Below are 115,343 nucleotides of genomic sequence, written 5' to 3' on the forward strand. Positions count from 1 at the left end.
TCCATCGAACTACGCAACCACCTCACCACCACCACCACACTCCGCCTCCCCGCCACCCTCACCTTCGACCACCCCACCCCCCACGCCATCGCCACCTACCTCGACCGCGAACTGCCTGCGGCCGCGGGCGGGCGGGAGGCTCCGCGTACGGCGCCCGGAGGGCCGGGCGGGGGCGGCCTCGCGGTGCTGCACCGGCGGATGCACGACACGGGCAAGCACGACGAGGCGGCGATGCTGCTGGTGGCGGCCTCCCACGCGCGCGGCAGCTTCCCCGCCTCGGAGCGGGCCCGGCACGCGCCGGCACCGATCACGCTCGCGACCGGGCCTGGACGGGTGTCGCTGGTGTGCTTCCCCGCGCTGAGCGCGATCTCCGGCCCGCATGAGTACTCGCGCTTCGGCCAGGCGTTCCGCGACGACCGCAACGTGTACGTCGTGCCGTCCCCGGGCTTCACCGAGGGAGAGGACGACGCGCTGCCCGACTCGCTGGAGACCCTGATCCAGATGAACGTCGAGGGCCTGCGGTGCGTGGTCCGGGACGACGAGCCGTTCGTGGTCGTCGGCCGCTCGATGGGCGGCTGCGTCGCGCACGCGGTCGCCGTGGCGCTGGAGGAGCAGGGGCTCGCCCCCGCCGGGCTGGCGCTGATCGACAGCTACCCGATCGACGCCGCCACCCGGGACGACATGGGCTGGTGGCAGGGCGCCATGATCGGCGGGATGCTGGAGCGCATCGACCGGTTCGACATGACCCTGCACGACGACAGGCTCACGACGATGGGCGTCTACAACCGGCTGTTCATCGGCTGGCAGCCGAAGCCCGTCGAGACCCCGATCCTGCTGCTGCGGGCGACCGAGCCCCTGCGCGGCACCACGGTCGACCCCGACGGCCGTACGGACTGGCGGGCGTACTGGCCCGTCGGGCACGAGGCGGTGGACATCCCGGGGGACCACTTCTCGACGCTGGAGGAGCACTCGGGCAGCACGGCGCAGGCCGTGCGGTCCTGGATCGAGCGGACGGCCGGGTGACACGGCCCGCCGTGATCGTCACCGGCGCGGCGGCCGGGATCGGCCGGGCCGCCGCGCTGCTGTTCGCGGAGCGCGGGTACGGCGTCGTCGCGGTGGACGTGGCCGTACCCGTCTGCCCTGATGGCTCCGACGGCCTCGTCCCGCTGGTGGGAGACGTCTCCGAGGAGCCCGTCAACGAGGCCGCGGTCGCGCTGGCCGTCCGGGAGTTCGGCAGGCTCGACGTGGTCGTGCTCAACGCCGGCATCGGCGGCACGCCTCCCTTGGACGCGCCCGGCGCGATCGAGCGTTTCGACCGGATGGTGGCCGTCAACCTGCGCGGCCCGGTGCTGGGGATCCGGGCCGCCGCGCCTGCGCTACGTGCGCGGGGCGGCGGCGCGATCGTGCTGACGGCGTCCGTCTCGGGCCTGGCCGGCGATCCGGGGGTCTGGGCCTACAACGCGACGAAGGCCGCCGTGGTGAACCTGGTCCGGGGGACGGCGATCGACCACGCGCGGCAGGGCATCCGGATCAACGCGGTGGCGCCCGGCCTGACCGACACCCCTCGTACGGCGGTGCACCGCGACGACCCGGATCTGGAGGCGGAGCTGACCCGGCGGATCCCGATGGGCCGCTGGGCCCGGCCACACGAGCAGGCCGAGGCCATCTGGTTCCTCGCCTCGCCTGCGGCGTCGTACATCACTGGGGTGACGCTCCCCGTGGACGGCGGCCTGACCGCGAGCACGGGCCTGCTCCCGCCGCCCCTCACCTGACCCGCCTCACCCGACCCTCCTCAGCGTCCCCCGCACGCAGAGGCGCCCGGGCCCCGGCAGGGGCCCGGGCGCGGGAACGCCGTCAGGCGATGAGCTGCTGCACGATGCCGAGCCGGTCGGGAAGGACCTCGTACTCCACGATCCTGCCGTCACGGAACCGGATCGTGCTGATGCTCTGCCCGGCGAAACGGCGGCCGCTCGGCGGGGCGCCGAAGACCTCGCCGCGCTGGACTCCCTCGATGGTCCAGTACACGACGACCCGGTCGTCCTCGGCGATCGTGTCGGTCACGGTGGCTGTCACGCCCTCGACCGCCGACCGCAGCCACGTGATGTGCTGCACGAATCCGGCGCGGCCCAGGTTGCCGCCGGCCGGGCCTGCCGCGTCCGTCGCGTCGTCGGCGATGATCTCGTCCAGGACCTCGAGGCGTCCTTGGGAGACGGCCTCCTCGTAGAAGCGCTTGGCCACCGCGCGGTTGGTCTCGGTCGTGCTCATCGGCAGTCCTTTCTCGTTCGTCGGATGGATGGAGGCCTCGTCAGCCGCGTATCTGCGGCAGCGGGAGGATGCCGAGGCTGGCGTCCAGGCCGCCGTCCACGACCAGGGCGGTCCCGGTGACGTACGACGCGGCGGGTGAGGCGAGGAACCACACGGCCTCGGCCTGCTCACGCGGCTCGGCGAACCGCTGAAGCGGCACGCGCCGCTCGATCTCGGCGGTGAGCACCGGGTCCTGCCGGACGCCGGCGTTGATGCGCGTCCACGTCAGACCGGGGGCCAGGGCGTTCACCCGGATGCCGTCGGGCGCGTGGTCGATGGCGGCCCCCCTGACCAGGTTGATCAGGGCGCCCTTCGAGGCGTTGTACGCCCAGTTGCCCGGGTCGGCCCGCAGGCCGGCGACGGAGGCGGTGACCACGATGGAGCCGCCGCCGGCGGCGCGCAGGGCGGGGGCGGCGGCGCGGATCCCGAGGATGGGGCCGCGGAGGTTCACCGCGAAGATCCGGTCGGCCGCCTCGACGGCTCCCGGCGCCTCCCACGGCCGGGTGCCGCCGATCCCGGCGTTGAGCACGACGGCGTCGAGCCGTCCGAACTCCCGGACGGCCAGCGCGACCGCCGCCTGGTTGGTCTCCTCCAGCGACACGTCGCCGGCGAGGGTCACCACCCCGTCGAGCCGGGAGAGCTCCTTGAGGCCGTGCTCGTCGTAGTCCACGGCGAGGACGGCGACGCCGCGCTCCGCGAACAGCTCGGCGGTCGCCCTGCCGATGCCCGATCCCGCGCCGGTGACGACGGCGGCGCGAGGGGCGGCGGGAGAGGTGGGTGAGGTCATGTCGGGCCTTTCAGGTCCATGGCGGGTTCTGCGTCGACGGCTCGCCCGCCCGCGTCGATCCGGGACACGTCGATCCGGGGCACGCCGATCCGGGGCACGGCGGCGAGCAGCGCTCTGGTGTAGGGGGCGCGAGGGGCGCCGAGGACGGTCTCGACGTCGCCGATCTCGACCAGGGCCCCGTCCTTCATCACGGCGACCCGGTCGCAGACCTGGCGGACGACCCCCACGTCGTGCGAGATGAACAGCAGCGACACCCCCGACTCACGGCGCAGCCGGGAGAGCAGGGCGAGGATCCGCGCCTGGACGGTGACGTCGAGCGCCGACACCGGCTCGTCGCAGACGATCACCTCGGGGCCGGGGGCGAGGGCGCGGGCGATCGCCACCCGCTGCCGCTGGCCGCCGGACAGCTGCGCGGGCAGCCGCCGCAGGATCTCGGGGCCGAGCCCCACCTCGCCGAGCAGCTCGGCGACGCGGTCACGCACGGCGGGCGTCCCGCGGGGCAGCGCCTCCCCGATGACCCGCTCGACCGTGAAACGGGGGTCGAACGAGCTCAGCGGATCCTGGTCCACGAGCTGGACGCGGGAGCGGCGGAGGCGGCGCCGCCGCTCGCGCAGGCCGCTCCACGCCTCGCCGTCCAGCAGCACCTCCCCGGCGTCCGGTGCGATCTCGGCCAGCACGATTCTGGCCGTGGTGCTCTTGCCGGATCCGGACTCGCCCACGAGCCCGAGCGCCTCGCCCTCGCGCAGCTCGAACGACACGCCGTCCACCGCCGTTCGCCAGGCGCCGCCGGATGAGCGGAACCGTTTCGTGACGCCCCGCACCGAGACGACCGCGCGCTCCGGCCCCCTCACGGGAGCGGCTCCCCGACGGGCCGCCGGGCGCGGCGGGTCCTCCCCCGGATGGAAGCACCGGACGGCCCGCCCCGGCCCGTACGGCACCGCGTACGACACCAGGGGCGGCAGCTCGGCCCGGCACCGGTCGTCCGCCAGCGCGCAGCGGGACGCGTACGGGCAGCCGGGCTCGGCGGCGGGAGCGGGGCGGAGCGCGCCCGGCTCCAGCACCGGGCCGTCCACACTGGGCACGGCGGCGAGCAACTCGGCGGCGTACGGATGAGCGGGCGACGACAGGAGGTCCTCCGCGGGGCCCTCCTCCACCACCAGCCCGGCGTAGAGGATGGAGACGCGGTCGGCCAGCCGGGCCACCACGGCCAGGTCGTGGCTGATGAGCAGCACCGCCGTGCCCGCCCGCCTCCTGGCGTCGAGCAGGTCGAGCACCTGGGCCTGGACGGTCACGTCGAGGGCCGTGGTCGGCTCGTCGGCGATCAGCAGCGACGGCCGGGCCGCGATGGCCGAGGCGATCAGCGCCCGCTGCCGCAGGCCGCCCGACAGCTCGTGGGGGAACTGCAGGTAGCGCGCCTCCGGGTCGGGGATGCCCGCCTCCGCCAGCAGGCCGATGACCTGGTCGTCCAGGTCGTCGCGGGTCGCCAGGCCGTGGACCTCCAGCGGCTCGGCGACCTCGTCCCCCACCCTGCGGAGCGGGTCGAGGGAGGTCAGCGCGTCCTGCAGGACGTATCCGATGCGCCGGCCGCGCAGGCGGCGCCACTCGCGCGTCCCGAGTCCACGCAGGTCGCGTCCCTCGAAGCTCAGGGTCCCGGCACGCACCCGGGCGGTCGCGCCGGCCAGGCCGAGCAGCGCGCGGGCGGTGACGCTCTTGCCCGACCCCGATTCTCCGACGACGGCCAGGCACTCCCCCTGGCGGACCGTCAGGCCGACGTCGCGGACGGCGTGAACCACGCCGTGGCGGGTCACGAAGTCCACCGACAGGCCCGCCACCTGCACGAGCGGGTCGCTCATCGGCTGTCCCGCCCCTCGTAGCGGGCCTGGAGGGCACGCCCGGCGACCGTCGCCGACATGACGGTGAGGGTGATCGCGGCGCCCGGGAAGAGGGCGAGCGTCCAGGCGGCGTCGAGGTAGTCGCGGGCCTGCGCCAGCATCGCCCCCCACTCGGGGTCGGGGGGTTGCGGCCCCAGCCCGAGGAAGCTCAGCGAGGCCCCCGCGATGATGGCGGTGCCGACGTTGATCGTCGCGAGGATCAGCAGGGGCGCGACGACGTTGGGCACGATGTGCCTGACCAGGATCCGCGCCGGTGTCAGCCCAAGGTTCACCGCCGCCCGGACGTACGGGGAGCCGCGCACGACCATGGCCTGGACACGTACGACGCGGGCGAAGCCGGGCGCGAGGGCCAGGGTGATCGCGAGGAGGGCGTTGCGGGTGCCCGGCCCCAGGACGGCCACGACGAGCAGGGCCATCAGGATGCCGGGGAACGACAGCAGCACGTCGGCCGCCCGCATGGCCACCTCGCCCACCACCCGGCCGCCGAGCGCCCCGAGGAGCCCCCAGGCCGATCCGGCCACGCCGGCCAGCAGCGTCGATCCGGCCCCGACCAGCAGCGAGGGCCGCGCGCCGTACACGACCCGGGCGAACACGTCCCGGCCCAGCTGGTCGGTCCCGAACGGGTGCCCGGCCCGGGGTCCGAGCAGCGCGGCGGCCGGGTCGACCTGGTCGGGCGCGTGGGCGAACAGGCCGGGGAAGGCCGCGGCGGCGCACACCAGCGTGAAGAACGCGACGGCGAGGAGCACGCCCGGCCGGGGGAGGCCGTGGCGCGGCGCCCGCGCGCGGACCTCGGCCGCGCGGACCGGGTCGTACGGCACGGCGGTGGGCGCGGTCACCGGCCCGCCTCCCGGCCGACGGCCGCTCCTCGCCCGGTCACGCACCTGATCACGCGGCCGGTCATGAGGCCCGCCTCCCGAGCGGTCACGGGGCTTTTGCGAGCCGTCATGAGGCCGCCTCGCGCATGCGGGGATCGACGAACCGGTAGAGGAGGTCGAGTGCGGTGTTGATCAGCGAGAACGTCAGCGCCGAGAGCACGACCACGCCCGTCACGACGGGGAAGTCCCGGCCGCGGACGGCCGTCACGACGACGTGCCCCAGGCCCTGCCGGGCGAAGACCGTCTCGACGACCACCGCGCCGGCCAGCAGCTCCCCCAGCGCCCAGCCCGACAGCGTGAGCACCGGCAGCGCGGCGTGCCGGAGCGCGTGGCGCAGCCGGATGCGGTTCTCCGTGGCGCCCCTCGCGCGGGCCGTCAGGGCGAACGGCTGGTCGAGCGCGCGTTCCAGCCCCTCCCTGGTCACCTGGGCCAGCACGCCCGCGATCGGCAGCGCGAGCGCGACGCACGGCAGCACGAGCGCGGACAGGCCGCCGTCCCCGATCACGGGGAACCAGTGCAGGTGGAACGAGAACGCCGCCAGCAGCAGGACGCCGATCCAGAAGTTGGGCGTGGAGATCGACCCGAACTCCAGCACCCGGGTGACGGCCCGCGCCCTCGGCCGGCCGGCCGTCAGCAGGGCGACCGCGACGGCCAGTGAGAAGCCGAGGGCGGCGGCGCCCGCCGCGAGGGCCACGGTGGGCCCGAGCTGATCGAGGATCACCCCGCTCACGGGCTGGTTGAGCTGGTAGGAGCCGCCGAGGTCGCCCCGCAGGAGCCGCCCGGCGAAGACGGCGTACTGCACGACGACCGGCTCCCCCAGGCCGTACTGCTCGCGGATGGCGTCGAGCACCTGCGGTGTGGCGTTGGCCTGCACCCCGCCCGCGATGACGCGGGCGGGATCGCCGGGCACCAGCCGCATGCCGGCGAAGGCCAGGGTCGCGGCGCCCCACAGGGCGATCAGGGTGAGCGCCAGCCTGCGGGACAGCCAGCGCGCCAGCGGCGGCATCGGGATCAGCCCCCCAGCCAGGCGCCGTGGAAGACGGGGTAGGTCTGCGCGTCGAAGGCGACGCCGCGCACCTTCGCCGAGAAGGCGGTCAGCTGGACGGGCGTGTAGAGGGGCACCACGTACGCCTGGCGGAGCACCTCGCGCTGGACGGAGGAGTAGTCGCTCTTCGAGGTCGCCGGGTCGGACGTCTCCGCGGCCTCCTCGACCCACTTGTCGATCTGCGGCGACCTGACCAGGGCGACGTTGCCGCCGGCCTTGGCATAGGTGTTGCCGGAGGCGAACGCGAAGCGCAGGACGTCGGGCGTCGGCCGGGCGAAGCTCACGTCCACCAGGTCGTAGGCGCCGCCGATCAGGTACTTGCTCACGAACGCCCCGGTGTCCACCGCCGGCCGGTCGATCTTGATGCCGGCGAGCTTGGCCTGAGCCTGGATCCCCTCGGCGAGGACGTCGCGCTGCTCCTTGTTGCCCTCGGCCCAGTACGGCCAGGTGAGGGTGAGCGTCTTACCGTCCTTGACGCGGTAGCCGTTCCCGTCCCTGGCGGTCCAGCCCGCCTCGTCCAGCAGTCGCTCGGCCTCGGCGGGGTCGTAGGACGCGAGGTCGCTCTCGGCCGAGGCGTCATAGGCGGCGGTCGTCCGGCTCAGCGGGTTGCGCGCCGTCGGAAAGAGGCCGAAATAGATGCTCTTCACGAGCTGGTCGACGTTTATCGACGCCGACAGCGCCCGCCGCACCCGCACGTCCTTCAGCGGCCCCCGGGTCTGGTTCAAATAGAGGTTGTAATTCAGCCCTGGCGTTTCCTGGGCACTGAAGGCGAAACCGGTGAGGGATTTGAGCCGTGCCGCGTTCAGGGGCGGGACGCCGGCGATTCCCTGCGCCTGGCCGCTGGTGAGCGCGCCGTATCGGGTCGCGTCCTCGGAGACGAATTCGAAGACCAGGTCGTCGAGGTAGGGCGCGCCCTGGTGGGACGCCCCCGCCGGCGGCGAGGCGTAGCGCGGGTTCTTCCTCAGCGTGACCCGCTTGTCCTTCTCCCAGGAGACGTACGAGAACGGGCCGGTCCCGACCGGGCGGTAGTCCGCGACGGGCTTCGTGAGCGCCGCCGGGCTCTGGATGCCCAGGTACGGCACCGACAGCGCCTGGAGGAACGGGGTGAACGGCCGTGAGAGCGTCACCTCGACGACGTGGTCCGCCACCACCCGCGCCTGTTTGTACGGCGCGATCAGCGAGGCCGCGTACGCCGACTTGGTGGCGGGGTCCACGACGTGGTCGAGGGTGGCCTTCACCGCCTGGGCCGTGAACGGCGTGCCGTCGTGGAAGGTCACGCCCTCGCGCAGGGTGAAGGTGTACGTCCGGCCGCCGTTCGAGACCTCCCACTTCGTGGCGAGCCAGGGGCCGAACGCGTCCGGTCCGGTCTGCACCACGAGGGAGTCGAAGACGTTGCGGTCGATCAGCCCGGTCACCGCGGTGGCGGCCACGGCGGGGTCCAGCGACACCTGGGTGCCGGCGACGGCGTAGGTGAGCCTGCCGCCGGCGACCGGCCCGCCGCCAGGCGACCGCCCGGACCTGTCGTCGCCGCCCCGTGCCGAGGCGACCAGGAACGCGGCGACGACCGCGATCACCACCGCGAGCGCCGCGACCGCGGCGAGCGGACGTCTGGAGCGCAGGCCGCGCCGCCTGCTGACGGGCCGGTCGTCGACCCTGGTGGCTGTGTCGTCGCTCAATGACATCGGCGGGACCTTCTTCTGTCGCACGGACTCTGTCGCACGGGCTTGCGGCACGGGCTTGCGGCACGGGGCTCGGTGGCACGGGGGCCGGGGTGGACCGCGACGGCCGGGGGCGCGCCCCCGCGACGTCCGCGCCTCCGCGGGGCACGCCGGAGGGAATCGCCTTTCCGAGAAATATCCGAACGTGAATCACGAAAAGATGATCCCGTTTTCCACGGGTCCACCTGCTCGATCCGCGCCTAGATCACACCATAGTCATCTGTGCCCGTCAACGGATTCAGCGCCATTCTTTGCGCCATTGTCATGCCGTCGGGCGACCAATTCATTTCTCTTATGAGTGTCAATTCGAATTGCCTATGGGAACCCGTTCGGCGAGCGGCCCGGGGAAATCCGTGACCGGCGAGAAGAACCGCCGCAGGGCCTCCGCCGCCCCCGTCTCGACGGCCGCGTCGAGCCCCTGCCTGCTGATCAGGCGAAGCCCGATCGCCCCCTGGGGCGGCAGGCAGTGAAGCTCCTCCAGGCCCTGGGGGACGCCGTACGCCGTGGGCAGCAGCGCCAGGCCGAGCCCGGCGCGGGCGGCGGCCAGCACGCCCTCCAGGTTGGTCGCCTCGGTGGTGATCCGCACCGACCAGCCGAGCCCCTCCAGCGTCCGCACGGCCTGCCGCCGCAGGGCGCACGGCTCCTGGAAGGCGACCAGCGGCACCGGCCCATCGGCCGGCGGCAGCAACCAGCCGGGCGCCGCCAGCCACCGCAGCGGCATCGCGGCGACCTGGACGCCTCCGATGTTGGGCACCACGCCGAGGATCAGCGCCATGTCGAGCGCGCCCCGCAGCGCGGCGTCGGCGAGCGTCGTGCTGCGGTCGAGCCGGAACACCACGTCCCGGTCAGGCAGTGCCGACACCAGCGCCCCGAGCAGGTCGGGCAGCACCTGGTACGCCGCGTGCTCGATGACCCCGACCGTCAGCGCCGGCGGCCGCTCGGCGCCGAGCCGGCACATCGCCTGCTCGTGCGCGGCCAGCAGCCGCCGGGCCTCCACGAGCAGGGTCTCTCCGGCGTCCGTGAAGCGGGTCGACCGTCCGGTCCGCTCCACCAGCGGCCGCCCGACGACCCGCTCCAGCGCCCTGACGTGCTGACTGACCGTCGGCTGGCTGGTGCGCAGGGCCGAGGCGGCCCGGCCGAAGCCGCCGCACTCGGCGATCGCCACGAAAGTTCGCAGTTGCACGAGGTCGAGCAATGCTCCCATGCGGCCATGATAGCCAAAAACCTACATTACCTACATAGATTTAGGGCTGTTAGGCGGCGCGGTCGCCCGCCGGCACTCCCTCCGCGCTGTGACCTGCGGCGCAAGCCTGTCGCCCGGAGGAGAAGTCACCCCGGGGACAGGGCATGCTCACCCCCGGGCCAGGCGCTGGACCAGCCTCTCCTTGATCGGCGGCCACTCGTCGTCGAGGATGCCGAAGTAGACGCTGTCGCGGAAGGTGCCGTCCGGGCGTGGCCAGTGGCGCCGCAGCGTCCCCTCGTACTCCGCGCCGAGGCGGCGGATCGCCGCCTGCGACCGTTCGTTGCGCACGTCGGTCTTGAGCTGGACCCGCCGGAAGCCGAGCTTCTCGAAGGCGTGCGTGAGCAGGAGCAGCTTGCACTCGGTGTTGACCGCCGACCTCCAGTACCGGCGGCCGTACCAGGTCCAGCCGATCTCCACGCTGGTGTCGAAGCCGGGGGCGTCCATGTAGGCGGTCCAGCCGACGGCCCGGCCCGTCTCCTTGAGCATCACCGCGAGCGGCGTGATCGAGGGGTCCGCCAGAATGCCCTCCACGACCTCCCCGAGGTCGCCGGCGCTCTTCGGCGTGGGCATCTGCATCCACAGCCAGATCTCGTCGTCCTGGCCGTGCGCCTCGAACAGGTCGGCGACGTGCTCGGGCCCGAGAGGCTCCAGCCGTACGGTCTCGCCCTCCAGGACCACGGGCCGTGGCATGTCAGCGGTCACGGGAGGAAACTACCGCACACGCCCCTTCCGCATGATCCTCTTTTCGCGTGACGAAGCGGGGTCCGCCGTCCTACGCCGTCCTACGCCGACCGCGCGACCGCGGCCAGCCGTACGGCGTTGGCGGCGGCGTCGTCGGTCTCACGCTGCGCGGCCAGGTCGGCCTGGACGTTCGCCCGGTAGGCGGCGACCTCCCGCTCGACGGTGGCGGCGTCCCAGCCGAGCACCCGTGCCACGAGCGCGGCGACCTCGGGGGCCGCGGCGAGGCCCCGGTCACGCTCCTCCATGAAGATCCGGGTGCGGCGGACCATCACGTCCTCCAGGTGCAGCGCGCCCTCGTGCGAGACGGCGTACACCGCCTCGGCCTTGAGGTATCCCTCCGCCCCCGGGATCGGCTCGCCGAGGGACGGGGCGGCCTCGACGAGCTCGAGCAGCTCCTCGACGCAGGAGCCGTACCGGCCGAGCAGGTGCTCGATCCGCGCGACCGGCAGTCCGGAGCGGTCCGCGAGGCGGCGCCGGTTGTTGCGCACCGCCTCGAACCCGGACGCGCCGAGGATCGGCACCCGGTCGGTGACCGACGCGGGGACGGCCTGGCCGAGACCCGTCACCGCCATGTCGACGGCGTCCTCGGCCATCACCCGGTAGGTGGTGTACTTGCCGCCCGCGACGATCACCAGGCCGGGTTCGGGCCGGATCACCGCGTGCTCGCGGGAGAGCTTCACGGTCTCGGAACCCGGCCCGCCCACCAGCGGGCGCAGCCCGGCGTACACGCCCTCGATGTCGTCGTGGGTGAGCGGCGAGCGCAGCACCGCGTTGACGTGCCCGAGGATGTAGTCGATGTCGGCGCGGGTCGGCGCGGGCTCTCCCTTGTCGAGGTCCCACGGGGTGTCGGTGGTGCCGACGATCCAGTGCGGCCCCCACGGGATGACGAACAGCACGCTCTTCTCCGTGCGCAGGATCAGGCCGGTGTCCAGCCGGATCCGCTCGCGGGGCACGACCACGTGGACGCCCTTGGACGCCCGCACGCTGACCGTCGCGCCGGAGGCCCCGGCCAGACGCTGGATCTCGTCGGTCCACACGCCGGTGGCGTTGACCACCTGCCGGGCGCGCACCTCCGTCTCGGCGCCGTCCTCCAGGTCCAGCACCCGCGCCCCCGTCACCCGCCCGCCGTCGCGCAGGAAGCCGGTCACCCGGGTCCGGGTGGTGACGCTCGCGCCGTACTCGGCGGCCGTACGGGCGAGCATCATGGTGAACCGGGCGTCGTCCACCTGCGCGTCGTAGTACTGGATGCCGCCGACCAGGGCGTCACGCCGCAGGCCGGGCGCCTTCCTCAGCGCCCCGCCCAGGCTGAGCTGGCGATGGCGCGGCAGCACCCGCGCGCCGCCGAGCGTGTCGTACAGCAGGACGCCCGCGCCGACGTAGCCGCGCTCCCACACGCGGTGGCGCAGCGGGAGCAGGAACGGCACCGGCGTGACCAGGTGCGGGGCCAGCCGGGTGACCAGCAGGCCCCGCTCCCGCAGCGCCTCGCGCACCAGACGGAAGTCGAGCCGTTCCAGGTAGCGCAGTCCGCCGTGGATCAGCTTGCTCGACCGGCTGGAGGTGCCGGCCGCGAGGTCGCGGGCCTCCACCAGGGCGACGGACAGGCCGCGGGAGACCGCGTCCAGCGCCGCCCCGGCGCCGACCACGCCCCCGCCGACGACGAGCACGTCGAACTCCTGCTCGGCCAGCCTCCGCAGGGCGGCCGCGCGGCTGCCGGGGCCCAAAGGTACGGACATCAGGGGTGAGCTCCTCGTTCGTCAGGGGAAGATCGGCGGGCAGGGCACAGTCAGTCGACGTCGACCCAGTCGAGGGTGCGGGTGACGGCCTTGCGCCAGCCGGCGTAGCCGCGCTCGCGCTGCTCGTCGTTCCACTGCGGCTCCCAGCGCCGGTCCTCCTGCCAGTTGCGCTTGAGGTCGTCGGTGGACTTCCAGAAGCCGACCGCCAGGCCGGCGGCGTACGCGGCGCCGAGCGCGGTGGTCTCGGCCACGACCGGCCGGGAGACCGGGACGCCGAGGATGTCGGCCTGCATCTGCATGCACAGCTCGTTGGCCGTCACGCCGCCGTCCACGCGGAGCACGTCGAGGACGACCCCCGAGTCCTGCTCCATCGCCGCGACGACGTCCTTCGACTGGTAGCAGATCGACTCCAGCGTGGCCCGCGCCAGGTGGGCGTTGGTGTTGAACCGGGACAGCCCGACGATGGCGCCGCGCGCGTCGGACCGCCAGTACGGCGCGAACAGGCCGGAGAAGGCGGGGACGAAGTAGACGCCCCCGTTGTCGTCCACCTGCCGGGCCAGCGCCTCGCTCTGGGAGGCGCCGGAGATGATGCCGAGCTGGTCGCGCAGCCACTGCACCGCCGAGCCGGTCACCGCGATCGAGCCCTCCAGCGCGTAGACGGGCTTGGACGCGCCGAACTGGTAGCAGACCGTGGTCAGCAGCCCGTGCTTGGAGCGGACCAGCTCGGTGCCGGTGTTGAGCAGCAGGAAGTTGCCGGTTCCGTAGGTGTTCTTGGCGGTGCCGGGCTCGAAGCACACCTGCCCGACGGTGGCCGCCTGCTGGTCGCCGAGGTCGCCGGCGAGCGGCACCTCCCCGCCGACCGGGCCGCCCGCCCGGGTCACACCGTAGAAGTCGGGGTTGGAGGACGGCTTGATCTCGGGCAGCATCGAACGGGGGATGCCGAAGAACGACAGCAGCTCGTCGTCCCAGGAGAGGGTCTCCAGGTCCATCAGCATGGTGCGGCTGGCGTTGGTGGGGTCGGTGACGTGGACTCCCCCGTCGACGCCGCCGGTGAGGTTCCACAGCAGCCACGTGTCGGTGTTGCCGAAGATCGCGTCGCCGCGCTCGGCCGCCTCGCGCACCCCGTCGACGTTCTCCAGGATCCACTGCACCTTGCCGGCGGAGAAGTAGGTGGCCGGGGGAAGGCCCGCCTTGCGCCGGATGACGTCGCCCCTCCCGTCGCGGTCCAGCGCGGAGGCGATGCGGTCGGTCCTGGTGTCCTGCCAGACGATCGCGTTGTAGTACGGCCGGCCGGTGCGGCGGTCCCAGACCACCGCGGTCTCGCGCTGGTTGGTGATGCCGAGCGCGGCGAGGTCTGCGGCGCGCAGCCCGGCCGTCCGCAGGCCGGTCTCGATCACGGCCCGGGTGCGCTCCCAGATCTCGGTGGGGTTGTGCTCGACCCAGCCCGCCTGCGGCAGGATCTGCTGGTGCTCCAGTTGGTGGCGGGCGACCTCGCCGCCGCCGTGGTCGAAGATCATGAAGCGGGTGCTCGTCGTTCCCTGGTCGACTGCGCCGACGAAGTCAGCCATCTGCTGCGCCTCTCGTGTGGGTTGCGAAGGGGGTGACGGGACGGACGGGACGGGTCAGCCGGCCCGGCCCGCGGGTTCCGGGGTGCGGCCCGGCTCGGGTGCATCCTCGCGTGGCAGGAAGCGGGCCACCAGCACCTGGTAGAGCCCCGCGCCAGCGAGACCGCCGATCAGGGGGCCGATGATCGGCACCCAGAAGTAGAGGTCGCCGTACTGGTCGCGGAACGCGGTGCCGTACCCGGTGAGGAACGACGCGAGCCGCGGCCCGAAGTCGCGCGCGGGGTTGATCGCGTAGCCGGCGTCGGTGCCCCACGCCATGCCGATCGCCACGACCAGCAGGCCCACGATGAACGGGGCCAGGTTGGCCAGCGGCGCCGAGTTGCGCTCGTCGGAGATGGCCAGGATGAGGAACAGGAGGATGGCGGTGCCGATGACCTGGTCCCGCAGCGCGCCCCACTGGGTGACCGGAAGCGTGCCGTTGCCGGGCAGGGTCGAGAACACGCCCTGGGTCTTGATCGTGTGCCCGGGGTCCACCTTGGCCAGGACCTCGCTGTAGTTCCAGCGCACCAGCAGGGCGGCGACGAACGCACCCGCCGTCTGCGCCAGCGCGTACGGCACGACCTTCCGCCAGGAGAAGCCCTTGAAGGCGGCGAGGGCCACCGTCACCGCCGGATTGAGATGGGCGCCGCTGATCCTGGCCGCCGTGTAGACGCCGAGGACCACCCCCAGGCCCCACGCCCAGGCGATGCTGTCGTGGTCTCCGATCCCGCCGGCGGCGACCTGGGCCACCACCCCCACGCCGAACAGGATGAGGACGAGCGTCCCCGCGAATTCCGCCGCCAGCTCGCCCAGCAGCTCCCCGCCTCTGCGTCGTTCCGCCATGTCTCCTCCTTGGAAGGTGGCCGGCGCGCCCGCACAGATGAGGCCCTCCGGCTGTGAATTCCTCCGAGCTGACCGGGACGCTAAGCCTGGTTTCGACGTCCGTCAACGAATGATCGTCGGCATTGTCGAACACTGGCCAGCTCCGCGGACCGGCACTAGGCTCCGCACTGTGACCTCCGTCCCACCGGCTCGTCCTCGTTCGACGGTTTCTGCGCCAAATATCCGAAGATCGTCTCGGGCCCGGCGGCCGGACTGTCGGCATTGTCGAACAGCGTCCGGCACCGCTAGGCTCCCGCCCATGCTCGGTTCCGTCCAGTCCATCGAGCGTGCCGCCGCGATCCTCCGGCTGCTCGCCCAGGGGTCCGGGCGGCTCGGGCTCAGCGAGATCGCCAACTCGCTCGGGCTGGCCCGCGGCACCGCCCACGGCATCCTGCGGACCCTGCAGCTCGTCGGGTTCGTCGAGCAGGACGACGCGACCGGCAAGTACCAGCTCGGCGCCGCGCTGCTGCACCTGGGCACCAGCTACCTGGACGTCAACGAGCTGCGGTCACGCGCGATCAACTGGGCCGACGCCCTCGCGGCGCGCAGCGGCGAGGCCGTGCGGATCGGCACCCACCTTCAGGGCAAGGTCCTCGTCGTCCACCACGTCTTCCGGCCGGACGACAGCCTCCAGACGCTCGACGTCGGCGTGCTGCTGCCCATGCACGCCACCGCGCTCGGCAAGGTGCTGCTCGCCTACGACGCCAACGCGGCGGCCGCCGCCCAGAACGGCGAGCTGGAGCAGTTCAGCCGGCGCACGATCCGCACGCCCAAGGAGCTGACCCGCGCCCTCGCCGCCGTACGCGAGGTCGGCTGGGCCGCCGACGTCGAGGAGAGCACCATCGGGGAGGCGGGGGTGGCCGCCCCGATCAGAGGGTACGGGGGGCTTGTGGTGGGCGCCATCGGCATCTCGGGCGCCACCGAGCGGATCTGCGACTCGACCGGCCGGCCCCGGCCCGAGCTCGTGACCTACGTTCGCGACGCCGCGCGGGCCGTCTCCCGCGACCTCGGCGCCTCCCGCTGGTAGATCCCCTCCCCCGCGACCCCCGATCCACCCACCGCCCGCCTGGACCCGAGAGGTAGGCCACCGTGGCTGAGCGTTATGTCATGTCCATCGACCAGGGCACGACCTCGACCCGCTGCATCCTGTTCGACCACGGGGGCCGGCTCGTGTCGGTGACCCAGCGTGAGCACAAGCAGCACTTCCCCCGGCCCGGCTGGGTGGAGCACGACGCCGTCGAGATCTGGCGCAACCTGGAGCGGATCGGCCCCGAGGCGCTGGCCCAAGCGGGGATCGGGCCCGAGCAGGTGGCGGCCGTCGGCATCGCCAACCAGCGGGAGACCACCGTGCTGTGGGACCGGCGCACCGGCGCACCGGTCGCCCCGGCCGTCGTCTGGCAGGACACCCGTGCCGACACGCTCGTCGACGAGCTCGCCAGGCGGCCGGACGCCCACGTGGTCAAGGAGCGCTGCGGGCTCCCGCTGGCCACGTACTTCGCCGCCCCCACCATCCGGTGGCTGCTCGACCACACCCCCGGCGTGCGTGAGCGGGCCGAGCGCGGCGAGGTGCTGTTCGGCACGATGGAGAGCTGGCTCATCTGGAACCTCACCGGAGGACCCGACGGCGGCCTGCACATGACCGACGTCACCAACGCCAGCCGCACGCTGCTGATGAACCTGCACACCCTGGACTGGGACGACGTCCTGCTCGGCTTCTTCGGGGTGCCCCGCGCCATGCTGCCGCGGATCCGTCCCTCCATCCAGGCGTACGGCGTGGCGCGGCGGGTGCTGCCCGGCGTGCGGATCGCGGCGGCCCTCGGAGACCAGCAGGCCGCGCTGTTCGGGCAGACCTGCTTCGCCCGGGGCGAGGCCAAGTGCACGTACGGCACCGGCGCCTTCCTGCTGCTCAACACCGGCACCGAGCCGGTCGCCTCCACGCACGGACTGCTGACCACGGTCGGCTACCAGATCGACGGCCAGCCGGCTGTGTACGCGCTGGAGGGCTCCATCGCGATCACCGGGGCGCTCGTGCAGTGGTTCCGCGACGGGCTCGGGCTCATCGGCACCGCCCCGGAGATCGAGACGCTGGCCCGCACGGTCGACGACAACGGCGGCTGCTACATCGTGCCCGCCTTCTCCGGGCTGTTCGCCCCCCACTGGCGCAGCGAGGCCCGGGGCATCATCGTGGGCCTGACCTCGTACATCACCAAAGGGCATATGGCCAGGGCCGTGCTGGAGGCGACGGGCTGGCAGACCCGCGAGGTGGTCGACGCCATGAACGCCGACTCCGGGCTGGCGCTCACCACGCTCAAAGTGGACGGCGGCATGACGGCCGACAACCTGCTCATGCAGTTCATCGCCGACGTGCTCGACGTGCCCGTGGTGCGGCCGATGGTGGCCGAGACCGTGTCACTCGGCGCGGCGTACGCGGCGGGCCTGGCCGTCGGCTACTGGCCCGACCTGGAGGGGCTGCGGCGCAACTGGCACCGCGCCGGCCAGTGGCTGCCCGCGATGGACGCGGCGCGCCGCGACGAGGAGTACGACAACTGGCGGCGCGCCGTCGAGCGGACCTTCGACTGGATCAAGCCCGGCCACCGATGACCCGCCGGAGCCTCAGGCGGTGGGGCCTCCCGGACGTGAGGGGGCGCGCCGGCGGGTCAGGGCGCCTGGGCCGCGGTGAGCATGTGGCCCGTGGCGCCCAGCAGGGACGGCTCCTCCTCCGAACGCCGGGCGGCGTCCAGCAGCAGCCGCCTGCGCTCCGGGTCGTCCAGCCACTCGTCGACGTCCGCGTACAGGCCGAACACCCCCTCCACGGTGTAGCACCGGGCGACCGGCAGGCCCGCGTCGGCGAACTCCCCCGTGATCTCGGCGGGGTCGTGGAAGTAGGCGGTGGTGAAGACGGTCAGGGAGTGGGCGCGCAGCAGGCCGTCGCGGGCCGAGTCGTCCGCCAGCCGCCGCAGGGTCTCGTCGGCGTAGACGCCCTTCCTGATCATGTCGTGCACCGCGGCCCACCTGCTGATGGTGGCCGCCACGACCATCCCGCCCGGCCGTACGGCGCGGCGCGCCTCGGCGAGCGCGCGGACGCGGTCGGCCCGCTCGGGCAGGTGGTAGAGCGGGCCGAGCAGCAGGACCGCCCCGGCGGAGCCGTCCGGCGCGTCGAGGGCTCGCGCGTCCCCTTGGCGGGCCGTCACCCCGGGCAGCAGGGACGCCCGCTCGACGTGCGCGGGGACAGGATCGATCAGCTCCACGTCGTAGCCGTCGGCGGCCAGCCACTCGGCGTGCACGCCCGTGCCCCCGCCCACGTCCAGCACGCGGAGCGGCGGAGGCGGCAGGACCCGGCGCAGGATGTCCCGCGTCCGCCACAGCTCGAGGCGCCCCCGGCCCGTCCGCAGGCGCCCGTCCTCCGCGCCCAGGCGGTAGTAGTCCAGAATCTCGGGAGCGAGACCGTACTGTTCCGCCATGAGGGCAGCATGCCGGGGACGACGGGGACCGATCAACCCGAATACCGGGGGCGGAGCTTGTCCATGATCGAGGCGGCGTGGCGGGCGAGTGAGTGCGCACGCCCCGCGCTGTCGCGCCCCGCACGGCGGTGGGTAGAGGATCGTTGTGAGGGCAGGGCTGCGGGGAGACGGCTGGAGGTGGCCGAGTGACCGAGGGGAACCATCCCGCGATGGCCGGCACCGGGCTGCTCCGGACACTTGTCGAACTTCTCGAGGCCAGCCACCTGGCGTCGGTGGAGGACGTGCCCGGCCTGGTCGCGGAGCACGCCCGCCACGCGGGGCTCGCGCATGTGCAGATCTACCTGGCGGATCTGCAGCAGAACACGCTGCGCCGGCTGGGCGGCCCGGGGGACGAGCCCGGCCCGGACGCCGACGAGCTGCGCATCGACGGGACGCTGCCCGGCCGCGCCTTCCAGGAGGTGCGCGTCCTCGCCAGCAGCGAGGCCGGTGTGGCCGAGCACTGGTGGGTCCCTCTGCTGGACGGCACCGAGCGGGTGGGGCTGCTGCGGATCACCGCCGCCCCGGGCGCCGACGAGGGAGTGGTCGAGCGCATGCGCCACCTGGCCTCGCTGGTCGCGCTGATCCTCGTGAGCAAGAGGGCCTACAGCGACTCCTACGCCAAGCTGGTGCGCACCGCCCGGATGAACGTCGCGGCCGAGATGCAGTGGAACCTCATGCCGCCGCTCACCTTCGCCGACCGGGACGTCACGATCGGCGCGGTGATGGAGCCCGCCTACGAGATCGGCGGTGACGCCTTCGACTACTCCGTGCGCGGGCGGATCGTCCACGTGGCGGTCTTCGACGCGATGGGCCATGACGTCTCGGCCGGGCTGTCGGCCAACCTGGCGGTGGCCGCCTGCCGCAACCACCGCAGACAGGGAATGGAGCTCGCCCCCAACAGCGAGGCGATCGAGGACGTCCTGATCGAGGAGTTCGGCAGGGCGACCCGTTTCGTCACCGCCGTCATGATGCAGCTCGACGTCGACACCGGCGTGCTCACCTGGGTGAACCGCGGCCACCACCCCCCTGTGCTCATCCGCGGGGGGCGCTGGATCAGCACGCTGACCTGCCCGCCGGCCCACCCCATGGGCCTGGACCTCGGCCTTCCCGTGACTCTCTGCCAGGCGCACCTCGAACCGGGCGACCGGGTCCTGCTGTACACCGACGGGATCACCGAGATGCGCAACGCCCGCGGGGAGGAGTTCGGCCTGCGGCGGTTCGTGGACTTCGTGATCCGCCAGAACGCCGCCGGGCTTCCGGTCCCCGAGACGCTGCGCCGCCTGATCCGCAAAGTGCTGGATTATCACGACAACCGGCTGCACGACGACGCGACCGTGCTCCTGCTGGAGTGGCGCGGCGGCGCCATCTGATTTATCCGCCATATGGCGATTTGTCGTGAGAACCGGTTGATAATCCATTAAGCGATTCCGTTTACCGCTCTTTGTCGCCGGCCCGCGCCCGGCCGGATCGGTGAATCGGCGTACGGGGGTCCCCGTTCCCGGGTAAGTCGCTACCGGGCCCCCCGAAGGAGCAACCGTGACGATCTGCCCGCACTCCGTTGACGCCGGACCGGCCGACCTGCTGTACGCGGTGCGGCACGGCGAGAGCACCGCCAACGCCGCCGCCGCGCTCGGTGGGACGGCGGCCGTCCCTGCCGACGACATGGCGATCGGCCTGACGGATCTCGGCAGGCGGCAGGCGGCGGCGGTCGGCCGGTGGCTGGCCGGGCTCGGCGCCGGCACGGCACCCGACGCCGTCTGGTGCTCGCCGTACCTGCGGGCGCGGCAGACCTGGATGCTCGCGGAGCGGGAGCTGCGCCACGCGGGCCGGCCGCTCCCCTGCCACAGGGTCGACGTGCGGCTCCGTGACAGGGAGCGCGGAGAGCTCGCCGGCCTGACCGCGGCCGCCGTCGCGGAGCGCTTCCCCGCGGAGCACGAGAAGGAGGCCCGGGACGTTCTCGCGTACCGGCCGCCCGGCGGCGAGTCCTTCCGCGACGTCGCCGCACGGATGCGCGGCGTCCTGGCCGGCATCGAGGCCGATCGGCGGCACCGCCGCGTGCTGATCGTGGCGCACGACGCGGTCGTGCTGTTCCTGCGTCAGATCCTCGAACGGCTCGGCGACGCCGACGTGCTGTCCATCTCCGCGGACGGCCTGGCGGGCAACGGGTCGGTCACCGTCTGGCGGCGCACGACCGGCGGCTACCTGCTCGTGGCCTACGATCAGCGCGACCACCTGCCCGCCTGATCGGCGTCACGGGAGGCAGCCGACGTACGCCAGGGCCTGCTTCAGCAGCACGCCCTGGCCGCCGATCATCTCCTGCTGCACCATCGGGGAGGCGGCCTCCTCGGGGGTGAACCAGACCAGGTCGAGGGCGTCCTGCCGGGGGCGGCAGTCCCCCGTGACCGGCACGACGTACGCCAGGGAGATCGCGTGCTGCCGCGGGTCGTGGTACGGCGTGACGTCCGGCTCCGGGAAGTACTCCGCGATGGTGAACGGCTGCGGAGAGGCCGGGACGTGGGGCAAAGCCACCGGGCCGAGGTCCTTCTCCAGATGGCGCATGAGGGCGTCCCGGACGCGCTCCTTGTAGAGGACGCGCCCGGAGACGAGGGCACGGCTGACCGTCCCGTCCGAACCGATCCGCAGCAGCAGGCCGACATGCGTGACCACGCCGGAGGCGTCGGCTCGCACCGGCACCGCGTCGACGTAGATGATCGGCATCCGCGCGCGGGTCAGTTCCAGATCTTCCCGGCTGAGCCAACCGGGCGCGGTTTCGGTCATTTCGGTCATTGCCCGATCGTACTAGACGCATACGCATGGCCTATGTTCGTGCGGCGCGTAACTCTTCGCCTGAGCCACGGAGTTCGCCTGAGCCGCGGAGACGGAAAGACGCGAATGAATATCGCGGCCTTCCGATGTGGTTGTGGCGTCCTCTCCAGCCGGCGCCCGTAACAGGGCTCGGTGAAAGACGGCGTCATGACTGGGACAGCGTCGCAAGACCCTGGTCCGGCGCCTTCTGAGCGGCCGGAGCCTGCTGGGCGGCCGGTAGGACATGGCGGAGCGCGACGGCCGCCAGCGTGGCCAGCGCCACGAACAGCAGCGCGCTGACCAGCGCCGAGATGTGCAACCCGGAGGTGAAGGCGTCACGCGCGGATTGCAGGAGCTGGTCGCCGGCCGGTGAGCCGAGCCGCGCGGCGACGCCGGAGGCGCCGACGATGCTCTCGTGCGCGGTGGTGGCCGCGTCAGCGGGAAGGGCCGCGGGGACCGTCACCTGGTTGCGGTAGACCGCGGCGCCGATGCTGCCGAGGACCGCGACGCCGAAGGCGACGCCGAACTGGCCGCCCGTCTCGACCATGGCGGACGCGGAGCCCGCCTTCTCCGGCGGCGCGGCGCCGAGGATCATGTCGTAGCCGAGGGCGACGGAGGGGCCCATGCCGGCCATGGCGATGCCGAAGCCGATCAGCAGCGTCGACAGGCCGCCGGAGTTCGGCACCCGCGTGAGAACGGCGTAGCCGGCGGCGGAGAGCAGCAGGCCGGCGGCCATGATGGAGCCGGGGCGCAGCTTCTGGGCCAGGCCGCCGCTCACCATGATGCCGACGATCATCGCGAGCGCGGTGGGCACCAGCCAGAGCCCGGCCTGGAGGGTGGACAGCCCGAGGACCGTCTGCAGGTACAGGTTGATCAGCAACAGGCTGCCGCCCTGGACGGCGCCGCCGAGCAGGCTGAGGGTGAACGCGGCGCGGTAGACGCGGATGCCGAACAGACCCAGGTCGAGCAGCGGGTCGGCCAGCCCGCGCTGGCGCGCGACGAACAGGGCGAGGACGACCACGCCGGCGGCGACCGCCGCGACGGGCACCGGCCGCCAGCCGTCCCTGGCCAGCTCGGTGATGCCGTAGATGAGCGGAAGGATCCCGGCCAGCGACATGATGACGCTGAGCAGGTCCAGCCGGCCGGCGTCCGGATCGCGGTACTCAGGGAGCAACGCCGGCGCGGTCGCCATCAGGAGCACCATGACGGGAACGGCCAGCAGGAACACCGAGCCCCACCAGAAGGTGGCCAGCAGGGCGCCCCCGGCGATCGGGCCGAGAACGGCGCCGCCCATGAAGCAGGCCATCCAGATCGAGACGGCGACGGCGCGCTGTCTTGGGTCGCGGAACATGTTGCCGATCAACGCCAGCGTGGAGGGCGCGACGGTGGCGCCTGCGATGCCGAGCACCGCCCTCGCCCCGATCAGCATCTCGGCGCTCCTGGAGTAGGCGGCGAACACCGACGCGACGGTGAAGGCGGCCGCCCCGATCAGCAGCAGCTTGCGGCGGCCGATCCGGTCGCCGACGGTGCCCATCGTGATGAGGAGACCGGCGACGAGGAAGCCGTAGACGTCGATGATCCACAGTTGCTGGGTGCTGCTCGCGTCCAGGTCGGCGGCCAGGTGTGGAAGCGCGAGATACAGCACGCTCAGGTCCACCGACAGCAGCAGGGTCGGCAGCGCGAGCACCGCCAGACCGGACCATTCCCGCCGCCCGGCCCGCCCTGGGGCCTCCCCCGCCTTCTGCTCTGCCTGCTGCTCTGCCGTCGGCGATGCGGCCGGCGTTTCGGCGCTGCTGTCCATTGAAGATCCCTCCCGGGCCCTCGGAGATGCTCAGCGACACTGAGCGGACGAGTCGTTCGTCAATGACGACGAACGGGTCCGGTGGAGACCGACAGGGCTCGGGGGCGGATTCACCCGGCTCCGGGAAGAGGATCGCCGGTGGTCTCCAGCAGCCGCCGCGTCAGATAACGGCGTTCCGGCTCGGTGGCCACCAGCTCCAAGGCCTCCCGGTAGGCGGCGGCCGCCTGGACCGGCCGCCCCATGCGGCGCAGCAGGTCGGCCCGGGTCGCCGCCAGCAGGTGGTAGCCCGCCAGGGTCCCCGAGGCCTCCAGCTCCTCCACCAGCCGCAGGCCCGCCTCCGGGCCCTCGGCCATGCCGACGGCGACCGCCCGGTTCAGCTCGATGATCGGGGACGGCGTCAGCAGGGCGAGCCGGCCGTACAGTGCGGCGATCTGCGCCCAGTCGGTGTCCTCGGCCGCGCGCGCGTCGACGTGGCAGGCCGCGATCGCCGCCTGGATCTGGTACGGCCCGGGCCTGCCGCGGCGGAGGGCTCCCTCCAGCACGGCCAGGCCCTCGTCGATCTCCTGCCGGTCCCACAGCGTACGGTCCTGGTGCTCCAGGGTCACCAGGTCACCGGCCGCGTCCACCCGGGTGGGACGCCGGGCGTCGTGCAGGAGGATCAAGGCCAGCAGCCCCTGCGCCTCCGCCTCGCCGGGCATCAGCCGGACCAGCAGCCGGGTCAGCCGCAACGCCTCGCCGCTGAGGCTCTGGCGCACCAGATCGGCCCCCGCCGAGGCGGAGTACCCCTCGTTGAACAGCAGGTACAGCACGCCCAGCACCGCCGTCAGCCGCTCGGGCAGCAGGTGCGCCGGGGGCACCCGGTAGGTGATGCCGGAGTCGCGGATCTTCCGTTTCGCCCGGACCAGCCGCTGGGACATGGTCGCCTCCGGCACGACGAACGCCCGGGCGATCTCGGCGGTGGTCAGCCCGGCGAGTACGCGCAGCGTCAGAGCGACCTGCGCCTCCCACGCGAGTGCCGGATGGCAGCAGGTGAAGATCAACCGCAGGCGGTCGTCCGGGAAATCGCCGTCACCGGCCTCGTCGTCGTCGCGCCCGCCGGGACGTGACAAGGCGGCCATCTCCCGTAGCTTGCTCGCGCCGACGGTCTCCCGCCGCAGCCGGTCGATCGCGCGGTTCCGGGCCGTCGTGGTCAGCCATGCCCCGGGCCGGTTGGGGATCCCGTCGGCCGGCCAGCGCTCCAGGGCCAGCGTGAAGGCGTCCTGCGCGCACTCCTCGGCGAGATCCCAGTCATCGGTCATCCGGATCAACGTGGCGACGACCTTGCCCCACTCCTCCCGGAACACCCGGGCCAGAGCGGCCTCGACCTGAGAGGTCACGGGTCCAGGATAGGGCGGATCTCGATCGTCCACCGCTGGGCGGCCGGATGCTTGCAGGCCACCTCGATCACCTCGTCGAGATCGGCGCACTCGACCACGGCGAAGCCGCCGATCTGGTCCTTGGTCTCCGCGAACGGGCCGTCCAGGATCAGCGGCCGGCCGTCGCGCACCTGCACCGTGGTCGCCGTGCTGCTGGGCCGCAGCCCGGCCCCGCCCCGCAGCACGCCACGCCGAGTCATCTCCCGCGTCCATCCATCACACCCCGGCAGCGCGGTGAGGTCGCCCGCCTCCACGCGGGACTCGTCACCACAGATCAGCAGCATGTACCTCACGCGCCGGCCTCGGGGACGGCCGTGTGGCGCAGGACCGCGGCGGTCACCGTCCGCCAGGCCACGGGAGTCGGCTCGTGGCCGACGCCTTCCAGCGGCAGCAGCTCGGCTCCGGGGATCTCCTTGGCCAAGGCCAGGGCGTTGCCGAACGGGAAGAACGGGTCCTCGGTCCCGTGGATCACCAGCGTCGGCGCGGTGATGTCGCCCAGCCGCTCCCGCCACCGCGGCCCGCTGTCGACGAACGACAGGTTGATCAGGTTGGACTTGATGCTGGTGGTCCGGTCGAAGGCCCGGCCGGCCAGCTCCCTGGCCGCCTGCTCGTCGAACTCCCCCAGGCTGCCGGCCAGCACCCGGTCCAGCCCGGTCAGGTGCTCGACCACCGATGCCCGATCGTCCCAGTCGGGCTCCCCCGACATGAAGTGGGCCATCACCCGGTCCTCGTGGTCGGGCAGATCGGGATCGGCCACTCCCGGCGCGGTCGGCCGGGACGAGATCAACGTCAGGGACGCCACCCGCTCGGGGTGATCCAGCGCCAGCAGCTGCCCGACCCAGCCGCCCACCGAGGCGGCCACCACGTGCACGGCCCTCGGCTCCGGCCCGGACGCCACGAGCTCGGCCAGGCAGGCCGCGTCGCCCACCAGATCGGCCAGGCCGTATCCCGGCGCCCCCGGCGGATACGACGTCGAGCCGCCCGCGTCCCGGGGGTCGAACCTCACCACGAAGCGCGACCCGCAGGCCAGCTCCGCGCACGTCTCGTCCGGCCATGCCAGCATCGACTTGCCGATCAGCAACACGACCGGATCGGAGGCGTGGCCGAACGTCTCCACTCCCAGCTCGACCCCGTTGACCTCCACCATCCGCACCCCTGAACCCGCCACGTCCCTGTCCTTCACACGCCGCTCCCTCACATCCGGCGGCCTGACCACCCGGCCGAGCCGCACACCGACGAACCTTCACCCCCACGACGAACGGCCCGGCCCCGGACAGACAGCCGGGCCTGGAGATTTTCCGACGGCCGGAGAAGGAGGTGGAGACCCGCGCGGGGTTTCAAGACCGCGAGGTCTTTTCGAGCGCCGCAGGCCCTTCGCGATAGCCGCAGGGCCGTTACGAAAGCTGCGGGACGTCTGAGTGGAAGCCCGGGGCGTCACGGCTCCATGATGGGGCGGACCTCGATCGTCCACTGCCTGGCGGCCGGGTGCTTGGCCGCCACCTCGATCGCCTCGTCCATGTCGGCGCACTCGACCAGGGCGAAGCCGCCGATCTGGTCCTTGGTCTCGGCGAACGGGCCGTCCAGGATCAGCGGCCGGCCGTCGCGGACCCGCACCGTGACCGCCGTGCTGCTGGGCTGCAGACCTGCCCCGCCCCGCAGCACGCCGCGGCGGGTCATCTCCTCGGCCCACCCTTCGCAGCCGGGCATCTCGGCGACGTCCGCCACGTCCAGGCCGGAGTCGTCACCGCAGATCATCAGCATGTATCTCACAGGTCCTCCTGGCGGGGATCAGACGACCGGCGGCCGGGCGGCTCACGCGCGGAGCGGACACCGACGAAATCCTGTCACAGCCCCGCCCGCACCGGCCCGCCGAACCGCTTCCTCAGGCGAAAGTTTCAGCCCTCCGCGGCGCGCCGTCCGTCCGCCGGCTTCGTTCGGACCAGGTCACGCGGGGATGCCGGCCCGGCTCACCGGCCGTAGCGGTCGTGGTTCGTTGACTGCCGGCGGCGTGCGGGCGACAGTGTGGCGTCGGTTCCGTGGCACGGCTGGCCCGTGCGGAGCGAGGAGTTCGCCATGGGCGCGTGGACAGGGGCGGGGACCGGGCGTGTGCGGTCGCCCCGGATGAGACCGGGCGTCGCGGCGGCCGCGCTCGCCGCCGCCGTGACACTCGTCGCGGGCCTTCCTGCCCCGGCCGGCGCCGCTTCGGGCGTCACCTGCACCTACCTGTTCACGTCGTGGCCCGGCGGATTCAGCGCCGATATCAGCATCACCAACAACGGGCCGACGATCAACGGCTGGACGGCCCGTTGGACGTTCCCCACCCCGGCCACGCTGGAAGCCGTTTGGAACGCGAAGATCGCCCAGGACGGACCGTACGCGATGACGGGCACCAACATGCCCTGGAACGCGGTCATCCCCACGGGGAGGGTGACGGCGTTCGGCTGGACCGCGAGAGCCCCCAGGGCGGATGTGCCGACCGAGATCACGGTCAACGGCGTCCCCTGCTGACCCGCCCCGCCGGCCCGGCGCCCCCGCCCGCGAGGCGGGCGGCGCCGGACCGGGGGCGTCAGTCCACCTCGACGTCCTCCAGGATGCCGAGTGCGTCGGGCACAAGCACGGCCGCCGAGTAGTACGCGGTCACCAGATAGGACATGATCGCCTTCTCGTCGATCCCGGTGAAGCGGACCGACAGGCCGGGCTCGTACTCGTCCGCCAGCCCGGTGCGGCGCAGGCCGACGACGCCCTGATCCTTCTCCCCGAGCCGCATCACCATGATCGAGGTGAGACCGCTCGCGCTGATCGGGATCTTGTCGCAGGGCAGGATCGGCACTCCCCGCCAGGCGATGACCTTCGCACCGCCGGCCTCGGCGATGTCGGGGTACACCCCTCGCCTGTTGCACTGCCGGCCGAAGGCGGCGATGGCGCGGGGGTGCGCCAGGAAGTAGTGGGAGCTGCGGCGCCGGCACAGCAGCTCGTCGAGGTCGTCGGGGGTGGGCGGGCCGGTGCGGGTGTGGATGCGCTGCTTGAGATCGGCGTTGTGCAGCAGCCCGAACTCGCGGTTGTTGACCAGCTCGTGCTCCTGCCGCTCCCGCAACGCCTCCACCGTCAGCCGCAACTGCTGCTCGGTCTGGTTCATCGGCTCGTTGTACAGATCCGCCACCCGCGTGTGCACCCGCAAAATCGTCTGCGCCACACTCAGCTCGTACTCACGCGGCGCGAGCTCGTAGTCCACGAACGTCCCCGGCAGCGCCACCTCCCCCTGATGCCCGGCCGCCAGCGCGATCTCCGCCTCGCCGTACCGGTTGGCGGGCCGTACGGGTGTGGGGGCGGCCAGGTGGTCGCGGAGGCTCACCGAACGCTCCACCATCTCCACCACGTCCGCGTGGGAGAGCACGAGGATGGTGCAGGAGGTGAGGGCTACTGCGGTCGTGCCGCCGGAGACGGGGAGGTCGCCCAGATGGTCGCCGCCGCCGAGGACCTGGAGCACCACCCGGCCGCCGTACGCTCCCGCACCCATCTTGGCGATCTTGCCGTGCGCGACGAGCACGACCTGGCCGCGCGGCACGGGCTGCCCCTCCCGCAGGTCGTGCTGGACGAACCTGGCCGCCAAGGCGTCGAGCACTGGCACGTCGCCGTACCCGCGCAGGGACGGCAGCTCGCGCAGCTCCGACGGGACCACACCGATCCGGGCGCCGGTGGAGACGAAGCTCACCCGGCCGTCGCCGGGGGTGAGGGTCAGCCGCCGGTTCACCCGGTAGACGCCGTTCACGTCGGTCCACGGCAGCACCCGCAGCAGGTGGCGGGGGGTGATCTCCCGCATCTGCGGCGCCGTCTTGGTCGTCGTCGCCAGCCTGCGGGCGGCCGCCGTGCTCAGGCTCAGCCGGGCGGCCGCGTCCACGGAGACGCCTCCGCCCGGCGGATCGGTGGATGGACCGGCCGGCGGATCCACGGGGGGACCGCCTGAGGGACCGCCTGAAAGACCGCCTCGGAGACCGGCGGGGGGACCGCTCACGCCGCACCCGCCGATCCGGCGTGGCCGCCCCAGGCATGGGCCAGGGAGATGATCCTGGCCGTGGCGGTGCCCAGCCCGGTGGGCCCCTGAGTCCACCGGGTCGCCGCCGGATGCGCCAGCTCGGAGTCGAGATAGCGCCTGGTTCTCTGGTGCCAGCGCACCACGGCGGCCATCCAGTCGCGCAGCTCGTCCACGTAGCCGGCCACGGACTCGCGGAGGGCGTCGCCGGCCTCGACCCTGTCGAGCAGGGTGGGCAGGTCGGCGGTGGAGATGTGCTCGAACTGCTTCATCCGGGAGGTCATCAGGGCGTCGACGACCGCGATCGCCTCGTCCGGGCCGCAGTCGAGGAACTTCTGCATGACCAGCACGCAGTTGTGCAGCTCCCCCTCGAACTGGATCTCCTTCCGGTAGGAGAACAGGTCGTTGACCATGCACGCGTAGTCCTGGGCCGCGTTGGTCATGCCGAGGAACTCACGGGTGCCGTGCAGCTCCGCGGGGATGCGCCGGCCCGGGGTGAGCCGGGCCAGGCTCATCGTCATGTCGGACCCGAAGGTCCTGCGGCGCATCTCGATGTAGTCGATCGGTTCGGGCACGCGGTTGCGCGCCAGGCCCGTCAGCTCCCACACCCAGCTGTCGATCATCTCCTCCACGGCGGTGCGGAACGCCCGCCGCGACTCCATGGGCATCGGCCCCGCCGTACGCGGCCACAGGTCGGCCAGGCCGCGCTCCACGCCGTTCAGCGGCACCGGAGCCGAGGTCAGATCCAGCGGCATGAACTCCTTGAGCCGCCGGTTCGACAGCTTCGCCCCGACGAGATCGCGGGCGGCGCCGAAGACCTGGGGATAGTAGTCGTCGCCGTAGGTCCCCCACGCCAGCCAGTTCGTCGCCAGGATCAGCGCGTCCGCCGGGGCGTCCGGGGCGATGCCGGAGGAGCACAGGGCGAGGTCGAGCCCGACGAGCTGCCGTTCGGACCACACGGCGGTCGCCGGGATGCCGGGGACGGCGTCGAAGAAGCCCATCGCGCCACACCACGCCACGTCCGCGGCTCTGGCCTCCTCCAGGTGCGGGTTGTCGCGCACCTGGAACGGCATGTACGGCTCCGGCAGCCGCACCGACACCTCGGCGTACGGGATGTGGGTGTGGTTGCGCAACCCGCCCGCCCCCGCGAGGTGGGCAGGGGAGACGTTCACCCCCGGCACCCCAGGCACCCTGGGCACCCCGGGTATCCCCGGCATCCCGGCGGAGCGGCCCGGCTTGGTGTACCGGCTGGACGCGGTGTGCCAGGCGTGGCCACCCGCCTGCCAGTCCTGCAGCCCCTTGACGTATCGCAGGATGTGCTCCTGCTCGGGAGGCGAGACGGCCTCGTCGGCGAACAGCTCCGGCAGCTCGGTGAGGGCGGTGTCCTCGAACTGGTGCAGCCGCGAGGTCAGCAGGTCGTTGGTGATCTCCACGGCCCGCCGCGTGTCAGAGCCGAAGAAACGCTCGGCGACCAGGACGCAGTTGGACAGCTCGCCCTCCTGCTCCACCTCGCGCTGGTAGGAGAAAAGGTCGTTGCGCAGGTGCACGGCGTCGGCGAACGACTCGGTCAGCACGCGGATCGGCCGGGTCCCCGCGACCCGGGCCGGCAGCTCGGCGCCCACGGCGTGCTCGACCAGGGCGGCCGACCACGGGGCCCCGCCGACCTTCCGGCGTTCCTCGATGTACTCGATCGGGTTGGAGACCGCGCCGCTCTCGATGTGGAACAGCTCCCACATCGACTCCTGGGTCAGGTCACGGGTGACCCGGACGAACCGGCTCCGCCAGGCCGGGGACATGGCGGGCACGGTCCGCGGCCAAAGGTCGGCCAGGCCGCGCTCCACCGGGTTGGCCGGCTCCGGCGGGTCGTCGGACATGAACGCGTCGAGCCGGTCCAGGTACTCCTGCGCGCCCTTGACGTCCCTGCTCCTTTTGAACGTCTCCAGGAAGTGGTCGTCGAAGAAGAACACCCATACGTACCAGTCGGTGATCAGATCCAGCTCGGGGGCCGGGCAGTCGGGATGGGTGTAGGCGCACATCAGCCCGTAGTCCATGGCCTCCAGCAGGTGCTCGTCCCAGATGTCCGGGTCGTCCAGCATGCCCATGTCGGCGGCCCATCCCCGGGTGTGCGCGCGGGCGGTTTCCAGGTGCGGGTTGAGCCGTGGCGGATGAGGCAGGTAGAAGTCCGGCAGCTCGTAGGCCGGCATCACATGACCTCGACGCTCTCGAGGATGCCGAGGGCGTCGGGCACCAGGACGGCCGCCGAGTGGTAGGCGGTCACCAGGTAGGAGATGATCGCCTTGTCGTCGATCCCCATGAAGCGGACCGACAGACCGGGCTCGTACTCGTCGACGAGCCCGGTGCGGCGCAGGCCGATGACGCCCTGGTTCTTCTCCCCGAGCCGCATCACCATGATCGAGGTGAGGCCGTTTCCGCTGATCGGGATCTTGTTGCAGGGCAGGATCGGCACTCCCCGCCACGCGGGCGCCTTCTGGCCGCCCGCGTCGATGCTCTGCGGGTAGATGCCGCGGCTGTTGCACTGGCGCGCGAAGGCCGCGATCGCCTTGGGATGGGCGAACAGGACGGCCGGGTCCTTCCAGACGGTGGCGAGCAGGTCGTCGAGGTCGTCGGGGGTGGGCGGGCCGGTGCGGGTGTGGATGCGCTGCTTGAGATCGGCGTTGTGCAGCAGCCCGAAGTCGCGGTTGTTGACCAACTCGTGCTCCTGCCGCTCCCGCAACGCCTCCACCGTCAGCCGCAACTGCTGCTCGGTCTGGTTCATCGGCTCGTTGTACAGATCCGCCACCCGCGTGTGCACCCGCAAAATCGTCTGCGCCACACTCAGCTCGTACTCACGCGGCGCGAGCTCGTAGTCCACGAACGTCCCCGGCAGCGCCACCTCCCCCTGATGCCCGGCCGCCAGCGCGATCTCCGCCTCGCCGTAAGCGTTCTGCGCCCCGCCGGGATCGGCCCGGTGGCCCTCGATGTGCGAGCGCAGGCTCTCCGACTGGGCGGTGACCCGTTCGAACGCCTCCCTGGGCAGGGCGAGCACCGTGCAGGCGGTGGTCGCCTTGACGGTGTGATCCCACCGCGCGTCCGCGGCGACCAGCGCCTGCTCGCCGAAGTAGTCGCCGTCGGCGAGCATCCCCACCAGGGCCTGGTGGCCGTACGCCCCCTCGCCGAGCTTGTCGACCTTGCCGTGGGCGAGCAGGATGACCTCGTCCACGGGGGCCCCCGCCTCCACGATCACCTGGCCGGCCTCGTACTCCCGCTGGATGAACAGGTCGGCCAGGACCGCCAGCACGTCGGCGTCGTCGTACCCGCGCAGGGCGGGCAGCTCGCACAGCTCGGCGGAGATGACCCGGACCCTGGCCCCGGTGGAGACGAAGGTCACCCGGCCGTCGGCCATCTGGTAGGTCAGCCGCCGGTTCACCCGGTAGGCGCCGCCCACAGCCTCGACCCACGGCAGGACGCGCAGCAGATGCCGGGAGGTGATCTCCTGCATCTGCGGCTGGGTCTTGGTCGTCGTGGCCAGGTTCCGCGCGGCCCGGGTCCCCAGGCTGAGCCGGTTCTCGTACGAGTCGTTGGAGAGCGTGGATTCGGACGTGGATTCGGACATGGCAAATACCCCCATCTGTCTTGGCCAACGGTTGGCGGGAACTGGTCGCGCTCGATCGCGTTCGGTCGCGCGCGGTCGTGGAGGGGAGGTCTTCGGGAAGCTCGGAGCGGAGCGGGGAGGAAGGCTTCAGGGAAGCTCTCTCACGGAAGCTTTCTCACGGAAGCTCTGAACGGAGCTCGGCGGGGAGGGAGAAGGTGAAGGTCTCCCGGGTCAGGGTGACCGGCCGGACGTCGGCGAAGCCGCGCTCGGCCAGCCGTTCCAGGAGCCCCGTGACCAGATGCTCGGGGACGGACGCGCCGGAGCTGACGCCGACGGTCTCCACGCCGTCCAGCCAGTCCTCCTCGAGGTCGCCGACGTGGTCCACCAAGTGGCCGGCCGGCGCTCCCGCCGCGAGGGCGACCTCCACCAGGCGCCGGGAGTTGGAGGAGTTGGCCGAGCCGACGACGAGGACCAGGTCGCACTCGGCCGCGATGGCGGCCAGGGCCTCCTGCCTGTTCTGGCTGGCGTAGCAGATGTCCTCACTCGGCGGGTCGACCAGACCGGGGAAGCGCTCGCGGAGGCGGGAGACCGCCGCCATGGTCTCCCCCACCGACAGCGTGGTCTGGGAGAGCCAGCCGACCGGCCGGTCAGCGGGAAGCCGCAGGTCGTCAGGGGTGACGGGATCGACCACGTGAGTGCGGCCGGGGGCCTCTCCCCTGGTGCCCTCGACCTCCTCGTGGTCGGCGTGACCGATGAGGACGATCTCGTAGCCCGCCTCGGCGAACCGTACGGCCTCCTTGTGGACCTTGGTCACCAGTGGGCAGGTGGCGTCGATGGTGCGGAGGCCGCGCCGTTCCGCGTGCTCCTTGACGGCGGGGGACACGCCGTGCGCGGAGAAGATGACCAGAGCGCCGTCCGGCACCTCGTCGAGCTCCTCGACGAAGACCGCGCCCCGGCGGGTGAGGTCGTCGACCACGAACGTGTTGTGCACGATCTGCTTGCGCACGTAGATCGGGGGGCCGTGACGCCGCAGCGCCTCCTCGACCGTGCGGACGGCGCGTTCGACGCCGGCACAGTAGCCACGGGGAGCAGCGAGCAGGACACGTCTCATCGTCGCCTTTCTCAAGGACCGGTGTCCGAAGACCGGGTGAACAGCAGGACCGGTGGCCGCAGGGCCTGGCAGGTCATTCGGAAGTAGCGGTTGCCGCGGGGCCGGGTTGACCGGAAGGCAGGCTGCTACAGGACCCGATGGGTCAGCCGGCCGGCCAGCAACGTCAACGCCTCGGACGCTTGCGAGGGGATCGCGCAGTCCCGCAGCGCGGCCAGAGCCTGATCGACCCGCAGGTCGATCAGCGACTCGACGTGGGCGAGCGCTCCGGTCTCCACGATCACCTGTCGCAGCTCGGCGGCGTGCCGCTCGTCCAGCCCGGGGTCGCCGTGCCACGCCCGAAGCCGTTCCCTTTGCGGGCCCCGGGCCCTGGCGAACGCCTGCGCGATCAACACGGTCTGCTTTCCCTCCCGCAGGTCGTCGGTCACCGGCTTGCCGGTCACCGAGGGGTCGCCGAAGACTCCGAGGATGTCGTCGCGCAGCTGGAACGCCTCTCCCAGGGGAAGGCCGAACCGGGAGTACGCCTCCAGCAGCGCGGGATCGGCCCCGGCGAGCGCTCCCCCGATCTGCAGCGGGCGCTCCACCGTGTACTTGGCCGTCTTGTAGCGGACCACCGTGAGAGCCCGCTCGGAGCCGCCGTCGTCGCAAGCGCGCGCCAAGATGTCGAGGTACTGCCCGCAGATGACCTCGGAGCGCATCTGGTCGAACAGCCTCCACGCGGCGCGCATGCCCGGCCCGTCCGATCCGGCGACGCTCAGCAGCTCGTCCGCCCATGCCTGCGCCAGCGCGCCCAGCAGGATCGCCGCGGACTGGCCGAAGGCCTGCCCGACCGGCCGATCCTCCTGGCGGGCGAGGCTCCGGTGGATCGTGGGGCGTCCCCGGCGCAGCTCGCTGCCGTCCATGACGTCGTCGTGGACGAGGAGACCGGCGTGATAGAGCTCCAGCGCCGCGCCGACGGTGATCACCGGTTCCTCCGGCCCCACGTCCCCGCCCGCACCGCGCCATCCCCAGTAGCACAAGGTGGGCCGGATCCTCTTGCCGCCGCCGACCACGAACTCCCGGAGCAGCCGATACCCCTCGGCCACCTCCCGGTCGGCGACGGGTGCCGGGTGCGCGTCCAGGAACGCGGCCAGCCGATCGTCGACCTCCCGTCGTACCCGATCGATGATCTTGATGATCGGCGTCTCGACAACCTCCGCCGTCATGGGCCTCCTCACAGGCGATCCGTTCGACATACGGAAAGTTACTCAACCATCACCGAAAGTTGAATACCCAATTCGATAATCGATCGCTTTCGTTTCGCGCGAGGATAATCCCCTAAGGCAGGAATAGTGGTGAGTTGTAACCCACTTTGGGACGCCGATTTCATTTTTTACGGGCAATCGGTGGCATGTGAGCTATTTGTCGGCTTTAGCCGAATATGCGGGCCACGGCGAGCGCTGAACGTCAGCGGAGTCCCGTGGAGGGATCCTCCGCGTCGACCGCCCGCAGTCGAGCGGCGATCGCGAGGAACTCGGGCGACGCGTCCCCGCCGGGGTCGATCGGGCTCGGTGGGCCGAAGGCCGCTACGACCGCGCTACGGCGCACATCCTGCCCGTCGAACCGTTCATGGACGTGAGACAGCGCACCGCTCCACTCGCTTCCGTCGAGCTCCCGGCCCACCTGGGGCAGCCCAGCCGGGAACCGCTCGGCGTAGACCGAGGTCACCTCTTCCGTGCACGTCCGGTCACGTCGGAACACCGCGGCGAACGGCCCCGAAAGACTATCTCCCGACCCTTGAGGATCACTTCCCTGCGGCCGTTCGAGCAGCGATCCGCCTTCCCGGGCAGCCACGGATTACTGCAGGTCCAGCCCCAACCACGCCCTTCAGCTATTCGCACGACGTGAGAACGCATCAGCACTGAGAGGCGGAGCCCACGCCGTGGCCAAGCGAGGGCTGCCGGGACGGCTGCCCCGCGGCACGTCCGGACGGCGGTCCGAAGACAAGCCCGGCCAGGTCCGGGGAGGGCTCCACGCCGAGCTGGCCGAGGAGCAGCTCCCTGAACCGCTCGTACTCCCAGAGCGCCTCGGCGAAATTGCCCTCCGCCAGATGGATCAGCATCACCATGCGATGCGCACTCTCCCGCAGCGGCTCGTGGCGTACGGCTTCGAAGGCCGCGTCGAGGGCGGACGCGTATTGACCGCGAGCGCACAGCTGACCCGCCGTCGCCTCCAGGGAGTGCAGGCGCAGCTGGCGGAGCCGTTCACGCTCGAAGATCACCCAGTCCTCGTACCATCCCGGCAGCAACTCTCCCAATCTCAGGTCGGGGAGGGACAGGTCCGCCTCCCGGGCGCCGCGGAGCGCCGCGACGGCCCGCTGGCCGAACTCGGTGACGTCCACGGTGACGAAACCGGCCAGGGCGAGCTTGCCCCGCTCCATGAGGACCAGGCCGGGAGCCGCCTGGTTGACCCGCCACATCGTCGTACGGAGGCTGCCGAGCGCCCGGCTCTCGGTGGTGTCCCCCCAGAGGGTCCCGGCGACGACCGCCCGTACGGCGGGCCCCTGCAGACTCAGATAGGCCAGCAGGCGCTGCGCCCCCGCCGACGGCTCGATCCAGGCGCCGTCGAGTTCCAGACGGAAACCGTCGAACAGCTCAAGCCGGCCTCTTCGGATCGTTCCAGCGGGCGGAGCGATGGTCAGCGACATGATTTCCCCAGAATATGAGCACTGTTCACACAATTGCATTTACTGCATTCCCGACCGCGTAGCGCCTATTGCGGTTAATACACCCATAAATGCGACATGCACGTACATAGAGGGCGTCGCGCATCAGGTGATCTCTGCTACCACATAGGTGACTGAGGGGGATTCTTGCCCTCCGGTTCGAGAAGATCAAGCCTCGTCTGCGGGGGTATCCGATCGAATACGCACTGTTTCCCGACATCCCCTGGCGCGTTCGCGGGCGGGTTCAGGGCCTCCTTCACGGCGCGCTCTGGGAGCGCTCCCCCGGACCGCGCCGATCTTCCATCCGCTGGACGGAGGTGGTGACGGATCGGTGACGACCCCGTGACGGGAGCGCCATACCGTTACCCGGCGGCGGGGCTGAGAGGGGCTGTCCGGACCTCCCGGCACCGCTTCGGCCGACAGACCAGAGGGGCGCCCATGTCCATCAGCACTCCCTATCCCGGCGTCTACGTCAACGAGATCCCGAGCGGGGTGCGGACGGTCACCGGCGTCGCCACGTCGATCACCGCGTTCCTCGGCAGGACCAGGCGCGGGCCGGTGAACGAACCCGTCGTCGTCAACGGGTTCGCCGACTACGAGCGGACCTTCGGCGGGCTCTGGCAGGACAGCACGGTCAGCTTCGCCGTCCGCGACTTCTTCGCCAACGGAGGCGGCCAGGCCGTCGTCGTACGCCTCATCTCCGGGGCGGACGCGGGCACCGGCCGGTTCGGCGCCCTGCCGGTCGCCGCCGACAAGGTGGAGGCGGCGAAGAAGTCGAGCGCGGCGGCGGAGGAGGCGAGGAAGAAGGCCGAGGCCGACGCGAAGAGCGCCAAGAAGAAGGCCGACGACGCCGCGGCGACGGCGGCGGACGTTCCCGCCGAACCGGCCGAGGCCAAGGCGAAGGCCGACGCCGACGCGAAGAGCGCCAAAGACAAGGCGGACGACGCGCAGGCGAAGGCGGACGCCGCGGCGGACGCGGCGGTGCGGGAGGCCGCGAAGGCCGCGGCGGAGACGGCCGGCCTCATCCTGGAGGCCGTCGAGGCGGGATCATGGTCCGACTCCCTCACGATCTCCGTCGATCACCTGGTGCCGGCGGATCCTGATCTGGTCAAGCGGCTCGGCGTGGCCGACGGCGACCTGTTCAACCTCACCGTCACCGACGGGGCCAACGGTGCGCAGGAGACCTTCCACAACGTCCACGTGAACGCCGGCGCCCGGAGGGTGGACTCGGTGCTCGCCGCCGAGTCACGGCTGGTGCGGGTGGCCGCCCTGTCCGCCTCCCGGCCGCTGGCGACCACGAGCCCGGTCACCGTGGCGACGCACGGCGGGGACGGAGCACCACTCCGCTTCGCGGACTACGCCGGCCAGGGCCTGTCGGCGGCCCATAAGGGGCTCTGGGCGCTGGACACCGTCGACCAGTTCAACCTCCTGTGCCTCCCCCCGGCCACCGTCGACGGCGACACCCCGGCCGAGGTCTACCAGGCGGCGCTGAAGTACTGCTACGACCGCCGCGCCATGCTCATCGTCGACCCTCCCGCCACCATGACCGTGGCCACGGCGGCGCGCGACCTCCAGAATCTCGGGCTCACCGGAGAGCAGGCGCGCAACGCCATCCTGTACTACCCGAGAGTCAGGCAGGCCGACCCGACCGCGGAGGGACGGCCCGCGACGTTCCCCGCGTGCGGCGTCGCCGCCGGTGTGATCGCACGTACCGACGCCACACGAGGGGTGTGGAAGGCGCCGGCCGGCCTCGACGCCTCCCTCTCCGGGGTGGCGGACCTCGCGGTCAACCTCACCGACCAGGAGAACGGGCTGCTCAACCAGATCGGCGTCAACTGCCTGCGCACGTTCCCCGTCGCGGGACGCGTCATCTGGGGGGCGCGCACGTTGCGCGGAGCCGACCGGCTGGGCGACGAGTACAAGTACGCCCCCGTACGCCGGCTCGCGCTGCACATCGAGGAAAGCCTCTTCCGCGGAACGCAGTGGGTGGTGTTCGAGCCCAACGACGAGCCGCTCTGGGCACAGATCCGCCTCAACGTGGGAGCGTTCATGCAGAACCTGTTCCGGCAGGGCGCCTTCCAGGGCACCACCCCGCGGGACGCGTACTTCGTCAAGTGCGACCGGGAGACCACCACGGTGAACGACGTGAACAGCGGCCGTGTCAACGTCCACGTCGGCTTCGCCCCCGTACGCCCGGCCGAGTTCGTGGTCCTCCAGATCCAGCAGATCGCCCAGGCACTGGCTTAGGCCGGCCACAACACGGACCCGAGGAGCGGACAATGGCCCAGTTCAGCGTGAACGCGCAGCGGTTCGACCCCTACCTGAACTTCAAGTTCCGTGTGCGGTGGGACGGTCGCTACGTCGCGGGAGTCAGCAAGGTCGGCGCGCTCAACCGCACCACCGAGGTGGTCTCCCACCGGGACGGCGGGGACCCGAGCAGCAGCAGGAAGTCCCCGGGCAGGACAGAGTACGCGGCCATCACCTTGGAACGGGGCGTCACCCACGACATCGCGTTCGAGCAGTGGGCCAACAAGATCTACAGCCATGGAGCCGGGCTCGGGGCGCAGCTTTCGCTGTCCGACTTCCGCAAGGACATCGTCATCGAGGTCTACAACGAGGCCGGCCAGCTCGCCATCGCCTACAACGTGTTCCGCTGCTGGGTGTCGGAGTTCCAGGCGCTGCCCGAGCTCGACGCGAACGCCAACGCGGTCGCGATCCAGCACATCAAGCTGGAGAACGAGGGCTGGGAGCGCGACCTCCAGGTGGCCGAGCCGTCCGAGCCGTCCTTCACCCAGCCGAACGGCTGAGGGAGGCCGGGTGGGCGCGCGCGGCGACGGCCTCGCCTGGACTCTGGCGGCATGGGAACGGGGGCTGCACGAGTCGCCGGTCGACCGCGCCGTGACGCTGCTCACGGCCGTGACGGGGATCTCCCGCGAGGAGGCCGAGTCGGCGGACGTCGGCAGCCGCGACTCGGTCCTGTCGGCGACGCTGACCCGGATGGCGGACGGCGTCGTCCGGTCCTGCGTGCGGTGCGCGGGGTGCGGCGAGCGGCTCGACGTCCCCCTGGATCCAGCCGCGCTCCCCCGTACGGCGTGGCGGACGCCCGGCGAGACGCTCCACGTCGAGGTGGCCGGCACGCGGGTGGCGTTCCGCCTTCCGGACAGCCGGGACCTGCGGATGCTGGGGATGCTCGGGGGGAACGACGCGGCGGCCGGTCGGATGCTGCTGCTGTCCCGCTGCCTCGGCGTCGAGCACATCGAGGACATCGATGGAACGGCGGGCGTCGCCGGGATCGGTGCCGTCACCCAGACCGAAGGCATCACCGAGGAGGTGGCCGCCGCGGTGGAGGCCGCAATGGAGGACGCCGCCCCCTCAGGCGCGCCGACCGTCCGGATCGGCTGCCCGGCCTGCCCGGCGACGACAGTCGCCGCTCTGGACGTCTCGGCGCTGCTGTGGGCGGAAGTGAGTGCGTCGGCGCTGGCGCTCCTGCGCGACGTGCACGCCCTCGCCCGGGCCTACGGCTGGACGGAGCCCGAAGTGCTCGCCCTGAGCCCGGCACGCCGGGCCGCGTACCTGGAGATGGCGTACCCGGAGATGGCATACGGATGAGCGGATTCCTCACCTGCTTGGCGGAGCGCACCCTCGGCCTCGTTCCCGTACTGGAGGCTCCGCCGAGGTCACGGTTCGAGCCGTCCGGGGGTGCCACGCCCGGACCGGGTGCAGGCGAGACGTCCTGGCCCGGCCACGCGTCCCCGGAAGCCTCCGCCGGTTCGAATGTCCCGCCCGCTTCGGGGTTGCCGCCCGCTTCGGAGGTCTCGGCCGGTTCAGAGGTCTGGGGCGCTTCGAATGTCACTGGCGCTTCGGATATCGCGGGCGGACCTCTTGTGGAGGCATGGCACGGCCAACGGGAGCCGGCGCGGCGGAGAGCCCGGCCGGCACCCGGTGCGGGCGCCACCGCATCGGCGACCATCCCGTTGGCGACCACCGCATCAGCGATCACCGCATCGGCGGCACCGCACCCCCAGCTGGAGGCCGCCCCCTCCGCTCCCCTTCAGGGTGCCGGTCCTCCCCCAGGCGCCGGTTCGCTCAGCGCCGGTTCGCTCATGGATCCCCGTTCGCTCATGGATCCCGGTCCTGCCGCGGAAGCCGTACGCGTGCGGCCCTCAAAAGCGGAGCCGCCTCTTGCCGCGCGACGGGAACGCGGCGGGGCGGGAACGGCGTCGGACCTGCCGGTGGACCCGCCCCGCATGCCCGGTTCCGCGCCCACGGGCTCCGGCATCACCGGCCCTGGTCCGGTCCGCTCCGTTCACGGGCCCGTAGAACCGGTCGGGCACTCTGAGCCGCAGATCGGGCGAGATGAGGCCCGTTCGGAGCCGGCGACCGGGATCCCCGCCGCCCCGGTGAGCGTCCCGGGCCCTTCCCAGCCGCTGGTCCGGTCGCCCGCCCCGGACACTGTCCGGCAATCCGGGTCCGCCGCGCAGGCGCCCGAGCCCGCCGTACGGACGGCGGCGGTACGCGAGACCCTTGGTCCGGCCACCCCGTCCGCACGGGTGGCGGGCCCGGATCCGGGCGGCACGAGCGAGGAGCCCTCGGTCGCCACAACGCCGGACACCACGCGGCCGGGCACCATGACGCCGCGGCCCCAGGCCTCCGTTCCGGCGGCCGTTCCTCAGGGGATCCGGCCGCCGGGCACCCCTCTCACCGGCTCGGGCGACCACCTCTCCAGCCCCGCCGCGGCCGGGCCGATGTTCTCCACTGGACCGTCCGCCCGGACCGCCGTCGGCGGCGTCCTCCCCCCGCCCATCCAGGTGGAGGCCGGTCCGCGCGTCGTCGTCAACATCGGACGGGTGGAGGTCCGCGTCCGCGCCCAGGCCGTGCCCTCGAAGGCGTCCGGGGAGGCGCGTGGAACGCCGGCCGAGCGGGGCACCCGGCCCATGTCGCTCGGCGACTATCTCTCGCGCCGTGAGGAGAAGGGCCGGTGACCGGACGGCTCCAACGGCCTCCGCGAGACCGCTCACCCCGCGTCCGCAGCGCGGTCCGGCACCGGCGGGAGGACACGTGAGCAACCATCTGGCCGTGGCGATGGTGACCTCGGCGCTGGGCCGTACGCTCAGCGAGGCGATGGCGGCCGGACCGGCCGGAGGGGTGCAGAACGCCAGGGTCACCACCCAGCGGCCGCAGACGCTCGCCGCCACGGACACGGACGCCGGCGGGGTGAACGTCTTCCTCTACCGGGTGGTCGCCAACGGCGCCCGGAGCGCCGCCGAGCTCCCTGCCCGGCGCGGTGACGGCGTTCTGGTCAACCGGCCGCGCCAGGCCCTCGACCTGCACTACCTGCTCACCTTCTACGGCAACGAGCCGGCGCTCGAACCGCAGCGCCTGCTGGGTCTCGCCGTGAGCACGCTCACCCTCCGCCCGGTCCTCGGCCGTGAGGTGATCGGCCAGGCGGTGCGGCAGGCCGTCGAGGACGATCCAGCCGCGTGGCAGCAGTACGCCGACCTGGCCGACCAGCTCGACGCGGTCCGCCTGACCCTGCTGCCGCTGAACCTGGAGGAGCTGACGAAGCTGTGGTCGATGTTCTCCCACACCCCCTACCGGCTGTCGGTGGCGTACCAGGCGGTGTCCGTACTGCTGGACGGCCCGGGGACCCCGATGCCGCCCGCACGGGAGGTGAGTGACCGGATGATCACGGTGTCCCCCTCCGCCGGGCCACCTGCCGCTCCGGCGGCCGTCCACGGCCGCGCCGTGGAACGGTGAGCGGCCCGTGACGCCGGCGGGACAGGCCGACGGTGCCCGCGACACTTCAGGAGACCCCGGCGAGGCGGCCGGGGGGCCGTCCGGCGAGTGGCAGCAGGCGAACCAGAGGTATCTGGTGGCCGCGCTCGACGTCCTCGGTCACCTGCTGGCCGGCACGCCGGACGAGCCCGGTCCGGCCGTTGACGACGCGGGGCTTGAGCGCGCCATCCGCCGAAGGGACGAGGCGCGCGGCGCGATGCCCGCCCCGCCCGCGCTGGAGGCGATCGCCGACGGCCTCGACATGTCGGCCTTCGAGCGGGACGTGCTGCTCATGTGCGCGGGCGTCGAACTCGACTCGGCCTTCGCCCGCATCTGCGCCGGGGCGCAGGGCGACCCCGCCCGCGCGTACGCGACGTTCGGTCTCGGCCTGGCGAGACTGCCGGGAGCGCACTGGAGCGCGATCGGCCCGGCGGGACCGCTGCGCCGCTGGCATCTCGTGCGCCTCACCGAGCCCGATGTGCCCACGACCAGCCCGCTCCGCGTGGACGAGCGGATCCTGCACGCCCTCGCCGGGATCTCCTACCTCGATCCCCGGATCGAGCCGCTCACTGAGCCTTTGACGGGGGCCCTCAGCGGGCCGCGGCGGCTGCCGCCCGCCCTCAGGACGGCGGCACGGGAGGTGGCGGACCGCTGGTCGGGCCGACTGGCTCCGGCGGAGAGGGTCCTGCTGCACGGACGGCGGCGGGGCGACCTCAGATCGGCCGCCGCCGCGGCCTGCGTGGAGCTCGGCATGCGTCCGGTGTGCCTGCGGGCGTCGTCGCTTCCGCAGGACCCGGCCGAGAGGGACCTGCTGGCGCGGCTGTGCGAGCGGGAGACGGTGCTGGACGGCGTCGCCTGGGTCATCGACGCCGAGGACACCGATCCCAGCGCTGGGCGGCTCGCCCTCGACATGGCCGGGCGGATCGAGGCGCCCGTGGTGGTGACCGCGGGGGAGCCGATGTCCGCCTACGGCGGCATCCGGCCGGCCCATGTCGAGGTGGGGGACGACGGGACGGCCGACCTCAGGACCGCGTGGCGGGACGCGCTCGGACCGGCGGCGACGGCGCTGTCCGGCTGGGTCGACCGGGCCGCCGGCCAGTTCGCACTCGATCTCGACACCGTCCGTGCCGTGGCCGGCGCGCTGCCCCCGATCGGGGACGAGGGGGAAACGGACCCGGACGTCGCGGGCGCCGCGCTGTGGGACGCCTGCAGGCGGTGGTCCCGTACGGGCCTGGACGGCCTGGCCGAACGCATCACGCCGCGGGCCCGATGGGAGGACCTCGTGCTGCCCGCCACCCACATGGACGTCCTGAAGCAGATCGTCGCGCACGTACGCCACCGGCACACCGTCATCTCGGACTGGGGGTTCGGCGCCCGCACCGGCCGGGGCCTCGGCGCCGCCGCCCTGTTCGCCGGGCCGAGCGGCACCGGCAAGACTCTCGCCGCGGAGGTCGTGGCCGGCGCCCTGCGCCTGGACCTGTACCGCGTCGACCTGAGCCAGGTGGTGAGCAAGTACATCGGCGAGACCGAGAAGAACCTGCGCCGTGTCTTCGACGCCGCCGAGGCGGGCGGCGCGGTGCTGCTGTTCGACGAGGCCGACGCGCTGTTCGGCAGACGCAGCGAGGTCAAGGACAGCCACGACCGGTACGCCAACATCGAGGTTGGCTACCTGCTGCAACGCGTCGAGGCGTACCGGGGGGTCGCGATCCTCACCACCAACCTCAAGGACACCCTTGATCCGGCGTTCCTGCGCCGGCTGCGGTTCGTCGTCCAGTTCCCGTTCCCCGACGCCGAGGCGCGGACACGGATCTGGCGGCGGTCCTTCCCCGAGGCGGCACCCACCGAGGGGCTGGACCTACCTGCCCTGGCCCGCCTGTCCGTCTCGGGCGGGACGATCCGCAATATCGCGCTGTCCGCCGCCTTCCTCGCCGCCGACGAGGGCGAGCCGGTGCGGATGGCCCATCTGCTCGCCGCCACGCGGACCGAGTACACCAAGCTCGAACGCCCCCTGACCGGAACGGAGGTGGCCGGATGGACGAGCTGACCATCCAGATCCCCGCACTCGTGGTGGAGCTGGACCCTGCCGAGGCTGAAGCGGTGGCGGCAGGCCGGCTCGACGCCCTCCGCGGGGCCGTCGTGTCGGCCCTGCGCGATCACCCCGCCGTCGCCCGGTTCCTCCCGCCCCTGGCGGGGCCCGTCGCGTCCCGGACGGGCCGGTCACTCTGATGCCCTCCCTCACTACCTTCGGCAAGCGGCCGGTGATCGTCCGCTCCGGAGGGCGCACCCGTACCGGGGGCTCCCCTCGGAAGATCTTTCCCAGAGGCTCACAGGCCGGCGGCCCTCGCCACGGTGTGGGGAGCGTGAAGATCGATGTGAAGCGTGGCGGAGGACCGCCCGCGTCATTCCGGTCCCCGTCGTTCCAGTCACTGCGGCCGGTCCAGCCGATCGGCCGCGGCCTGGCTTCGACGCCGCAGGCGGGCGGCCCTCAGGCCCGCCCCTTCCCCGCTGGTGTCGGGGCCCTCGCCAGGAACGCGATCGCGGCGAACACACGGTGGAACGTGACCGGGCTGGCGCCGCCGGCCGATGGCAGGCGGTGGGCGAGCGGATCGTCGACCGGCACCGGCCTGTTCGAGGCTCGGCGGCTCGCCGCGTTCCAGGCGGGGATCATCGACGAGGACGGCCGGCCGACGGTCACCACAAACGAGTCCGGCGAGCCGGTGCGGAGCTGGCCGCACGACGACACCGGTTACGCCATCACGAAGAAGGACCTAGATGTCATCGGCCTGACCGAGGGCCAGGTGGATCTGTGGCGGCGGTTCAAAGCCCCGCTCGGGATGACCGAGAAGGACTACGAGGAGTTCACCAGCACGCTGAAGGACGCTCTGGCCAAGGACGGCCTGGAGGTGGGGGAAGTGGACATCCGCCTCCAGGGCTCCTCGGCGCACTTCTTCTCCGGACGGCACAAGAACTTCCCGACCAGGGAGACCCTCTCCGGCCCGCCCGAGGCGAAGGCCAGATTGGAGTCCTGGGTGGGTGAAAGGCCACCGTCGGAGTGGCCGGCCCGCATCCCGTTCGACGGGAAGTACAAGATCACCGGTAACCCGGAGGACCTCAGCGACTACGACGTCCAGCTCAGCTCCGGCGCCATGATCGGCAGAGCCAAGGAGAGATGGGACAAGACTTCCGGCCAGACGCGCGGGCACAAGGAATTCATCAACCCCAAATACAACTTCGCGGACAAGAGAACCGTCAGCGAGGAGTTCGGGGCGCTCACGCGCTGGGCGGAGACGTGGCGGGAGAGGATCGGCCGGGAGGTGAGCGTGGCACTGTTCACGGGGACCGGGCCTCCCGACACCTCAGGTGTGGGCACGGGCATCAGCACGCACTTCCGGCCGAGCGACTGGATCATCAAGAAGGCGGGAGAGGATCGGGATGCGTGAGCAGCTCGGAATCAGGATGCGCGGCAGGCTCGGTGACGGGCTGGCGGCCTTTCGCGAGCGGCTGAGCCTGTCGGCGCGGGGCCGCCTCGGCGACGACTGGGACGAGGAGTTCGGGCGCCGGGAGCTACGCCCTCCTGAGCAGGGGCTCGCGACGCTAACCCTGTGGCGCCACGACGACGAGGAATGGGTGATCGTGCTCGCCCACGACGGCGACCCGCTGCCTCAGGAGCAGGCGGACGAGCTGCGGCGCCGCATCCTGGACGCCGCCGCCCAGGCCGGCGTGACCGTCACCGCCCAGTCGCCGCCGGACGCCGGGCATTCGGGGTGGTGACGACCCGCCGGCGGTGACGTGACGGTGACGCCGGAGTGACGGGGCTGGTCCACCATCCCCGTATGGCGATGAACGACGGCGGCGCACGCACATGACCGGTGGCGCCGGTTCTGTCCGCACCTCGCGCGGCGCGCTGGTCGGGGTGGACCAGGGTGATCCACTCGGCCGCCTGGTGGTCTTCCAGTACAACCCGGACGAGATGACCCGCCGGCTGCGCGCCCGCGCGGTCGAGGGCGACGGCGGCTACGGCGGCGCCCGAGACGAGGCCCTCCGGCTCACCGGGGCGCCCATAGAGACCATCTCGCTCGGCGTCGAGCTCGACGCGGCCGACGCGACCGGGCCGGAGCAGCTGACGGGGCCGGCGGCCGGCGTCTACCCCCAGCTGTCCGCGCTCGAGCTGCTCCTGTATCCGAAGAGCTCGTCAGTCGTCTCCGGCAGCGCGCTGGCGCTGCTCGGCATGGTCGAGATGGTGCCGCCCCAGGCCCCGCTCACCCTGCTTGTATGGGGATCCCGGCGGGTGCTGCCGGTCCGGCTGACCTCCTTCTCCGTCACCGAGCAGGCCTACGACGCCGGGCTCGATCCGCTCCGCGCCCGGGTGGAGCTGGAGCTTCGGGTGCTGTCCTACAGCGACCTGCCGCCCACCAGCCTCGGGCACCATCTCTTCCTCGCCCACCAGGTGGGCAAGGAGGCTCTGGCCCGGCTGGGAGGCGCGGCGGGGGCGGCACGCTCCGGGCTCGGCCTCGCCGGGACCGCACTGGCGGGGGGGCCGTGGTGACCGACCCCGCACGCAGGTACGCCGGCGCCGAGGTAGCCACGGTGACCATGCCGGACGGCGCGGGCGGCGTACGGGAGGTCCGTTACCTGCGGCGCAGGTTCCTCCCCGCACCGGACGACCTCCAGACCCTCGCCGAGCACACGGTCACCCGCGGCGACCGGCCCGACCTGGTCACCGCCGCCTATCTCGGCGATCCCACGCAGTTCTGGCGGGTGTGCGACGCGAACCTGGTCGTCCATCCCGGCGAGCTGACCGCCGACGACCGGATCGGAAGCCGGATCCGCATCCCGATCCCCCGGCCGTGAGGGAGCGAGAGTGAATCCGCAGAGCACGAACCTCACCGTGCTCCTCGGCGCCGGCGTCCCCGTACCGGCGCCGCCGCGGCTCGTGGAGAGCATCCAGCGGGTCCAGGTGACCATGTCCGAGTCCACCAGGTCGGCATTCCAGCTCGTCCTCACCGACGGCCGCTCCGGCCCCGGCGGCCTCACCGACTTCCCCCTGCTGACGGAGGGGTCACTGCGGCCGTTCAACCGCGTGGTCCTGATCGTCACATTCCGCGGCGTGCCGGCGGTCCTCATGGACGGCGTGATCACCCACCAGGAGCTGACGCCCGGATCCGCGCCGGGCTCGGCCACCATCACCGTCACCGGTGAGGACGTCAGCGTGATGATGGACCTCGAAGAGCGGTCGGCCGCCTTCCCCGCGCAGGACGAGGCGGCCATCGCCACCCGGATCATCCTCGGGTACGCCCGCTACGGCCTCGTCCCGATGGTCGTCCCGCCGCCCGTGACCGACGTACCGCTGCCGATCGAACGCATACCGGTGCAGGACGACACCGACCTCGGCCATCTCACGGCCATGGCCAGGCGCTTCGGATACGTGTTCTTCGTCGTTCCGGGGCCGGCGCCCCTGTCCAACGTCGCCTACTGGGGGCCGCCGATGCGCAGCGGAGTGCCCGCCGCGGCGCTGTCGGCCGGCCCGGGGCCGGAGCGCAACGTCGAGGACCTCACCTTCCGGCACGACGCGCTGGCCCCCTTCCAGGTCTCCGGCCAAGTCCAGGACCGGCTCACCGACGCCGTGGTCCCGGTCCGTAGCGTGCCCGATGTCCGGCCGCCGCTGGCCGCCGCCCCCGACGGCTCGCCCGCCTCGCCGTACGTCCGGAAAGTCCTGTACCGGGGCACCGGGGTGAGCGCGGCGCAGGCACTCGCGAAGGCGCGGGGCGCCGCCGAGTCCTCCCGGGACTCGCTCGTCGTCACCGGAAGCGTCGACACCCTGCGGTACGGCGGGGTCCTCAGGGCCCGGGGCCTCATCGGCCTGCGCGGCGCGGGCTGGCAGCACGACGGCCTCTACCACGTCAAGCAGGTCACCCACACGCTCACCCGCGGCGGGTACACGCAGGACTTCACCCTGACCCGCGAGGGCGTCGGCTCCACCACCTCGGTGGTGCGGCCGTGAACACGGCGGAGCGCTCCGGGCGCCAGCCGGCGGGCGGGGGCACGAACACGGAGCACGACGATGCGAGCGAGGAGGCACCGTGCCGTTCTTCGGCAAGTACCGCGGCAAGGTGACCGGCGACACCGACCCGATGCAGCAGGCGCGGCTGGAGGTGACCTGCCCGGCCGTCCTCGGTGACATCCGCGTCTGGGCGATGCCCAGCGTCCCGTACGCCGGGCCGGGCGTCGGCCTGTTCGCCGTCCCGCCCGTGGGGGCCGACGTGTGGGTCGAGTTCGAGGGCGGCGACCCCGACCACCCGATCTGGAGCGGCTGCTTCTGGGCGAAGGGCCAGGTGCCTGCCGTACCGGCGGTCCCGGCCACGAAGATGCTCAAGACCGGCGGTGTGACGCTGACCATCAGCGACGTGCCCGGATCGGGAGGGGTGACCCTGGAGGTCGCGCCGCCGCTGGTGCCCGCGCCGCTGACCGTCAAGCTGTCGGCGGCCGGGATCGAGCTGTCCAACGGCAACGCCAGCGTCGTGCTCAGCGCGGTGTCGGTGTCGCTGAACAAGGGCGCGCTGGAGGTGCTGTGATGCCGGGACACCTGCTCCACCTCGGTGCGGCGGTGAGCTGCGCGCACGGCGGCCAGGCCCTGCCCACCCGGCCGGAGCCGCGGGTCCTGGTGGGTGGGCAGCCGGTGACGACCGCCGCCGCCCCCTACAGCGTCATCGGCTGCTCCTTCACGCCGCCCCAGGGCAACGGGCCCTGTGTCACCGGGCAGTGGCCGGTGAGCGCCGTACGGGTGCGGGCGGGCGGGGCCTTCGTGCTGCTGTCCGACAGCCGGGGGCAGTGCGTCCCGACCGGCACCCCGCTGACGGTCCTCGCCACCCAGGTCCGGGTGAAGGGAACCTGACCGTGCACATCGACTTCCCGTTCCGGATCGACGCCCACGGCCGGACCACCGAGGCGGACGACGACGAGTACGCCCGCGCTCTGATCGAGCAGGTCCTGTTCACCGCCCCCGGCGAGCGGGTCAACCGGCCCACGTTCGGCAGCGGGATCCACCAGCTGGTGTTCGAGCCTGCCGGGAGCGAGCTGGCCGACGCGACCCGGCTCCTGGTGCACGCCGCGCTGCAGCAGTGGCTGCCGGGGACGGTCGAGGTGCAGGACGTCGAGGTCGCCGTGCGGGACTCCACGCTCACCGTGGCCGTGCGCTACCTCACCCGGCGCGCGGCGCGGCCGGTCACCTCCGTCTTCACCCGGGCGATCTGAGGGGTTGCCGGCGATGACGGAGCTCCCCTACGACCGCAGGCTTCGCCTCCAGGCCGTCCAGGACGGCAACAGGCTCGCGGCCGGTCACGGCACCGGGATCAACGGCATCGAGTCCATCGAGGTGGACGGCGGCCATCCCGGCGTGCCCCCGCACCGGACCCTGCTGGTGCACTGCCTGCTCCCCGTGCCGTCCGGGCTCGACGCCAGGGCCGTGCGGATCACCGGCGGCGTGCGCGTGGACCCGGCGCTCAACCCGGTGCGCGTCGAGTGGGCGATGCCGGCCACCCGGCTGGCGGCCGCGCCGGACGGGGTCTCGGCGGCCGACGCGGCCGCGTTCGGGTCGCTGCCCGATCCGGAGCGGGTGCTCGTGGTGCGGACCTCCTCGCCGGGCGACTTCTCCACCTACCGGTTCGCCGTCACCGGTCCGGCCCTCGGCTTCGACCCACGGCTCGCGGAGGTGCCGTTCAGCTTCACGGTGGACTGCCCGACCGAGTTCGACCCCCGGCCGCCGCTCGCCGCGCCGGTCGTCCCGCCCTCCGTGCCGCAGGCCGACTACCTCAGCCGGGACTACGAGAGCCTGCGGGGCCTGCTGCTCGACCGGCTCTCCCTGCTGCTGCCCGGGTGGACCGACCGTGACCCCGCCGACCTCGGGGTGACGCTCGTCGAGCTGTTCGCCTACCTGGGAGATCAGCTCGCCTACGCCCAGGACGCGGTCGGCACCGAGGCCTACCTGGGAACCGCGCGCCGCCGCGTATCGATACGCCGCCACGCCCGGCTGCTCGACTACCCCATGCACGAGGGCGCCGCGGCCAGGACGTGGCTCGTCCTCGGCGCGGGCGCCGCGGCCGACGGACGCGTGCTCGAAACGGGCACGGAGGTCGTCACCGCCGGCGAAGGCGGCGCCGTCTTCCACACGCTGCATCCCGTGACGCTCGCCTCCGCCCGCGACGCCGTCGAGTTCCACACCTGGAGCGAGGAGCGGCTGACGCTGCCGGCCGGGGCGACCGGGGCGACGCTGGTCAGCCCCGGCGGGGCGCTCCGGTTGCGGGCCGGCGACGTCCTGGTGCTGGAGGAGGTGCGCGGCGCCGACGGCCGTACGGAGAGCGCGGATCCGTCACGACGCCTGGCGGTGCGGCTGATCGCCGACCCGGTGCCCGCGCATGATCCGGTGACCGGCACCGACGTGATCGAGGTGGCCTGGCACCAGGAGGACGCCTTGCCGTTCCCGCTGCGCCTGTGGCGGTTCCCCGTGCGGCCGGGGCCCGGCGCCGGGGGGATGGAGACGTCCGCCGTCGTCCGGGGGAACGTCGTCCTCGCCGAGCACGGGGCCCTGGTCGGCCCCGAGCCTCTGGAGCCGGCGCAGGTCCCCGTACGGGGCCGCCATCGGCCCCGGCTCCGCCGGGCCGGGCTGACCCACGCGGTGCCCTACGACCACCGGAGAGCACTCACCCGTCCGGCCTCGGCCGGACTCGCCGTACCGCCCTCCGAAGCGGTCCCCGCGCTGGTTGAGGTGCACGACGGAGCCACCGCCTGGACGGTGGCGCCGGACCTGCTGGACGGCGACCGCTTCGCGGCACGGTGCGCGGTGGAGACCGAGGACGACGGCCGGGCGTACCTGCGCTTCGGAGACGGCATCTGCGGACACCCGCCCACGCCGGGAGCGATCTTCCTGGCCACCTACCGTGTCGGAGGCGGCAGGGCCGGCAACGTCGGCCGGGAGGCGCTCACCCGGCTGGCGCGGCCGATCCCCGGCGTCACCGTACGCAACCCGATGCCCGCCGAGGGCGGAATCGATCCCGAGCCGGTCGAACAGGTGCGGCAGTGGGCGCCACAGGCCTTCCGGGTGGCACGGCGTGCCGTCACCGACGCCGACTATGCCGAGGTCGCCGCCCGTCACCCGCAGGTGAGGCAGGCGAGCGCGTCCCGGCGCTGGACGGGATCCTGGTACACCGAGTCGGTCGTCGTGGACCGCCGGGCGGGCCTGCCCGCCGACCAGGCCTTCCGCGGCGACGTGGCACTCCACCTGGAGCCGTACCGGATGGCCGGCGAGGACGTGCGGGTGACGGCGCTCGTCCCCGTGTCGCTGGACATCGTGCTCACCGTGCGGGTCGCTCCGGGGCACCTGCCCGGCGAGGTCAAGCGAGCCCTGGTGGAGGTCTTCACCGCCGGGGACCGCGCCGACGGCACGCCTGGGTTCTTCCATCCTCTCGCGATGACCTTCGGCGAGCCGGTGTACCTCAGCCGGGTGGTGGCGGCGGCCATGGCCGTGCGGGGGGTGCTCTGGGTCGACGCCGACGACACGCCGCCGAAGCGCAACCGGTTCCAGCGGTGGGGGCGCCCGGCCGAGGGCGAGCGTGCGGCGGGCCGGATCGCGATCGGGCCGCATGAGGTGGCGCGCTGCCTCAGCGACCCGAGCCTGCCCGAGCACGGCCGGATCGACTTCCTGATGGAGGGAGGCTCGTGAGCGGCCACGAGGCGGTGAACGGCGGGACCGCCGGCACGGCAGCGGGTCTCGGTGGCGGCACCCGCGCCGAGGTCCTGGAACGCATGCTCGCCACGTTGGCGGACCGGCTGCCCGCTTTGACGGTACGCGGCACCGCCGACCCCGCCGTGGCGCTCCTCGACGCGTGGGCCACCGTCGCCGACGTCGTGAACTTCTACCAGGAGCGGATCGCCGGCGAGGGCTTCCTGCGCACCGCAACGGAGCGCAGGTCGGTGCTGGAGCTCGCCCGGGCCGTCGGCTACGAGCTGAGGCCGGGGGTCGCCGCCGCGGTGCATCTCTCCTTCACCGTGGAGGACGCTCCCGGGGCGCCCGGCCGGGTCGTCGTCCCGGCGGGGACCCAGGTCCAGAGCGTGCCCGGCCAGGGAGAGGTCCCGCGGACGTTCGAGACGGACCGGGAGATCGTCGCGGTCGCCGGGCGCAACTCGATGGAGCTGCGACTGTGGCGGGCGCAGCGGATCACCCCCGGCGGCACCTCTCTCCGCCTCGCGGGCGTCGAGACCGGCCTGCGCCCAGGGGACGGGCTGCTTGTCCGCTCCACAGCGGAGGGGGGGCCGTGGTGGTTCCGGGTGCTGCGCACGGTGCGGCCGGAGCCCGCGGACGCGACCGGCCGCCCTCCCACCACTGTGGTCGGCTGGGACGGCGGCCTCGGTGACCTCGGCATGGACGGCGACGCCGTCGAGGTGCACGCCTTCCGGCTGCGGGCCGCGATCTTCGGGCACAACGCCCCCGACTGGCGGATCATGACGAAGGACGTCCGGGAGCGGTACGCCGCGACCGGCGGGCCGGGGACGTTCGACGGCTCGCGCTTCGACGCGGACCTCTTCGACTCGGCCGGCTCGCCCGGTGATTGGCCGGGATTCGCCCTGCCGGACGGCACGGGCGACGGGCCGGTGATCGAGCTCGACGGCGCCCACCCGGCGATCCTCCCCGGCTCCTGGCTGCTGCTCCGCTCGCCCGGCACCTCCGACGGGCTCTACCGGGTCGAGGCCGCCGCCCCGTCCGCCGCCGCCGACTTCGGCATCACCGCCACCACCACCCGACTGCGACTGCGCGGCGACGGCCGCCTGTCCCGGTTCGGCCGCAGGACCACCGCGGTCCTCGCCCAGTCCGAGCGGCTCCCGCTGGCCGGCGAGCCGGTGACCGAGCCGGTGACCGGGCCCCGGCTCCTGCTGGACCGGCCGGTGGAGCTGGAGCCCGGATCGCTCGTCGTGGTGACCGGGACCGCCCTGGACGGCCTGCCGGTCGCCGAGCCGGCGCACGTCACGACCGCCCGCGAGGAGGACACGGGCGGCACACGAGTGACTCTCTCGGCGCCACTGCGCCAGCCCCTCGATCCGCCGTCCGTACGCCTCCTGGGCAACGTGGTGACCGCGACGGCCGGGCAGAGCGTCGAGGAGGTGCTCGGCAGCGGCGACGGGGCGGCGGCCCATCAGCGCTTCCCCCTGCCGCACGGGCACCTCACCCACACGGCTGCGCCGGTGCCCGGCGGAGCCCGCGACAGCCTGGAGGTGCGCGTCGACGGGGTCGCCTGGACGCCGGCCGCCTCGCTGTTCTCCCTCGGCCCGCACGACCGGTCGTACGTCGTGCGGATCGGCGACGACGACGTCGCGACGGTGATCTTCGGCGACGGTGAGCGCGGGGCCCGCCTGCCGTCCGGCCGGGAGAACGTCCGCGCCCGGTACCGGGCCGGCCCGGGAACGGAGGGCGACGTCCGGGCGGGCGCCGTCTCCCTGCTCATGACGCGGCCGCTGGGAGTGAGGGACGTCGGCAACCCCCTGCCGGCGTCGGGCGGGGCGGAGCCGGAGCGCATCGAGGACGCCCGTTTGAACGCGCCGCTGGCGGTGCGCACCCTCGGCCGGGTGGTCTCCCTCACCGACCATGAGGACTTCGCGCGTACCTTCGCCGGAATCGCCAAGGCGAGGGCGGTCGTCCTCCGGGCCGGAGGCGCTCCCTTCGTCCACGTGACCGTGGCGGGGCCCGGCGGCGGCGAGGTGCCGGAGCTCACCCTCGCCACTTTGAGAGGCGCCTTCGACGCGGCGGGCCGCCCGGCCGGACGGCTGGACCTGGCCTGCCACCGCCGGATGTCCTTCGCGGTCGGCGTGGCGGTGCTGGTGGAGCCCGATGGGCAGCGCGACGTCGTCTTCCGCTCGGTCGCCGACGCGGTGCGCGCGACGTACTCCTTCGAGCGGCGCGACCTCGCCCAGCCGGTGACGGCGGCCGAGGTGATCACCGTGGTGCAGCGGGTCCCCGGGGTGGCGGCGGCCGTTCTCACCGCGCTGCACCTGAGCGGCGCCGGCCCCTTCGACACGGCGAGGTTCGACGCCGCGAGGTTCGACGCGGCCGAGGTGGCGGATGTCCTGCCCGCCCGCCGTGCCGGCTTCGTGAGCGCCCCCGGCACCCCGGGCCGGTCCACGGCCCCCGCCGAGCTCCTGCTGGTCGATCCCGCGCAGATCACGCTGACGGAGATGACGCCATGACGTCCGCCCGCCCGCTGTACGACCTGCTGCCCGCGGCGCACCGCGCCCGCGACGCCCTGCTCGGTCACCCGCTCCGCTCCCTGCTGGAGGTGGTCGAGGAGGAGGTGCTCCGCCTGCGGGAGGACGTCGACGGGCTGTACGACGACTGGTTCATCGAGACCTGCGCGGAACGGGTCGTGCCCTACATCGGCGATCTGCTGGGGGTGGAGACCGCCTCCCCGCCGCTGGACGGCGGCCTCTCCCGCCGGGCGTTCGTGGCCAACACCATCCGCCATCGGCGGCGTAAGGGCACACCGGCCGGGCTGGAGACGCTGGCCCGGGACGTCACCGGCTGGCCGGCCCACGTCGTCGAGTACTTCCAGCTGCTCGTCACCACCCAGCACCTCCAGCACCCGCGGCCCGGCAACCTCCGCTCCCCCGACCTGCGCGACATCGGACGGCTCGACCTGCTGGGCACGGCCTTCGACCCGATCGCCCGCACGGTGGACGTCCGGCACGCCGACCGGGGGCGCGGGCGTCACAACATCCCCAGCGTCGGGCTGCACCTGTGGCCGCTCAGCGCCTACCCGTACACGGGGGCCGACGCGCGGGCCGTGGACGCCGCGCAGGGCCGCTGGACCTTCGACCCGGCCGGCCGGTCCCTGCCCCTGTTCACGCGGCCGAGAACCGGCGACGGCCCCGGCCCCTCCGGTGTGCCCGCCCAGCTGCGCCGCCTGGCGCTCCACAAGGAGCTGACGGCGCTGCGCGACCGGGGCGAGGAGCCGGTTATGCTCGCCGAGCCCGGCCCGGTCTTCCGGATCACGCCGGACGGCCACGAGAAGCCGGTCGGACCCGCGCGGCTGATCTGCGCGGACCTGACCGAGTGGACCCGCCCGCCCGCCGGTGGAGACGAGCCCTGGGTCGCGGTCGATCCGGTGCTCGGCAGGTTCACCCTGCCGCCGGGAATGGAGCCGGAACGGGTCCGGGTGGACTTCTCCCACGGCTTCCCCGGCGACATCGGAGCCGGGCCGCACGATCGGCGGGCGACGCTCGCCGCGGCCGTCGCGGCCGGCGGCACCCCGTGGCCCGCCCGGGCCGACTGGCAGATGGGGGTGAGCCGCGACGGCGCCGCGGTCGGCGGCCGGGTCGCCGGCACGATCGGCGAGGCGGTCCGTGCCTGGAACGCCCGACAGGACCCGAGCCCCGGGCAGGTCGGCGTGATCGCCGTGCTGGACAGCGCCACCTACCACGAGGACCTCACGGGGGACGGCGGCGTCGTGATCCCCCCGGGCAACCGGCTGCTGCTGGTCGCCGCCGTCCTGCCGGCCGTCCCCGCCTCGCAGCCCGCGGACGGCCCGTCCCCGGGGCCGCTCGTGGCCGCCGGCCCGCGTCCTCATCTCGTCGGCTCCATCGACGTGACCGCGCCCGGCGGCCATGCCGGGGACCCGGGCGAACTGGTCCTGAACGGCCTGTCGATCGAGGGGAACGTCACCGTGGCCGCGGGGGACCTGGACGGCCTGACCGTCTCCGACTGCACCCTCTCCCCCGGCCGGGCGGCGCCCCCGGGGTACGGCGGATTCGTGCGGGCCGACGGCAATCCCCGGCTGACGATCCGGCTGACGCGGTCGATCTGCGCCGGGATGCGGACGTCCGGCGTGCCGCGTGTGAGCCTCGCCGACAGCATCGTGCACGCCGGGGCCGACGTCGCCGCGCTCGCGGTCGACGCCGTCTCGGCCGACGTCGAGGCCGACGGCTGCACGGTGCTCGGGCGCACCCGGGCCCGGAGCCTCGTGGTGAGCGACACGATCCTGCGCGGGCGCGCCGAAGTCACCCACCGTCAGCTCGGCTACCTGCGGTTCAGCTACGCCCCGCTCGACTCTGCCGTCCCCAGGCGCTACCGATGCCAGCCCGCCGACGCCGCGACGGCGAGCCGGGTGGCTCCGCGCTTCACGTCCACCGGCCCGGACGATCCCGGCTTCTGCCTGCTCTCGGCGGACTGCCCGGGCGAGATCTCCACGGGGGCGGAGGGCGCGGGCGAGATGGGCGCGTTCCGCTTCCTGCGGCGGCCCTGGCGAATGGCCGGCCTCGCCGCCCAACTCGACCGATATCTGCGTTTTGGACTGGAGGCGGGTGTCTTCCTTGCCGACTGACGCTTCTGTGGAAGGACTTCGATGAAGGGCGACTTCACCCGGCGGACGTTCCGCAGTGAGAACCACTACCGGGGAGTGCTGCTCCAGCAGGGCCGGGTGGCGCTCGACGCCGACTGGAACGAGCAGGTCGACATCCAGTCGCACCACGACGAGGTCACGGCGCGGGACGTCATCGGCGCGGGCGGCGGCCCCCGGGGCGGCGCCGGATTCGCGATCACCGACGCCGCCGGGGGCGTGCCCCGGGCCTGCCCCGCGGAGGATCTCCGGCTGTCCGCCGGCCGCTACTACGTCGGGGGCGTGCTGTGCGAGAACGAGGAGCCGGTGCCGCTCGCCGCACAGCCGGACCTTCCCGGCGTGCGGCTGCCCGGCGTAGACGGCCGGTACGCCGCCTATCTGGACGTGTGGCGCGAGCACCTCACCGCCGTGGAGAGACCGGAGCTGCGGGAGGTCGCCCTGGGCGGCCCCGACACGGCCACCAGGAGCCGCACCGTCTGGCAGGTCCGGCTGGCCCCAGTAGCGGACGCAGTAGCGGACGCAGTATTGGACGCGGCGACCCCCGCCGATGTCGCGGCCTCCTTCCCGCCGGACGCGGGCCGGAGCACCGGGCGGCTCCGCGCCCGCGCGCAGGCGCCGGAGGCCGCGCCCACGCCCTGTCTCATTCCCCCCTCCGCGGGCTACCGCAGGCTGGAGAACCAGCTCTACCGGGTGGAGATCCGCGAAGAGCCCGGCGGCCCGGCGTACGTCTGGTCAAGGGACAACGGCACGGTGGTGGCCCGGCTCGTCGGCGCCGAGGGCGACACCCTCACCATCGACCGCCCCGGGAGGGACCGCCTGTCCGGCTTCGGGAAAGGCGACCTGGTCGAGGTGATCGACACGGCCGCCGGGCGGCGCGGCGAGTGCGGCGCCCTCGCCCGCCTGACCGGCGCCGACGAGGTCACGCTCACGGTCGCGTGGGTCGCCGGAGCGGCACCGGCCGGCCTGGCCGAGCCTCCGCTGTCCGGGCGATCCGATCCCACGCTGGTCCGTCGATGGGACTGCGCCGCCGCCGTCCCGGTCGGGGAGGGCTGGGCAGACCTCGAAGACGGGGTCCAGATCCAGTTCGAGGCCGCCGGCGCCCGCTATCGGAACGGCGACCACTGGCTGATCCCCGCCAGGACCGCCCTGGCGGGCACCGACCTCGACGCGGATCTAGCCGGGGACGTCGAGTGGCCCATGGACGACGGCCGGCCGGCGTTCCGCCCGCCGGAGGGGATCGAGCACCGGACGGCCCTCGTCGCGCTGCTCGACCGGGCCGGCGGGGCGTGGACCCTGGCGTCCGACTGCCGGGCCCTGTTCACGCCGCTTGCCGACACGCAGCCACCTCATGTGCCGGCCGCGGGTCTGCACGTGGAGGCCGTATGGCTACCGGCGCCGGGGGCGGAGCTGCGCAAAGACGCCGGCGTGAGGCTGGAGGACCTCCTGGGCGGGGTCGCCGTACGCCTCGACGGGACGCCGTCCCCCGGTCTCACCGGCAAGCCGGTGCTCACCCTCACCCTCGACCTGCCGCACCCGCTGTTCCCCGCCGAACGGAGGGACTGGGGCCTGGCGAAGGGCTCCACCACGGTGCTGGGCACCCGGCCGCTTGACCTCGCAGGCCTGGTCTCGGTGGAGGACAGGGACCTTGTCTGGCGGCCGGCGCAGGAGGCGCGCGCCGGGGTGGAGTCGGTGCTGAACGCCGCGCACGCGCTGACCGGCCGGGTGCGCTGCCGCCTCACCGTGAACGGCCGCGCGGTCATGGACGCGCAGGATCCGCGCCGCGTCCTCAACGGGCTGGCGCTGAGCAGGATCCGTGACGACGAGGGCGTCGACCTGGTCCTGCCGACCGTGGACGACGTCCGAGGCGCCGACTTCACGATGTGGTTCTGGGTGGCCGTCCCGGATCTCGACGGGAAGTTCGACGCCTCGGTCTTCGACCGGCACGTCTTCGTATGAGGCGGATCCTCGTACGGACGTGGACCGCATTTTCGACAGCGGCGTGAGCCGAGAAGGAGGCTGGGCATGGCCCTCGACGAGAACATCGGGAGAAAGCACCCCGGTGACCCCATCAAGTCCGACGACTGGAACCAGCTGGCCGAGGAGACGCGACGGCTCGACGCCCAGAAGCTCGACCTGGGAGGTGGGACGGTCTCCGGCCCGCTCACCGTCATGGGGACGCTCACGAGCCCGACCTTGGGCGTCCAGATATTGCACGGGGACGAGGACACCTGGACCTTCACGACGGACAAGCCGGACTACCAGGCGGCGCTCGCCCGGAATGTCACGTTCGCCAGCGCCACCTCGCTGCTGGTGGCCGGGCACTGCAGCGCCCAGACGACCCCGAAGAACGGGCTGCAGATGGTGCTGTCGGTCGACGGCGCGCAACTGCACCAGGTGAACGCGAACAGCGCGCTCTCCTGGGGCATGGCCACCTACTGGGGCGTCTCCCCGGGAGACGTTTCACAGCCGCTGGTGACCATGGGCGTCTGCACCGTGGCCGCGGGCGCCCACGACTTCAGGCTTCTCATCCGATCCACGACCGCCGGACAGCCGGTGCAGGTCAGAGGAGCGACGCTGTTCCTTCTCCAGGTGGGCGCGGGCTCCCCGACCTGACAGCGCCCGCCTCCGTCCAGCCAACCCCACCTCCACGGCAAGGGAAGACCGCTCAGCTGAAGCACGTCAAGCCATTTTCATCCCGACCAGCGGCCGTCTTCGAAGGCTTGTAGGACGAGGATGGCCTGCACGATCGGGGTGGCACGGTGCGGGCAGCACCTTCCACGATTTCAGGGTCGCGACGGCGCGTTCGCCGAGGGCCAGGATGCGCGCGTGTGCCCGGTTGACGTCCATACTGCGGACACCGCACCAGCTGGTGCTGCTCCCCGAACAGGCACGCCACCTACCGCTGCCCCACCACCCCTTGAGCTGCCCACCTGCCACGGCGTTCGCCCCCGGTCCCCGCGGCAGGCGCCCGCGAGCGTGCCCCGGAGGTTGTAGGTGCGCACCTCCGGGCCACCCTCATTCGCCTGTGTCACAGCGTCGAGGGTGATCCTTTCCTGCATGGCCCTAAGCACAGTCGAAGGACGCGGGCGTCCTGATCCTCGACATGGCGGGCGTCGTCTTCTGCGACTTCAGCGGGATCAGCGGGCTTATCACCTGGAGTCGCGCGCCCTCGTTGTAGCTGAGCAGGACGTGCGACCGTAATTGGCGCTATGTTTGATGGAAAAGCGTGGGCTCCGGCGGTTTAGCCGCCGGAGCCCTTGTGCCTGTGGTTCCTTCCGTAGGCCGTCAGGCCGGGACTTCTAGTTGAAACAACCGTCCCATTCGGGGCATGCATTGCAGCCGTTGCCGGCGACGCAGATGTCCCAGAGGACATCGTCCAAGTCCGAGCGGTTGTTGCAGGATCCGGCCCCACCCCATCCTGTGGCGGTGGTCGCGCTGGCCGCCGTGGCGCTTGTGGCGAGAGCGCCACCGGCAAGCGCGGTGCCGAGTGCGAGTCCGGCGATGACCTTCTTGAGCTTGGGCATTATGTATCCCCTCTAAAGGATCAATTGCCTGATTTGCAGGACATACCTGGTTGGTCAGGAAATGTCACTCGATGACCCTGAAGGGCCATCGACCCGCGACACCATAATTTCCGGCTCGAATGAGGAGTAAACGGCGATCTAGACTATTTGATGCCTGATTATCCACATAAGGGGCCATATATACCATTTATGTCGCATTTGTCCGGCAGTGTCCGATTCTTTGATCATCTTCCTAGCGGTACATCTGACGTCCGGGCATGAGCGGACCCGACGTCGACCAGGCCGCCACTCACTTGCGGCCCGCGAGCGGCGCGGGATCACATTCACCTCGACGACCGCGGGCAGCGGGTCGCGGCCATCGTGCGGTCGAGGTCGCGGATCAGGCGTTGCAGCTGCGGCCGAAGCCGAAAGCACCGAGGTCTAGTGCTGTGACCGGGAACGTTCACCGGGTTGGCGCACATGATCGTGGATGATGAGCGCAGCGCCTACGGCGCATCGGGGTGGTTGCGCCACCGTGCCGACCGGCCGCGACAGCGGGTCGACGAGGTCTTCCAGGAGGCCTCCGGGATGACGGCCCACCCGTTCTCATCCGCTGGGTAATCGCCGACCTCGAGCCGCACCACTTAGGCGAACTTCTCGCGGGACATCGTCGCGAACTCGGCGGCCGATGTGCTTGATCTGATCCGGATCCCCACGCCTGGGTTCGTCCGTGCCCACACGGCCCGGTCGTCGATCCTGTCGTGGACCTCGCAGTCCGGCGGGCACTTCGGGCTGCACACACCGCGGCCCACTCGAAGAACGCCAGCGACGGGTCCGGCACCCCGGACGCGACCGCCCTCCGGCCGCGGTGCCGGATCCGGCCCAGCTGGACCAAGGTCTTCACGCCGGCCGACGAGCCGTACCTTAGAGCCCGCCCAGCTCCCGGGCCTCGAAGGTTCCGTTCTTGCCGTTCTGCCCGGACAGGATCTGGGCGATCTAATCGTCTGTTTCGAAGGAATCCGCTAGCTCCACTACTCCTGTCGAGTCAGTAACTGTCGGGCCTTTGAACAAGCTAGGGTCAATAGTGATGGGACGCCCGAGGCTGTACGCGGCCGTCAAGTTCACCTCTGTGAGGGTCGCGCCGGTGAAGTCAACCCCGGTGAGGTTCGCGCCAGAGAGGTTCGCGCGATAAAGGGATGCTTCGGTGAGGTCAGCGTTGGTCAGATTCACGTTGACAAGGAGCGCATCGTAGAGAGCTGCACCCACGAGATTCGCATCAGTGAAATCCACGCCGGTGAGGTTCGCACCAGCGAGATCCGCGCCAGCGAGGTTCGCGCCGCGAAGATTGATCGGCCCCTGGTCATGTCGGGAGTTTCGCCGGGCGATCACGGTCACAGCAGCCTGCACATCGGTCCGTATCGGGGCGGTGCTCTCCCGCTCTCGTGAGTGCTCCCGCACGAAGGCGGCTAGCACTTCCATCACTGTGGCATGGTCACGGGCCGAGTCGCGGGCGATCCGCTCCAATGCGTAGATGCCGCCCAGGCGCACGTCCAGCTTGTCTGAACCGAGCTGCTCGATCGCCTTGGTGTACCGGTCGGTGACCTGTCCCTGTTCGCTGAGCTGGAAGGTACGCCGCGCGGTATCGGCATTGCGCGCGGTGTAGAACACCGCCACCAGCGCGATCAACCCCGTCGCGATCGTCAGCGCCCGGCCCCGCACCGCGTCCGATGCCGCGGCCAAGTCCTTGCCGGTCAGGCCGCTTACACCGTCGAAGTGGATCAGCACCCACGTGGCGCCAGGGCCGAGGACCCAGCCCAGCAGTATGGCGAGAACAAGCCCGAGCGCGATCAGGATGTTCCAAGGGAACCTCACGCCACCTACGATGACCGGCACAGGCCACCAGTGCTGCACTGCAGCCATTAGTGATGGTCGATTGTGACTCGGGCGCAGGCCCGGCTGCAGCCGTACCGTGGAGGCGGGTCCATCTCGGTGGGCCTGGACCGGCGGGTTGCCTGCGGCTTCGGCCGCCCCGCCGGTCCGGCGCGCGATTTCGGTGATCTTCAAAGCTGAGCCGGTCACCCGGCCGGTTACTGGATCGCGCTCGCCGCCTCCGCCGCCATGATCGTGCTCGCGTTCGTCATGCTGACCCCGCCTGGTACGGCGAAGGCCGCCCCCTATGGTGGGATGCGGCCCGGCGGCCTTGGATCAGAAGATGACGCTGTGCCTGCCGCCCCCCGAGATTGAGACGATCCCGACGCGGCCCGTCCGGATCCCGTTGGGAACGGTGCGGCGACAAGCTCCCCATCCCTGACCAGGTCACCGCGCGCATCGACACAGCCCGCACCGCACTGGCCGCCGCGGCCGGGGTCGGCGCCCCCTCACCGCCTGGGACCTGTACGTGAAGAGTGACCGCCCCGAGGCGACGTCCAGCCGAGATCTGGTGCCCGGCTGCGCAGACCTACCGCACGGGCAATCCGGTGACGGCGCGGCCGATGATGAGGCGCTGGATCTCGGAGGTGCCCTCGAAGATGGTGTAGATCTTGGCGTCGCGGTGGAAGCGCTCCACCGGGTGCTCCCGCGTGTACCCGGCGCCGCCGAGGATCTGGATGGCCTGCTCGCTCACCCACACGGCCGTCTCGCTCGCCACCAGCTTGCTCATCGAGCCCTCCGCCTGCTCGAACGGCCGGCCGTGCCGGGCCATCCAGGCGGCCCGCCACGTCATCAGGCGCGCGACGTCCACCCGGGTCGCCATCTCTGCGAGCAGGAATGCGATGGCCTGGTTCTCGCCGATCTTCCGGCCGAACTGCTCACGCTCGCGCGCGTAGTCCCGCGCGTATTCGTACGCCGCCCGGGCGATGCCGACGGCCATGGCCGCCACGACCGGCCGAGTCGTCTCGAAGGTTCGCATCGCCGACTGCTCACCGCTCCGCGCTCCGGCCCGCACCCGGGCGAGCCGCTCGTCGAGCTTCTCCTTGCCGCCGAGCAGGCAGCGGCCCGGGACCCGGACGCCGTCGAGGATCACCTCCGCGGTGTGCGAGGCGCGGATGCCGTGCTTGCGGAACTTCTGCCCCTGGGAGAGCCCAGGCGTACCGGGCGGGATGACGAACGACGCCTGGCCCCGCGTGCCCAAGGAGGGGTCGACGGACGCGACGACGACGTGGACGTTGGCGATGCCGCCGTTGGTGACCCAGGTCTTCACGCCGTCGAGGAGCCAGTCGCCGCTTCCCTCGTCGTACGTGGCGCGCGTCCTGATGGCGCCGATGTCGCTGCCGGCGTCCGGCTCGGAGGCGCAGAAGGCGCCGAGCTTCACGTCGCCGGGGCCGCCGAACATCTGCGGCAGCCACTCCCCCATCTGCTCCGGCGTGCCGTTCGCCGCCAGCGCGGCGGCCGCCAGGCCGGTGCCGGCGATCGACAGGCCGATGCCGGCGTCCCCCCAGAACAGCTCCTCGAACGCCACGGGGAGGCCGAGCCCCGACTCGTCGAACCACTGCGAGGCGAAGAAGTCCAGCGAGTAGAGCCCGATCTTGGCGGCCTCCTGGATCACCGGCCAGGGGGTCTCCTCGCGCTCGTCCCACTCCGCCCCCGCCGGCCGGACGACGTTCCTCGCGAACTCGCGCACCCAGTCCCGCACCTCGCGGACGTCGTCGCTCAACTCGGGGCAGAAGCTCATGGGGGACGCCTCCTCTCTGGTGTTACCAACGGTAACATGCGTCACGCCGGCTTCTCGTCAGAGGGACCTGGACGCGTACTTGGAGACGGTGACCATGGGGGACCGCTCCGCCACGGCGACGTCCCGCACCATCGGCAGGTGGCCGGACACCCCGCGGCGGAACTGGGTGAGCGACACCGACGGCGCGCGGAGGGGTACCACCAGGTCCTGGCGTTCCAGCCGCGACCAGGCCGTGTACATGATCTGCCCCGCCATGACGCCGAGCGCCTCGGTGGACTGGTGGGAGTGCACCCGGCGGCCGAGGTCCACCTGCGCGAGCGCGTCCAGCCCGACGAGGTCGAGCAGGTCGATCAGCAGGCCCAGCTCGACGCCGTACCCGGTGACGAACGGCACCCGCTCCAGGACGGCGCGCCGGCCCGCGTACTCCCCCGCGAGGGGCTGCACGAACCCGGCGAGCAGCGGCCAGTGCATGTTGAGCAGCGGCCGCGCGACGAGCTCGGTCACCCGCCCGCCGCCGCCCTGGACGTCGGACAGCGGCCGGTCGTAGCAGCCCTTGACGTACGCGACGGAGGGGTCGGCGAGGAGCGGCCCCAGCAGGCCGGTGACGAAGGAGGTGCGGAACTCCCGCAGGTCGGCGTCGACGAAGACCAGCAGGTCGCCCGTGGTGACCGCGAGGGACTTCCACAGCGCCTCGCCCTTGCCGTCGAGCGGATCCAGGTCGCACAGGATCTCGTCCTGCGCGAAGACCTTCGCCCCGGCCTGTACGGCCCGCGCCGCCGTGTCGTCCGTGGACCGGGAGTCGATGACGACGAGCTCGTCCACCAGGGGCACCGTCTCGACCAGGTCGCGCCGGATCGCCGAGACGATCTCCCCCACGGTCTCGGCCTCGTCACGCGCGGGCAGCACCACGCTGATCCTCGTGGCGCCCTTGGCCGCCATCAAGGAGCCGATCGGCCAGTCGGCGGAGGATGTGGTGCGGCTGCGCAGCCAGGTCTCAACCTCAGGCAGCACGCACGATCCTCTCCCCAAGCCCGGAGTCCACATCCATCACCTTATGGTGTCGCGCGAAGAGCGGTCCTACCGGCCGTGACGGGCGGGGAGAGGCAGTACGGCTCAGCCCTGGGCCGCGTGGCGCTCAAGGAAGGTGTAGACGTCGGCCTCGTCGACGCCGGGGAACGAGCCGGGCGGCAGGGCCGCGAGCACGTGCGAGTTGGCCCGGGCGGACGGCCAGGCGTATCCCTCCCAGCGCTGGGCCAGCTCGGCCGGCGGCCGCCGGCAGCATTCGCCGTTCGGGCAGTTGGACCTGGTCCGGTTGGTCGTCTCGCGCCCGCGGAACCACCGCGACTCCCGGTACGGGACGCCGAGGGTGATCGCGAAGTCCTTCTCCTGCGACGGGTCGACATGGGCGACGCAGAAATACGTGCCGGTCGGCGAGTCCGAGTACTGGTAGTACACCGAGAACCGGTCGGGCGACTGGAAGACCTGGCGGCCCGACCACTGCCGGCACATCCGCTGCCCCTCGATCGCCCCCTGCTCGTCGGCGGGGAAGACGATCCCGTCGTTCTCGTACGCCTTGTAGATCGTCCCGCCCGAGTTGTTGCGGACGAAGTGGCAGACCAGGTCGAGGTGCCGGGTGGCCAGGTTGGTGAACCGGTGCGCGGCCATCTCGTAGGACACGGCGAACACGTCGCGCAGGTCCTCGACCGACAGCGCCTTGTCCTGCTTGGCCTCCCGCAGGTACGGCACGGCCGTGGCCTCCGGCACCAGGACGGCCGCGGCGAAGTAGTTGGCCTCCACGCGCTGCCGCAGGAAGTCGGCGAAGTCGCGCGGCTTCGGGTGCTGGAGCGCGAAGTTCCCGAGCGTCTGGAGCAGCACGGTGCGCGGGGTGTGCATGCCGAGCTGCTCGCGCTTGAGGTAGATGCGCCGGTTGCGCAGGTCGGTGACGGACCGGGCCGAGCGCGGCAGGTCGGGAGCGGTGTGCACGGTGAAGCCGAAGTGCGACACCAGCGCCTGCACGGTGCTCTCCGACAACGCGCCCGCCCGGTACCCCACGGCGGTCAGCGCCTCGGCCGCGGCCTTCTCGATGTCCTCGAAGTAGTTGCCCAGCTCCCGCTGCTTGCGGCGGAGCTCGGCGTTGGCCGCCCGCGCCTCCTCGGGGGTCGCCGTGCCCTTCGCCTGCCTGGCCTTGAGCTCCTCGAACAGGCCCAGGATGTGCTCCAGCACGTCGTTGGGGACCCGCGCCGAGACCTTCAGCCTGCTCAGCCCGAGGCTCGTGTAGAGCGGGTCGCGCTGGGCCTCCTCCAGGGCGATCTCCAGCTGGGCCCGCCGGTTCGGCGCCTGCCTGCGCAGCAGTTCCTCGACGGGCACACCCAGCGCCGCCGCCAGCGACTTCAGCAGCGACAGCTTCGGCTCCCGCTTGCCGTTCTCCAGCAGGGAGAGCTGGCTGGGCGCCCGCCCGACCCGGTCGCCGAGCTCGGACAGGGTGAGACCGCGCTGCCTGCGCAGGTGCTTCAGCCGCTGGCCGAAGGCGAGCAGATCGAGCTCCTGCGTCAAAGACAGCGGTTCTTCGCCAAGGACGGAGGTCATACGTCGATCCTAGGCGCAAAATCGGTGCTTCTTCCACCCTCGCCAGCCCACGTCATACGGATTGGTCTAGTCCATTACGGAAACTTGACACTTCTTCTACGTGAATTACTGGCTGGTATTCGCTCTAGCGAAAAATGTGCACTTCTTGCGCACGCCGCCTGCTTGCCGGATCTCTTGATATCGACACAAACTCGAAGCAAGCCCCAGGTGACGACAGTGCGCAACGAGGGAGTGACCCGATATGTCGGACCGCCTCACCACAGCAGCCGAACGACTGCGGCAGGAGTGGAACAGCGACCCCCGGTGGAGGGACGTCGAGCGGACCTACACCGCCGAGGACGTGATCCGGCTGCGAGGGTCGGTGCAGGAGGAGCACACGCTCGCCCGGCTGGGCGCCGACCGGCTGTGGAAGCTGCTCACGGCCGGCGACACCGCTGGCGACACCGCTGGCGACACCGCTGGGGACGCCACCGGGGACTACGTCCACGCGCTCGGGGCGCTGACCGGAAACCAGGCGGTCCAGCAGGTGAAGGCCGGGCTCAAGGCCATCTACCTGTCCGGGTGGCAGGTCGCCGCGGACGCCAACCTGGGCGGCGAGACCTACCCCGACCAGAGCCTGTATCCGGCCAACTCGGTGCCCGCCGTCGTCCGCCGGATCAACAACGCGCTGCTGCGCGCCGACCAGATCACCTGGTCGGAGGGCGACGAGGACGCCCCGTACTGGCTGGCGCCGATCGTGGCCGACGCCGAGGCCGGCTTCGGCGGCGTGCTCAACGCGTTCGAGCTGATGAAGGGCATGATCGCCGCAGGTGCGGCGGGAGTGCACTGGGAGGACCAGCTCGCCTCGGAGAAGAAGTGCGGCCACCTCGGCGGCAAGGTGCTGATCCCGACCGGTCAGCACATCAAGACCCTGAACGCGGCCCGGCTGGCGGCCGACGTCGCGGGGGTGCCCACTGTGATCATCGCGCGGACCGACGCCCAGGCCGCGACACTTCTGACCAGCGACGTGGACCCGCGCGACCGCGCCTTCACGACCGGGGACCGCACCGCCGAGGGCTTCTACCGGATCCGCAACGGCGTCGACGCGTGCGTCGCCCGCGGCCTGGCGTACGCGCCGTACGCGGACCTGCTGTGGATGGAGACCTCCGCCCCGGACCTGGACGTGGCCCGCGAGTTCGCCGAGGCGATCAAGAAGCACCATCCGGACCAGATGCTGGCCTACAACTGCTCTCCGTCGTTCAACTGGAAGCAGCACCTGGACGACGCCACGATCGCCAAGTTCCAGCGGGAGCTCGGCCACATGGGGTACAAGTTCCAGTTCATCACCCTCGCTGGCTTCCACTCGCTGAACTACTCCATGTTCAGCCTCGCCCAGGGGTACGCCGAGGAGGGCATGACGGCCTACGTCGGGCTCCAGGAGGCCGAGCTCGCCGCCGAGCGCAACGGCTACACCGCCACCCGCCACCAGCGCGAGGTCGGCACCGGGTACTTCGACCTGGTCAGCACGGCCATCGCGCCGGACTCGTCGACGACGGCACTCAAGGGCTCGACAGAGGAGGCGCAGTTCGCCGACGCTCACTGATCATCGGCGCAGGGCGCGGGCGTACCAACGGCCGTCGGCATGGTCCAGCCGCAGCGACCGGCCGAAGCAGTCCGACAGGCCGGGCCCGGTGAGGACCTCCCCCGCCGGGCCCGCCGCGACGATCCGCGTGTCCCTCATCAACAGGGCGTGGGTGGTGGTCGCCGGCACCTCCTCCAGATGATGGGTGACCAGCACCGTGGTCAGCCCCGGCCGGGTGGCGGCCAGATCCTCCAGCGCTCCGATCAGGTCTTCCCGCGCGGGCAGGTCGAGCCCGGCGAACGGCTCGTCGAGCAGCAGGATCGCCGGGTCGGCCATCAGCGCCCTGGCCACGCGGATCCGTGCCCGCTCGCCCTGCGAGCACACGAGGAACGGCCGGTCGGCCAGGTCCTTGCACCCGAGGTCGGCCAGCATCCGGTGGGCCCGCTCACGTTCGGCGTCGCCGTACCGGTCCCACAGTGGGGCGCTGGTCCCGGTGTGCCCGGTGAGCACGACGGTCAGCGCGGTGGCCTGTTCCTCTTCGAGCAGCGTCTCGTCCACCAGCCGCTGACTCGCCGCGACCAGCCCGATGTCCCGGCGCAGCTCCCGCAGGTCGACGCGGCCGAGCCGCCGGCCGAGCACGGTGACGGTCCCCGAGGTCGGATGCCGTACGGCTGCCGCGACCGACAGCAGCGTCGTCTTCCCCGCGCCGTTGGGCCCCAGGATCACCCAGTGCTGCCCGTGCTCCACCCGCCAGCGGGCCCCGGCCACGAGGGTCCGGCCCACCACGCGGATCGTCACGTCGTCCATTTCCAGTGCTGCGTCCATGGACACAAAGCATGCAGCAGATCCGGCGTACCGGTCGCCCGGGGTGGGCGCTCGGCGGCAGGCAGGAATCCCGGCGGTCAGCCGGCCGAGGGAGCGGGGGTGGCCGGCGGGGACGGCGGCGGGCTCGACGTGGTGGGGCTGGGGCTCGGCTGGGGTGACTCCCCGTCGCCCCACTGGGGCTCGGTGGTGATGCCCGACGAAGGCACGGGAGACTGCGTGTGCGACGGCGGCCGGCAGTCCCGCGGTTTGCGGGGGACGCACCCTCCCGCCGGGGGCGGCGGCGCCGCGGTGCCCCGCACGGGCGGCGAGGGCACGGTGGTGCTCCAGGCGTCCTCCGGCGTGACGCCCCGCGGCGCCAGGGTCCGGGTGGCGGTCACGGTCACCTCGGGACGCTGGCCGCGCGCCACGGGAATCCGCGTCGTGTGGGAGGGGGTGGAGACCTGATCGGGCGGGATCGTGCTGTCCTCGCCGGGGATGACGACGGGGACGGCGGGAGGCGGCTCGGCCGTGCCCTGCATGCGTGCCGCCCCGTTGCCCGCGGCGACCACCGTCATCGCGGCGATCGTCACCGTGGCGAGCGCGGCGAACCCGGCGTGTGAGACGTGCCCGGCCTGCCTGCCGGCCCGGCGGCGCGCCGCGCGGCCCTCCTCCTTGCCCTCGCCGCCGTCGCGCCCTTCGCCGCGCGGATGCGGCACGGGCTGCCAGATCTCGTCGAGCACGGCGTCCACGGCCTGCCGCATGTCGCCGGGGGCGTGAACGCCTCCCGCCATGAGCAGGGCCGACAGAAGCCCGACCGCGTCGGGGCGGCCCGAGGGATCCTTGCAGAGGGCGGCCGCCACGCTGTCCCACAAGACCTTCGGCACGCCGGAGATCCGCGGCTCCTCGACCAGGATGCGCCGCGTCAGCACGTCCGCCTCGCCCGTGCCGAACGGGTGCAGCCCCGTGGAGGCGAACGCCACCAGGCAGCCCCACGAGAAGACGTCCGACGCCGGCAGGGCGTGGCTCCCGGTGAGCCGTTCCGGTGCCACCCAGCCCGGGCTGCCCATGATCAGCCCGGCCTGCGTGTGGACCATGGCGGTGTCGACGTCGCGGGCGATGCCGAAGTCGATGACGAAGGGCCCGCGCGGCGACAGCAGCACGTTGCCCGGTTTGAGGTCGCGGTGGACCAGCCCGGCCTCGTGGGTCGCGACCAGCGCGGCGGCCGTTCCCAGCGCCACGCCGTACGCCAGGTCGGGGGTGAGGGGGCCCCTGGCGGCGATCACCTGGGAGAGGGCGGGCCCGGGGATGTACTCGCTGACCAGGTAGGGCCTGTCTCCGTCGAAGCCGTCCTCGATCACGGCCGCCGTGCAGAAGGGCACCACACGCCGGGAGAACTCCGCCTCCTCGGCGAACCGCACACGCAGAACGGGGTCGGACAGGTGCACGGGGTGAGGCGTCTTCAACGCGACATAGCCGCCCTGCGGGTGTTCGGCCAGGTAGACGACGCCCATCCCGCCCGTCCCGAGCCGGCCGAGCAGCAGGTAGGGCCCGATGATGACCGGGTCGCCCACCGTCAGAGGGCGCACGCCAGGAGGCGTGCCTCTCCGGGGGCCGGTTGCGCCACGCGCCATACGGTAGCCACCTCTCTCGCGGTAGTGCCGCACAGCACACTGTTGTCCTTTGGAACGCGCCATGCGCGCCAGTAGCCCCAAGCGGCATGACAGGTAAGGCCAATGGCACCGTCGAGTAAGGAAAAGGCAAGAAGCCCCAGGTCGCAGATGTCCCATCTGTCACACGGGCGCGCTCAGGCGGCCTCCGCCCCGGACGCGGCGCCGGCGCCCTCGACAGTGCCGACGAAGCGGGAGACGTGCCGGAACAGCATCCGGGCCTCGGGCAGGACGTCGGCGAGGAGGGCGAAGGCGTGCGGCATCCGGCGCCACTCCTCGTAGGTCACCGGGACGCCGTCGTGCCGCGCGTTCACCGCGACCTTCCTGGCCTCGTCGCGAAGGAGCTCCGTGGACCCCGTCACGATCATCAGCGGGGGAAGGCCGGTGAAGTCGCCGTACACGGGGGACACGAGGGGGTCGCGGCAGTCGAGGCCGTCGGTCCAGCGGCGGGCCAGCCAGTCGACGCGCCCGGCGGGGAGCATGGGGTCGGTCCAGAACCTCACCTGGCGGCGGGTGGTGCTCAGGTCGGTCCACGGGGACAGGCAGACGGCGGCGGCCGGCAGGGGCATGCTCCGGTCGCGCAGGGCGAGCAGGGTGGCGAGGGTGAGGTGGCCCCCGGCCGAGTCCCCGGCGATCACGATGTCCTTGGGGGCGTACCCGAGCCCCAGAAGGCCCTCGTACGCCTCGAGGGCGTCGGACAGCGACTCCGGCAGCGAGTGGATCGGCCCCTGCCGGTAGTCGAGGGAGAACACCGGCCGGCGAAGCGCGGCCGACAGCCGCCAGGTGATGGGGCGGTGGGTCGCCGGGGAGCAGATGAAGTAGGCGCCGCCGTGGAAGTACAGCAGCACCTTTCCCTCGTCCAGGCAGCCGTCGGGGCGGGCATCCGGGCGGACGTCCGGGACGGCGTCACGATGGGCGTCCGGGACCGCGTCACGGCGGGCGTCCACGGCGGCGTCACGCCGGGTGTCCGGAGCCGCCTCCAGGCGGGCGTCCGGGCCGGCGACGTCGTGGGTTTCCGCGCCGGCGCGGACCCATTCGCCGGGGCAGGAGCCGAGCCGTCCGGCGATGATGGAGACGTTCTTGGGGAGGATGCCGGGGACGCGCTCGCCGAGACAGATGAGGCGGCTGGCCACCGCCATGCCGGCAGTGTTGCGCAGGAGGACCGCCGAGATCGGCTTCATGGTGCCGCGGAGGACGCCGTTCAGCGCCGCAGCCTGCCAGCTAACTGCATATTCCGGGGTAATGTCCACATTAAGCTCATGGTTCACGCAAACCTCCCAAAAGGGACATGCCCTGATAGTCATCCGTTCTACCGGCAGATACGTTGCACGGACCTTACGGGAAGGTTGCAGGTATGTAACGTGCGCAGGTCACAAGGGGTGTGATCGCTGGGCGGGATGACTCCAGGAGCCCGTGGCAGCGAGCGATCTTCCGCACGGCGCCCGCGTACGGGCCGCGTCTCGTCCGCCGCCTACCGTCTCACCGGCCGATGAACTACGATCTTCACGTCCCCACTCTGGGAGGTGCGCGACCTTCTCCCTCTATCTGCGGCTGATCAGGTACGGCTTCCGCAAGCACGCGGCCTACTGGGCCGCCGCGATGGCCGGAGCGTTCACCAACACGGTCTTCGGGGTCATGCGGGCGTACGTCCTCATCGCCCTGTGGCGGTCGCGTCCCGGCCTGGGCGGCTACGACCTCGCCGACGCGGTGACCTTCTGCTTCCTCAGCCAGGCGTTCATCGGCCCGATGCAGGTCTTCGGCGGGGGGCTGGACCTCCCCCAGCGCATCCGCAGCGGGGACATCGCGCTCGACCTCGTCCGCCCGGCGTCGCTCCAGCTGTGGACCCTGTCGGAGGACCTCGGGCGGGCGGCGTACCTCTTCCTCGCCCGCAGCGTCCCACCCACGATCGCCGGCGCGCTGCTGTTCGGCATCGTCGCGCCGGCCCACCCCCTCGCCTGCGCGGCCAGCCTCGTCCTCGGGGTGGTCGTGAGCTTCGGCTGGCGCTACCTCGTCGCGCTCGCCTCGTGCTGGGTGCTCGACGACCGCGGGCTGAACACGCTGTCACTGGTGCTCACCACGTTCTTCAGCGGCCTCATGCTGCCGCTGGCGATCTTCCCCGGATGGCTCGGCACGCTGGCCCGCGCGCTGCCCTGGGCGGCGATGGTCCAGGTGCCCGCCGACGTCTACCTCGGCACCGCCGACCTGGCGGAAGCGTTCGCCTTCCAGGCCCTCTGGGCGGCCGTGCTGCTCGGGCTGGGCGCGCTGGCCACCTCGGCGGCGCGCAGGAAGGTCGTGATCCAGGGTGGCTGAGCCGTGATCGACATGATCAGGATCTACGTCCTGCTCGCGTGGACGTGGACACGGGCCGCCGCGCAGTATCCCGTCTCGTTCGCGTTGATGACCGCGGGCGGGTTCGTCGTGAGCGGGCTGGACGCGGCGGTGATCTGGGTGATCTTCGCGAACACCACGTCGCTGGCCGGCTTCGGCCTCCCGGAGGTCCTGTTCCTGTACGGCGTCTCCGGCCTGGCCTTCGCGATCTCCGATCTGCTGTTCAGCAACGTGGACCGGGTCAGCCAGCACATCAGGGCGGGCACGTTCGACGTGTTCCTGATCCGGCCGGTGAGCTCGTTCGTGCAGGTGGCGGTCGACCGCTTCACTCCGCACCGCATCGGCCGGACGCTCCAGGGCGCGGCGGTGCTCGGGGTGGCGCTCTCCCGCCTGGACGTCCCGCTCGCGCGAGCGTGGATGATCCCGGTGATGGTCGCCTGCGGGATCGTGATCTTCACGGCGGTCTTCGCGCTGGGCGGCGCGGCCCAGATCCTGCTGACCGACGCCCCCGAGGTGGCCAACGCGTTCACCTACGGAGGCGCCATGCTCACCCAGTACCCGCTGAGCGTCTACGGCGAAAGCGTCGTGCGCGGCGTGACGTTCATCCTGCCGCTGGCGTTCGTCAACTGGCAGCCGGGTCTGTACGTACTGGGCCGGGAGGACCCTCTCGGCCTGCCGTACTGGGTGCGTTTCCTGTCCCCCGCCGCCGCGCTGGCGCTGGCGCTCGCCGCGGCGCTCGCCTGGCGGGCCGGGATCCGCCGCTACCGCTCGACCGGGAGCTAGACCAGATGATCGAGACCGAGGGCGCCGGCCGGACCTTCAAGGTGCGCGGCACGGTGGTGCACGCCGTACGGGAGCTGTCGTTCCGGGTGGAGGCCGGGGAGTTCGTCGGCTGCCTCGGCCCCAACGGCGCGGGCAAATCCACGACGATCAAGATGCTGACGGGGATCCTGACGCCGACGGCGGGCCGGGTCAGCGTCGCGGGGCTCGACCCGTCCCGGCAGCGGACGGCTCTGGCGAGGAGGATCGGGGTGGTCTTCGGGCAGCGGACGACGCTCTGGTGGGATCTGCCGCTGAAGGACAGCTTCGAACTGATCCGGCTCCTTTACAAAGTAGATCGCAAGGTGTTCCGGGAGCGGCTGGACGAGCTGTGCGCGTTGCTGGACATGGGGAAGTTCCTCGCGACCCCGGTGCGCCAGCTCAGCCTGGGCCAGCGGATGCGGGGGGACATCACCGCGGCTCTCCTCCACGCCCCCGATGTGCTCGTGCTGGACGAGCCGACGATCGGGCTCGACGTGGTCAGCAAGGCGGGGGTGCGCGACTTCCTGCGGCGGGTGAACGCCGAGCACGGCACGACGGTGCTGCTGACCACCCACGACCTGGGCGACGTCGAGCGGCTGTGCCGCAGGGTGCTGCTCATCGACCACGGCAGCCTGGCCTTCGACGGCACGGTCGCCGACCTGCGGGCCATGGTCCCGGGCGAGACGTCCATCGAGGACGTCGTCGCCCACCTCTACCTCAATAGCCCAGGGTCTCCTCGTACTCCTCCTGATCGTCGTCCCGCTGACGACCCGCCCAGCGTGACGGCATGAGGACCGGGATGAACAGCGCCACCCCGATCAGCCCGTACACGCCGGTGGACAGCAGCGTCAGCATGCCGCGGCCCGCCTGGACGAGCTCCTGCTGAATGGAGGGGCCGGTCGGGGCCAGGCTCACGGCGCGGGAGACGTCGAGCACGTAGACCACGGTCCACGCCAGCAGCGCCATCGACGGGATGAACGTGGCCAGCGGGGACACCCGGCCCACCAGGATGAGCCCGAGCAGCACACCGACGAGCGCCATCACTCCGATGGCCAGCAGCACGCGCCCGTCCTTCACGGGATCGATGCTCTGGGCCGCGCCACGGACCGCCTCCTGGGACGCCCACCCGCCGCCGACGAGAAGGGCAGCCGCGACGACAACGCCCAGAAGCAGCCCGAAGAAGTGCCGCATGCACACCGCCTAGTGAGAGGTCCGCGGCAACAGTAGCGACAAAGAGCAGCAAAAAGCATCACTTATGCCGTGATGTCCTTGGCGGAGAAGCGTGCCCACGCGAGGGAGCCGAAGACGGCCGTGTAGGCGGCGAACGCCAGCAGGCCGTGTCCCAGCTCCTCCGTCGCGATCGGTGAGCGCAGCACCCCGTCGAACGAGGTCCACCAGGAGGTCAGCAGGTACGGCCGGACGGCCGACAACTGCGGGATCGCCGAGAGGACCTGGCTCACCACCACCAGCACCACGCTCGTCGCCACCGCACCGATCGGCGCCTCGGTCAGCGTCGACACCGCGAGCGCGACGGCGCCGAGCGCGGCCATGCCCGCCGCCGCGTAGAGCACCACGAGGCCGGCACGCAGCAGGGCCTCGGCCGGCGCCACCGTCGTCCCGGACAGCAGCGTCACCGAGCCGACGGGGAACAGCACGAGCCCGGCGGCCAGCGCGGCCACCGCCACCACCGTGCACGCCGCGAGAGAGAAGATCACCACATTGGCGTACTTGAGTGCCAGCAGCCGGGTCCGCCCAGCCGGCGCCACGAGCAGGTATCTGAGCGTCCCCTGGGCGGCCTCCCCGGCGATGGAGTCGCCGGCCACGACCGACACGGCCAGTGGCAGCACGAGCGGCAGCATGACCGCGAACGCGGCGAACGTCAGCACCAGGCCGTTGCCCGCCACCTGGGCGATCAGCGTCGCGCCACTGTCCCCGGACGCCAGGCGCACCGCCACGCCGATCAGCACGGGCACCACCGCCAGCACCCCGAGCATGGCGAGGTTGCGCGGCCGCCGGAACGTCAGCCCCACCTCGGACGCCAGCAACCGCATCCCCGGATCCCGGCGCGGGTCCCGGCGCACGTCGCGCCCACCGGAGCGGTCGTCGTCGTCAAGGTTTCGGCGCACGTCACCACGCCCGTCGTTCAGGACGTCGCCCCCGCCGGAAGGCACATCGTCGTCCAAGTCTCGGCGCACGTCACCCCCCTCGCGGAGAACCTCCCCGCCCTCGCGGCGCACGTCGTCGTCAAGGTCTTGGCGGACGTCACCGCGCCCGTCATTGAGCACGTCAGGACTCGACATCGAAACCCTCCCCGGTCAGGCCGACGAAAAGCTCTTCCAGGCTCGGCCGCACCAGGGCGAAACCGCGTACCGCGACGCCACCGTGGACCAGCAGCGCGCAGGCGCGCTCCGGCGCCAGATCACCCGGCTCCGCCGTCACGACCTCGCCCTCGGCCTGTACGCCGGCCAGCCCCGCGGCCGTGAGCACGGCCGCGGCCGCGGCCGGTTCCGGCGTCTCCACCCGCAGCAGGGCGCCCCCACCGGCGCGCAGGCCGGCGATGGGGCCCTGCGCGACGAGCCGTCCCGCTCGCATGACTCCGAGGTGGGTGCACATCTGCTCGACCTCCGTGAGCAGATGCGAGGAGACGAACACGGTGGTGTCGCCGGCGGCGATCTCCTTGATCAGGCCGCGGACCTCCCTGGTGCCCTGCGGGTCGAGCCCGTTGGTCGGCTCGTCGAGCACCAGCAGCTCCCGGGGAGACAGCAACGCGGCGGCGATGGCCAGCCGCTGACGCATGCCGAGCGAGTAGGCCCGGTAGCGCTTGCGCGCGGCGGCGGACAGCCCCACCCGGTCGAGCGCCTCCGCGATCCTGCTCCTGGTCGTACGGCGATCCGCGGCCGGGTCGGCGGCGTCGTAGCGGAGCAGGTTCGCCTTACCCGACAGGTAGGGGTAGAACGCCGGCCCCTCGACGAGCGCGCCCACCCGGGGCAGCGCCGAGCGGAGACCGGCGGGCATCGGCTCGCCCAGGAGCGACCACGCGCCCGCGCTGGGGGCGACCAGGCCGAGCAGCATGCGGATCGTCGTCGTCTTGCCCGAGCCGTTCGGCCCGAGGAATCCGAACACCGACCCGCGCGGCACCGCCAGGTCCACGCCGTCGACGGCGACCTGCCCGCCCTTGAACCGCTTGGTCAGGCCCGAGGTGGCGATGGCCATGCCGTCGAGGAGGGGCGGGGACACCCCCGCGGGCGCCCCCGCCTCCGTCACCATGCTCACGCGGCCCCACCCGTCCGCCCGGCCAGGAGCCGTTTCCACGTCATAGACCGCTGCTCCGTCATCAACCGCATCCCGTCATGAGCCCGCATCCCGTCATGAGTGAGCACCGGCCGCCCGGTAGAGGACGTCGGGCGTGACCGCCCCGGCGACGAGCCGGCCGTCGTCGGTCACGAGGGCCGAGACGAGCTTGGTCCGCAGCAGCCGGCCACTCCCCCAGGTGCCGCTGACCGGCGTGGCCGCCTTCAGCGCGGCGTCGAGCAGCGCCCCCGCGCCCGCTCCGTCCGCGCCTTCGAAGCCCCTGACATTCCCGGCGTCCCCGGCCCCTCCAGCGTCCTTCCCCTTGGCGGCAGCCGCCGGGAACGGCGTGACAAGCACGCTCTCCCAGCCCTCGCCGACCACCCGCGCCGCCTTCCCCGCGGCTGTGACGTCTTTGCCGGCGGTTGTCTCCGCCTGCGACTTGTCCGGGGACGACACCGCGCCGTCCTCGACCTTCGCCCCCGGCGGCGGCGTGAATTCGAAGTTCTCCGGGGCAGGCGGGGAGAACGTCACCGACTCGAATCCCACCTCGAAGGCCGGCTCGGTCGCCCCCTTGGCGTACACCTGGACACGCAGCGGGATCAGCGTCTCCCCGTCGAGGGCGAGCCGGACGTCGCGTACCAGCGAGCCGGCCGCCTTCGGGGTGAGGACGAGCTGGTAGGCGGCGCGACCCGCGACGGTGAGATCGTTGTCCACGCTGATCGCCGTGTTCCCCTCGGCCGCCTTCAGCGCGTCCCTGGCGGCCTGCTGCGGGGTGCCGGCGGAGCGCAGGGACGTCGGCAGCGACGTCGGCGTGGCCGGGCCGCCTGCCTCGCCCGTCTTCAGGCGGGTGGCCGTGCCCGCCGCGCTGTCCCACAACCACGCCTGGCCGCCGTTCACGATGAGGTCGGTCTCGCTCATCTCCCCCGGCAGCATGAGCCGGATCCGGCCGGCGTCGCCGTACCAGACCTTGAGCTGGTGTGAGCCCGACAGCAGGGCGAGCGGCGAAGACCCTCCCGACGACACCCCCGGCAGCGCCGGCAGTCCGAGAGACGCGGTCTCCACGACCGTGCCGGACATCGGCGGCACCTTCCCGGTCTGCGAACTCCGGGCGGCGTCGGCCAGCAGCTGCTCGGCGGTGCGGTCCGGCAGGGACGGCTCGCCCTGCACGGCGGCGATCACCGGGCCGGTCCCGGCAGCGGCGGCGACGACGGCGACCGCGGCGATGGGGACTCCCCACCTCACGGCGCGTGCTCTCTTCTGCATTTCACATCTCCATCATGGTGCGGTGGTCCGACATCTCGAAGCCTGCGGGCCCGGTCCTGTGGACAGGCTGAGACGGCCTGAGAGCCTTCTCAGCCATGGACGCCCGGAATGGTCCACCATGGGGCGATGCGGGTACTGGTGGTGGAGGACGAGCGGCGGATGGCGGCGGCGCTGCGGCGCGGGCTGCAGGCCGAGGGGTTCGCCGTCGACCTCGCGCACGACGGCCACGAGGGGCTGCACATGGCGCGCGTCGGCGAGTACGACGTGGTCGTGCTCGACATCATGCTGCCGCGCATGTCCGGCTACAACGTGTGCAAACAGTTGCGGGCCGAGGAGAACTGGGTGCCGGTGCTGATGCTGTCGGCCAAGGACGGCGAGTACGACATGGCCGACGGGCTCGACCTCGGCGCCGACGACTACCTCACCAAGCCGTTCTCTTACGTGGTGCTGGTCGCCCGGCTGCGGGCCCTGCTGCGGCGGGGCGGCGGCCGCAGGCCCGCCGTGCTCAAGGCCGGCGACCTGTCGCTCGACCCCGCGCGGCGGATCGTCCTGCGCGGTGAGGTCTCCATCGAGCTGACGCCCCGCGAGTTCGCGCTGCTGGAGTTCCTGCTGCGCCGGCACGACGAGGTCGTGTCGAAGAGCGAGATCCTCGAACACGTGTGGGACACCTACGACACCGATCCCAACGTGGTCGAGGTGTACGTGGGGTACCTCCGCCGCAAGATCGACGCGCCCTTCGGCCGGAACGCGTTGCAGACCGTACGCGGCGCCGGCTACCGGCTGGCGAGCGATGGCGGCTGAGCCGGCGGGCGGAACCGGGCGGGCCGCGCGAGGAGGGCGTGGCCCGGTCGCGTGGTGGCGTGGGAGGAGCCTGCGCTTCCGCCTGACCTCCGCCGCCTCGTTGGTGCTCGCGCTGGCCCTTGCCACTTCGGCGTTCGTCTTCGTGGAGGTGCTCGGCCAGGCCCTGGCACGCAGCGTCGACGACGGGGTCTACCAGCGGGCCCGCGATGTCGTGGCGCTGTCGGACGCCGGCCGCCTGCCCAACCCGGTCGTCTCCGTGGACAACACGATCATCCAGGTGATCGGCCCGGACGGCCGGATCGTCAACGCCACCCCCGGCACCGACCGCCTGGTCCCGCTGATCCCGAGGGGAGAGCTGGCCGCCGCCGCCCGCGCCGGCTCGTTCCGGTTCCTCGACGGCAGGCCGTACGCGCTCCCCCGCACGTTGCTGGTCCGGGCGCTGCGCGCCGACCACGGCGTCACCGTCATCGCCGCGCGGTCCTTCGCCGAGGTGGAGGGCAGCCTGGGGACCACCGCGCACGTGCTGCTGATGGGTGTGCCGTTGCTGCTCGCGCTGCTCGCCGTGGCCTCCTGGCTGGTCATCGGACGCACCCTGCGCCCACTCACGCTGCTGCGCCGGGGAGCCGCCGCGATCAGCGGTACGGCACGGTCGCCGCGGCTGCCCGTCCCCGAGGCTCGCGACGAGGTCCACTCGCTGGCGACGACGCTCAACGCCATGCTCGGCCGCCTTGAGGAGGCGGACGCCCGGCAACGGGCACTGGTCTCCGACGCCGCGCACGAGCTGCGGAGCCCGCTGGCGAGCATCCGGCTTCAGCTGGAGGTGGCGCTGAGCCATCCCGGGGAGCAGGACTGGAAGGAGACCGCCGCGGACGTGCTGGAGGACACGCTCCGGCTCTCCCGCCTTGCCGAGGACCTGCTCGCGCTGGCCCGTCTCGACGAGGGACGGCCGGGACGCCGCGAACCGGTGGATCTCGCGGAGCTGGCCCGCGCCACCGCCGAGAGGCACGGCCTGGCCGCCGACGTCTCCGCCCCCGCCGCCATCGTGGCGGGGGATACGCTCGACCTGGGCCGCGTGCTGACGAACCTCGTGGACAACGCCGTACGACACGCGGCGTCGTCGGTGGTCGTCGGGCTGCGGGTGGACGAGCATATGGCCGAGCTGACGGTGACCGACGACGGGCCCGGCATCCCCGCCGAGCACAGGCAACGGGTCTTCGACCGGTTCACCCGGCTCGACAGCGCGCGCAGCCGCGACGACGGGGGCGCCGGCCTGGGGCTGGCGATCGTACGGACGACCGTGGAGGCACACGGCGGTAACGTCCACCTGGAGGACGCCTCCCCCGGCCTCCGCGCCGTCGTACGGCTCCCGCTCGCGCACCCCTGAGGAGATCCGATTGCTTCCCGAGTCCGGCAGGCCCGCCCACAAGTTGCTCGCCGAGCTGACCGCGCTGCGATCCGCCGACCTCCCCGTCCGCGGGGGCAAGGTGACCGCGTACGTGTACGACACCGGCCGGCCCGAGGTGCACGACGCCGCCCACCGGGCGTACGCCGAGATGCTCGAGGTCAACATGCTCGACCCGACGGCGTTCCCGAGCATGGTGGCGCTGGAGAAGCAGGTCGTCGGCGCCGTCGCGGAGCTGCTCGGGCGGCCGGACGCACCCGGGATCTTCACCAGCGGCGGCACCGAGTCGATCATGCTCGCGGTGAAGGCGGCCAGGGACGCCCAGCCGGGGAGGAGCCGGATCGTGCTGCCGGTGACCGCGCACCCCGCGTTCCACAAGGCAGCCCACTATCTCGGGATGGAGGTCGTCCCGGTGCCCGTGGACGAGGAGACGTTCAGGGCGCTCGTGCCGGCCGTCGAAGCGGCGATCGACGACCGGACCGCCCTGGTCGTGGCCTCGGCTCCGTCGTACCCGCAGGGAGTCGTCGACCCGGTCGGAGAGATCGCCGCGCTCGCCGCGGCCCGTGGTGTGCCGTGTCATGTGGACGCATGCGTCGGCGGATGGCTGCTGCCCTGGCTGAGGGAGGCGGGAGCGGCCGTGCCGCCCTTCGACCTCAGCGTCCCGGGCGTGACCTCGATCTCCTGCGACCTGCACAAGTTCGGCTACGCCCCCAAGGGCGCATCGGTGCTGCTCTTCCGGGACGCCGAGATGCGGCGCCGGGCCTACTTCGCGTCCGGCGCCTGGCCCGGTTACACGATCATCAACGCCACCGTGCAAAGCTCCCGCTCCGCCGGGCCGCTCGGCGGAGCCTGGGGCACCCTCCAGGCGCTCGGACGGGAAGGCTACCTGGAGCTGGGCCGTACCACTCTGGAGGCGACCCGGCGGCTGGTCGAGGGCGTCGGCAAGATCCCCGGCCTGCGGGTGCTGGGCGACCCCGAGGCGTCACTGGTCGCCATCGCGGGGTCGCCCGAGGTGGACGTGTTCGTCCTCGCCGACGAGGCGCGGCGGCTCGGCTGGTTCCTGCAGCCGCAGCTGTCGTACGCCGGGATCCCCGCCAACCTGCACATCACGGTCACCGGCGCAACCCTTGCCGGGGTCGACGCGATGCTGGAGGTCATCGCAGCGGCGGCGGAGGCGGCCCGGATCGCGGGACCGGCCACGGTGCCGGACGGCCTGCCCGAGCTGATCGAGTCTCTCGACCTCGACGCGCTCGACGACGCCACGTTCGCCGAGCTCGCCGCGTCCGTCGGCATCGACCTGCGGGGCGGAAACCAGCCGGGCACCGAGCCGGGCGGGGACAAGGAGGGAGCCGGGCCGGACGCGAACCAGGCGCAAACCGGCCAGGGCATGGCTGTCGTGAACGCGGTGCTCGACGCCCTGGCGGCGCCCACGCGCGAGGCGATCCTGGTCCGGTTCCTATCGGTCATGTACTCGTGAGAAGCGTGTGCAGCCGACATCCGCCTTCCCCCGAGTTCCCACTTTCCGGCCGCCGCCATGGCAGTCATCCGCCCGCCGCGGTGGGGATGCGGGTCAGATCTGTTCTCGCCATGTGAACGATCAGCGCATGGTGGCGCGGTGGTAGCGGCCGGCGAGGGCACGTACGAGTTCGACCAGTTCCGGCGGCTCTGTCACCGTGAAGTCGATGCCGAGCAGGCCGAGGTGGACGGCGAGCGCCTCGACGCTGTCGGCGCCGGTGTCCAGCAGGCACCGGGTGTCGTCAACCGGCGTGACGGTGCCGATGGCAGCGTTGATCCGGTCCGCGACCAGCTCGGCCGGGGCGTGCACGGTGACCTGGGCCCGGTACCGCCAGGCGGCCGACGACACTCCCCGGCGCACCCGGTCGACGGGGTCCTCCGGCAGCTCGCGCGGCGTGAACCGGGGACCCGTCGGGGTACGCGGACTGATCCGGTCGACCCGGTACGTCCGCCAGTCGGCCCGCGCGACGTCGAAGCCGATGAGGTACCACCGTCGCCCCCAGTTGACCAGCCGGTAGGGTTCGACGTCCCGCCGGCTGTCCGAGCCGTCGTGACCGCGGTAGTCGAACCGCAGCCGCTCATGGTCCCGGCAGGCTGTGGCGATCGTGGTCAGCGTGTCTGCGTCGACCCGTGGGCCGGGCTCGTCCCTGGGCACCGCGACGGCGTACTGCTGGAGGGTGCCGACCCGGCGCCGGAGCCGGGACGGCAACACCTGCTCCAGCTTGGCGAGCGCGCGCAAGGAGGTCTCCTCGACCCCCGTGATGGTGCCACCGGCGGCGGTCCGGAGCCCGATCGCGACGGCGACCGCCTCCTCGTCGTCGAGCAGCAGTGGAGGCAGCGTGGCCCCGGCGCCGAGCCGGTAGCCGCCCACGGCGCCCCGGCTGGCGTGCACCGGATAGCCGAGGTTCCGCAGGCGATCCACGTCGTTGCGGACGGTCCGGGTGCTGACCGACAGTCGCTCGGCCAGCTCGGTGCCGGTCCACTCGCGGGGTGTCTGCAGCAGAGAGAGCAGGCGCAGCAGCCGCGCCGAGGTTTCCAACATTCCCCGGAGTCTGCCAGGCCATTAGGAACGGATCTTGCCTAATTGGTATCTACCGTGATGACCATGACGAACGACAACGCGATCACCCCGTTCCGGATCGACGTCCCCCAGTCCGATCTCGACGACCTCCAGCAGCGGCTGGCCCGGACCCGGTGGGCGGAGGAGTTGCCTCTGGACGTTTCGGCGGCACCGGCCGGGCCCGTGCCGCCCGGGTGGGAGTACGGCGTCCCGGTGGGCTACGTCAAGGGGCTGGTCGAACGGTGGCGCACCGGATACGACTGGCGGGCCTGGGAGGCGAAGCTCAACGCCTGCCCGCAGTTCACCACCGAGATCGACGGCCAGAACATCCACTTCCTGCACGTCCGGTCACCGGAGCCGGACGCCACGCCGCTGATCTTGACCCACGGCTGGCCGACGACCGTGGCCGAGTGGCTGGACGTGATCGGCCCGCTCACCGACCCCCGCGCCCATGGCGGCGACCCGGCGGACGCCTTCCATCTGGTCATCCCGTCGGTGCCGGGCTTCGGCTTCTCCGGCCCGACCCGGGAGCCAGGCTGGAACCGCTACCGGGTCGCCCGCGCCTGGGCGGAGCTGATGCGCCGGCTCGGCTACGACCGGTACGGCGCGGCCGGCAACGACGGCGGATCGCTGATCTCACCCGAGGTGGGCCGGGTCGACCCCGGCCACGTCTGCGGCGTACACGTCACGCAGGTCTTCTCGTTCCCGACCGGAGACCCCACCGAGCTGGCCGGCCTCTCCGAGGAGGAACGCGGCAAGCTCCGCTTCGCCGAGTGGTTCACCCAGAACCGGGGAGCATACGACAAGCTCCAGTCCACCGAACCGCAGACCCTGGCCCACGCCCTGGCCGACTCCCCCGCCGGCCAGCTCGGCTGGAGCGCACAGCTGCTCGGCGGGTCGCTCGACCCCGACTTCGTGCTCACCAACGTGATGATCTACTGGCTGACCAACACAGCGGCCTCATCGGCCCGCTTCTACTACGAGGACGCGGCGGCGGCACCCGTCCAGCAGAAGTCGAACGGCCGGGGCACCACCGTGCCGGAACCGACCACCGTCCCCCTCGGCCTGGCCAACTTCGCCTGGGACTACCAGTCGATCCGGACGTTCGCCGAACGCGACCACAACAACATCGTCTCCTGGAACGTCTACGACCGCGGCAGCCACTTCGCCGCCCAGGACGCCCCAGACCTGCTGGTCGGCGACATCCGGCAGTTCTTCCGCAAGGTCCGCTGACCCTGCGGAGGCAGCATTCGCGAACCACGATTTCACGTTTTATGTCACGCATGTCATTGAAAGGAACCCTTCATGTATCTGGTCGTTGGCGCCACGGCTCACTTCGGACGTCAGGCCGTTGAGGAGCTCGTCTCGGCTGGGGCGCCGGTGCGCGCGCTGACCCGCTCTCCGGAGAAGGCCGGGCTGCCCGAGGGCGTCGAGGTCGTCCAGGGTGATCTGACCAAGCCCGAGACGCTGCCGGCGGTCGTGCGGGATGTCGAGGCCGCCCTCCTGGTCCTCCAGTACGGAGTGGATGTCACCCCGCTCCTGGAGGCCGCGCGCGAGGCGGGAGTGCGGCGGGTGGCGTTCCTGTCGTCGGGGGCCGTCGACGCCGGGGCCGAGCGGCAGCCTGACGTGATCGCCCGATATCACCGTGACGTCGAGCGGGCCATCGAGGCGTCCGGGATCGAGTGGACGTTCCTGCGGCTGCTGTTCCCCGCCGTCAACTCGTTGACGTTCGCGATGCAACTGCAGGGCGGCGATGTGATCCGCGCGCCGTACACCGAGGCCGCCTTCAGCGCCGTGCACGAGCGGGACGTCGCCGAGGTCGCCGCGCGGATCCTGACCGGCGGCGGGCATGCTGGCCGGGCCTACGACCTGACCGGCCCTCAGTCGCTGACTCAGGCACAGCAGGTACGCATCCTGGGCGAAACACTGGGACGTGCCCTGACCGTCGAGGACCTCGACCCCGAACCCGTGCGAGCACAGATGAGCCAGTTCATGGACGCCGAGTTCCTGGCGGCGCTGTTCGCTCTCATGGCGAGGGCGGTCGGAAAGCCCGCGCCGGTCAACGACGTCGTCGAGCAGATCACCGGGCATCCCGTGCGCACGTACGCCCAATGGACCCAAGACCACAAGGCCGACTTCGGCGGCTGACCGGCCGGGGCAGGGGACGGAAAACCGGTCGGCACCCGGACTGCGAGCTGGTCGACGAGGTGCCCGTGCACCCGGGTGACCGGCAGGTCGGCCGACACCGCGGCCTCATGCCTCACGAATCGAAGCCTTGCCTGTCCGGCCCCGCTCAGAAGTGGCAGGCCGCCGCCTGCGGAGGTGCCGCTTGGCCGAAGAGCTTGGGTCAGGCATCACGCAGGCGGGTCACGACGGCGAGGGCCGTGCGGGCACTCGCGGCGTCGTGGACACGGAACACCCGGGCGCCCTGAAGGGCCGACACCGCGAGAGTGGCGAGCGTGCCCGCGTGGCGCTCCTTCACCGGAAGCCCGCCCAGCGTCTCACCGACGAAGTCCTTGTTGGAGACGGCCACCAGCACCGGCCAGCCGGTGGCGGTCATCTCCGCGAGGCGCCGGCTGACCTCCAGCGAGTGCCAGGTGTTCTTGCCGAAGTCGTGCGCCGGATCGATGAGGATGCCGTCCGCGCGGACACCCGCCGCGACAGCTCGCTCAGCGAGTGCGGTCGTGTACCCGATCACGTCGGCCATGACGTCGTCGTACGCGATCCGGTGCGGCCGGGTGCGCGGCTCGACGCGGCCGGCGTGCGCGCAGACCAGTCCGGTGCCGTACGCCGCGGCGACCTCGGCGAGCCCGCCGTCGACACCACCCCAGGTGTCGTTGAGCAGGTCGGCCCCGGCTTCCGCTACGACCTTGGCCACCTCGGCCCGCCAGGTGTCCACGCTGATGATCACGTCGGGGTGGCGCTCACGTACCGCCGCGACGACCTCGGCGACGCGACGGATCTCCTCGTCCGGGTCGACGGCCGTCCCGGGACCAGCCTTGACTCCGCCGATGTCGACGATGTCGGCGCCCTCCTCGATGAGACGGGAGGCGGCATCCACGGCGGCGGTGAAGCCGAAGGTGGATCCTCGGTCGAAGAAGGAGTCGGGAGTGCGGTTGACGACGGCCATGATGGCGAAGTCGCCGGGGCCGAAGACCCGGCCGCGGAGCCGGAGGGCGGAGGCGGGGCCCGCCGATACCGGTCCTCCGGAAGCAGGGCCGGACCACGGGCGAGCCCCGAACGTGGGATCCGCCGGCGGACAGGCACCCGAGGCGCGTACGGCCGACGGGCGAGACCCGAGGCCGGAGTCGGCCGGTGGGCGGCCGAGAGCCGTCTCGGAACTCGGCTCGGGAGCATCGGCCGCTCCGGGAAGCGGATCGGACATCGGGGCGGGCTGCGGACTAGGCATCGGCGCCAGCCTACTCGCCAGCCCCGATGCCGCCCTGTATGTGTAGTAAGCCCCGCTTTGGAACGCTCCAATCCGCGGGCATGCAATCATGCCGCAGATCCGCCCTCGGCGAGCACCAGGAAGTCCTGTGCCATAGCGGGCAGTCTCCGCCGGGCGTGGACCACCGCGATGATCTTCTTGAGGGACGGATCCAGGGAGCGGACCACCAGGCCTGCCCGTGCCGCCTGCTCGGCCATGCTCCGGTACCACAGCAGTGACGCCTTACCCTCGCGGACCGCGTGCAGCCAGCCACGACGTTCATCCGACTCGACGGCGGGGATGGGACGGACGCCGTAGGTCGCGAAGATCGCGTCGAACTCCCGCCGGCGGGGGCTCCCAGGAGCGGGCAGCACGAGCCGCATGCGGTCGAGCCGGGCCACGGGCACGGGGTCGGGCAGATCGGTGCCGGGAGGCGAGATCAGCACGATCTCCTGGCGTTCAAGAGGGTGGCTGACCAGGTCGGTCGGCACCGGCAGATCGGTCAGGCCGAGATCGGCCCGCTGTTCGCGGACCGCACTGACGACCGCCTCACGGCCCTCGCACCGCACTATGTGCACCCGGATGCCGGGATGCTCGGCCGCGTAGGCGGGGAGCAGGCGACCGGCGAGTCCCGGCTCCAGGCTGGGCGTCGAGGCGATACGCAGCTCTGAGCTCGCAGAGCCACCCTGCGTCGCCAGCGCCTCTATCTCCGCCACCGCGTCGAGCGCCTCACGGGCGAGCTTGACCACCCGGCGCCCCTGCGCGGTCACGACTACCCCTCTACCCGAACGCGCGAAAAGCGTCATTCCGAGCTCCCGCTCCAAGTCGCGGATCGCGCGCGACAGGGCAGGCTGCGCGATATAGAGCGATCTGGCCGCGTCGGTCATGGTGCGGTGCTCCGCGGTGGCGACCACGTAACGGAGCTGCTGCAGATTCATACGAAAAACGCTAGGGCAGACGACCCCGGCGATTCTGGAACATCGCAGAGATCACCTCGGATGATTACGGTATGTGCCCGACACCTGCGACATCCGTGAAGGATGGGAAATCAGTATTCTTTTGCCCTAAATCTTTCAAGGGGGCAATGTCTTGGCGCAGCAGCAACCTCCACCGCCACCACGGGGGCGCCCTCCCTATTCGAGCGGACCGCATTCCCCGGATCCTCAGGACGCGTCCAGTCAGTCTGAACAGCGGGAGCACTCGGAGGAGTCCTATTTGGGACAGCCGAGTCAGTCCGGCCCCATCAGTCCTTTCGGTCACTCCGCTCAGCCCGGGCCCGTGAGTCATCCGGGATACCCCGGTCTGTCCGGGCAGCCAGGACGGCCCGAGGATGCATGGCAGCCGGCGCCGCCGGGGCAGCGCACGGATCGGGAGCAGCCGGGTTGGCCTGAGCCGCCCAGGCCGCCCTCGTTGGCGCCCTCACCCGGAGCGACGTCATACGGGCCGGGCAACCGGCCTCTGTGGGACGAGGCGGCGCCGCGGTCACCGGGAGCCCCATCCCCGGCAACCGGCGGTCAGGCGTACCCATCCGGAGGGCAGGGGCCCTGGGACTCGGCCGGAGGCGCCGGGCCGTACGGCCAGGGAGCGCAGGCGAATGGCTGGGGGACGACTGACCCGTCCCACGCCACCCGGATGGAGGGCCGGCCCCAGCCCGGAGACACCGGCACATCTCGGGCCTGGGAAGCGGGGCCGCCGTCGCCGGGACAGGACAGCCGTCTGCCGCTGCCACCGCGAACGCCTCCCTACACGCCACAGCCGGGGCAGCCCCCACTCCCGCCGTCGCCCGGCCAGACGTACCCACCGCAGGCCGGTCAGCAGTACCCGCCCCCACCGGGCCAGGCATACGCCGCCCGATCAGATCAGGCGTACCCGCCGCAGCCGGGGCAGTTGTACGCGCCGCCGCGCGGAGGTGCGTCGCAGGGGCCCGACGGGAACCAGGCCGGACCCGTCAACCCAGCCCCGCACCACCACGGCCCCACAGGCCCGAACGCCTACCAGCCGGGACCCGCCAGCCCAGCCCCATACCAGCCGGGGCCCGCAGGCCCGAACCACCAGCCCGGACCCCCAAGTCCGAACTACCAGCCCGGCCCCGCAAGTCCGAACTACCAGCCCGGACCCGCGAACCCGGCCGCGTACCAGCCGGGACCCGAAGGTGGCGGTCAGGCGTACGCGCCGGGCGTCTCCGGCCGGGCCCCCTACCCGCCCGGGCCCGCAGGCGGCGCCCCGCCGTACCCAGGCCGGCCCTCGCCGCAGCCCCCGCCGCAGCCCCCGCCGCAGCGCTCGCCGCAGCGCTCGCCGCAGGGGCCGGGATGGGATCCGCGGATGCAACCGCCTCCGAGGCCGGACGGACCGGGCAGGCCGTACGGCCCGCCGGGGTACGCGCCCGGATGGCGTCCGCCGAAACAGAAGTCCGGCGCGGGGGCGATCATCGGAGCCGTGGTGGGCGTGCTGGCGTCCGCGTTCGTCGTGCTCATCCTCGCGAGCGCGCTGGTAAAGACGGCCAGCCGGCCGGACCCGGTGTCGCCGGTCGCGCTGCCGACCTACAGCGTGCCGCCGTTGCAGACGGACCGGCCGTCCCGGCGGCCGACGTCCGAGCCCAGCCAGGCGCCCACCCGGCGAGAGCCCACCGGCGAGCCGACCAGCCGGCCGACCACGCCCGCCGTGAACCGGGGGCTGAAGAACAACTCCCTCTACCGGGCCGGGACCCTTCCCACGACCACATGCCGGGCGAGCAACGCCAGCATCTACAACCACACCCAGTTCAAGGCCCTCATCTTGAAGACGGGCAACTGCATGGGCAAATCGTGGGCCCCGGCACTGGAGAAGGTCGGCATCCACTGGACCGCCCCCGGCTACATGATCGCCGCCAGGAAGGGCAGGGGCGCGTGCGGCGACTACCCCGCCCCGGGGAGCAACGTGCCGTACTACTGCCCGAGCAACAGCACCATCTACGCGTCCACCTCGGCGATCGCACGGGAGTACGGCTCGCTGGGCGCGTGGAACGGGATCATCATCAGCATGATGGCCCACGAGTACGGCCATCACGTCCAGAACCTGTCCGGCATCTCCGACTCCTGGTGGGCGCGGATGCTCGACACGTCCTCCCGCAGCACGCGACTGGCCCTCACCCGGCGTCACGAGCTCCAGGCGACCTGCTTCGGCGGCATGTTCATGCGCGCGGTCGCGTCCACGTACCCGATCACCCCCGCCCGGCGGAACACGCTCCTGTGGGCGTACAGCCACCTGGGCGACCCGCCGGGAGGGCCGCGCGACCACGGCACCACGCGCAGCAACGCCGCCTGGTTCCGCCAGGGATACACGCGGCCGATGACCTACCAGTGCAACACCTGGGCCGTGAGCGGCACCTCGGTGTCATAACGATGATTGGCTTCGCCTAGGACTGCGCCAATCTGTCCGGATATGGGGGCTAGAATCCCTAGCCAAGTGTGACGGAGGAGAGAGCGGTGAACCATGCGCGGCGGGGGACCCGCTGACGGTGGCGTGGGCCGGCCCGCTGGACGCGGTGGTCGCCGCCGCCGTGAGGAACCGGCCGAGGACACGCGCCCGGGAGACGTACGCGGCCGGGAAGCCCGTGATCCGGGAAGCGAGTCACGGGAGAACCGGCCCGATGACGGCCTCGCGCCCCCCGTTCACAACAGCGGGCCACGGGACGACCGGACCCGCGTCCAGCAGAATCCGCCCGGGAACGACCACCACCCGGGCACCCCGGACACCCGGCCCGCAGACGACCGCCAGGCACGCTCCGGAGACGCCGCGAGTCCCGCTCAGGAGAGCAGGGTCGGCGACGTCCACACATGGAACGCCCAGACGGCGGGCGTACAGACGGGGGAGACTGCGCCGGAACCGGCCGGGGACGCCAAGGACACGGCCGGGGACGCCAAGGGCGGCAAGGGCGCGGGCCGGGAGACGCCGCGGAAACGGGAGCCCCGCTACGCCCGGCCTCTGAGCACCGCCGCGCTCATCGGCTGGACCGCGCTGTCGGCAGTGGTCCCCGGCGCCGCCCATTTACGCGCCGGGAACCGGGCCGCCGGGTTCGCGTTGCTCGGCACGTTCGGCGCGGCGCTCGTGGCCGTGGCGGTGCTGGCCGTACAGCTCAAGAACAACGCGGGCGCGGCGGTACGGGGCAGCACGCTGACGGCCGTCACGATCGGCGCCGGGGTGTGCGCGGTGGCCTGGTTCGCCCTGATCGTCTTGTCGTTCGTCGCGCTGCGTCCCCAGCGCCTCTCCCAGGGCGGGCAGATCGTCTCGGGCGTCGTCGCCGGCGTGCTGTGCGTGGCGGTGATGGCCCCGTTCGCGTTCACCGCGAGCACGATCAGGACGGCGAGCGACCTCCTCGACGCCGTCACCGCCCCCGTCGCCGCCGGCGTGACACCCGTGCCCATCAGGGCCGAGGACCCATGGAGCGGCCGCAAGCGCGTCAACTTCCTGCTGATCGGCGGCGACGCCGCCGGCAACCGGATCGGCGTGCGCACCGACTCCATGACAGTGGCCAGCGTGAACATCGCGACGGGCAACACCGTCCTGCTGAGCCTGCCGCGCAACCTCCAGTACGTCCGCTTCCCCACCACGAGCCCGCTGCGCAAGCAGTTCCCCGGCGGCTTCACCGCCGAGCAGGGCCTGCTCAACTCGGTCTGGTACTACGCCGACAACAACCCCCAGATCATGGGGGGCAAGAACAGGGGCGCCCAGGCCCTGCGGGACGCCATCGGCTACACGCTCGGCCTGCACATCGACTACTACGCGATCGTCGACATGTTCGGCTTCGCCGCCCTGATCGACGCGGTCGGCGGCCTGAAGATCCGCGTCGAGCGGGACATCAAGTGGGGCGGGCACTTCGGCACGGCCGGCACCATCAAGGCGGGCTACCGCACGCTGAACGGCGAGGAGGTGCTCTGGTACGGCCGCTCCCGGGTGGACAGCGACGACTTCTCCCGGATGGCCCGCCAGCGGTGCGTCATCGGCGCGCTCGCACAGCAGGTGACCCCGGCGACCGTCCTGGCCAACTTCAGCAAGATCGCGGCGGCGGCCCGGCACATGTTCCGCACCGACATCCCCCGCGATCTGCTGGAGCACCTCGTGCCGCTCGGCATGAAGGTCCGCAACGCGAAGATCACAAGCCTCCAGTTCGTGCCGCCGACGATCTACCCCGGCAACCCCGACTGGGTGAAGATCAGGAACATGACCCGGCAGGCGATCCGGGAGTCGATGGCCGACACCATCACCGTCGCCGCGACCGCGTCTCCCATCCCCTCAGGCGCGGGCTCGCCGTCCGGAACCACTCCCGGCGTCTCCTCGCAGTCCTCCCCGGGCGCCTCCGCGGGAGCCTCCGCGGGAGCGCAGACCAGCGGCGGTTCCTCCCCCGCTCCGTCCGGGCAGCCGCCCACCCCGCGGAGGACCCCGACCCACAACACGGCCGCCAAGAGCCTTTCCGAGCTCTGCGGCCTGTAGGCCGCAGAGCGAACAGGCGGAGCGCACGAACAGGCGGAACGCACGGAACCGGTGGACGGGGAACGCCCGGATCACGCATGGTGGTGACGTTAAGTAATCCTCCAGTAACGGGGTGAGCCGTCGTGCGGGTACTCGTCCAGCTCCGTCCGTCTCCCGACCTCGTCGCGGCCGTCGCGACTCCAGGGGCCTCCCTCACCGCCGCCGACGTCGCGGAGGGGCTGCCCGGAGTCGTCCTCGACCGTACGTTCGCCCCCGTGGCGGTGCCCCGCCCGCTTCCCGCCCACCCCGGCGGGGACCCGCTGTCGCTGAACCAGCCGCTGCTGTTCTCGCTGGCCCCCGGCGAGGCGTCGGTCGTGGTGCGCGGCGAGATCGCCGACGACGAGATCTCCAGCCGGGTCTCGCTGCTGCCCGCGACCCGCCGGGACGTGATCGCCGTGTACGCCGACCCGGCCATCGAGACCACGCTCACCTGCGGCGGCGACCGGCCAGTGGGCGACTGGCACGATGTCGCGAGGCTGCTGCGGGTGGACGACCTGGCGGCCGAGGGGCTCGACGGGAGCGGCGTCGCGCTGGCCGTGGTGGACACCGGGATCAACGCCGCCCACGTCGCCTCAGTCACGGGCCGGGACGTCATCGTCGACCGGGAGCGGAGCTGGAGCCCTTCCGGCGTGTCCGGGGATCCCGGGGACTTCGCGGTGGACCACGGCACGATGTGCGCGTTCGACACGCTCATCGCCGCGCCGCGCGCCTCGCTCGTCGACATCCCGGTACTGCTGTCGCGGCGGCAGGGCGCGACCACCCTGGACGGCCTGCTGTCCGACGCGATCGCGGCGTACGCGCACCTGCGCGGGGTGCTGGAGGCCCAGCCCGCCTCGTCCCGCTCCCTGGTCATCAGCAACAGCTGGGGCTCGTTCTCCCCTCGCTGGGACTTTCCTCCCGGCAATCCCGGCAACTACTCCGACAACCCGGCACACCCGTTCAACCTGATGGTGGGCAGCCTGGCGGAGGCGGGGGCCGACATCCTGTTCGCCGCGGGAAACTGCGGGCACGAGTGCAGCGACGGCCGCTGCGCCTACCCGGACCGGCCCATCGCGGGGGCCAACTCCCATCCCCGGGCCTTGTCGGTGGCCGGGGTGGACACCCAGGGCGAGCGGGTGGGCTACTCCTCGCAGGGGCCGGGGCGGCTCTCCGTTCGCAAGCCCGACATATCCGCCTTCACCCACTTCGCTGGTTCGGGAGCGTTCGGCGCGGATGAGCCGGATTCGGGCACCTCGGCCGCCTGTCCCGTCGCCGCCGGGCTGGTCGCCGCCGTCAGGACACGGTGGCCGTCGTCGACGCTGTCGGCGAGCCAGCTGCGCACCCTGCTCCGGCGCACGGCCGATGATCGCAGTCACGTAGGCTATGACTACGACTACGGATACGGCGTCGTGGACGCCGCCGGCATCATCGCCGCGCTGCGGCGAAGGGCCGCGAAGGCGGCCTGAGGGATCAGGGGGCGACCATGGCCCGTGTTCTCATCACCGTACGGCTCTCGCCTGAGGCGGACCTCCACTCCGCGATGCGGGAGCTGGGCCTGGAGGAGGACGAGGTCGACACCGGCTACGGCCTCGTGCCGATCGACCCTCAGCAGGGCCTGTACGCGATGCGCGTCACCGAGAGCGCCGGGATGCGCATGAGCGGTTCCCCGGCCGCGGACGCGCACTCCGACCCGCCCATCGAGCCCTTCGGGCCACCGCGGTGAGGCCCGCGTGAGCATGGCTCCCCTGTGGGTGGTCTCCGGGCCGCCCGGGTCGGGCAAGTCGACCGTCTGCGCGCTGCTGCTCGCCCTCCTCGACCCCGTCCCGGCCCTGCTCGACAAGGACACGCTTTACGGCGGCTTCGTCGCGGCCACCCTCTCCGCCCACGGCAGGCGGCCCGACGAGCGGGAGGGCCCGTGGTACGACGAGCACATCAAACGCCACGAGTACGCCGGGATGACGGCGGCGGCCCGGGAGATCCGCTCTCACGGCTGCCCGGTGATGCTGAGCGGGCCGTTCACCTCGCAGGTCCATGACGCCGCCCTGTGGCACGACTGGGTCGCCGAGCTTGGCGGCCCCGAGGTGCGCCTGCTGTGGATCCGCTCCGACGGGCGCACCCTGCGGGAGCGGCTCGTGCGCCGCGGCCTGCCCAGGGACGGGCAGAAGCTGGACAGGTTCGGCGACTACCTCAGGGCCATCCGGGTGGACGAGCCGCCCGTGGTCCCCCACATCGAGCTCGACAACCGCCTCGGCGCCCCGCCCCTCGGCCACCAGCTGAGCGGAGTCGCCCCGGCCTCAGCGGGGAGCGGCGGCGTCGATCGCGCGCGCCGACAGGACGTGGTCGAGCACCATGAGGGCGCATCCGGTGATGCCGGCGCCCTGCCCGAGGCGGCTGCGCTCGATCCGCAGGCTGCGGGTGGCGAGCTGGGTCGACCTGCGGTAGACCACCTCACGGACCCCTGACACCAGCGGCTGGAACATCTCGGCCACGTCGCCCCCGAGGACGACGACGGCCGGGTTGAGCAGGTTGACCGCCCCGGAGATGACCTCACCCAGCCACCGCCCGGCCTGCCGTACGACGGCCATCGTCTCGGCGTCGCCCGCGCGGACCAGCGCGGTCACGTCGGCGAGCGAGACGACGTCGCGGCCCTTGGCGCGCAGGTCGCGCAGGATGGCGGTGCCGCTGGCGACCGAGTCGACGCAGTCGAGGTTGCCGCAGCGGCAGAGCACCCCCCCGCCGTCGCGGACCGGTATGTGGCCGATCTCCCCCGCCGCGCCGAGGGCGCCGCGCAGTATGGCCCCGCCGGAGATCACCCCCGCGCCGATGCGGGTGGACACCTTGACGAACAGCAGGTCGTCCAGCTCGGAGGCGTACGCCACCCGGTGCTCGCCCATGGCGATGACGTTCACGTCGTTGTCGACGAGCACCGGCACGGGGAACCGCTCGGCGACGATCGGCGGGATGACGACGCCGGTCCAGCTCGCCATGACCCTGGCGCTCTCGGTGCGCCCCGCCGCGAACTCCACGGTCGCCGGGACGCCGAGCCCGATGCCGGCCACCTTGTCCTGCGCGCCGAGCAGCTTCTCCCAGGTGTCCATGAGCATGGGCAGCACGACGCCGGGGCCTTCCTCGACGTCGATGTCGAGGTCGGTGCGGACCAGCACCTCGCCGGCGAGGTCGCAGATGGCGATCTGGGTGCGGCTGGCCCCGAGCGAGGCCACGGGCACCACGCCGCCGGTCGCGTCGAACCGGAGCCGGACCGGTGGGCGCCCTCCCGTGGACGGCCCCTCGGCGTCCTCCACGATCAGGCCGCGCTGGAGCAGCCTGGCGACCCGGTGCGCGACGGCGGGACGGGAAAGACCCGTCACCCGGCCGATGTCGGCACGCGTGACGGCCTCCCCGCTCCGGATGAGCTGGAGGACCTCGCCGGTGGTCGCAAGCCGTGACATCACACCGGAGTCAAGCACATCCGATCACCGAAGTTCAATGACTTATTCATCTCCAGTTACAAAAGTCGGCTTGAAAGCGCACATATCTACCCGCTACTGTCCTGGCATGCCCCACCACCCGACCGGCACGCCGCGCGCCGCCGACCTGATCAACTTCGGCGGCACCGGCGACCTGTCCAAGCGGAAGCTCATCCCGGCGCCGTACCACTGCCGCCGGGACGGCGCCCTGGCCGCGGACACCCGCGTCATCGCGATGTCCCGCGGCGGCCTGGACGACGCCGGATTCCGGGGGAAGGCCGGCGCGGAGGTGCGTCCCGCCCTGAGCGGGGGCGAGGGCCGGGACGCGCCCCTCCGCAGGCCGCACCACGTCTCCGCGGACGTCTCCGCGGACGTCTCCGCGGACGTCTCCGCGGACGTCTCCGCGGACGTCTCCGCGGACGTCTCCGCGGACGCCGGCGGCTCCCGTGAGCCCGCCTTCGCCGGGGAGACACCCGCGGAGACCGGTAGTACGCCCGGCACCTGGAACGTCCTGGCCCCCAGCGGCCGCGTCTGGCACGACGAGGAGGATCTGCCGTGACGAGTCCCGCGACCCCCACGCCGCCCGGCGTGCCGATCGTGCCCGCCGTCGCCGAGGTCACCGGCCGCATCCGCGAACGCAGCCGCGAGACCCGCGCGGCCTACCTCAGCCGGGTCCGCGAGGACGCGCGGGAGCTGCGCGAGCGGGGCCCGGCCCGGGGCCGCCTCGGGTGCGCCAACCTGGCGCACGGCTTCGCCGCCGCCCCCGCCGAGGACAAGATCGACCTGCGTGGCACGGCCAAGCCCGGCGTGGCCATCGTGACCAGCTACAACGACATGCTGTCCGCGCACCAGCCGTACGAGACGTACCCGCAGGAGCTGAAGCGGGCGGTCCGGGCGGCGGGCGGCGTCGCGCAGGTCGCCGGCGGGGTGCCCGCCATGTGCGACGGCATCACCCAGGGACGCGCGGGCATGGAGCTGTCGCTCTACAGCCGCGACGTCATCGCGATGGCCACCGCGATCGCGCTGTCGCACGACATGTTCGACGCGACGCTGCTGCTCGGCGTCTGCGACAAGATCGTGCCGGGCCTGCTGATCGGCGCCCTGCGCTTCGGCCACCTCCCGGCGATCTTCGTGCCGGCCGGGCCGATGACCTCGGGCCTGCCGAACAAGGTCAAGGCGCGGGCCCGGCAGCACTTCGCCGAGGGCCGGATCGACCGGCTGGAGATGCTCGACGCCGAGGCCGCGTCCTACCACTCCCCCGGCACCTGCACCTTCTACGGCACCGCCAACTCCAACCAGCTCCTCATGGAGGTCATGGGCCTCCATCTGCCGGGCGCGACGTTCGTCAACCCGCACACCGAGCTGCGGCACGCGCTGACCGAGGCCGCCGCCCGGCGGGCCGTGGAGATCACCGCGCACGGCGAGGAGTACACCCCGCTCGGGGAGGTCGTGGACGAGCGGGCGATCGTCAACGCAGTGGTCGCGCTGCTGGCCTCCGGCGGCTCGACCAACCACACGATGCACCTGGTGGCGATGGCGGCCGCCGCGGGGATCGAGCTCACCTGGGACGACATGGCCGACCTGTCGAAGGTCGTTCCGCTGCTCACCCGGATGTACCCCAACGGCCATGCGGACGTGAACCACTTCCACACGGCGGGCGGCATGGCCGTCTTCATCGGCGACCTGCTCGACTCCGGCCTCCTCCACGCCGACGTGATGACGGTCGCCGGGCGCGGCCTGGACCACTACCGGTCGGCCCCCGCGCTGAAGGAGGGGACGCTGGTCTGGGAGGAGCGGACGGAGGGCAGCGGCGACCTGGAGGTGCTGCGCCCGGTCGCGGCGCCGTTCTGCGCCGACGGCGGCATCCACATGCTGTCGGGCAACCTCGGCAGGGCCGTGAGCAAGGTGTCCGCCGTACGGCCCCAGCATCTCGTCGTGGAGGCGCCGGCCAAGGTGTTCGACGACCAGCTCGACCTGCTGCGCGCGTTCGAGGAGGGGGAGCTGGACGGCCGGGACTTCGTCGCCGTCCTGCGCTACCAGGGCCCCCGCGCCAACGGCATGCCGGAGCTGCACAAACTGACCTCGCCGCTCGGCGTCCTGCTCGACCGCGGCCAGAAGGTCGCGATCGTCACCGACGGCCGCATGTCGGGCGCTTCCGGCAAGGTCCCGGCGGCCATCCACCTGTCGCCCGAGGCGGCCGACGGCGGGCCGATCGCGCTGCTCCGCGACGGGGACCTGATCCGCCTCGACTCCACCGCCGGGACGCTCACCGTCCTCGCCGACCTGACCGGCCGCGCCCCGCAGGGGGCGCCCCTGTCCGACGAGCGGTGGACGGGCACCGGCCGGGAGCTGTTCGCCTCCTTCCGCCGGGCCGTCGGGCCCGCGGAGCGGGGGGCGAGCGTGTTCGGCGGCGGGGCCGGCGTCTTCGGGAGGGTGTCGTGACGCTCCCGTGGCTGGTCGCCGACGTCGGCGGCACCAACGCCAGGTTCGGCCTGGTGTCCCGCCCGGGAGGGCGGCCGGAGGCGGTCGCCGTACTGAACGTATCCCAGCATCACGGCCTTGCCGATGCCGTAGCCGCCTATCTCGCAGACCATGCGGGCGGAGTTCGGCCGGGGGCCGCGTGTCTGGCGATCGCCGGGCCGGTGGAGGACGACCGGTACCGGCTGACCAACGCGGGGTGGTCGGGCTCGGTCAAGGAGCTGGGCCTGCGGCGGGCGGTGCTCCTCAACGACTTCGAGGCGCTCGCCTTCTCGCTGCCGCACCTCGCGGGGGACGACCTGGTCCCGTTCGGCGGGCCTCCTCCGCGCGCCCGGCTGCCGAAGGCCGTGCTGGGGCCGGGCACCGGCCTCGGGGTCGGCGGGCTGGTCCCGGCCGGCCGCGGCTGGGTGCCGCTCCCCGGGGAGGGCGGCCACGTGCCGGTGCCCGCCGTGACGGACCTGGAGATGGAGATCGTCCGCGCGCTGCGGGCCGACGGCCTGCCGTACGTGGACGCCGAGCACCTGCTGTCCGGCACCGGGCTGCCCCGTCTGCACCGGGGCCTCGCACTGGTCCACGGCGTCGCCTCCTCCAAGGAGGCGGCGGAGATCACCGCGTCGGAGATCACCGCGTCGGAGATCACCGCGTCGGACGACCCGCTCTGCGTGGAGACCGTCGAGGTGTTCCTCGCCCTGCTCGGGGGCTTCGCCTCCGGAGTGGCGCTCACGCTGGGCGCGCGGGGCGGCGTCTACCTGGGGGGCGGCGTGCTGCCCCGGCTGGCCGCGCGCATCCCGGGAAGCGCCTTCCGGGCCAGGTTCGAGACCACGGCGCCCGCCCTGACAGACTACGTCGCGGCGATCGCCACCTGCCTGATCGTCGCCGAGCAGCCCGCCCTGACCGGCGCCGCCGCATGGCTTGCCCAACTGTCCTCTAATGTGGAGCTGGTATGAGCCTGCTCGATCTCTCCCCCGTCATCCCGGTCGTCGTCGTCGACGACGCCGCGACCGCCGTCCCGCTGGCCCGCGCGCTGGTCGCCGGCGGCCTTCCGGCCATCGAGGTGACGCTGCGCACGTCCGCGGCCCTCGACGCGATCCGGCGGATCGCCGCCGAGGTGCCCGGCGCCGTCGTGGGCGCCGGCACCGTACGGACGGTGGACGACGTGAAGGCCGTCGTCGAGGCGGGCGCCCGGTTCCTCGTCTCCCCCGGCACCACCCCGGCCCTGCTCGCCACGATGCTCGCCTCCGGCGTGCCGTTCCTGCCGGGCGTGGCCACCGCGACGGAGGCCATGACCCTGGCCGAGCGGGGCGTGCGCGAGATGAAGTTCTTCCCCGCCGAGGCGGCGGGCGGCGTCGCCTACCTGAAGTCCCTGCGCGGGCCGATGCCCGACGTGCGCTTCTGCCCCACGGGCGGGATCACGCCGTCGAACGCGCCGTCCTACCTGGCGCTTGCCAACGTCGGCTGCGTCGGGGGAAGCTGGCTCACCCCGGCCGACGCGCTGGCGGCGGGCGACTACAAGCGGATCGAGGCGCTCGCCGCGGAGGCCGCGGCGCTGCGCTGAGACCCGCTCAGACCATCGTGACGCAGAGACCCTGACCTCGTCGGCCGAGCCACCTCCCTCGGCGGAGCCGGCGGCCATGCTCGTGCCCGTGATCCGGCGACACGTTCATGGGTTCCCGGGCCCGTGCCCCCCTCACCCGGCGGTCACGGGCCCTCCGCGCCCCTGGAACGTGTCTGACGATTCGGCGTGGCGGAGGGTCGGTCGGCCACCGGCTCGGACGGCGCGTCGCCGTCGTCGGGCAACCGGTGCAGGGACTCCTCGACCCCGATGAGATGGTTGGCCATCCGGATGCGCGCCCGTTCGGAATCGCGCGCCGCGAGCGCCGCCCAGATCGCCACGTGCTCGTCGTGAGTGCGCCGGTCGGCGCCCTCCTCGTGCAGGCTCCGCCACAGCCGGCCGCGGACGGTGCGCCTCGCGAACGCCTCGATCAGGCCGATCAGGACCGGGTTGCCGGTATGGGCGGCGATGATGCGATGGAAGGCGATGTCGATCTCGATGAGACGCTCGTGGTCATGAGGCGCCTCATCGACGATCCGGGCGGACTCGCCGAGCAGGTCCCTGGCCTGGCAGAGCGCCTCGTCGGTGATCCTGGCCGCGGCCAGCCGTGCCGCTTCGGACTCGAGCAGCCGCCGGACGGTGTACACGTGCCGCGGGTCGCCCTGACCGTGCAGGTCGACGACGAAGCCCATCGGAGCCAGCAACTGCGTCGCGTCGAGGTTCGTGATGTACGTCCCGTCACCTTGCCGGGTGCTGACGATCCCGAGAATCGACAGCGCCGAGACCCCTTCGCGCAACGCCCCGCGCGAGACGCCCAGCGAATCGGCGAGGTCCTTCTCGACGGGCAGGCGGTCGCCGGGCCGCAGGACGCCGTCGAGAATCATCCGCTTGATGCTGTCCACTACATCGTCTGTGCGTGACATGGCAGGTAGGTTCCCCGAGTAGGGCCGGAGCGCACGGGCGGCCAGGGAGCGGACGCGGTCTGCCCGCACGTCGTCGTCGCCCGTGGGGCGGGAAATCCGTGCTGCTCTACGGACGCAGGACACGACTTCGCACCGCTACCCGGCGGCGTGTGGCCTTCCCGGCCCCCTTCTCGCGCGGGCCTGCTGCCCCCTTCTCGCGCGGGCCTGCCGCCCGGTGGCGCGGGTGACGCCCCTTCGTAGCCGCCCGCGATGTCCGGTTCCCCTCCACCACCCACGCACCGCCCACCGTGGCCTGGATCAGCGCGTGCCACGTCAAAGGTTAGATGTTTACCGATGCCATATTGGTCACACGACCGCTTTTCGGGCCTTTTATAACGAGATATTGACCCATACATCAAATCTTTGTAGCTTTGCCATCACCCTCTACACAGCCTCGTCACACAGCCGGTCCCGCCGAACTCCGCCCGCCTCCTCCATGTCGGGTTCGCAGCCGGCGCGGCGCCGGCCGTCGGCAAGGCCGCAGTGCGCTTGGAGAGCGAATGCCAGATCTGACGCGAAGGCAATTGATGAAGGTCGGTACGGTCGGAGCCGGAGCTCTGATGCTGCCGATGCAGTGGACGGCCGTCGCCCGAGCCGGTTCGGCGGCGCCCGCGGAGGTTCGCGCCGCGAACGACATGGCTCTGTGGTACGACAAGGGCGCCGGCACGGACTGGCTCCGGGCCCTTCCCATCGGCAACGGGCGCCTCGGCGCCATGGTGTTCGGCAACGTCGACGTGGAGCGGCTCCAGCTCAACGAGGACACCGTCTGGGGCGGTGGGCCGTACGACCAGAACAACCCCAAGGGCGCGGCGGCACTGGCGGAGATCCGGCGCCTGGTCTTCGAGGACCAGTGGAGCCAGGCCCAGACCCTCATCGACCAGAACATGCTGGGCAAGCCCGCGGGCCAGCTCGCCTACCAGACCGTCGGCAACATCAGGCTGACCTTCCCGAGCACCACCGGGTTCACGGAGTACGACCGCCAGCTCGACCTCACCACCGCCACCACGTCCGTCAACTACACACTGAACGGCGTGCGGTACAAGCGTGAGGTGTTCGCCAGCGCGCCCGACCAGGTCATCGTCATCCGCCTGACCGCCGACAAGCCGGGCTCGATCACCTTCAGCGCGACGTTCGACACCCCCCAGCGCTCGACGACCCGCACCAGCCCGGACAGCACCACGGTGGCGCTCGACGGCGTCTCCGGCACCTTCGAGGGCATCCCCGGCCAGGTCAAGTTCCTGGCGCTGGCCAAGGCCGTCGCCGAGGGCGGCACCGTCACCAGTTCCGCCGGAACGCTCCAAGTCGCCGCCGCCGACAGTGTGACGCTGCTGGTCTCCATCGGCTCCAGCTACGTGAGCTACAAGGACGTCAGCGGCGACTACCAGGGCATCGCGCAGCGGCACCTCGACGCCGCCACGAGCAAGGACTACGCCGCGCTGCGCAGCCGGCACGTCGCCGACTACGAGGCCCTGTTCAAGCGGACGACGCTCGAACTGGACCGCACCGACGCGGCCGACCAGCCGACCGATGTCCGGATCGCCCAGCACGGGGCCGTGGACGACCCGCAGTTCTCCGCGCTGCTGTTCCAGTTCGGCCGCTACCTGCTGATCAGCTGCTCGCGTCCCGGGACGCAACCGGCCAACCTGCAGGGCATCTGGAACGACTCCCTGAGCCCGCAGTGGGACTCGAAGTACACCATCAACGCCAACCTGCCGATGAACTACTGGCCCGCCGACACGACGAACCTGTCGGAGTGCTACGAGCCGGTGTTCTCCATGATCAAGGACCTCACCGAGACCGGCGCCCGCACCGCCGAGGTGCAGTACGGGGCAGGCGGCTGGGTCACCCACCACAACACCGACGCGTGGCGGGCGACCTCGGTCGTCGACGGCGCGCTCTGGGGCATGTGGCAGACCGGCGGCGCGTGGCTGGCCACCATGATCTGGGACCACTACCTGTTCACCGGTGACGTCGAGTTCCTGCGGAAGAACTACCCGGCGATGAAGGGCGCGGCGCAGTTCTTCCTCGACACTCTCGTGGAGGAGCCGAAGCTCGGATATCTGGTCACGAACCCGTCGAACTCGCCCGAGCTCCCGCACCACCCGAACGTCAGCGTCGCCGCCGGTCCCACCATGGACAACCAGATCCTGCGGGACCTGTTCAACGGCTGCGCCGAGGCCAGCGAGGTGCTCGGCCTGGACGCGAGCTTCCGGGCACAGGTCCTGGCCGCCCGGGACCGGCTCCCCCCGATGAAGATCGGTTCGCGCGGCAACATCCAGGAGTGGCTGTACGACTGGATCGAGACCGAGCGGAACCACCGGCACGTCTCGCACCTGTACGGCCTGCATCCCAGCCACCAGATCACCAAGCGCGGCACCCCGGAGCTGTACACCGCGGCGCGGCGGACGCTCGAACTGCGCGGCGACGACGGCACCGGCTGGTCCCTGGCCTGGAAGATCAACTACTGGGCGCGGCTGGAGGAGGGCAAGCGGGCGCACGACCTGGTCCGCCTCCTCGTGACGCCGGCCAGGCTCGCCCCGAACATGTTCGACCTGCACCCTCCGTTCCAGATCGACGGCAACTTCGGCGCGACGTCCGGCGTGGCCGAGATGCTGCTGCACAGCCACAACGGCGAGCTGCACCTGCTGCCGGCCCTGCCTGGGGCCTGGGAGAAGGGACGGGTCAAGGGCCTGCGGGGCCGCGGCGGTCACACCGTCGGCGCGGCGTGGAGCGACGGGCAGGCCGACGAGTACCTCGTCACGCCCGACCGCGACGGCGTCGTCAAGGTACGTGGCGCGATCTTCGCCGGGCGCTTCAAGGTGGTCGACGACACGCGCGGCGGCACGGTCCACACCAAGAAGGCCGCGTCCGACCTGATCGAACTCACCGGGAAGGCCGGGCACACCTACCGCGCGTACGCCCTGCAGAAGATCAAGATCAGCGTGCCCGGCGAGGTGAGCCCCGGCCAGGAGGCGAAGGTCAGCGTCACCGTCCGGGCGGTGGAGATGCCGCTGGCGCCCAGGACGATCGTGACCGTCGAGGCTCCGGAAGGGTGGAGCGTCTCACCGGAGCAGGTCGAGTTGCGGCCCCTGCAGCCCGGCGCGGAGCGCACCGTCGATTTCACCGTCACCCCCGCTCAGAGCCAGCCCGCGGGCGACGTGACCCTGGTCGGCAAGGCGAGCGGCACCCAGGCCGGCAGCGACTGGACCGCGTCCGCGAAGGCCACGGTCCGGGTGTGGGACGGCCGGGACAAGCCGCTGGAGGAGCTCTTCAGCAACGTCGCCGTCACCGACGACGCCAACACCGCTCCCGGGAACTTCGACGGCGGCGGCGCCAGCATCTCCGCTCAGGCACTGGCCCAGGCCGGTGTCACCCCGGGGAGCACCGTCACCAAGAACGGGGTGAACTTCACGTGGCCCGGCGTCACGGTGGGCACCCCCGACAACGCCATCGCCTCCGGGCAGTCCCTCAAGGTGACCGGCACCGGCAAGACGCTCGGCTTCCTGGTGGCCGGCACGTACGGCGCGGTGTCCGGACCGGCCACCGTCGTCTACAAGGACGGCACGAGGCAGGCGTTCACCCTCAGCTCGCCGGACTGGTACGGCGCGCCGAGTTCGGGGAGCGACGCCGCCGTCGTGGCCGCCTATCAGAACCGGCCGAACAACCAGCGGCAGAACACCGCCGCCACCATCTACTACGCGGGCGTGGCTCTGCAGAACAAGGAGGTGTCCCGCGTCGACCTGCCCAACATCAGCGCGGGTGCGGCGAGCGGGGTGGCGACCATGCACATCTTCGCCGTCGCCATCGGCGGATAGCACCCACCTGAACTAGTCGGACGACGTGACCGGGGGCGCGGCGTGGGACGACCCACACCGCGCCCCCGGTCACGCATGCGACAGATGTCCGCCCGGCAGCGGATCCAGCCGCTTCCAGGGGGTAGCCCTAGGGCATCGACGCGGCGCGGGGAGCGTCCCGATCAGCGGGTGACACGCGCGGGCCGGAGCCCGTGGAGCCACGGACGATCAGCTCCGGCCGGTAGACCAGCTCCACGTGCCTGGCCGGGGTGCCGCCGATCTCCTCCAGCAACGTCTCCACGGCGGCCGTGGCCATCGCCCCGATCGGCTTGCGCACCGTGGTGAGGGGCGGGTCGGTGAACGCCATGAGCGGTGAGTCGTCGAACCCGACGACCGACACGTCGCCGGGCACCGACAGTCCCCGCTCCCTGGCCGCCCGGATCGCGCCGAGGGCCATGAGGTCGCTCGCGCAGAAGATCCCGGTGCAGCCGCGGTCCAGGAGCGCGCTGGCCGCGGCCTGCCCGCCCTCGACGGAGAACAGCGAATGCTGGATCAGCTCGTCGGCGTCGGACACCCCGAGGAGCTGGGCCATCGCCTCGCGAAAGCCCTCGATCTTGCGGATGACCGGCACGAACCGGCGCTGGCCCAGCGCCAGGCCGACCCGCTCGTGCCCCAGGTCCACCAGGTGCCGTACGGCGAGGTGCGCGGCGAGCCGGTCGTCCGGCGAGATGAACGGCGCCTGGATCGCCTGGTTACAGCCGTCGACCAGCACGATCGGCACGCCCCGGTCGGTGAGCCGGGTGTAGCGGTCCATCCGTGCCGTGGTGTCGGCGTGCAGGCCGGACACGAACATGATGCCCGACACGCCCCTGTCCAGGAGCATCTCGGTGAACTCGTCCTCGGGGGCGCCGCCCGGCTCCTGGGTGCACAGAATCGGGGTGTAGCCGTGCTGGGTCAGTGCCTTCTCCACCGCCTGGGCGAACGCCGGGAAGATCGGATTGCCGAGTTCGGGGATCACGAGCCCGATCAAACCGTTGCTGCGCTGCCGGAGCCGCTGCGGCCGCTCGTAGCCGATCACGTCCAGGGCGGCGAGGACGGCCTGGCGGGTGTTGGCGGAGACGCCCGCCTTGCCGTTCAGGACACGACTGACCGTCGCCTCGCTGACACCCGCCTGAGCCGCGATGTCGGCGAGCCGCGTGTTGTTCATGAGCATCACTCTAGACATCCGGGTGTACGGCGAACTGCTCACGGGGGCCGGGATCGGCGGCCCACCAGGTAGTCGAGTCGGGGGCCAGGCGAACCGTCCCGCCGGCGACCTCCGGCCCCGCGCTCGACAGGAGCAGGGAACCGGGCGCCGGGCCGATGGCGACCTGCTCCGCCGTCATGTTGATCACGCACGCGAAGGAGTCGCCGCGGCGGAACGCCAGCGTGCCCGGCGGGCTGTCCAGCCAGGTCAGGGCGCCGTCGCCGAGCGCGGGGTGATCGCGCCGGAGGCGCAGCGCCGCCCGGTACAGGCTGAGCGTAGAAGCGCCGTCCCCGAGCTGGGCCTCCACGCTGAGGTGACGCCAGTCCGGCGGCATCGGCAGCCAGGTGTCCCGGACGCCCGGAGGGGCGAACCCGTGCGCCGGTTCGCCGGTCGCGGTCCACGGCAGCGGCACCCGGCAGCCGTCCCGGCCGCTGTCGGGGTCGCGCAGCCTCTGGGGGTCGCGCAGGTACTCGCCGGGAAGGTCGAGCACCTCGGGCAGGCCGAGCTCCTCGCCCTGGTAGACGTAGGCGGAGCCGGGCAGCGCCAGCATGAGCAGGGCGGCGGCGCGGGCGCGCCGCAGGCCGGGCTCGCCCCCGCCGTACCGGGTGACGTGCCGTTTGACGTCGTGGTTGGACAGCACCCAGGTGGAGGGGGCGCCCACGAGGGCCGCCGTGCGCAGCGACTCGTCGACGATCTCCCGGAACCCGCCGGCGTCCCAGGGGGCCTTGAGGAGGTGGAAGTTGAACGCCTGGTGCAGCTCGTCCGGCCGGACGTAGCAGGCCAGCCGCTCGGGCGAGGGCGCCCACGCCTCGGCGACGCCGATCCGCTCGCCCTCGTAGGAGTCGAGGATCCGGCGCCACGCGCGGTGGATCTCGTGCACGCCGTCCTGATCGAAGAACGGCACGACCTGCGTGCCGATCATCTCGGCCTGGCCGCGATGGCCCACGTCGGGCAGGCCGGGCGCCTTGACCATCCCGTGCGCCACGTCGACGCGGAAGCCGTCCACGCCGAGGTCGAGCCAGAACCGCAGCACGTCGGCGAACTCGCTGTGCACCTCCGGATGCTCCCAGTTCAGGTCCGGCTGCTCGGGCGCGAACAGGTGGAGGTACCACTGCCCGTCCCCGGCCCGCGTCCAGGCCGGGCCTCCGAAGATCGACTCCCAGTCGTTGGGGGGCAGCTCGCCCGCCGCGCCGCTGCCGTCCCGGAAGTGGTAGCGGGCCCGCTCCGGGGCGCCGGGCCCGGCCCGCAGGGCCGCCTCGAACCAGGGGTGCCGGTCGGAGGTGTGGTTGGGCACCACGTCCACGATGATCCGCAGGCCCAGCGCGTGGGCCTCGTCGATCAGGGCCCGGGCGTCCGCCAGCGTGCCGAAGATGGGGTCGACGTCCCGGTAGTCCGCCACGTCGTATCCGAAGTCGGCCATCGGGGAGGGATAGAACGGCGTCAGCCAGACGGCGTCCACACCGAGGTCGGCCAGGTAACCCAGGCGGCTGCGCACTCCGAGGAGGTCGCCCACGCCGTCGCCGTTGCCGTCCGCGAAGCTGCGCACGTACACCTGGTAGATCACCGCGTCCCGCCACCACCGGGTGACGGCGGCCGGCGCGGCGGCCGGTGGCTGGACGGCGACTTCGGTCATGGGATCCCCCGATTCTCAGATGGGTCAGGCCTTCGTCGCGCCGGCCGTGAGGCCGGTCACGAGATGGCGCTGGACGAGCAGGAAGACGGCCGCCGCGGGGATCGCGATGAGCACCGACGACGCCGTGAGCAGCCCCCACTCCGCCTTGTGCTGGCCGACGAACTGGCTGAGACCCACGGCCAGCGTGTACTTGTCGTCGCCGGTCATGAACGCCGTCGCGTACGCGACCTCGGCCCAGGCGGTGAGGAAGGAGTAGAACGCGGCGACGGCCAGGCCGGGCTTGGCGAGCGGGACGATCAGGCGCCAGAACGTGCCGAAGGGGGTGAGGCCGTCGACCCGGCCCGCCTCGTCGATCGACACCGGGACCGTGTCGAAGTAGCCCTTCATCATCCAGGCGCAGAACGGGACGGTGGAGGTCAGGTACGCGATGACCAGGGAGGGGAACTGGTTGATCAGCCCGAGGCCCGCCATGAGGTTGTAGATCGGCACGATGAGGATCGCCACCGGGAACATCTGCGTGATCAGCAGCATCCACATGACCGAGCGGAACCCCGGGAAGCGGAACCTGCTCACCGCGTATCCGGTGGTGGCCGACAGCAGCACGCCGATCACGGCGGTGGCGAGCGAGACGATGATCGAGTTTCCCGCCCACGTCAGGAACCGGGTCTCCCCGAGGACCTGCGCGTAGTTCGCGAGCGTCGGCTGCTCGAACGGCCGGACCGACGCGGTCTCGATCACCGTCCTCGGCTTGAGCGAGGTCAGCACCAGCCAGGCGACGGGGAAGACCGACACGACGCTCGCCGCGATCAGCGTGAGGTGCAGCGCGGCGGACCGGGCGGGGCTGCGGTACTCGCGGCCGCCGCGTGCCCCGCGGGGCGCCTTGCCCGGCGCCTCGCCGTGCGGCGCCCCGGCGGTGGTCACCCGGCCGCCGGTCGTCGCCCGCTCGCCCGTCACCTCGTCGCCGGTCGTCACTTGATCGCCGGTGGTCACCATTCCTCCCCTTGGCGCCGCAGCGCGCTCCGGTATACCGCGGCCAGCACGACGAGCAGGGCGAGGATCACCAGGCCCCACGCCGCCGAGCCCGAATAGTTGCGAATGCCCTCGAAGGCCTGCCGGTAGGCGTACGTCACGAGGATCTCCGTCGACCCGGCCGGTCCCCCGCGCGTGAGCAGGAAGATGACCGGGAACTGGTTGAACGTCCAGATCGTGCCGAGCAGCACGACCGTGCTCGACACGGGGCTCAGGCCCGGCACCGTGATGTGCCGGAACCGCTGCCACGGCGACGCGCCGTCGACCTCGGCGGCCTCGTACAGCTCGCGCGGGATGGCCTGCAGCCCGCCGAGCAGGGCGAGCATCATGAACGGCACACCCAGCCACACGTTGCAGGCGATCACCGACACCTTCGCCCAGAGGGGGTCGTCGAGCCAGCTGATCCCCGCGAACCCGGCCGCCCTCAGCATGGCGTTCACCACGCCGAACTCGCCGTTCAGCAGGTAGCGCCAGATGAACGCGGACACGAAGGCCGGCACGGCCCACGGCAGCACGAGCAGCATCCGGTAGACCGAGCGGAACCGCATCGGCCGGTTGAGCAGCAGCGCCGTGCCGAGGCCGAGGCCCACATGCAGGGCGACGCACACGACGGTCCAGACGACGGTCCAGAGCAGCCGGCCGAGGAACGTGGCCGAGGTGAGGATCTCGGCGTAGTTGCGCAGGCCGACGAACTCGTACGTCGACGGGATGACGTTCATCCCGATCGTGCGGCCCATGTTCGCCTCGGTCGCGTCGGTCAGCGACAGGTACACGCCGCGCGCGAGCGGGTAACCGACCAGCACCAGCGTCACGATGACCACCGGCGCCGTCATCGCCCAGGCGTACCAGTGACGGGACAGCAGGCGCCGCGCCCCGGATCGGGGCGCGGCCCTCCTGCCCGCGACGACGTCAGCCGTCATGGGTCACAGGCTCCAGCCCTTGAGGATGCCCTGGTAGGCGGTGGCCACGTCCTTGAGCATCGGCTCGGTCTCCGACTGCCCGGCCGCCAGCTTCTGGTAGCCCTCGACGAGCGGCTGGAACAGCGAGGCCGCCTCGGGGATCCAGGGGCGCTCCACGGCCGACTCCATCGGCTTCTGCCACTGCGCGATCTTCGGGTTGGCCGTCGCCTCCGGCGCGCTGTAGGCCGGGGTGCGGGTCGGCAGCAGGCCGAGCTTGCCGGCGATCTTCGCCTGGCTCTCCGCCGTGTCCATGAACTGGACGAACAGGTACGACGCGCCGAGGTTCCCGGAGCCGGCGTAGACCGTGTAGTCGTGGCCGCCGACCGGCGCGCCGGACTTCGCCGAACCGGCCGGGACCGGGGCGACGCCGAAGTTGTCCGGGTCGTCCTTGAAGACCTTCCCCCCGAGGTTGTCGGCGTTCGACCAGGGGCCGTTGAAGATCATGGCGACCTTGCCCTCCTTGAAGGCGGTCTCCGCGTTGGTGTAGCTGTCCTGCAGGGCGGGCTTGGCCGCGGCGCCGGACTTGATCAGATCCTCGACGATCTTGACGCCGGCGACCGTCTGCGGCGACGAGATGGTGATCTTCTTGCCCGGGACGTCGACGAAGTCGCCGCCCTCGCCGTAGATGAACGGCAGCAGGAAGTAGGCGTCCACGTTCAGCGCGATGCCCTCGGCGCCGGTCTTCGACTTGACGTCCAGCGCGACCTTCTTCAGATCGGCCATGGTCGCCGGAGGCTCGTCGTAGCCCGCCTTCTTCAGCAGCTCCTTGTTGTAGAGGAGGCCGAGGGTGTCGGTCACCTGCGGCACGCCGTACGTCTTGCCGTTGAACTTGCCGCTCGCGGCCGGGGACGGCAGGAACTCGCCCGGGTTCTGCAGGGCGGGCGTGCCGTCGAGCGGCGCGAGATAGCCGAGCGAGGCGAACTCGGCGACCCAGCCGACGTCGGTCCGCAGCACGTCCGGCGCGCCCGAGCCGGACTGCGCGGCCGTCTTGAACTTGTCCCGCGCCTCCGCGAACGGCACGTTGACGTAGTTCACCTTGATCTTGGGGTACTTCGCCTGGAAGTCCGTGATCAGTTCCTTGAACGCGGGGGCCTCCGTCGTCGCGTCGGAGGTGTCCCACCAGGTGACCGTGCCCGACACGTCGCCGGGAGCGGCGCTCGTCGCCGGGGCCGCGCCGGGGCTGGAACCGCCGCAGGCGGACACCGCCAGGGCCAGCGCCGCGGCGACCGCCGCAGCCGAGAAGACTCGCCGCATCTCTGTTGCGCTCCTTGCTCAGGGGGATTTAACGCGGAACGTAACAGGCCTGTGAAATCGGTGAAAGGCCTTACAGCAAGTTTCAGTAACTTCGTTACCTTTGACGCGCAAGCGCATGGGGCGGCGAGGTCAGACCCCGGCCCTGACAACGAACTTTCCTCAACGGAAAGAGCGGAGTAACGAGAAGTTGCAGGCAGATGCCGGATTCTTCACGACACGTCTGGACACGAGTGCCCGAGACGCGATGTACTACCTCATCAATCACACCGAAGGCTGGGGATCCGGGCATGTCCGCCCGGGGGGAACGAGCTGTCATGAGCACCGTCGTCCTCGACAATGTAAGCAAGGTCTACCCGGGGGGTCACCTTGCTGTCGATCGCATGAGCCTGCGCGCGGACGAGGGTGAGCTTCTTGTTCTGCTGGGGCCGTCCGGCTGCGGGAAGTCCACCCTGCTCCGGATGATCGCGGGGCTCGAGGAGATCACCGAGGGTGATCTGTGGCTGGGCGGAAAGCTCGCCAACTCCCTCGCCCCCCGCGACCGCGATGTCGCGATGGTGTTCCAGAACGGCGCCCTCTATCCTCACCGGACCGTGCGCGGCAACCTGTCGTTCCCGCTGGAGATCGCCAAGGCGGACCCCGCGATGGTCAAGGAGCGCGTGGTGGAGCTGTCCCGCGCGCTGCACATCGACGAGACGCTGGACAGGCGGCCGGGGACGCTGTCCGGCGGTCAGCGCCAGCGCGTCGCCATGGGCCGCGCCATCGTCCGCCAGCCCTCCCTGTTCCTGATGGACGAGCCGCTGTCCAACCTGGACGCCGGCATGCGGACCGAGTTACGCATGGAGATCTCCTCGCTGGTGCGGGCCCTCGGCGTCACCACCATCTACGTCACGCACGACCAGGTCGAGGCGCTCACGCTGGCCGACCGCATCGCGATCATGAATCGCGGGGTGCTCCAGGACATCGGCACCCCCGCCCAGGTGTACAACGACCCCGCGACCGCCTTCACCGCCGCGTTCCTCAGCTCCCAGCAGCTCAACCTGCTGTCGGCGACCGTACGGACCCCGCAGAACCAGTTCATCCTGCTCGACTTCGGCCCACATCAGATCACGATGCCCTGGACCGATCCACGGGCGTACGCCGTCTCCCAGCACACCGGCAGGCAGATCATCGTGGGCATCCGGCCGGACGGCCTGATGGCGGTGCCGGAGAAGACGGAGGGGCCGACCTTCTTCGGCCGGGTCAGGACCCTGGAGTACCACGGCCACGAGTGGCTCGCGTACCTGGAGGCCGGCATCCCGGCGGTCGTCGCCCCGGAGCCGCCGGACACTCGCGACGGCCATGTGAACGGCGGCTCGGGCCTCCCCGGCCGGGCGCGCTCGGTCATGCGCCGCCTGCTCAACGGGAACGGGCAGGAGGAGGACCCGCAGGCTCCGCCGCCGTCCCAGATGGGCACGCACCGCCGCGCCGACCTGGTCGTGCGGCTCGGCAACCGCCCGGTGTGGAGGGCCGGCGACCATGGCCGCGTCGCCGTCGACGTCTCCCGCCTCATGCTGTTCACCCAGGACGGCGCCCGCATCGACCCGCCCCGGCGGTAACGGGCCCACGGCGATCCCGCACGCCGGCTCTCGGCCGGAATCCGCAGGTCAGGTCCGCAAGATACGAATCCGCGGATGTGACCTCGCTGTCCAATTCGCGGGTCAGATCGGCGCCGCCGAATGCGTGCCGTCAAATCCCCTGTTGTCGAAATTTATGGGCTCCCATCCTTTTTGTCCGATTCGCAGGGTTAAGGGCGCTCTGAGCGTTTCATAGGGTTCAATCCCGTTTTTCCAGTTCGCGGGATCAGGTTCGCGCCGCCGGGATTCACGAGGGCAGATCCGCGCTCCCGGTTCGCGGGGCCGGGTCGGCATATCGGCTCCGGTCAATTCGCGAGCTCAGACGCCGTGGGTCGTGCGGGCGACCCCCGCCTGGGCCAGAACGGAGACGATGCCGACGAGCCGCACGATCTTGTCGAGCTCGGCCCGGTGGAACGCGGGCCCCTGTGACCGCGCCACGACCAGATGCACACCGTCCATCGGCACGCTGGCCAGGTGCAGGTCGCCTTCGGTGAAGGCGGAGGCCCGCAGCGGCGTCAGCGAGGCGGCCGGCACGAGCTCCGGCGCCTGCCAGCTCCCGTGCGTGACCGAGCCGCTGGCCGAGTCGACGGCGACCGCCCACTCGGCGCTGACCAGGTCCGACACCGCGTCGACCAGCGTCACGTACGCCCGCTCGGGCTCCCCGGCCACGTGGCCGAGCAGGTCGTAGTCCGGGCTGGTGCCGGGCACCTCGCGCGTGGGCCACACGGCCTCCACCCGCGTGCCGGGGACCACGCTGATGCGCTCGCGCAGCTCCTCGGGCTCGAACAGGCCGGACCAGGAGACCGTGAAGTCGTCAACGGCCCGTCCGGCCTGGCGCTCCAGGACGGTCACCTGCAGGATGTCGGCGCCCATCACCCCGAAAGCCCGCGCGACCTGCCCCAGCACCCCCGGCCGATCGGGCAGCGAAACCCGTAGCCGAAGCAACATCCCCCATCACCTCCACCATGTGCGACACCCACAGTGTCGGACACACGTTTCGCGATGGTTACGGCGACGGGTCACGGAATGGCTGCACTGTTTCTGGAACTTGCAGCAAGATCTTGCACATGCTGGTATAGGAAGGTCTTTCCGGGCATGGCGAGCCTCCCCGGCACGGCGAGCGCACGCGTCCCTCTCCCCGCCGAAGCGCCACCCGCACCGCCCCCGCAGTGCCCCCCGACGGGCGGCCACCACGCTCCCCGCGGCACGGCTCCCGCCGCTCACCTCCGCCGCGCGAGCCGCCCCTGGATCAAGCTCAAGCCCGGGGCCACAGACGTCGGCCTGATCACCCACAAGGGCGACACGAAGGACCAGCAGGCCGGCCAGGTGCTCGATCTCGCCGCGACGGGCCACGAGACGTGGAAACTGTCAGGTGTGGACGGATACCTGCTGCCGCGACCCGCGGCGACCGGCGCTGACGCCGACCTGTCGAAGGCCACCGCGCAGTGGATCGACCGCGGCACGGTCGCGTGGAAGGGCGCGGCGAGCGCCGCCGGCCACTACTTCCTCGCCTACTCCCCCAAGGGCGACATCACGGTCGCCGACGGCGACCTCGCCGGCGACGTGCACCTGATCCGGCTCACTCCCGGCGCGTTCTCGGAGCCGCAGAAGGCCGCCTGGCCGCATCTGGCCTCCTACTCCGCGCTGGCAGTGGACCCCTGCGACGCCGGGCTGGTCCGCGCCGCGTTGCGCGGGCAGGTCGTGGCGGTCGAGCGCGCGCCCTCGGGGGCGCTGCTCACCGCCACCGGCGTGCAGATCCCCGGCGTGCTCGACGACCTTTACGCCGGGGCCGCCGTGAAGGCCTCCCTCGGCCCGGTCGAGGGACGCGGGCTCGCCGTGTGGGCGCCGACGGCCCAGAAGGTCGAGCTGGCGCTCTACGACGGCCCGGAGGGCGGCCGCCGCGCCGTCCATCCCATGCGCAGGGACGACGCGACGGGCGTGTGGTCCACGAGGGGGCCGTCCTCCTGGAAGGGGAGGTACTACACCTACCTCGTCACCGTCTTCGCCCCCGCCGCCGGGAAGGTCGTGACCAACGAGGTGACCGACCCCTACAGCCTGGCGGTCTCGGCCGGTTCGGAGCGCAGCCAGATCGTCGACCTGTCGGACGCCTCCCTCATGCCGGAGGGATGGTCGTCGCTGCGCAAGCCGCCCGCGGTCCGTCAGGACCGGGCCTCGATCTACGAGCTGCACGTGCGCGACTTCTCGGCCTCCGACCCGAGCGTGCCGGCGGCTGAGCGCGGCACCTACCGGGCGTTCGCCGAGCCCGGCGGCAAGGGGATGGCCGAGCTGCGGAGCCTGGCGGGGGACGGGCTCACCCACGTCCACCTGCTGCCGGTCTTCGACTTCGCGACCGTCCCCGACCGTGCGGAGGACCGGACGGAGCCCGCCTGCGATCTCGCGGCGATGCCGCCGGACTCCCCAGAGCAGCAGGCGTGCGTCACGGCGACGGCGGCGAAGGACTCGTTCAACTGGGGCTACGACCCGCTGCACTACACCGTCCCGGAGGGGTCGTACGCCACGGACCCCGACCGGCGGATCAAGGAGTTCCGCGGGATGGTCGCCGGGCTGAACGGCGCCGGGCTCCGGGTGGTCATGGACGTGGTCTACAACCACACCCACGCGTCCGGGCAGGATCCGCGGAGCGTGCTGGACCGGATCGTGCCGGGGTACTACCACCGGCTGCTCGACGACGGGGCGGTGGCCACCTCCACCTGCTGCGCGAACACGGCCCCCGAGCACGCCATGATGGGCCGCCTGGTGGTCGACTCGATCGTCACCTGGGCCCGCGACTACAAGATCGACGGCTTCAGGTTCGATCTCATGGGACACCATCCGAAGGCCGGCATACTCGCCGTGCGCAGGGCCCTCGACGCGCTCACCCCCGCCAAGGACGGGGTGGACGGCAAGTCGATCATCCTGTACGGCGAGGGCTGGAACTTCGGGGAGGTCGCCGACGACGCCCGGTTCACCCAGGCCACCCAGGCCAACATGGCCGGGACGGGGATCGGCACGTTCAACGACCGCCTGCGTGACGCCGTACGGGGCGGGTCGCCGTTCGACGCGGACCCGGGCGTGCAGGGGTTCGGCTCGGGCCTGGCGGACGGCTCAGGACCGGAGGCGGCCGGGCGGCTGGCGGGCTACGAGGACCTGATCAAGCTCGGGCTCGCCGGCAACCTGCGCGACTTCACCTTCACCGGCTCCGCCGGGACGCCGGTGAAGGGATCGGAGATCGGCTACAACGGCTCGCCCGCCGGCTACACCTCCGCGCCCGGCGAGTCCGTCACCTACGTGGACGCCCACGACAACGAGACCCTGTACGACGCGCTCGCCTTCAAGCTGCCCCGATCGGCCCCGATGGCCGACCGGGTGCGGATGCAGTCGCTGTCGCTCGCCACGGTCCTGCTGGGGCAGGGCACGGCGTTCGTCCACGCCGGCAGCGAGCGGTTGCGCTCCAAGTCGCTCGACCGCAACTCCTACGACTCGGGCGACTGGTTCAACCGGCTGCTGTGGGACTGCCGCCAGGGCAACGGCTTCGGGGGCGGCCTGCCCCCCGAGAGGGACAACGGCGCCCGGTGGCCGTACGCCCGGCCGCTGCTGGCCGACCCGGCGCTGCGGGCGGACTGCGCGGCCATCGGGGCCGCCCGGGCCGGGTTCGGCGAGCTGCTGCGGATCCGGCGTTCCTCGCCCGCGTTCTCCCTGGGCTCGGCGGCGGAGATCCAGAGGCGGGTGTCCTTCCCGCCGTCCGGCGCCCCGGGAGTGATCGTCATGCGGATCGACTCCGCCGGGGTGGACCCGGCGTACCGGTCGGTCACGGTGGTGTTCAACGCCGGCGGGCGGCAGGCCGCGCCTGTCGTGGCCGCGCTGAAGGGGGCCCGTACGGCGCTCCACCCGGTGCAGGCGGCCTCGGAGGACCCGGTCGTCCGCCAGGCGTCCGCCGACCCGGCGACCGGCGTCCTGACCGTGCCGGGGCGCACCGTCGCCGTCTTCGTCGAGAGCCCCTGACCCATGTCCGGGCAATCAGCTCCCACGCCCCCAGATGGGAGACTTTGAGGAACTTTGGTGTCAGCTTTCCCCTGTCGCGCGTTTTCCGCGCGATGACCATGAGTAACCTCAGGTAATGCTCCTCCCCAGGCAGCGTTCCCTCTCGCTCCGTGCGCGTCTCACCCTCATCGCGACCGGAGCGGCGGCGTTTTTCCTCATCCCTCTCGCGGTGGTGGTGAACGTCGCGGTGCGCCATGCGGTCGCCGACCGGATATGGGAC

General features: G+C 72.1%; 96 protein-coding genes and 2 pseudogenes (1 of these 98 running past the window's edge). 49 read left to right on the forward strand and 49 right to left on the reverse strand.

What is annotated here, in order from left to right; translation table 11 throughout:
• Positions 1 to 1,023 (forward strand): alpha/beta fold hydrolase (locus AB0B72_RS11960; protein ID WP_367738617.1); only part of this gene is annotated, 1,023 nt, incomplete at its 5' end.
• Positions 1,020 to 1,772 carry an SDR family NAD(P)-dependent oxidoreductase gene (locus AB0B72_RS11965; RefSeq protein ID WP_367738618.1) on the forward strand — a complete coding sequence of 251 codons (753 nt, stop codon included), beginning with the start codon at positions 1,020 to 1,022 and terminating at the stop codon, positions 1,770 to 1,772. The genes AB0B72_RS11960 and AB0B72_RS11965, both read left to right, overlap by 4 nt.
• 82 nt (positions 1,773 to 1,854) lie before the next feature.
• Here the strand turns inward: AB0B72_RS11965 and AB0B72_RS11970 are convergent, their stop codons facing one another.
• The 11 genes from AB0B72_RS11970 to AB0B72_RS12020 form a co-directional block, all read right to left on the reverse strand.
• On the reverse strand, positions 1,855 to 2,265 hold the full coding sequence (locus AB0B72_RS11970; RefSeq protein WP_367738619.1) for an ester cyclase: 411 nt from the start codon (positions 2,263 to 2,265) through the stop codon (positions 1,855 to 1,857).
• A 40-nt stretch (positions 2,266 to 2,305) separates the two neighbouring features.
• Entirely contained in the window at positions 2,306 to 3,091 is a 786-nt protein-coding gene (locus AB0B72_RS11975; RefSeq protein WP_367738620.1) for an SDR family NAD(P)-dependent oxidoreductase, read from the reverse strand.
• Complete coding sequence (locus AB0B72_RS11980; protein WP_367738621.1) at positions 3,088 to 4,944, reverse strand: dipeptide ABC transporter ATP-binding protein; 1,857 nt, start codon at positions 4,942 to 4,944, stop codon at positions 3,088 to 3,090. Before AB0B72_RS11980 ends, AB0B72_RS11975 begins: the two co-directional genes overlap by 4 nt.
• Positions 4,941 to 5,819 carry an ABC transporter permease gene (locus AB0B72_RS11985; protein WP_367738622.1) on the reverse strand — a complete coding sequence of 293 codons (879 nt, stop codon included), beginning with the start codon at positions 5,817 to 5,819 and terminating at the stop codon, positions 4,941 to 4,943. The genes AB0B72_RS11980 and AB0B72_RS11985 overlap by 4 nt, the downstream gene beginning before the upstream one ends.
• 106 nt (positions 5,820 to 5,925) lie before the next feature.
• Positions 5,926 to 6,864, reverse strand: a complete 939-nt coding sequence (locus tag AB0B72_RS11990) for an ABC transporter permease (protein ID WP_367738623.1) — start codon at positions 6,862 to 6,864, stop codon at positions 5,926 to 5,928.
• 5 nt (positions 6,865 to 6,869) lie between these two features.
• Entirely contained in the window at positions 6,870 to 8,585 is a 1,716-nt protein-coding gene (locus AB0B72_RS11995; protein WP_367738624.1) for an ABC transporter substrate-binding protein, read from the reverse strand.
• Positions 8,586 to 8,922: 337 nt separating this feature from the next.
• Positions 8,923 to 9,825: a LysR family transcriptional regulator gene (locus tag AB0B72_RS12000; protein WP_367738625.1), complete on the reverse strand. Its 903-nt coding sequence runs from the start codon at positions 9,823 to 9,825 to the stop codon at positions 8,923 to 8,925.
• A gap of 147 nt (positions 9,826 to 9,972) precedes the next feature.
• Positions 9,973 to 10,566 (reverse strand): GNAT family N-acetyltransferase, encoded by a 594-nt coding sequence (locus tag AB0B72_RS12005; RefSeq protein WP_367738626.1) that lies wholly within the window; start codon positions 10,564 to 10,566, stop codon positions 9,973 to 9,975.
• Positions 10,567 to 10,646: 80 nt separating this feature from the next.
• Positions 10,647 to 12,338 (reverse strand): glycerol-3-phosphate dehydrogenase/oxidase, encoded by a 1,692-nt coding sequence (locus AB0B72_RS12010; protein ID WP_367738627.1) that lies wholly within the window; start codon positions 12,336 to 12,338, stop codon positions 10,647 to 10,649.
• 50 nt (positions 12,339 to 12,388) lie between these two features.
• Positions 12,389 to 13,906 carry a glycerol kinase GlpK gene (gene glpK, locus AB0B72_RS12015; protein WP_367738628.1) on the reverse strand — a complete coding sequence of 506 codons (1,518 nt, stop codon included), beginning with the start codon at positions 13,904 to 13,906 and terminating at the stop codon, positions 12,389 to 12,391.
• Positions 13,907 to 13,960: 54 nt separating this feature from the next.
• Positions 13,961 to 14,785 (reverse strand): MIP/aquaporin family protein, encoded by an 825-nt coding sequence (locus AB0B72_RS12020; protein ID WP_367738629.1) that lies wholly within the window; start codon positions 14,783 to 14,785, stop codon positions 13,961 to 13,963.
• 298 nt (positions 14,786 to 15,083) lie between these two features.
• On the opposite strand from AB0B72_RS12020, the gene AB0B72_RS12025 reads away from it, so the two are divergent.
• Together AB0B72_RS12025 and glpK (AB0B72_RS12030) are read left to right on the forward strand one after the other, a co-directional pair.
• Complete coding sequence (locus tag AB0B72_RS12025) at positions 15,084 to 15,851, forward strand: IclR family transcriptional regulator (RefSeq protein ID WP_367738630.1); 768 nt, start codon at positions 15,084 to 15,086, stop codon at positions 15,849 to 15,851.
• A 62-nt stretch (positions 15,852 to 15,913) separates the two neighbouring features.
• Positions 15,914 to 17,425: a glycerol kinase GlpK gene (gene glpK, locus AB0B72_RS12030; RefSeq protein WP_367738631.1), complete on the forward strand. Its 1,512-nt coding sequence runs from the start codon at positions 15,914 to 15,916 to the stop codon at positions 17,423 to 17,425.
• 56 nt (positions 17,426 to 17,481) lie between these two features.
• On the opposite strand, the gene AB0B72_RS12035 is transcribed toward glpK (AB0B72_RS12030), so the two are convergent.
• Positions 17,482 to 18,285: a class I SAM-dependent methyltransferase gene (locus tag AB0B72_RS12035; protein ID WP_367738632.1), complete on the reverse strand. Its 804-nt coding sequence runs from the start codon at positions 18,283 to 18,285 to the stop codon at positions 17,482 to 17,484.
• A gap of 185 nt (positions 18,286 to 18,470) precedes the next feature.
• Here AB0B72_RS12035 and AB0B72_RS12040 point away from each other — a divergent pair, with 185 nt between their 5' ends.
• On the forward strand, positions 18,471 to 19,694 hold the full coding sequence (locus tag AB0B72_RS12040) for a PP2C family protein-serine/threonine phosphatase (RefSeq protein WP_367738633.1): 1,224 nt from the start codon (positions 18,471 to 18,473) through the stop codon (positions 19,692 to 19,694).
• 166 nt (positions 19,695 to 19,860) lie between these two features.
• Complete coding sequence (locus AB0B72_RS12045) at positions 19,861 to 20,568, forward strand: histidine phosphatase family protein (protein ID WP_367738634.1); 708 nt, start codon at positions 19,861 to 19,863, stop codon at positions 20,566 to 20,568.
• Positions 20,569 to 20,574: 6 nt separating this feature from the next.
• Here the strand turns inward: AB0B72_RS12045 and AB0B72_RS12050 are convergent, their stop codons facing one another.
• From AB0B72_RS12050 to AB0B72_RS12075, 6 genes are all read right to left on the reverse strand, one after another.
• Positions 20,575 to 21,111 carry an NUDIX hydrolase family protein gene (locus tag AB0B72_RS12050; RefSeq protein ID WP_367738635.1) on the reverse strand — a complete coding sequence of 179 codons (537 nt, stop codon included), beginning with the start codon at positions 21,109 to 21,111 and terminating at the stop codon, positions 20,575 to 20,577.
• A gap of 184 nt (positions 21,112 to 21,295) precedes the next feature.
• The gene (locus AB0B72_RS12055) at positions 21,296 to 22,930 is read right to left on the reverse strand and encodes an MFS transporter (protein ID WP_367738636.1); all 1,635 of its coding nucleotides are present in this window, start codon (positions 22,928 to 22,930) and stop codon (positions 21,296 to 21,298) included.
• A gap of 110 nt (positions 22,931 to 23,040) precedes the next feature.
• Positions 23,041 to 24,306, reverse strand: coding sequence for an RNA polymerase sigma factor (locus AB0B72_RS12060; RefSeq protein ID WP_367738637.1), 1,266 nt, complete (start codon positions 24,304 to 24,306; stop codon positions 23,041 to 23,043).
• The gene (locus AB0B72_RS12065; RefSeq protein ID WP_367738840.1) at positions 24,303 to 24,629 is read right to left on the reverse strand and encodes a YciI family protein; all 327 of its coding nucleotides are present in this window, start codon (positions 24,627 to 24,629) and stop codon (positions 24,303 to 24,305) included. The genes AB0B72_RS12060 and AB0B72_RS12065 overlap by 4 nt, the downstream gene beginning before the upstream one ends.
• Positions 24,630 to 24,634: 5 nt before the next feature.
• Entirely contained in the window at positions 24,635 to 25,528 is an 894-nt protein-coding gene (locus AB0B72_RS12070) for an alpha/beta fold hydrolase (RefSeq protein ID WP_367738638.1), read from the reverse strand.
• Positions 25,529 to 25,779: 251 nt separating this feature from the next.
• A complete protein-coding gene (locus AB0B72_RS12075; RefSeq protein ID WP_367738841.1) occupies positions 25,780 to 26,106 on the reverse strand; it encodes a YciI family protein in 327 nt (108 codons plus the stop codon).
• A gap of 312 nt (positions 26,107 to 26,418) precedes the next feature.
• Here AB0B72_RS12075 and AB0B72_RS12080 point away from each other — a divergent pair, with 312 nt between their 5' ends.
• Positions 26,419 to 26,853, forward strand: a complete 435-nt coding sequence (locus AB0B72_RS12080; protein WP_367738639.1) for a cellulose binding domain-containing protein — start codon at positions 26,419 to 26,421, stop codon at positions 26,851 to 26,853.
• Positions 26,854 to 26,911: 58 nt separating this feature from the next.
• On the opposite strand, the gene AB0B72_RS12085 is transcribed toward AB0B72_RS12080, so the two are convergent.
• From AB0B72_RS12085 to AB0B72_RS12115, 7 genes are all read right to left on the reverse strand, one after another.
• Positions 26,912 to 28,243, reverse strand: coding sequence for a family 2B encapsulin nanocompartment shell protein (locus AB0B72_RS12085; RefSeq protein ID WP_367738640.1), 1,332 nt, complete (start codon positions 28,241 to 28,243; stop codon positions 26,912 to 26,914).
• A 110-nt stretch (positions 28,244 to 28,353) separates the two neighbouring features.
• The gene (locus AB0B72_RS12090; RefSeq protein ID WP_367738641.1) at positions 28,354 to 30,579 is read right to left on the reverse strand and encodes a germacradienol/geosmin synthase; all 2,226 of its coding nucleotides are present in this window, start codon (positions 30,577 to 30,579) and stop codon (positions 28,354 to 28,356) included.
• Positions 30,579 to 31,988 carry a family 2B encapsulin nanocompartment shell protein gene (locus AB0B72_RS12095; protein WP_367738642.1) on the reverse strand — a complete coding sequence of 470 codons (1,410 nt, stop codon included), beginning with the start codon at positions 31,986 to 31,988 and terminating at the stop codon, positions 30,579 to 30,581. The genes AB0B72_RS12090 and AB0B72_RS12095 overlap by 1 nt, the downstream gene beginning before the upstream one ends.
• Positions 31,989 to 32,142: 154 nt before the next feature.
• Complete coding sequence (locus AB0B72_RS12100) at positions 32,143 to 33,078, reverse strand: 4-hydroxy-3-methylbut-2-enyl diphosphate reductase (protein WP_367738643.1); 936 nt, start codon at positions 33,076 to 33,078, stop codon at positions 32,143 to 32,145.
• Between the two features lie 125 nt (positions 33,079 to 33,203).
• The gene (locus tag AB0B72_RS12105) at positions 33,204 to 34,280 is read right to left on the reverse strand and encodes a polyprenyl synthetase family protein (protein WP_367738644.1); all 1,077 of its coding nucleotides are present in this window, start codon (positions 34,278 to 34,280) and stop codon (positions 33,204 to 33,206) included.
• Between the two features lie 241 nt (positions 34,281 to 34,521).
• The gene (locus AB0B72_RS12110; RefSeq protein ID WP_367738645.1) at positions 34,522 to 34,782 is read right to left on the reverse strand and encodes a hypothetical protein; all 261 of its coding nucleotides are present in this window, start codon (positions 34,780 to 34,782) and stop codon (positions 34,522 to 34,524) included.
• A 187-nt stretch (positions 34,783 to 34,969) separates the two neighbouring features.
• On the reverse strand, positions 34,970 to 35,761 hold the full coding sequence (locus tag AB0B72_RS12115) for a BTAD domain-containing putative transcriptional regulator (RefSeq protein WP_367738646.1): 792 nt from the start codon (positions 35,759 to 35,761) through the stop codon (positions 34,970 to 34,972).
• 456 nt (positions 35,762 to 36,217) lie between these two features.
• Here AB0B72_RS12115 and AB0B72_RS12120 point away from each other — a divergent pair, with 456 nt between their 5' ends.
• The 20 genes from AB0B72_RS12120 (at position 36,218) to AB0B72_RS12215 (ending at position 58,542) form a co-directional block, all read left to right on the forward strand.
• Positions 36,218 to 38,026 carry a phage tail sheath family protein gene (locus tag AB0B72_RS12120; protein ID WP_367738647.1) on the forward strand — a complete coding sequence of 603 codons (1,809 nt, stop codon included), beginning with the start codon at positions 36,218 to 36,220 and terminating at the stop codon, positions 38,024 to 38,026.
• A gap of 32 nt (positions 38,027 to 38,058) precedes the next feature.
• Entirely contained in the window at positions 38,059 to 38,586 is a 528-nt protein-coding gene (locus AB0B72_RS12125; RefSeq protein WP_367738648.1) for a phage tail protein, read from the forward strand.
• Between the two features lie 10 nt (positions 38,587 to 38,596).
• A complete protein-coding gene (locus AB0B72_RS12130; protein WP_367738649.1) occupies positions 38,597 to 39,388 on the forward strand; it encodes a hypothetical protein in 792 nt (263 codons plus the stop codon).
• Between the two features lie 791 nt (positions 39,389 to 40,179).
• Positions 40,180 to 40,761: a hypothetical protein gene (locus AB0B72_RS12135; RefSeq protein WP_367738650.1), complete on the forward strand. Its 582-nt coding sequence runs from the start codon at positions 40,180 to 40,182 to the stop codon at positions 40,759 to 40,761.
• A gap of 76 nt (positions 40,762 to 40,837) precedes the next feature.
• Entirely contained in the window at positions 40,838 to 41,536 is a 699-nt protein-coding gene (locus AB0B72_RS12140) for a DUF4255 domain-containing protein (RefSeq protein WP_367738651.1), read from the forward strand.
• A gap of 7 nt (positions 41,537 to 41,543) precedes the next feature.
• Positions 41,544 to 43,598, forward strand: a complete 2,055-nt coding sequence (locus AB0B72_RS12145) for an ATP-binding protein (protein WP_367738652.1) — start codon at positions 41,544 to 41,546, stop codon at positions 43,596 to 43,598.
• Positions 43,586 to 43,780: a hypothetical protein gene (locus AB0B72_RS12150; protein WP_367738653.1), complete on the forward strand. Its 195-nt coding sequence runs from the start codon at positions 43,586 to 43,588 to the stop codon at positions 43,778 to 43,780. Before AB0B72_RS12145 ends, AB0B72_RS12150 begins: the two co-directional genes overlap by 13 nt.
• 134 nt (positions 43,781 to 43,914) lie before the next feature.
• Entirely contained in the window at positions 43,915 to 44,994 is a 1,080-nt protein-coding gene (locus AB0B72_RS12155) for a hypothetical protein (protein WP_367738654.1), read from the forward strand.
• Entirely contained in the window at positions 44,987 to 45,325 is a 339-nt protein-coding gene (locus tag AB0B72_RS12160) for a hypothetical protein (protein WP_367738655.1), read from the forward strand. Before AB0B72_RS12155 ends, AB0B72_RS12160 begins: the two co-directional genes overlap by 8 nt.
• A 91-nt stretch (positions 45,326 to 45,416) precedes the next feature.
• A complete protein-coding gene (locus tag AB0B72_RS12165) occupies positions 45,417 to 46,100 on the forward strand; it encodes a hypothetical protein (RefSeq protein WP_367738656.1) in 684 nt (227 codons plus the stop codon).
• Complete coding sequence (locus AB0B72_RS12170) at positions 46,097 to 46,405, forward strand: LysM domain-containing protein (RefSeq protein ID WP_367738657.1); 309 nt, start codon at positions 46,097 to 46,099, stop codon at positions 46,403 to 46,405. Before AB0B72_RS12165 ends, AB0B72_RS12170 begins: the two co-directional genes overlap by 4 nt.
• 10 nt (positions 46,406 to 46,415) lie before the next feature.
• Positions 46,416 to 47,555, forward strand: a complete 1,140-nt coding sequence (locus AB0B72_RS12175; protein WP_367738658.1) for a phage late control D family protein — start codon at positions 46,416 to 46,418, stop codon at positions 47,553 to 47,555.
• A 79-nt stretch (positions 47,556 to 47,634) separates the two neighbouring features.
• Positions 47,635 to 48,126 (forward strand): phage baseplate assembly protein V, encoded by a 492-nt coding sequence (locus AB0B72_RS12180; protein ID WP_367738659.1) that lies wholly within the window; start codon positions 47,635 to 47,637, stop codon positions 48,124 to 48,126.
• Positions 48,126 to 48,446 (forward strand): hypothetical protein, encoded by a 321-nt coding sequence (locus tag AB0B72_RS12185; RefSeq protein WP_367738660.1) that lies wholly within the window; start codon positions 48,126 to 48,128, stop codon positions 48,444 to 48,446. The genes AB0B72_RS12180 and AB0B72_RS12185 overlap by 1 nt, the downstream gene beginning before the upstream one ends.
• 2 nt (positions 48,447 to 48,448) lie before the next feature.
• On the forward strand, positions 48,449 to 48,805 hold the full coding sequence (locus AB0B72_RS12190; RefSeq protein WP_367738661.1) for a GPW/gp25 family protein: 357 nt from the start codon (positions 48,449 to 48,451) through the stop codon (positions 48,803 to 48,805).
• Between the two features lie 13 nt (positions 48,806 to 48,818).
• Positions 48,819 to 51,269: a baseplate J/gp47 family protein gene (locus AB0B72_RS12195; protein WP_367738662.1), complete on the forward strand. Its 2,451-nt coding sequence runs from the start codon at positions 48,819 to 48,821 to the stop codon at positions 51,267 to 51,269.
• A complete protein-coding gene (locus AB0B72_RS12200; protein ID WP_367738663.1) occupies positions 51,266 to 53,785 on the forward strand; it encodes a putative baseplate assembly protein in 2,520 nt (839 codons plus the stop codon). Before AB0B72_RS12195 ends, AB0B72_RS12200 begins: the two co-directional genes overlap by 4 nt.
• Positions 53,782 to 55,914: a phage tail protein gene (locus AB0B72_RS12205; protein ID WP_367738664.1), complete on the forward strand. Its 2,133-nt coding sequence runs from the start codon at positions 53,782 to 53,784 to the stop codon at positions 55,912 to 55,914. Before AB0B72_RS12200 ends, AB0B72_RS12205 begins: the two co-directional genes overlap by 4 nt.
• A gap of 21 nt (positions 55,915 to 55,935) precedes the next feature.
• Positions 55,936 to 57,885, forward strand: a complete 1,950-nt coding sequence (locus tag AB0B72_RS12210) for a DUF6519 domain-containing protein (protein ID WP_367738665.1) — start codon at positions 55,936 to 55,938, stop codon at positions 57,883 to 57,885.
• Positions 57,886 to 57,951: 66 nt separating this feature from the next.
• Positions 57,952 to 58,542, forward strand: a complete 591-nt coding sequence (locus tag AB0B72_RS12215; RefSeq protein ID WP_367738666.1) for a hypothetical protein — start codon at positions 57,952 to 57,954, stop codon at positions 58,540 to 58,542.
• Positions 58,543 to 58,619: 77 nt separating this feature from the next.
• Here the strand turns inward: AB0B72_RS12215 and AB0B72_RS12220 are convergent.
• The 6 genes and pseudogenes from AB0B72_RS12220 to AB0B72_RS12245 all read right to left on the reverse strand — a co-directional run.
• Positions 58,620 to 58,770 (reverse strand): annotated as a pseudogene (locus tag AB0B72_RS12220) (IS5/IS1182 family transposase); the annotation flags it as partial.
• 458 nt (positions 58,771 to 59,228) lie between these two features.
• Entirely contained in the window at positions 59,229 to 59,453 is a 225-nt protein-coding gene (locus AB0B72_RS12225) for a hypothetical protein (RefSeq protein WP_367738667.1), read from the reverse strand.
• Between the two features lie 975 nt (positions 59,454 to 60,428).
• A complete protein-coding gene (locus AB0B72_RS12230) occupies positions 60,429 to 61,496 on the reverse strand; it encodes a pentapeptide repeat-containing protein (protein WP_367738668.1) in 1,068 nt (355 codons plus the stop codon).
• Between the two features lie 394 nt (positions 61,497 to 61,890).
• Positions 61,891 to 63,102, reverse strand: a complete 1,212-nt coding sequence (locus tag AB0B72_RS12235; protein WP_367738669.1) for an acyl-CoA dehydrogenase family protein — start codon at positions 63,100 to 63,102, stop codon at positions 61,891 to 61,893.
• Between the two features lie 57 nt (positions 63,103 to 63,159).
• Positions 63,160 to 64,113: a glucosyl-3-phosphoglycerate synthase gene (locus AB0B72_RS12240; protein WP_367738670.1), complete on the reverse strand. Its 954-nt coding sequence runs from the start codon at positions 64,111 to 64,113 to the stop codon at positions 63,160 to 63,162.
• A gap of 102 nt (positions 64,114 to 64,215) precedes the next feature.
• The gene (locus tag AB0B72_RS12245; protein WP_367738671.1) at positions 64,216 to 65,688 is read right to left on the reverse strand and encodes a helix-turn-helix domain-containing protein; all 1,473 of its coding nucleotides are present in this window, start codon (positions 65,686 to 65,688) and stop codon (positions 64,216 to 64,218) included.
• Positions 65,689 to 65,929: 241 nt separating this feature from the next.
• On the opposite strand from AB0B72_RS12245, the gene aceA reads away from it, so the two are divergent.
• Positions 65,930 to 67,270, forward strand: a complete 1,341-nt coding sequence (gene aceA / locus AB0B72_RS12250; RefSeq protein WP_367738672.1) for an isocitrate lyase — start codon at positions 65,930 to 65,932, stop codon at positions 67,268 to 67,270.
• Here aceA and AB0B72_RS12255 read toward each other — a convergent pair whose 3' ends face one another.
• From AB0B72_RS12255 to AB0B72_RS12265, 3 genes are all read right to left on the reverse strand, one after another.
• Complete coding sequence (locus AB0B72_RS12255; RefSeq protein ID WP_367738673.1) at positions 67,271 to 68,074, reverse strand: ABC transporter ATP-binding protein; 804 nt, start codon at positions 68,072 to 68,074, stop codon at positions 67,271 to 67,273.
• 77 nt (positions 68,075 to 68,151) lie between these two features.
• Positions 68,152 to 69,639, reverse strand: coding sequence for a serine/threonine-protein kinase (locus AB0B72_RS12260; protein ID WP_367738674.1), 1,488 nt, complete (start codon positions 69,637 to 69,639; stop codon positions 68,152 to 68,154).
• A 218-nt stretch (positions 69,640 to 69,857) separates the two neighbouring features.
• Positions 69,858 to 70,970 carry an alpha/beta hydrolase gene (locus AB0B72_RS12265; protein WP_367738675.1) on the reverse strand — a complete coding sequence of 371 codons (1,113 nt, stop codon included), beginning with the start codon at positions 70,968 to 70,970 and terminating at the stop codon, positions 69,858 to 69,860.
• A gap of 163 nt (positions 70,971 to 71,133) precedes the next feature.
• On the opposite strand from AB0B72_RS12265, the gene AB0B72_RS12270 reads away from it, so the two are divergent.
• The 3 genes from AB0B72_RS12270 to AB0B72_RS12280 are packed head-to-tail and all read left to right on the forward strand — an operon-like array spanning position 71,134 to position 73,640.
• Positions 71,134 to 72,030 (forward strand): ABC transporter permease, encoded by an 897-nt coding sequence (locus AB0B72_RS12270; protein WP_367738676.1) that lies wholly within the window; start codon positions 71,134 to 71,136, stop codon positions 72,028 to 72,030.
• A gap of 12 nt (positions 72,031 to 72,042) precedes the next feature.
• Complete coding sequence (locus AB0B72_RS12275; protein ID WP_367738842.1) at positions 72,043 to 72,831, forward strand: ABC transporter permease; 789 nt, start codon at positions 72,043 to 72,045, stop codon at positions 72,829 to 72,831.
• Positions 72,832 to 72,836: 5 nt separating this feature from the next.
• Positions 72,837 to 73,640 carry an ATP-binding cassette domain-containing protein gene (locus AB0B72_RS12280; RefSeq protein ID WP_367738677.1) on the forward strand — a complete coding sequence of 268 codons (804 nt, stop codon included), beginning with the start codon at positions 72,837 to 72,839 and terminating at the stop codon, positions 73,638 to 73,640.
• On the opposite strand, the gene AB0B72_RS12285 is transcribed toward AB0B72_RS12280, so the two are convergent.
• The 4 genes from AB0B72_RS12285 to AB0B72_RS12300 all read right to left on the reverse strand — a co-directional run bounded on the left by AB0B72_RS12285 (position 73,567) and on the right by AB0B72_RS12300 (position 77,403).
• Entirely contained in the window at positions 73,567 to 74,040 is a 474-nt protein-coding gene (locus AB0B72_RS12285; protein WP_367738678.1) for a hypothetical protein, read from the reverse strand. The two genes, AB0B72_RS12280 and AB0B72_RS12285, sit on opposite strands and share 74 nt — an antisense overlap.
• Positions 74,041 to 74,102: 62 nt before the next feature.
• Positions 74,103 to 75,149, reverse strand: a complete 1,047-nt coding sequence (locus tag AB0B72_RS12290) for an ABC transporter permease (protein WP_367738679.1) — start codon at positions 75,147 to 75,149, stop codon at positions 74,103 to 74,105.
• Complete coding sequence (locus AB0B72_RS12295) at positions 75,136 to 76,116, reverse strand: ABC transporter ATP-binding protein (protein ID WP_367738843.1); 981 nt, start codon at positions 76,114 to 76,116, stop codon at positions 75,136 to 75,138. Before AB0B72_RS12295 ends, AB0B72_RS12290 begins: the two co-directional genes overlap by 14 nt.
• A 99-nt stretch (positions 76,117 to 76,215) precedes the next feature.
• Entirely contained in the window at positions 76,216 to 77,403 is a 1,188-nt protein-coding gene (locus AB0B72_RS12300; protein ID WP_367738680.1) for an outer membrane lipoprotein carrier protein LolA, read from the reverse strand.
• 126 nt (positions 77,404 to 77,529) lie between these two features.
• On the opposite strand from AB0B72_RS12300, the gene AB0B72_RS12305 reads away from it, so the two are divergent.
• From AB0B72_RS12305 to AB0B72_RS12315, 3 genes are read left to right on the forward strand one after another with little or no spacing between them, the layout of a single operon-like run.
• Positions 77,530 to 78,204, forward strand: a complete 675-nt coding sequence (locus AB0B72_RS12305) for a response regulator transcription factor (RefSeq protein WP_367738681.1) — start codon at positions 77,530 to 77,532, stop codon at positions 78,202 to 78,204.
• On the forward strand, positions 78,194 to 79,588 hold the full coding sequence (locus AB0B72_RS12310; protein ID WP_367738682.1) for a sensor histidine kinase: 1,395 nt from the start codon (positions 78,194 to 78,196) through the stop codon (positions 79,586 to 79,588). The genes AB0B72_RS12305 and AB0B72_RS12310 overlap by 11 nt, the downstream gene beginning before the upstream one ends.
• Before the next feature lie 10 nt (positions 79,589 to 79,598).
• Positions 79,599 to 81,083, forward strand: coding sequence for an aspartate aminotransferase family protein (locus AB0B72_RS12315; protein WP_367738683.1), 1,485 nt, complete (start codon positions 79,599 to 79,601; stop codon positions 81,081 to 81,083).
• Positions 81,084 to 81,203: 120 nt separating this feature from the next.
• Here AB0B72_RS12315 and AB0B72_RS12320 read toward each other — a convergent pair whose 3' ends face one another.
• Positions 81,204 to 82,163: a helix-turn-helix transcriptional regulator gene (locus AB0B72_RS12320; protein WP_367738684.1), complete on the reverse strand. Its 960-nt coding sequence runs from the start codon at positions 82,161 to 82,163 to the stop codon at positions 81,204 to 81,206.
• Positions 82,164 to 82,220: 57 nt separating this feature from the next.
• On the opposite strand from AB0B72_RS12320, the gene AB0B72_RS12325 reads away from it, so the two are divergent.
• Both AB0B72_RS12325 and AB0B72_RS12330 read left to right on the forward strand, forming a co-directional pair.
• A complete protein-coding gene (locus tag AB0B72_RS12325) occupies positions 82,221 to 83,414 on the forward strand; it encodes an epoxide hydrolase family protein (protein ID WP_367738685.1) in 1,194 nt (397 codons plus the stop codon).
• A 72-nt stretch (positions 83,415 to 83,486) separates the two neighbouring features.
• Positions 83,487 to 84,329 (forward strand): NAD(P)H-binding protein, encoded by an 843-nt coding sequence (locus tag AB0B72_RS12330; protein WP_367738686.1) that lies wholly within the window; start codon positions 83,487 to 83,489, stop codon positions 84,327 to 84,329.
• Between the two features lie 199 nt (positions 84,330 to 84,528).
• Here AB0B72_RS12330 and folP read toward each other — a convergent pair whose 3' ends face one another.
• Together folP and AB0B72_RS12340 are read right to left on the reverse strand one after the other, a co-directional pair.
• Positions 84,529 to 85,311, reverse strand: coding sequence for a dihydropteroate synthase (gene folP, locus AB0B72_RS12335; RefSeq protein ID WP_367738844.1), 783 nt, complete (start codon positions 85,309 to 85,311; stop codon positions 84,529 to 84,531).
• A gap of 365 nt (positions 85,312 to 85,676) precedes the next feature.
• Entirely contained in the window at positions 85,677 to 86,546 is an 870-nt protein-coding gene (locus tag AB0B72_RS12340; RefSeq protein ID WP_367738687.1) for a LysR substrate-binding domain-containing protein, read from the reverse strand.
• A 1,384-nt stretch (positions 86,547 to 87,930) separates the two neighbouring features.
• Here AB0B72_RS12340 and AB0B72_RS12345 point away from each other — a divergent pair.
• The 5 genes and pseudogenes from AB0B72_RS12345 to AB0B72_RS12365 form a co-directional block, all read left to right on the forward strand.
• Complete coding sequence (locus AB0B72_RS12345; RefSeq protein ID WP_367738688.1) at positions 87,931 to 88,986, forward strand: neutral zinc metallopeptidase; 1,056 nt, start codon at positions 87,931 to 87,933, stop codon at positions 88,984 to 88,986.
• 93 nt (positions 88,987 to 89,079) lie between these two features.
• A complete protein-coding gene (locus AB0B72_RS12350) occupies positions 89,080 to 91,077 on the forward strand; it encodes an LCP family protein (RefSeq protein WP_367738689.1) in 1,998 nt (665 codons plus the stop codon).
• A gap of 122 nt (positions 91,078 to 91,199) precedes the next feature.
• Positions 91,200 to 92,561, forward strand: coding sequence for a S8 family serine peptidase (locus AB0B72_RS12355; RefSeq protein WP_367738690.1), 1,362 nt, complete (start codon positions 91,200 to 91,202; stop codon positions 92,559 to 92,561).
• 17 nt (positions 92,562 to 92,578) lie between these two features.
• Positions 92,579 to 92,818: a hypothetical protein gene (locus AB0B72_RS12360; RefSeq protein WP_367738691.1), complete on the forward strand. Its 240-nt coding sequence runs from the start codon at positions 92,579 to 92,581 to the stop codon at positions 92,816 to 92,818.
• A gap of 13 nt (positions 92,819 to 92,831) precedes the next feature.
• A pseudogene (locus tag AB0B72_RS12365) lies at positions 92,832 to 93,239 on the forward strand (AAA family ATPase); the annotation flags it as partial.
• A 150-nt stretch (positions 93,240 to 93,389) separates the two neighbouring features.
• Here AB0B72_RS12365 and AB0B72_RS12370 read toward each other — a convergent pair.
• Positions 93,390 to 94,544, reverse strand: coding sequence for an ROK family protein (locus AB0B72_RS12370; RefSeq protein WP_367738692.1), 1,155 nt, complete (start codon positions 94,542 to 94,544; stop codon positions 93,390 to 93,392).
• Positions 94,545 to 94,650: 106 nt separating this feature from the next.
• Between AB0B72_RS12370 and AB0B72_RS12375 the strand changes: the two genes are divergently transcribed.
• Genes AB0B72_RS12375 through eda form a run of 4 tightly spaced genes read left to right on the forward strand, consistent with a single transcriptional unit; the run spans position 94,651 to position 98,595 of the window.
• Positions 94,651 to 95,121, forward strand: coding sequence for a hypothetical protein (locus tag AB0B72_RS12375; RefSeq protein ID WP_367738693.1), 471 nt, complete (start codon positions 94,651 to 94,653; stop codon positions 95,119 to 95,121).
• On the forward strand, positions 95,118 to 97,004 hold the full coding sequence (gene edd / locus AB0B72_RS12380) for a phosphogluconate dehydratase (RefSeq protein WP_367738694.1): 1,887 nt from the start codon (positions 95,118 to 95,120) through the stop codon (positions 97,002 to 97,004). The genes AB0B72_RS12375 and edd overlap by 4 nt, the downstream gene beginning before the upstream one ends.
• Positions 97,001 to 97,987 carry a glucokinase gene (locus AB0B72_RS12385; protein WP_367738695.1) on the forward strand — a complete coding sequence of 329 codons (987 nt, stop codon included), beginning with the start codon at positions 97,001 to 97,003 and terminating at the stop codon, positions 97,985 to 97,987. Before edd ends, AB0B72_RS12385 begins: the two co-directional genes overlap by 4 nt.
• Entirely contained in the window at positions 97,984 to 98,595 is a 612-nt protein-coding gene (eda, locus tag AB0B72_RS12390) for a bifunctional 4-hydroxy-2-oxoglutarate aldolase/2-dehydro-3-deoxy-phosphogluconate aldolase (RefSeq protein WP_367738696.1), read from the forward strand. Before AB0B72_RS12385 ends, eda begins: the two co-directional genes overlap by 4 nt.
• 143 nt (positions 98,596 to 98,738) lie before the next feature.
• Here the strand turns inward: eda and AB0B72_RS12395 are convergent, their stop codons facing one another.
• On the reverse strand, positions 98,739 to 99,515 hold the full coding sequence (locus AB0B72_RS12395) for a FadR/GntR family transcriptional regulator (RefSeq protein ID WP_367738697.1): 777 nt from the start codon (positions 99,513 to 99,515) through the stop codon (positions 98,739 to 98,741).
• Positions 99,516 to 100,114: 599 nt separating this feature from the next.
• On the opposite strand from AB0B72_RS12395, the gene AB0B72_RS12400 reads away from it, so the two are divergent.
• Entirely contained in the window at positions 100,115 to 103,369 is a 3,255-nt protein-coding gene (locus tag AB0B72_RS12400) for a glycoside hydrolase N-terminal domain-containing protein (RefSeq protein WP_367738698.1), read from the forward strand.
• Between the two features lie 127 nt (positions 103,370 to 103,496).
• Here the strand turns inward: AB0B72_RS12400 and AB0B72_RS12405 are convergent, their stop codons facing one another.
• Genes AB0B72_RS12405 through AB0B72_RS12425 form a run of 5 tightly spaced genes read right to left on the reverse strand, consistent with a single transcriptional unit; the run spans position 103,497 to position 109,469 of the window.
• Positions 103,497 to 104,555: a LacI family DNA-binding transcriptional regulator gene (locus AB0B72_RS12405; protein WP_367738699.1), complete on the reverse strand. Its 1,059-nt coding sequence runs from the start codon at positions 104,553 to 104,555 to the stop codon at positions 103,497 to 103,499.
• A 10-nt stretch (positions 104,556 to 104,565) separates the two neighbouring features.
• On the reverse strand, positions 104,566 to 106,227 hold the full coding sequence (locus AB0B72_RS12410; RefSeq protein WP_367738700.1) for a glycoside hydrolase family 13 protein: 1,662 nt from the start codon (positions 106,225 to 106,227) through the stop codon (positions 104,566 to 104,568).
• Between the two features lie 24 nt (positions 106,228 to 106,251).
• Positions 106,252 to 107,220 carry a sugar ABC transporter permease gene (locus AB0B72_RS12415; protein WP_367738701.1) on the reverse strand — a complete coding sequence of 323 codons (969 nt, stop codon included), beginning with the start codon at positions 107,218 to 107,220 and terminating at the stop codon, positions 106,252 to 106,254.
• Positions 107,214 to 108,176, reverse strand: coding sequence for a carbohydrate ABC transporter permease (locus AB0B72_RS12420; protein ID WP_367738702.1), 963 nt, complete (start codon positions 108,174 to 108,176; stop codon positions 107,214 to 107,216). Before AB0B72_RS12420 ends, AB0B72_RS12415 begins: the two co-directional genes overlap by 7 nt.
• Before the next feature lie 3 nt (positions 108,177 to 108,179).
• Positions 108,180 to 109,469, reverse strand: a complete 1,290-nt coding sequence (locus AB0B72_RS12425) for an extracellular solute-binding protein (protein WP_367738703.1) — start codon at positions 109,467 to 109,469, stop codon at positions 108,180 to 108,182.
• Between the two features lie 314 nt (positions 109,470 to 109,783).
• Here AB0B72_RS12425 and AB0B72_RS12430 point away from each other — a divergent pair, with 314 nt between their 5' ends.
• Positions 109,784 to 111,064, forward strand: a complete 1,281-nt coding sequence (locus AB0B72_RS12430; protein ID WP_367738704.1) for an ABC transporter ATP-binding protein — start codon at positions 109,784 to 109,786, stop codon at positions 111,062 to 111,064.
• A gap of 336 nt (positions 111,065 to 111,400) precedes the next feature.
• Here the strand turns inward: AB0B72_RS12430 and AB0B72_RS12435 are convergent, their stop codons facing one another.
• On the reverse strand, positions 111,401 to 112,030 hold the full coding sequence (locus AB0B72_RS12435) for an amino acid-binding protein (RefSeq protein WP_367738705.1): 630 nt from the start codon (positions 112,028 to 112,030) through the stop codon (positions 111,401 to 111,403).
• A gap of 147 nt (positions 112,031 to 112,177) precedes the next feature.
• Between AB0B72_RS12435 and pulA the strand changes: the two genes are divergently transcribed.
• Together pulA and AB0B72_RS12445 are read left to right on the forward strand one after the other, a co-directional pair.
• The gene (gene pulA, locus AB0B72_RS12440; protein WP_367738706.1) at positions 112,178 to 115,084 is read left to right on the forward strand and encodes a pullulanase-type alpha-1,6-glucosidase; all 2,907 of its coding nucleotides are present in this window, start codon (positions 112,178 to 112,180) and stop codon (positions 115,082 to 115,084) included.
• 115 nt (positions 115,085 to 115,199) lie between these two features.
• Positions 115,200 to 115,343, forward strand: partial view of an ATP-binding protein gene (locus AB0B72_RS12445; protein ID WP_367738707.1) — the 5' end (the start) only. The gene runs 1,254 nt beyond the window's last position; only the first 144 of its 1,398 coding nucleotides appear in the window; its start codon is at positions 115,200 to 115,202; its stop codon lies beyond the right edge, outside the window.

Source organism: Microbispora sp. NPDC049125 (assembly GCF_040802045.1).
Lineage (GTDB): Bacteria > Actinomycetota > Actinomycetes > Streptosporangiales > Streptosporangiaceae > Microbispora.

What these genes read in the sequence shown, in the direction of transcription:
- AB0B72_RS12075 (WP_367738841.1), bottom strand. Translation starts at nt 26,106, where the DNA reads ATGCTGATGATCTGCGGTGACGACTCCGGCCTGGACGTGGCGGACGTC.
- AB0B72_RS11970 (WP_367738619.1), bottom strand. Translation starts at nt 2,265, where the DNA reads ATGAGCACGACCGAGACCAACCGCGCGGTGGCCAAGCGCTTCTACGAG.
- folP (WP_367738844.1), bottom strand. Translation starts at nt 85,311, where the DNA reads ATGGCCGTCGTCAACCGCACTCCCGACTCCTTCTTCGACCGAGGATCC.
- AB0B72_RS12020 (WP_367738629.1), bottom strand. Translation starts at nt 14,785, where the DNA reads ATGGCGGAACGACGCAGAGGCGGGGAGCTGCTGGGCGAGCTGGCGGCG.
- AB0B72_RS12405 (WP_367738699.1), bottom strand. Translation starts at nt 104,555, where the DNA reads ATGAACAACACGCGGCTCGCCGACATCGCGGCTCAGGCGGGTGTCAGC.
- AB0B72_RS12035 (WP_367738632.1), bottom strand. Translation starts at nt 18,285, where the DNA reads ATGGCGGAACAGTACGGTCTCGCTCCCGAGATTCTGGACTACTACCGC.
- AB0B72_RS12160 (WP_367738655.1), top strand. Translation starts at nt 44,987, where the DNA reads ATGCGTGAGCAGCTCGGAATCAGGATGCGCGGCAGGCTCGGTGACGGG.
- AB0B72_RS12320 (WP_367738684.1), bottom strand. Translation starts at nt 82,163, where the DNA reads ATGTTGGAAACCTCGGCGCGGCTGCTGCGCCTGCTCTCTCTGCTGCAG.
- AB0B72_RS12080 (WP_367738639.1), top strand. Translation starts at nt 26,419, where the DNA reads ATGGGCGCGTGGACAGGGGCGGGGACCGGGCGTGTGCGGTCGCCCCGG.
- AB0B72_RS11980 (WP_367738621.1), bottom strand. Translation starts at nt 4,944, where the DNA reads ATGAGCGACCCGCTCGTGCAGGTGGCGGGCCTGTCGGTGGACTTCGTG.
- aceA (WP_367738672.1), top strand. Translation starts at nt 65,930, where the DNA reads ATGTCGGACCGCCTCACCACAGCAGCCGAACGACTGCGGCAGGAGTGG.
- AB0B72_RS12295 (WP_367738843.1), bottom strand. Translation starts at nt 76,116, where the DNA reads ATGGTGACGGAGGCGGGGGCGCCCGCGGGGGTGTCCCCGCCCCTCCTC.
- AB0B72_RS12285 (WP_367738678.1), bottom strand. Translation starts at nt 74,040, where the DNA reads ATGCGGCACTTCTTCGGGCTGCTTCTGGGCGTTGTCGTCGCGGCTGCC.
- pulA (WP_367738706.1), top strand. Translation starts at nt 112,178, where the DNA reads ATGGCGAGCCTCCCCGGCACGGCGAGCGCACGCGTCCCTCTCCCCGCC.
- AB0B72_RS12100 (WP_367738643.1), bottom strand. Translation starts at nt 33,078, where the DNA reads ATGAGACGTGTCCTGCTCGCTGCTCCCCGTGGCTACTGTGCCGGCGTC.
- AB0B72_RS11975 (WP_367738620.1), bottom strand. Translation starts at nt 3,091, where the DNA reads ATGACCTCACCCACCTCTCCCGCCGCCCCTCGCGCCGCCGTCGTCACC.
- AB0B72_RS12185 (WP_367738660.1), top strand. Translation starts at nt 48,126, where the DNA reads ATGCCGGGACACCTGCTCCACCTCGGTGCGGCGGTGAGCTGCGCGCAC.
- AB0B72_RS12150 (WP_367738653.1), top strand. Translation starts at nt 43,586, where the DNA reads ATGGACGAGCTGACCATCCAGATCCCCGCACTCGTGGTGGAGCTGGAC.
- AB0B72_RS12395 (WP_367738697.1), bottom strand. Translation starts at nt 99,515, where the DNA reads ATGTCACGCACAGACGATGTAGTGGACAGCATCAAGCGGATGATTCTC.
- AB0B72_RS12095 (WP_367738642.1), bottom strand. Translation starts at nt 31,988, where the DNA reads ATGTCCGAATCCACGTCCGAATCCACGCTCTCCAACGACTCGTACGAG.
- AB0B72_RS12065 (WP_367738840.1), bottom strand. Translation starts at nt 24,629, where the DNA reads ATGCTGCTGATCTGTGGTGACGAGTCCCGCGTGGAGGCGGGCGACCTC.
- AB0B72_RS12370 (WP_367738692.1), bottom strand. Translation starts at nt 94,544, where the DNA reads ATGTCACGGCTTGCGACCACCGGCGAGGTCCTCCAGCTCATCCGGAGC.
- AB0B72_RS12195 (WP_367738662.1), top strand. Translation starts at nt 48,819, where the DNA reads ATGACGGAGCTCCCCTACGACCGCAGGCTTCGCCTCCAGGCCGTCCAG.
- AB0B72_RS12090 (WP_367738641.1), bottom strand. Translation starts at nt 30,579, where the DNA reads ATGCCGGCCTACGAGCTGCCGGACTTCTACCTGCCTCATCCGCCACGG.
- AB0B72_RS12340 (WP_367738687.1), bottom strand. Translation starts at nt 86,546, where the DNA reads ATGAATCTGCAGCAGCTCCGTTACGTGGTCGCCACCGCGGAGCACCGC.
- AB0B72_RS12310 (WP_367738682.1), top strand. Translation starts at nt 78,194, where the DNA reads ATGGCGGCTGAGCCGGCGGGCGGAACCGGGCGGGCCGCGCGAGGAGGG.
- AB0B72_RS12215 (WP_367738666.1), top strand. Translation starts at nt 57,952, where the DNA reads ATGGCCCTCGACGAGAACATCGGGAGAAAGCACCCCGGTGACCCCATC.
- AB0B72_RS12330 (WP_367738686.1), top strand. Translation starts at nt 83,487, where the DNA reads ATGTATCTGGTCGTTGGCGCCACGGCTCACTTCGGACGTCAGGCCGTT.
- AB0B72_RS12205 (WP_367738664.1), top strand. Translation starts at nt 53,782, where the DNA reads ATGACGTCCGCCCGCCCGCTGTACGACCTGCTGCCCGCGGCGCACCGC.
- AB0B72_RS12000 (WP_367738625.1), bottom strand. Translation starts at nt 9,825, where the DNA reads ATGGGAGCATTGCTCGACCTCGTGCAACTGCGAACTTTCGTGGCGATC.
- AB0B72_RS12435 (WP_367738705.1), bottom strand. Translation starts at nt 112,030, where the DNA reads ATGTTGCTTCGGCTACGGGTTTCGCTGCCCGATCGGCCGGGGGTGCTG.
- eda (WP_367738696.1), top strand. Translation starts at nt 97,984, where the DNA reads ATGAGCCTGCTCGATCTCTCCCCCGTCATCCCGGTCGTCGTCGTCGAC.
- AB0B72_RS12420 (WP_367738702.1), bottom strand. Translation starts at nt 108,176, where the DNA reads ATGACGGCTGACGTCGTCGCGGGCAGGAGGGCCGCGCCCCGATCCGGG.
- AB0B72_RS12345 (WP_367738688.1), top strand. Translation starts at nt 87,931, where the DNA reads ATGCAACCGCCTCCGAGGCCGGACGGACCGGGCAGGCCGTACGGCCCG.
- AB0B72_RS12305 (WP_367738681.1), top strand. Translation starts at nt 77,530, where the DNA reads ATGCGGGTACTGGTGGTGGAGGACGAGCGGCGGATGGCGGCGGCGCTG.
- AB0B72_RS12360 (WP_367738691.1), top strand. Translation starts at nt 92,579, where the DNA reads ATGGCCCGTGTTCTCATCACCGTACGGCTCTCGCCTGAGGCGGACCTC.
- AB0B72_RS12375 (WP_367738693.1), top strand. Translation starts at nt 94,651, where the DNA reads ATGCCCCACCACCCGACCGGCACGCCGCGCGCCGCCGACCTGATCAAC.
- AB0B72_RS12055 (WP_367738636.1), bottom strand. Translation starts at nt 22,930, where the DNA reads ATGGACAGCAGCGCCGAAACGCCGGCCGCATCGCCGACGGCAGAGCAG.
- AB0B72_RS12280 (WP_367738677.1), top strand. Translation starts at nt 72,837, where the DNA reads ATGATCGAGACCGAGGGCGCCGGCCGGACCTTCAAGGTGCGCGGCACG.
- AB0B72_RS12255 (WP_367738673.1), bottom strand. Translation starts at nt 68,074, where the DNA reads ATGGACGCAGCACTGGAAATGGACGACGTGACGATCCGCGTGGTGGGC.
- AB0B72_RS12210 (WP_367738665.1), top strand. Translation starts at nt 55,936, where the DNA reads ATGAAGGGCGACTTCACCCGGCGGACGTTCCGCAGTGAGAACCACTAC.
- AB0B72_RS12105 (WP_367738644.1), bottom strand. Translation starts at nt 34,280, where the DNA reads ATGACGGCGGAGGTTGTCGAGACGCCGATCATCAAGATCATCGATCGG.
- AB0B72_RS12430 (WP_367738704.1), top strand. Translation starts at nt 109,784, where the DNA reads ATGAGCACCGTCGTCCTCGACAATGTAAGCAAGGTCTACCCGGGGGGT.
- AB0B72_RS12125 (WP_367738648.1), top strand. Translation starts at nt 38,059, where the DNA reads ATGGCCCAGTTCAGCGTGAACGCGCAGCGGTTCGACCCCTACCTGAAC.
- glpK (WP_367738628.1), bottom strand. Translation starts at nt 13,906, where the DNA reads ATGGCTGACTTCGTCGGCGCAGTCGACCAGGGAACGACGAGCACCCGC.
- AB0B72_RS12350 (WP_367738689.1), top strand. Translation starts at nt 89,080, where the DNA reads ATGCGCGGCGGGGGACCCGCTGACGGTGGCGTGGGCCGGCCCGCTGGA.
- AB0B72_RS12025 (WP_367738630.1), top strand. Translation starts at nt 15,084, where the DNA reads ATGCTCGGTTCCGTCCAGTCCATCGAGCGTGCCGCCGCGATCCTCCGG.
- AB0B72_RS12165 (WP_367738656.1), top strand. Translation starts at nt 45,417, where the DNA reads ATGACCGGTGGCGCCGGTTCTGTCCGCACCTCGCGCGGCGCGCTGGTC.
- AB0B72_RS12050 (WP_367738635.1), bottom strand. Translation starts at nt 21,111, where the DNA reads ATGACCGAAATGACCGAAACCGCGCCCGGTTGGCTCAGCCGGGAAGAT.
- AB0B72_RS12400 (WP_367738698.1), top strand. Translation starts at nt 100,115, where the DNA reads ATGCTGCCGATGCAGTGGACGGCCGTCGCCCGAGCCGGTTCGGCGGCG.
- AB0B72_RS12300 (WP_367738680.1), bottom strand. Translation starts at nt 77,403, where the DNA reads ATGCAGAAGAGAGCACGCGCCGTGAGGTGGGGAGTCCCCATCGCCGCG.
- AB0B72_RS11990 (WP_367738623.1), bottom strand. Translation starts at nt 6,864, where the DNA reads ATGCCGCCGCTGGCGCGCTGGCTGTCCCGCAGGCTGGCGCTCACCCTG.
- AB0B72_RS12425 (WP_367738703.1), bottom strand. Translation starts at nt 109,469, where the DNA reads ATGCGGCGAGTCTTCTCGGCTGCGGCGGTCGCCGCGGCGCTGGCCCTG.
- AB0B72_RS12290 (WP_367738679.1), bottom strand. Translation starts at nt 75,149, where the DNA reads ATGTCGAGTCCTGACGTGCTCAATGACGGGCGCGGTGACGTCCGCCAA.
- AB0B72_RS12415 (WP_367738701.1), bottom strand. Translation starts at nt 107,220, where the DNA reads ATGGTGACCACCGGCGATCAAGTGACGACCGGCGACGAGGTGACGGGC.
- AB0B72_RS11995 (WP_367738624.1), bottom strand. Translation starts at nt 8,585, where the DNA reads ATGTCATTGAGCGACGACACAGCCACCAGGGTCGACGACCGGCCCGTC.
- AB0B72_RS12325 (WP_367738685.1), top strand. Translation starts at nt 82,221, where the DNA reads ATGACCATGACGAACGACAACGCGATCACCCCGTTCCGGATCGACGTC.
- AB0B72_RS12245 (WP_367738671.1), bottom strand. Translation starts at nt 65,688, where the DNA reads ATGACCTCCGTCCTTGGCGAAGAACCGCTGTCTTTGACGCAGGAGCTC.
- AB0B72_RS12115 (WP_367738646.1), bottom strand. Translation starts at nt 35,761, where the DNA reads ATGTCGCTGACCATCGCTCCGCCCGCTGGAACGATCCGAAGAGGCCGG.
- AB0B72_RS12275 (WP_367738842.1), top strand. Translation starts at nt 72,043, where the DNA reads ATGATCAGGATCTACGTCCTGCTCGCGTGGACGTGGACACGGGCCGCC.
- AB0B72_RS12410 (WP_367738700.1), bottom strand. Translation starts at nt 106,227, where the DNA reads ATGACCGAAGTCGCCGTCCAGCCACCGGCCGCCGCGCCGGCCGCCGTC.
- AB0B72_RS12120 (WP_367738647.1), top strand. Translation starts at nt 36,218, where the DNA reads ATGTCCATCAGCACTCCCTATCCCGGCGTCTACGTCAACGAGATCCCG.
- AB0B72_RS12225 (WP_367738667.1), bottom strand. Translation starts at nt 59,453, where the DNA reads ATGCCCAAGCTCAAGAAGGTCATCGCCGGACTCGCACTCGGCACCGCG.
- AB0B72_RS12235 (WP_367738669.1), bottom strand. Translation starts at nt 63,102, where the DNA reads ATGAGCTTCTGCCCCGAGTTGAGCGACGACGTCCGCGAGGTGCGGGAC.
- AB0B72_RS12010 (WP_367738627.1), bottom strand. Translation starts at nt 12,338, where the DNA reads ATGTCCGTACCTTTGGGCCCCGGCAGCCGCGCGGCCGCCCTGCGGAGG.